We start from the raw sequence: 115343 nt of genomic DNA, 5'->3' as shown, positions 1-115343 counted from the left end.
GGCCGTTCTCGAATGGGGAAATTTCGAAGCCTTTGGTGAAGTGGTCTGGTGCGCCGGCGGTCGCTGCGGCATTTCCTTTTTCGATGCCGTCACGCCGCAGATGCTGCTCGACACCCGCGATCTCGACGATGCCACCCGCTTGCCACAGGACAAAGAGCTTGCGCGGCAAAACGCACGGCAATGGGCCGAGGGCAAGATACGCCTCTGACCTTGCGGTGAGGCAGCCGCCCCTCCCGGCGGAGGGAGAACGCCGGGAGGGGCGGCAATCAGACCGATCCAATCAACCCAGGTCGAAACGATCCGCATCCATGACCTTGACCCACGCGGAGACGAAGGCCGCGACAAAAGCGCCTTCGGCATCGTCGGCGGCATAAGCCTCCGCCAGTGCGCGCAATTGCGAGTTCGAACCGAAGATCAGGTCCACCCGAGTGGCCCGCAGCTTGGCTTCGCCGGTCTTGCGGTCAGTAGCGATGAAAATGCCGCCTTCGCCCTGTTCCCACGTCATCGCCAAGCTCGCCTTGAGCAGATTGACGAAGAAGTCGTTGGACAGCACGCCGACACGGCTGGTGAATGCGCCCAGGTCCGAGCCACCATGATTGGCGCCGAGCACCCGAAGCCCGCCGATCAACACTGCCATCTCGGGCGCGTTCAATCCCAGCAACTGCGCTCGGTCAACCATCAACTCCTCCGGTGAGCGGTTCAGGCCGACGCGCGCGTAGTTGCGAAAGGCGTCAACCTTGGGTTCAAGCGCTGCGAAGGAAGCCACATCCGTCTGCTCCTCGCTCGCGTCCGTGCGCCCAGGGGTGAAAGGGACAGTCACCTCGTGCCCGCCATCCCCGGCCGCCCTTTCGATCGCTGCAGCCCCGCCCAGCACGATAAGATCGGCCAAGCTGACCTTCTTGCCACCACTCTGCGTCGCGTTGAACGCGCTCTGGATCCCTTCCAGGACCGCCAGCGCCCCGGCCAGTTCAGCGGGCTCGTTCACCGCCCAGTCCTTTTGTGGCGCCAGCCGGATGCGCGCGCCGTTGGCGCCGCCCCGCATGTCCGATCCCCGGTAAGTCGAAGCCGAGGCCCAGGCAGTGGCGACGAGCCGCGAAACCGAGAGCCCCGAGCTCAGGATCTTCGCCTTGAGTGCGGTTATGTCCGTCTCATCGATCAGCAGGTGATCGACCGTCGGCACAGGGTCCTGCCAAACGCGGGGCCGCTCTGGCACTTCCTTGCCGAGATAGCGCGCATGCGGCCCCATGTCCCGATGAGTCAGCTTGAACCACGCTTCGGCGAAGGCCGCCGCGAACTCGTCCGGGTTTTCAAGAAACCGGCGTGATATCTTCTCGTACGCGGGGTCTACACGCAGCGAGAGGTCAGTGGTCAGCATTGTCGGGCGACGTTTCCGTGCGGAATCATAGGCATCCGGTATGACTTCCTCGGCGTTCTTCGCGACCCACTGATGTGCGCCTGCCGGGCTCTTCGTGAGTTCCCATTCGTAGTTGAACAGGTTCTCGAAGAAGTAGTTGCTCCACTGCGTCGGCGTCTGTGTCCAGGTCACTTCCAGGCCGCTGGTGATGGCGTCAGCGCCGGCCCCCGTTCCGTGAGTGCTGAGCCAGCCGAGACCTTGCGCCTCGATCGCCGCACCCTCCGGCGCGGCGCCGACATGCGCGGCATCGCCCGCGCCATGTGTCTTGCCGAAAGTGTGACCGCCGGCGATCAGCGCGACAGTCTCATAATCGTCCATCGACATGCGCGCGAAAGTGTCGCGTATATCGCGTGCCGCGGCCAGGGGATCGGGATTGCCGTTCGGCCCTTCGGGATTGACGTAGATTAGACCCATCTGCACGGCGGCAAGTTGGTCTTCCAGTTCACGGTCGCCGGTGTACCTTTCGTCCGCCAACCAGGCGCCTTCCGGTCCCCAGTAGATGTCATCTTGAGGTTCCCACACGTCAACTCGGCCGCCGCCGAAACCGACTGTCTGCAGCCCCATCGATTCAAGCGCGCAGTTGCCCGCCAGGATCAACAGATCAGCCCAGGAGATCGCACGACCATACTTCTCCTTGATCGGCCAGAGCAGCAGCCGTGCCTTATCGAGGTTGGTGTTGTCCGGCCAGGAATTAAGCGGCGCAAACCGCTGAGCACCGTCACCGGCCCCGCCCCTTCCATCGCTGATCCGATAAGTGCCGGCGCTGTGCCACGCCATCCGCACGAATAGCGGGCCGTAATGGCCGAAATCGGCCGGCCACCATTCCTGCGACTCCGTCATCAGGGCAAAGATATCCGCCTTTACCGCATCAAGGTCCAACGCCTTGAACGCTTCGGCATAATCGAACTGCTCGCCCATCGGATTGATGCTGGGCGGGTTGAGTTTGAGAACGGAGAGATCGAGCCGATTGGGCCACCACATCTGGTTCGACAAGTGGCGAACGATCGCTGTCCGGCTGGCGCCGTGACCCATGGGGCATTTGGTTTCGGCATTCATGATTGCACTCCTGTAATCGCTTTCCAGCGGGCCTATTCCGCCGATCTGTTGAGTTTTGATTACGCCCGAATACGCAATCGCCAAAAGCGGACGATATTGTGATTATAATCGGAAACATCGATTTATATCGTTGAGCACGGCTTGTGCGGTTCATCGCCTCCGCTTATGGGCGTGCCTTGTTCCAACGCGGGCTACGGGAGCATAGATGGCCGCCTTCACCAAGACCTCGGCGCTGATGGCGCGGGGACGCGAATTTCTGGGCAGTGAGCATGCGATCCTGTGCGGGGCGATGTCTTGGGTATCGGAACGCAATCTTGTTTCCGCGATCAGTAATGCCGGTGGCTTCGGCGTGATCGCCTGCGGGGCAATGACACCCGATCTGCTCGATGCCGAAATAACGGCAACGAAAGGTTTGACGGCAAAGCCGTTCGGCGTGAATCTCATCACCATGCACCCGCAGATCTTCGATCTGATCGAGGTCTGCGCAAAGCATGGAGTAAGCCATGTCGTGCTGGCCGGTGGCATTCCGCCCAAGGGCAGTGTCGAGGCGATCAAGGCCCACGGCGCCAAGGTCCTGTGCTTCGCTCCCACCCTGGCGCTGGGCAAGAAGCTGCAACGCGCGGGCGCTGATGCACTGGTGATTGAGGGCATGGAGGCGGGCGGACATATCGGCCCGGTCTCGACTTCGGTTCTGGCGCAGGAAATCCTGCCAGCGCTTGCCGCCGATCACCTCGTGTTCGTCGCCGGTGGTATCGGACGAGGCGAGCTGATCGCGGGATACCTGGAAATGGGCGCAGCGGGCGTCCAGCTTGGCACGCGCTTTGCTTGCGCCACCGAATCCATTGCTCACCCGGACTTCAAGAAAGCCTTTTTCCGCGCCTCGGCCCGCGACGCGGTGGCCTCGGTGCAGGTCGATCCGCGGCTGCCGGTGATCCCGGTGCGGGCGCTGCGGAACCGGGGAACCGAAGAGTTCACCGCAAAGCAGATCGAGGTGGCGCGCTTGCTTGACGAAGGCGTGGTGGACATGGCCGCCGCGCAGCTTGAGATCGAGCATTTCTGGGCCGGTGCCTTGCGCCGCGCAGTGATCGACGGCGATGTTGAACACGGTTCGATCATGGCCGGCCAGTCGGTCGGCATGGTGACCAAGGAGGAACCCGTGGCGGAGATCATCGTGGCGCTTATGACAGAAAGCGAAGCGGCTCTGACCAATCGCGGCGGTCTGGCGGGCTAAGGAACTTGCCATGTCCGAACCGATGATCCTAGCTCTTTCCTGCGCTGATCGACCCGGCATCGTCGCTCGCGTCACCGGCTATCTCGCGCAAATGGGCGGCAACATCATCGAAGCGCAACAGTTTAACGACCTGGCCGAAGACAAGTTCTTCATGCGCGTGGCCTTCGATCCGGGCGCAGCCGATCGTGAGGATATCCGCGAAGGCTTCGGCCCGATCGCGCATGAGTACGGCATGGCCTGGTCCATGCGCCGCCGAGACCGTCCGCGTCGGGTGCTGCTGCTGGTCAGCAAATTCGACCATTGCCTGGTTGACCTGCTTTACCGTAAGCGCATCGGCGAGATCGCAATGGATGTTGTCGGGATCGTCAGCAATCATCCGCGCGAAGCGCTAAACCTCTCGATGATTGGCGACATCCCTTTCCATCACCTGCCAATCCCAAAGGACGCCAAGACGCAGCAGGAGGCGAAAGTGCGGGCGCTAGTCGAGGAAACGCGCGCGGAGTTGGTCGTTCTGGCGCGCTATATGCAGATCCTCTCAGACGAGATGGCCGCTTATCTTTCAGGCCGGTGCATCAACATCCATCACTCGTTCCTGCCGGGCTTCAAAGGTGCGAAGCCCTATCACCAGGCTCATGCGCGCGGCGTGAAGATGATCGGGGCGACAGCGCATTACGTGACGACCGAACTGGATGAAGGCCCGATCATTCACCAAGACGTGGAAGCGATCACTCATGCGGACAGTCCGGCAGACCTGGTGCGCAAGGGCCGGGATATCGAGCGGCGCGTCCTGTCCGAAGCCGTGCGATTGCATCTTGAGGATCGCGTACTGCTAAACGGCAGCCGCACCGTCGTATTCCGCAGCTGAAAGTGTCCGCCGCGTACGAATGTTTCGAATTTGAGACAACTGCACGAACAACTGATGGCGGTCGATCCTGATTAGCAAGTCGATGCCTTGCCAATTTTTAATTTTCCCGGAATTTTGCTCACGAAAGCTAGGCCGTGAACTTGCAGTTCAGTTTCCTCATAGACTGAGCCTCGCGTAAAACAGATTTTTCGCCTAAGGGATTTTGGTCGATCAGGGGGTGATCGGCGATTTTGCGAGTTGTCGCAGGGCCTTATCGCGAATCTTTCGTCCTAACGGATTTGCGGTCACGCCGAACTGAAATTTGGGGGAGCCAGTTCGTTGGTGCTCAGGAGCTTCTTTTCAAGCAGCAAATCGGCTCAGCTCGAGGGGGCTGCCACCGAAACGGAAGTGAAAGTCGGTCCAGCGGCGGCAAGCGCGCGCGAACTGGCCCACCGGCAGCTGATCGAGGACATCGGAGCCTTCCTGATCGATAATGATCTGGAAATCTCCGAAGCTAACCTCACGATTGCTTTCGGGGTTTGTTCCGGCAATAATCTTGCATTGGCCAAGCAGGTCACCGAACGCCAGGCTTCCGGGCTGCCCATCACGCAGGCTTGGCTTGACGAGCACTGGCAAGGGGGCGAAGACGCCGTGGGCCGCATCGCCGACAGGCTGGACCGGTCCCTCGAAAGCTTTGCCGCCACAACGCGCAACGCCAGCAACACCGCCGCTCAATACAACAGCGAAATGCAGGTTCACGTCGAAAGGGTAGGCGAAGCGCAAGAGCGGGAAGAAATCCGCAACCTGACGACGCTTGCTATCGCCATGCTCGAGCGGACACAGCACCTCGAACATGAAATGAAGCGTAGTGAGCGCGAAGCTCAGACGCTGCGTAACAGCCTTGCAAAGGCGCGGCGCGACGCCGATCACGATCACCTTACCGGTCTGCCGAACCGACGCGCGTTCGAGGGGCTGCTCGAACGGCATTACCGTGAAGCGCAAAAGGAGCTGGACGCGCTGAGCGTGGCCTTCTGCGACATCGATAATTTCAAGCTGGTCAACGACTTGCATGGCCATGACACCGGCGATCGGGTGATCCAGGCCATCGCCTCCGCGCTTGCCCAGATCAGCGACGACAATTGCCACGTCGCCCGCCACGGCGGCGAGGAGTTCGTCATGCTGTTCCGCGGCGCGGGAAAGACGGAGGCGAAACGGCGGCTTGATGAAGTGCGCGAAGCCTTCGCGCAGCGCAACTTCATCAATCGCCGGACGGACGAACCAATCGGCAGGATCACCTTTTCAGGCGGGGTTGCAGATGTCTTCGCCTACCCTTCCACACGCGATGCGCTCAAGGCGGCCGACGTCGCGCTTTACGCGGCGAAGGAACAAGGGCGCAATTGCGTTATCGCGGCTTAGGTTTGGAAATGCACATTCCGGCATTCCCAATCCCGCGCAGGGCGTTTTCAAGTCAAAGCGCGAACTTGACTAGGCTCGGCTTGTCAGGTCGTTAACGCCTTTCTCTTACCGCAGCTGCGGGGAATCATGATGGCTGTGCCATCTGGGTGTTCATGCAGTGCTCGCGTTCGCGGATATCATTGACGCAAATACGCTGATCGTCGTCAACGCTATGCTCAGCGCTGTTTCGGCGATGGTCATGTTCGTTGTCCACCTGGGCAATCGCCAAGCGGCGGGATTGAGGAGCTGGGCGCTCAGCAACTTGTGCTTCGCCATCGGGTTCGCCCTATTACTCACCTATGGGGTCGGGAAACCTTATCTCGATGCGCTCAGCGCCAATCTGATGATCGATCTCGGCGCGATCGTGGCGTATCTAGCGGTCTTGCGGTTTCTATCGAGGCCGCTGCGCGATCTCGGACTGATCGCGCCGTCGTTGGCGCTGATGCTTATGGAAACCGTCCTTTTTGTGCGGGACGGCGTGAACATGGGCGAAATGGTTGTGCTGGGCGTGACCGCCAGGGGAATCGTCACTTTCGGCGCCGGATGGATGTTGCTGCGCCATGCCGATGCGAACCTGCGACATGCGGCGATGCTGTCGGCGGCCTTTCATTTCCTGTGGGTCGCAATGCTGGCGGCCCGCGCCTGCTGGTGGCTTTTCGGCGGTTACAACGAAGTGGATTGGGATCCCACTACCCCGGCGGCACTCATCGCCCGCATCCTGCTGACCTTCGTGGTAACCCCAAGCTATCTTTGGATGTTGACGCGCCGGCTCGACTTCGAACTGATGCGGCAAGCGCGAGAGGATGCTTTGACGGGCGTGGCTAACCGGCGCGCGATTTGGGACCAAGCGCCGCGCGCGCTTGCTAACGCAGCGCGCAGTGGCAAGGCGGTGTGCCTGCTCATGATCGATGTCGATTACTTCAAGTCCGTAAACGACCGTTTCGGTCATGCCATGGGCGACCAGGTCCTCGTCGGTGTCGCCTCCGCGCTTTCCTCGCAATTGCGTCCGGACGACACGATCGCGCGGGTTGGAGGTGAGGAATTCATGGTGCTTTTGCCGGACATCGCGACGGAAGATGCGATGAATCTCGCTGATCGTTTGCGGCTGGCCGTGGAGAAAAGCGAATTTCCTCTGCCTGGGGGAGACATGCTGCGATGCACCGTCAGCATTGGGATGAGCCAGTTCATCAGCGACAACCGCAATTGGGAAACCCTGGTGCAGGATGCTGACGGCGCGCTCTATTGCGCCAAAAATCTGGGACGCAATCGCGTGGAGCTGGCTCCTCCGCACGAGGCCCTCGTTCCCGCGTAACGCCGATCAGCCGTGACAGGCCCATCCACTTCGGGTTAGCCTGCAAGGGCGGAAGGGCAAGACCGGAGAAACCAGCATGTGCGACGAATTTACAGCCCGCGCCGAAGACGCCAATCTTGCGCGACGCGGCCTTAATCGCCGTCAGTTCGCCGCAATGAGCGCTGCCGGAATCGCATTGGTCAGCTGCTCCGGTCCCGTAAAGGCGGGTGGAGGCGAAGTGGATGAGAAAATGATCTCGATCACCACTGCGGACGGCGTGTGCGACGCGTTCTTCGTCCATCCCGCCAAAGGAAGCCACCCCGGAATCATCATGTGGCCTGATATCGCCGGGCTGCGCGAGGCGTTCAAAGTCATGGCGCGCGGCCTTGCCGCAGAGGGCTATGCGGTGCTCCTGGTCAATCAGTACTATCGTTCCGCTCCCGCGCCGATCATGCAGAGCTTTTCGGAATACCGCACGCCGGAAGGCCAAGCCAAAGTTCAGCCGATGCGCGCGCTCCTCGATCCCGCTGCGATCGGCCGCGATGCGGCGGCGTTCGCGGCGTTTCTCGACACGCAGCAAGAAGTGGACAAGAAGCGCGGAATCGGCAGCAACGGTTATTGCATGGGCGGCCCCTTCACCGTGCGCTCCGCCGCGGCCGTGCCAGTGCGGATCAAGGCTGCGGCGTCGCTCCACGGCGCCGGACTGGTCACTGATGCGCCTGACAGTCCATATCGGCTGCTTGGCAAGACGCAGGCCCGCTTTCTTTTCGCCATCGCCCGCAATGACGATGCCAGCCAACCCGAACAGAAGAGCGAGTTGCGCAAGGCGGCCGACGCTGCTCATCGCCCCGCGGAGATCGAGGTCTATTCCGCAGATCACGGTTGGTGCGTGCCGGATTCACCTACTTACGATCCCGACGCCGCGGACAAAGCCTGGAAACGCATGCTTGCCTTGTTCACGGACCTTTGAGGGGAACCGGCGGTTTCGCTTGCCGCCCGCTTCCTTACCGCTAGAATCTTGCCGGCAACAGCGGGAGGGTTCGGTTCGCCATGGGTATCAGTAGTTTCCTGATGATGTTGATCGTCGTTGTGGCGGTGTTCCTTATGATGGGCGTGCGCGTGGTCCGGCAGGGCTACGTTTACACGATAGAGCGGCTGGGAAAGTTCACGCTTGCCGCCGAGCCGGGGCTGCATCTCATCATCCCGTTCGTTGACCGGGTGGGCCAGAAGATCAACATGATGGAGCAGGTCCTCGACATTCCCGGCCAGGAGATCATCACGAAGGACAACGCCATGGTTGGCGTCGATGCCGTGGTGTTCTTCCAAGTGCTCGACGCGGGCAAGGCGGCTTACGAGGTGCATGGATTGCATATCGCGATCATGGCGCTCACCACCACAAACCTGCGTACGGTGATGGGCTCGATGGACTTGGACGAAACCCTGTCGAAGCGGGATGAGATCAACGCCAAGCTGCTGGTCGTCGTCGATCATGCGACAGCGCCTTGGGGCGTGAAGATCACCCGTGTGGAGATCAAGGATATTCGGCCCCCAGCGGACATCTCGAACGCGATGGCCCGCCAGATGAAGGCGGAGCGCGAGAAGCGTGCCGAAATTCTGGAGGCGGAAGGCAAGCGCGCTTCGGAGATTCTGAAGGCTGAAGGTCAGAAGCAGTCGCAGATCCTCGCTGCCGAGGGGCGCCGCGAAGCTGCTTTCCGCGATGCCGAGGCGCGCGAACGCGCCGCTGAGGCTGAGGCCAAAGCCACGCAGATGGTGAGTCAGGCGATCGCCGAAAGCGGCAGCCAGGCCATCAACTACTTCGTCGCGCAGGAATATACAAAGGCGGTAAAAGCTTTCGCGACCTCCCCCAATGCCAAAACCATCCTGTTTCCGGTTGAAGCCACGCAGCTTATCGGCACGCTGGGCGGCATTGGAGAACTGGCCAAGGAGGCGATTGGGCGCAGCCCGACTTCGCAGGTCGAGCCACCGCGCCGTCCGGGGCCGGCCGTGCCGCCCGCCGGAGGGCAGTAATGAGCCTGGCGGGCGACATAGAGTTCCATTACACTTGGCTGGCGCTGGGGCTGGTGCTCGCGGTCGCGGAAATGGCGATCCCCGGCGTTTTCCTGATCTGGATGGCGGGCGCGGCGCTAGCAACGGGGCTTATCACCTGGGTGCTGCCGATCGGGGTGCCGATCCAGATCGGCCTCTTCGCCGTTCTCTCGATCATCGCGGTCTTTGTCGGTCGCCGCTACATCGATAGGCATCCGGTGGTCAGCGCCGATCCCAAGATGAATGATCGCGGCGCCCGTGTGATAGGCGAAACCGTGGTGGTGACCCAGGCGATCGAGGGCGGACAAGGCCGCGTCAAACTGGGCGACAGTGAATGGCTGGCGCGCGGCGCCGACGCGGCAGTGGGCACTCGCTTGCGCATATCCGGGCATGACGGCGTCGTGCTGGTGGTGGAACCGATCGCCTGAAGGACGAGCCCGGTTACTGAGAACTATGTCGGAGGAGCGGGTCCGAATACCCCGATGGAACGAATCCGCGATCGATCGATCTGTGAAACCTCAGTCACGCCCAGCAAGGCCAGATCGCGTTCAAATTCTGCACGCAATGCGCCAAGGACCGCTTCCGCGCCCGCTGCTCCACCGGCGCCTAGACCGTAAAGGCCCACCCGGCCGGCCATGCACCCGCTCGCTCCCAAAGCAAGAGCTTTAAGCATATCGGTGCCACGACGAATGCCGCCGTCCACGATGATTTCGGCGCGTCCGTCCAAGCGCTCCGCTATAGCCGGCAGCATGTCCAGAGGAGCCACAGCCGCATCGAGCTGTCTTCCGCCATGGTTGGAAAGAACGATCGTTCCAGCCCCGTGGTTGACCGCCATCTCCGCGTCATCCTCCGCAAGGATACCCTTGACCGCAACCGGTCCGCCCCATTGCTGCGCAACCCATTCGAGATCGGCCCACTTGATTGAGGGATCGAACTGCTGATTGATGAAGGTGAGCAAGGGCACTCCGGGATCGGCCCGGTCTCCCTTGAAATTGGCGAGCACCACTGGCCGGCGAACAAGCACATTCCAGCACCAGCGCGGGCACTGCGCAAAGTCGAAGAGCGTCTTCAAGCCGAATTTCGGTGGGATCAACATTCCGCTGCGTCGGTCCCGCTCGCGGTTGGCCGGAACTTGCACGTCAACCGTCAGGATCAGAGCCTTATAGCCTGCCGCTTTGGCACGCTGCAGCAGTTCAAGCGTGATGCCCCTGTCACGAAAGAGATAAAGTTGGAATGCCTTCGGACCCTTCGTAGCCGCGGCGACCTCCTCGATCGAGCGGCTGGCCATGGTGGACAACGAGTACAGCGCCCCCACCTTTTCCGCGGCTCTGGCGATTCCGATCTCCCCATCGGGATGCAGCAGTCCCGGCATGCCAGTTGGACCTACAACGAACGGCCACGCGAGATTCTGACCCATGACCGTGGCTTGCGCGCTGACACGGCTTACATCGTTCATGGCTCTTGGCAGGAGCGCCCAATCACCAAACGCAGCGCGATTGCGCGCCATCGTGCGTTCATCCTCAGCTGCCCCGTCAAAAAAATCGACAATGGGCCGCGGCAGTTTCCGTCGAGAGACTCGCGCGAAGTCCTCCACGTTAATACATGCCCGCAGCGCCTTAGACATGAAAACGGTCCATTGTCTTCTCCCGAAAACTGTATATCTTCTTCGGAAGGTTAAATGCCGGTCGCGCTCCAGTCAATCATTTCGCTGGCCGGCATCCAAACGCAATACCGGCACACTGTGAGAAGGCTTTCCAACCGTGCGGCGAAAATTGGTTTGACTTTGCGTCTCGCATTTCTTCCATGGAAACAAGAAGGCTAAGCGACAACAGGGCCTCACGGCCGCAGCCGACCAAAGGCCAGCGAAAGATCAAGTATATGGACATACTCAACGGCAAGACGGCGATAATTCTGGGCGCCGGTGCCCCCAACAACATGGGCCAGGCGATCGCCCAGCGTTTCGCGGCCGAGGGTGCGTCTGTCATGGTTGGTGGCCGCAACGCTGACGAACTAGCCCGCTTTGCCGAAAAGATCGGCGGTGCATTCACGACCTGCGATATCACCAGCGAGGATGATCTGGATTTACTTGTTTCCCGGACCGTGGACCAGTTCGGTAAGCTGGACATCGCCGTCAACGCAGCGGGCCTCAATCAAGTCAAACCCTTTCTGGACGTTTCCCTTTCGGAACTGCGGCAGGTCACGGACGTCCAGTTCATCGGTGCTTTTCAGTTCATGCAAGCAGTACTGCGGCAGATTGCTGATAAAGGATCAATCATCCATATCTCGTCCGTCACCGCGCATGCCTTGCTTCCCAATCACGCTGCATACATGGCTACGAAGGCGGCTTCGGACGTGTTGGTTCGCGCGCTGGCCATGGAATTTGGCACACGCGGCATTCGGATAAACAGCATAGCCCCCGGACCGACCGACGATACTCCGATGGCTGCGGGTCCACTCTCTGACGAGGCGACCCGGCGACGCATTACCGAGGCAACGCCGCTTCGCCGCCTAGGAACCGCCGCAGACATCGCCGAAGCCGCGCTTTGGCTTGCGAGCGACAACGCCTTCATCACCGGGGAAGTGTTGCAGATCAACGGCGGCCGCGCCATTCACCGGCTGGGTTGAACACCGCGTGGCCGCCTTTTCAAAGGCCCAGATCACTCAATGAGGGATGGTCATTCGGCCTTCGGCCTTCCGTCCAATGGAAAAGGCGGTCCTCAGGCGCGATAGCCAAATCGTTGATCGAGGCATGGCGATGCGTCATCAAGCCATCCTCATCAAATTCCCAGTTCTCGTTCCCGTAGGCCCTAAACCAGTTTCCAGCGTCGTCGCGCCATTCATAAGCGAAACGGACCGCGATCCGATTTCCCGAATAGGCCCAAAGCTCCTTTATCAGGCGATAATCCAGTTCACGCTCCCATTTGCGCGTGAGAAAAGCGACGATCTCGTCGCGGCCAGTCACAAACTCTGCGCGGTTCCGCCACTGGCTGTCGAGGCTGTAGGCCAGCGACACTCTGCCCGGATCGCGGCCATTCCAGGCATCTTCGGCCGCCTGGACCTTTTGACGGGCGGTTTCTTCGCTAAACGGCGGGAGGGGATGGCGCTTTTCGCTCATGAACTCTTCTTTCTCTCAATGTTTCCGTATTTGAACGGACAGGTCTGTCTGTTTATTGACGCAGACGGAGTTGTCTGTCAACTATCATGCATGGAGACAATCAGCCCGCGAGCAAGCGGCGTAGACGGGGTTCGCGATCGCGTCCTGTCAACCGCCACCCGCCTCTTTTATCAGGACGGCATTCGCGCGACCGGCATTGACCGCGTAATTGGTGAGGCCAAAGTCGCCAAAGCCTCTTTCTATCACCACTTTCCTTCAAAGCGCGATCTGGTGAATGCATTTCTCGACCAGCGGCACCGCAACTGGATGTCGTGGTATGCTGCCGCGGTGGAAAACCAACTGCCGACAGAAGGCTTCGCCGCTGTCGGCACTGCGCTGTTCGATTGGTTCGACCTGCCGGATTTCCGGGGATGCGCTTTCATAAATAGCTGGGTGGAATTCGGCGCGGATTTTCCGGCGGCATTCGATCACAAGCAGGAATTGAAGCAGTTCGTCGAAGGCGTGGCCGGACGCCTCGAATTGAGCGATCCAGCTAAAGCGGCCGTCAGCGCGATGGTCGTGATCGAGGGCGCGATCGTCAGGGCGCAAATGGGGGCCCGCGATGGTTTGCGCGAAGCCGTTTCCGCGACGCTGCGTGACATCGCCAATTCCGGAAACGCACAGAAGCCGGCAGCCATGCCGGCTCGCTGATCGCCCCGGCAGAAACGGCTGGCCGGAAACAAAGTCCGGCCAGCCCCATCGTCAATACTGGTAAGTTAATTTCAATCCATAGGTTGCCGGATTGCCGGCTACCCGCGTGATGGTGTCTATGACGTGAGCGGCGTTGATCGTGTAAAATTTATTGAAGATATTTCGTCCCCAAACTTCGGCCTTCCAATGGCCATCAGCGCTGCCGATCCCCGCATGCAGATCCACAAGCGCATAAGAGGGCAGGATAAATTCCGAGCCGCCACCAAAGGTCGCAGGCGTGCTGCCGCGGTATGAAACGTTGCCGCCCAAGGACGCTTTCAGGCTATCGTTAAGCGCGAAGATGTAATCCGCGCCGCCCAGCAATTGCCATTTGGGAGTATTGGGAAAGGAATATCCGCCTATGTCGATATTAGCGGAGAAGGGATCACGGGTGATGTAGCTTCCCCGGACCTTTGAGTTCACGTAAGTGGCGCTGCCCGTGAGCGTCAGCCCTTCGATCGGCCGCCAGTCCACGCTAAATTCACCGCCTGCAACCCGCGACTTCGGTATCGTGACCAGACCCGGCAGGTTGCCGAACGGTGTCAAGACATAAGCAAGGATCTGCTTGTCCTTGTAATCATAATAAAAGGCCGCGCCTGCAATCTGCAGGGTCCGATTCAGCGCCGACACCTTGAACCCCGCTTCATAAGCCAGCACCGACTCCTGTGGGACCGGATTGTACTGGCCGCTGAACACCAACGGCAGCGACGAGAAGGAGCCCGCCTTGTACCCCTTCGTGATGTTGGCATAAATATGAACGTCGGCATTGGGCTTCCAACTCAGGTTGCCTCGCCAGGACACGTTGTCTTCATCCAGTTTGCCGCGCACATAGCCGCCGACCGGCGTGAACGGCGGCGGACCGGAGGGAACTGGCGACCGAAAGGTTACGCACTGCCCTGGCACCAGCGGCACTGTAGAAATCAGATCGAAACCTCTCGCTAACTGCCCGTTTCCGGTGTCCGCAAGGCATCCTTGCGCGTCGCGCTTCTGCGTGGTGTAGCGCACCGAGCCCTGCGCAGACAGCGTGTTGCTCAGCTGATATTCAAGGCTGCCGAACGCAGCGAAAGTTTCCACCTTAACGTTATTGTTGACAGTGAAGCCGTCCCACCGGAAGGGGCCGACGCCGTTGTTGGTCGCTACGGTCGAATTGACCCGGCTTTCCTTGGTGTCGTCAAAACTGTAATTGCCGCCGATCATCCATTTCAGTTTATCGCTGGCGGCAGAGCCGGCGAAGCGCATTTCGTGCGAAAACGTTTCCATCTTCGCATGAGTGACACCGAAAAGATTGGTAAGCTGCGTGCCGTCCGAATCCACCGGTGAGAGATAGTCGAGATTGGAATAGGCGGTAATCGTTGTGAGCGTCACCGCATCCGACACATCGAAATCGCCGCGCAACGAGAACTGATAGAACTTGTTGTTCTGCTTGAAATTGCGATTGGGATCCCAATCCGCGTAGCGGTCGTCATCAGGGGCTGGCGGCGTCGCGGTAAGAATGGCCTGAGGATCGTTATAGTTCAGCGATGTGGGGGAATATCGCCTGTACTGCGCCGCCCGCGTCTCGCTCTTGTCGATCCAGCCGTTTGCACTGAACTCAAAGCGCGCCACGTCGTCAGGCTTCCAATCCAGGATCAATCTGCCGGAGCTGAAGTCCCGGTCGCCCAACCGATCGCCGGGCCGCGTCACGCTTTTCTGCCAGGCCCCGCCCTGTTCGGTTCGCGCAGCCACTCGCACCGCGAGCTTGTCTGAAATCGGGCCGCTGACGAAGCCTTCCAGATTGACCTGATCGAAGCGGGCATATTCGGCGCTGGCGCGATAGGACAAGCTGTCAGTCGGTTTGGCGGCGATGAAGTTGATCGCACCGCCGGTTGAGTTCTGCCCGAACAGCGTTCCCTGCGGTCCCTTGAGAACCTCCACCCGTTCAAGATCGAGCGTGGCGCCCGGCGTCATCACCAGATAAGGCAGAGGCACCTGGTCGACATAGACCGATACCGTGGGTGACACGGCCGTCGTGTTGTCAAAGAAGCCGATGCCACGGATCGAATAGACCGGCGCCCCGTAATTGCTGGGCTGGTAGGAAAAGCCCGTAACGACCTTGGCCAGATCCGAAGGCGAAGCAACGCCGGCCTGCCGAAGCTGCTCGCCCGTGGCGGCCGTGATCGAGAGGGGGACATCGTTCAATCGCTCGCTGCGCTTCTGCGCCGTCACGATGATTTCCGCCGCTCCTCCATCCGCTGAGGTCGGCGCATCCTGAGCATAAGCGGCGGTGCTGAGGCAGCTCGACGCCATGAGCAGACAGATAGCAACGCGATCGGACATAAGGCTCCCTCTCCTGTCAATTTTATTTAATCCACTCGGTCAGCTTTTTATATCTGTTTTTGATTACGTCAATAATTTTTGATGTAGATTTTGTATTGAAGAAAAATGCTTTGCAATCAGATGTCCGTACGGATCATTCTGCATTGATCGACGCGACGGCGATGCGCACACATAACCCTGCGCCATCGCGCCGGGTCGATGCCGATACGATCAGGATCAGTTGCTGAACGTGGTGTCAGGCCGCGTTCTGTCCGAAGCAGATCACCGGCTTTATGGTGTTGCCGTTGACGCTGTCCCGCACAGCGTCGTTGATCTGCTCCGGCGTGTAAAATCGCAGCATCCGGTCAAACGGGAAGCGGCCGGACATATGAAGATCAAGGATGCGCGGGATCAGCAGATGGGCCGCACCGCCGCCTTCGATCACTCCGCAGATGGTCTTGCAACCGGCCAGCAAATTGAACATGTCCAGGCTTAATTCGGGCTGGGCCGCCGCGACCAACGCCAGGGCGCCGCATTGCCGCAGCGCCAGCAAAGCATTTTGGACAACCGCTTCACGTCCGGTCGTGTCGACGGCGAAATCGGTGCCGTCAGGAACGATACGGCGGACGGCGCTCACAACATCGCCCTCGCCGCCATTTACCGTATGAGTCGCTCCCAGTTCCCGCGCCAGAGAAAGACGGGAAGCAACGACATCGATGGCGATGATCGAGCTTGCGCCAGCGACCCGGGCGGCCATCACGGCGCTTAATCCCACTGCGCCCGCGCCGTAGACCGCAAGACTGGAGCCTGGCCCGGCCTTCAGCGCATTCCAGACCGTTCCCGCCCCGGTCATTATTCCGCAGCCGAGCGGCCCCAACGACCTGATCGGCGCATCCGGCCGGACTTTTACAATATTACGCTGATTTGCAATGGCATAAGTGGCGAAAGACGATTGCCCGAAAAACCGGTCATGGAGCACGTCACCGCAAGAACCATGCAAAGCATGGCTGCCGTCCGGTCGTGCGCCACCGAAGCACAGCCCTCCCAGCTGGACACAAGCCGAAGGCACCCCGGTTCGGCATTCGCGGCATTCGCCGCAGCTCAAATACGTCAGGACCACGGGATCGCCGACGGCAAGGCCGGTAACACTATCCCCGATAGCTGCGACATAGCCCGCGCCTTCATGACCCAAGACCGCTGGCAAGGGCGAGGGCATTTCGCCATCACGAACCGCGATGTCCGTGTGGCACAGCCCGGTGGCCTCGATCCTGACAAGAACCTCGTCCGGGCGCAGCGCACCCAGATGGACCTCCTCAAGCGTGAACGGTCCCCTCCGTTCCCGCACCACGGCCGCGGATATCCTGTTTGGAATGTCTCCTTTCGGACGCACCGTCTGCTCCGCCGTGGTCATAATTGTTCTCCCGCGTCATATTGATGACCTTGGCCTGGGTATATTCCTTCAGACCGTCCAGCCCGAACTCCGCACCAATGCCGGACTGCTTGGCGCCGCGAAACGGAACGTCGAACTGCAGATCCAGGTGCTTGTTGATCCACACCGTGCCCGCATCCAATCGCAGCGCCACGTCGTAAGCTCGATTGAGATCCATCCCCCATACGGAGGCTCCCAAGCCGAACTCGCAATTGTTGGCGCGCTTGATTGCATCCTCGACATCTCGGAAGCACAGCACCGGCAAAACAGGCCCGAATTGCTCTTCCCGCACGATCCGCGCATCATCGGCAATGTCGCGCACGATGGTCGGCTCGATGAAATAGCCGGGGCGATCGAGCGCCGCGCCGCCAGCGACGATCGAGCCGGCGGTCCGGCAATCCTCAATCAACTCTTTGACCCGATCGAATTGCGCCTTGTTCTGCAACGGCCCCAGTTGCACGCCCGGCGTCAGCCCGTCGCCGACCACGGCGGCACTGGCCAGGCTGACTAGCTCATCGCATAGCTCGTCATAAAGAGCTTCATGGACATAAGCGCGCTTGATGGCGACGCAGACCTGGCCGGAATTAATCATCGCATTCCTGAAAAGCTGCGCCGCCACGGCCTTGACCGGCGCATCCTCCAGGACAATTGCGGCGTCATTGCCGCCGAGTTCCAGCGTCAGCCGCTTCAGTGACGGCGCAGCGCTTTCCATTACTCGCCGCCCGGTCGGCGTCGAACCGGTGAAGGCCACCTTTGCTATGTCGGCATGCCTGGTCAGCAGGTTTCCCAGATCATTGTTGTCCACCACCGTATTAACCACGCCCGGCGGCAACAATTCAGCGCACAGTTCACCAAACAGCAAAGTGGTAAGCGGCGTCGTGGGCGCTGGCTTGGCTATCACGCAATTGCCAGCGACCAGCGCGGGTCCGAGCTTCGCCATCAGGAGGAGCAGAGGAAAGTTCCAAGGAGTGATGGCCGCGACGACGCCGAGCGGCGCGCGTTGCTGGACGACCCGCATCTTGTCGTCTTCCCGGAGCGTTTCCACGTCGAGCGTCATACCTGCGAAAGTCCGCAGGATCGCGACGGATTGGGCAATCTCCACGTCCGCCAGAAACAGCGGTTTGCCCTGCTCGCGCATCATCAGCCGAGCAAATTCAGCCCGCCGCGTTTCGAGCGCACCCGCCAATGCCATAACCCGTGAGGAACGCTCCGGCGCCGGCAGACGCGACCAGGCCCCGAAAGCCTCTTTCGCCCCGCGCACAGCAGCATTCAGCAAGCGCTCGTCAGAACGCGGGCACTGGGCCACGACCGTCCCATCGGCGGGATTGAGCACATCCATCTCTGATGCGCCCTCAACCAGGGCACCATCGATCAAGAGTTTGAACGCGCTCATTCAACCATCTCCCAAAACCTGCTCGCGCTTGGCGCCAGTACTCATCGGCGTCGCGATTCCAGCCACTTCCAAAACGAAGGGGCGAGTCGCGAAATTATTCTGCATGGGTAAGAGATTGAATTTTAATTGTCCATATGGACAATAACGTCAATGGAGCCTTTGCCCTCGCGACTTCGAGTCATTCGCTGGTGAAGAACAGCTTCATGCAAAGCGCAACGTGTCGATCGATGAACTTGGGATCCAGCGTTCGCTGGCCCATCACCAGGTCCGCTTCAGGAGATTGCATGAAAATGCGCGTGGCAGCGCCGATAAACAGATAATGCAGATGGAGAGCGTCGCCTTCCACGAACGCCTCCCTGGCCTGCGCTTTCCGGATCAAGCCAGCGATCATATCAAAATAGGACTTCAGATATTCCTGCACCATTTTATCAAGCTGGGGGCTGGCCTCGCTCGCGGCATAAGTCATCAACTTATGCAGATGGAGGTCTGAGGCGCTGTAGCGCACGAATTCTTCAAGAAGAAGGCGAAGCTGGATGATTTCGTCCACCCCGCGCAATCCTTCCAGCCTTTCCGACTGGCGCAGGACGAAGGAGCGGACGGTGCGATCCATGACCGCCTGCCACAAGCCCTCCTTGCCGTCGAAATGGTAAGTCACCAGCGTGTGCCGCACCCCGGCATTCTCTGCCACCGCGCGCGTGGACGTCCCTTCAAACCCGCGTGCGGCGAACTCTTCCGTGGCCGCTTCAATGATCCGCTCGCGGGTATCGATCGCACGCTGTTGCTCCTTGCGCGATCGCGTGCGTTCGCGGCGAAGGCCCACCGGTTTTTTCGTACCGCGTAGCTTTTTTTCTTCAGGCTCAGCGTCCATCTGACTACCCTCCATGCATTCGTCCTTCCGCGTCTGATGAACTGGGCTTCCTGTTGTAAGCGCCGCCACTGGCGACGTAAAACGATGTCCAGGCGCTTCGCAAGCAGCGGGATGGCGCTTTCCGCGACAGATTTCTGGCGAAGAAATGCAAAGCTGATCTTTCCAAACAAATTTGTCAAAATTTTGTTTGTATATTTTCCAATTGGAACATATTTGAAGATCAAACCATCCTTGGCTCGATACCGCAATCACGTCCAATGAGAGGTGCATCGTTTCGCCAAGGCCAATTACCAGGGAGGGGAGGAAGCCAGTGCCTAAACCTGATGCCTATGTCGTAGGCGTTTATGAGCATCCTACCAGACGCGCAGATGGGCTGACGCGGGCACGCTTGCATGCCGACGTCGCTCATGGGGCGCTGGCGGACGCCGGCCTATCAATCCGCGACGTCGATGGTTATTTCTGCGCAGCGGACGCCCCGGGCGTAAGCGTGCTGGCGATGGCGGAATACCTGGGCCTTACCAATCTGCGCTATGCCGACAGCACGGAGACAGGCGGCTCTTCGTATCTGTTGCACGTCCAGCACGCCGTCGATGCGATCCGCGCGGGGCGCTGCAACGTCGCCCTTATCACCATGGCTGACAATCAGCTGGCAGAGCGTCGCCCGTTTGGCTTGACGGGACCTGATATCGCCTCTTCACCCGACGCGGCGTTTGCCGGTTTCGTTCCGGGACCGCTCTACGCCATGGTCGCCGCGCGTCACATGTACGAATATGGCACTACCAGCGAGCAACTCGCCTGGATAAAGGTGGCGGCCTCCCATCATGCCCAGCACAACCCACATGCGCTGCTGCGCGAGGTTGTAACCGTCGAAGATGTCCTCGCTTCGCCCTTCGTCGCCGATCCGCTGCATCGCCTCGACTGCTGCGTCATGACGGACGGAGGCGGCGCCATCGTGATCGCGCGGGAGGAGATTGCCCGTTCAATCGACCGTCCGCTGGTCCGCGTTCGCGGCGCGGGAAGCGCGATTGGCCATTCCAATGGCGGCAAGATCGACCTCACTCGGACTGCCGGAGTCCATTCCGCGGCGTTTGCTTTCGAGGAGGCCGGGGTCGCGCGCAGCGACATCCAATATGCCTCGCTTTATGACAGCTTCACCATAACCGTGCTGGTGCAAATCGAGGACATCGGCTTTTGCGAGAGGGGCCGAGGCGGCGCCTTCGTCGCGGACGGCAACCTGATTTCAGGCGTAGGGCGCCTGCCGTTCAACACGGACGGCGGCGGTTTATGCAGCAATCATCCCGGCAATCGCGGCGGCATGACGAAGCTGTTGGAAGCAGCCCGCCAAGCGCGGGGCACGGCACATCCGGCGGTGCAGGTGCCCAATTGCGACCTTGCCCTCGCTCACGGCACCGGAGGCGTGATCGCCGGCCACCATGGCTCATCCACCATCATTCTCGAACGGATCTGATATGACACCTGTATCCGACGTCGAAGAGCTGAAGGCGTATCAGAACGCATTGGCCCAAGGCCGCCTTCTCGTGCGCCGATGCAACGCCTGTGGCGAGCATCACCATTATCCACGCAGCTATTGCCCTTTCTGCGGCAGCAGCGACACCGGCTGGACCGAAGCCATCGGGACCGGCGAAATCTATTCGCTCACCGTCTGGCGGCGGAAGGATCAGCTGACCGTGCCTGCATTCGTGACGTTGCCCGAAGGCCCGTCGGTACTGGCGATTATCGCCGGGGCCGATCCGCAGGGCTTGAAAATTGGCGGCCGTGTTCGCCTGGCTGCTGTGCAGGAAAATGGCGCCCTGCCCACCTTCACGCCCGTCACATGAACCTTATCGGCGCGGACAATATGATGACGATCGAAAGCTCCCCCTCTCTGGCACATGATTACGCTGCGGCCGCGGAACGGCGCGTTTATGACATAGATGATGTCGACATGACGGCCGCACCTGCAGACCTTGGCCACATCTGCGTAGTCGGTGGGGGACAGATGGGCAGCGGCATCGCCACGGCCCTGCTGGAAAACGGCGTGCGCGTGACTCTGATGGAGACTTCTGACGACAGGATCGAAGGGGCCGCGGCACGCATCAGGGCCAACTGGAGCAACCGTGTAAAGCGTGGTGAATTAACGGAAAGCGACATCGACGAGCGCATGGGCCGCTTCGCCGGGGTAACGGATCTGGAACGAGCCGCACCGGCGCAACTCTTCATCGAGGCGGCGTGGGAAAGCATGGCGCTCAAAAAGGAAATATTCGGCCGCCTTTGCCAAGTCGCGCCGCCCGGCGCAGTGCTGGCGACTAACACCTCCTCCCTTGATATCAATTTGATCGCCGAAACCACCGATCGGCCGCAGGATGTCATCGGGCTACATTTCTTCAGCCCCGCGCACGTGATGCGATTGCTCGAAGTGGTGCGCGGCGAAAGGACGTCAGACCGTTGCATCGTCACCGCATTGGCTTTGGCGCGGCTGCTGAAAAAGGTTCCGGTCGTGGTGGGCGTTTGCTTCGGCTTCGTCGGCAATCGCATTTTCGCCGCGCGCGACCAGCAGACCTCGCGTATGCTTCTGGAAGGCGCGAGCCCACAACAGATTGACGACGCCATGCAGCATTTCGGTTTCCCCATGGGGCCCTTTGCGCTGCAGGATATGGCTGGTGGGATCGAACTGACCTGGCGGCTGCGACAGCAAACCGGTGATGTCGACGAAATCGGCGACGCCCTTTACGAGGCCGGCCGCCTGGGGCAACGAACGGGCAGGGGCTATTATCGCTATGAGCCAGGCAACCGATCACCCCTTCCCGACCCGGAGGTGGACGCGATCATCGCCGGGCTCCGCCAGAAGTACGGGATCGTACCGCGATCCGTCGAAAGCGAGGAGATCATCGATCGGATGATCCTGCCCATGATAAATGAGGCCGCAAAGATACTGGACGAAGGCATCGCCCAGCGCGCCTCCGACATCGATGTCGTGTGGAACACCGGCTATGGTTTTCCCCTCGACAAAGGAGGCATAACATATCACGCCGATACGATCGGCCTGCCAATGATCCTCAAACGGCTGCGCAGACTTCAGGCCGAGCACGGAGACCACTTCGCTCCTGCACCGATGATCGAACGAATGGTTGCCGAGGGACAGCCACTTTCGGAGTCAAAGCGAAGTTAAAACGAGTTAGATGAGCCCTCGCGTGTTTTGCATGGCGCGCTTGCCGAATGTTGATAGCGGAGCGGGTTGCCTGCCGGGGCGGCTCGGTTATTGCCCCGCAAGCTCCGGATTCGCCGTGCGGGAGTTCAGCGCTCGCCCTCTTTCCTCAGGCGCGGCGCAGTTTTGCTCGCAAATTGGTCAAGGCGCGCCTGCGACTCCGCCCCGAAGGTGTAGTGCGCCGCCATCTGTTCCAGCATGAAGCCATCATCGTGGCTTAAATCTGCCATGCGCGGCAGAATATTGCATATCGTCCAGTTGGACAGAGCCACGTTTTCGGTGATCGTTCGCGCGAGCGCTTTCGCCTTTTCCAACGCCTCGCCCGGTTCCACCAGATATTGGCAGAGATTCTGCACGTGCGCTTCGTCCGCCAGCAGGACCCGCCGCGTCAGCATCATGTCCGCCATACGGGCATAGCCAAGCAGCCTCTGGATGCGAACAGATCCTCCGCCGCCCACGAAAATGCCGCGCATCGCTTCGGGCAAAGCGAAATAGGCGGTGCGGTCAGCCACACGGATCTGCGCCGATGCGGCAAGCTCGAGGCCGTAGCCGATGACCGCCCCCTGCAGCGCCGCGACGAAGGGAATAGCCCCGCGGCTGATCGCATCAAAGCCTTGATGGCCCTCGTGCCGCAAGCGTTTCTGATCGTCCGTGATCCCATTGCGGCGCTGTGCACCGATCGCCACCAGATCCAGCCCGGCGGAAAAATGCTCGCCGTGGCCGAAGATCACACCGGCCTTTGCCTCTTGTCCGGCGCGCTCGGCCGCAAGGATGATCTGATTGGCAGTTTCGGCGCTCAGCGCGTTACGCTTCTCCGGTCGGTTAATGCCGATCAGCGCAATTTCACCATCGAGTTGATATGTCACCAGCGTTTTCGTCACGCGATTTTCCTACGTTTCCAGCGGGGCGACGGCTCCGGCCGCCCCCCGCGTATGCTTGATTACTTGGGTGCGGTGACGATCAGCGCATCGAGCGCAAGCGCCCCCTGCCCTACCGGCAAGGCCAGCAAAGGGTTGATGTCGATCTCGACGATCTCGGGCCTGTCCGCCATAAGTCTGCCGACTGCGGCCACCACTTGGGCGACGGCGGCGACGTCCGGCGCGGGCGCGCCGCGGAAGCTCTCCAGCAACTTTGCCGACTTGAGCTGACGAAGTTCCGCTTCTATCTCAGCAGGCGGAAGGTCGACCGGTAGTAATCGGACGTCTTTCAGCGCTTCCACCATGACCCCCCCCAGTCCAACCAGCAGCACCGACCCCCATTGCGGATCGCGCTTTGCACCAACCACGAGTTCCAGGCCCTTAGGCGCCATGACTTCCACCAGAACACCGTCCAGATGCGTACCAGGTTTCGCCTTTTCCACACGGGCGAGAAGTTCGCGATAAGCCGCCCTCAATGCGTCCTCATCCTTTAGGTTCAGGATGACGCCGCCAATCTCCGTCTTGTGAGCCAACTCGGCAGCCTGCACCTTGATGACAACGGGATAGCCGATCCGGCCCGCGATGACGGCTGCTTCGTCCTCGTCCCTCGCCAGATCTCCGGCGGGACGGGCGACGCCGAGCGCTTGCAATATCTCCTTGCCGACCCATTCCGGTTGCGGTCCCGGTCTCATGGGCGGCAAGGCATCATCTGGCAAAGGAACGAAATCGGCACGGGCTCGCTTCAGCGCGCGGCCGTAGCGCGTGATCGCAGCGACAGTTCGCAGTGCACGTTCCGGCGAACGCGAGAGCACGATCCTGCGATCTCGGGCCAGTGCTTCGAAGTCTTTAGGTAAAGACATGCCTTCGCCCAGCGTGCTGAGCAGGACTGGCTTTCCTGATCCCTCCACCACGTCCGCGAACGGCCCCAACCACTTCACCGCATCCGGTCCAATCGCCGGGACCGCCACTGCAACGGAGCCGATTGCGGGATCTGCCGTCAGGACGCGCAGTGCGTCCGCAGTCAGGGGAATATCCGATACCACTTGCGTTGTCAGGTCCAGGGGATTCTTGGGCGGCGTGAATTCCGGCAGACGCGGCGTTAATAGAGCGGTGCTTTCGGCCGACAAAGGCGGAAGATCGATCCCCAGCCCCTCAAAAGTGTCATGCGCAATCGCGCAGAAGGCGCCGGAGGTGGTCATCACCGCCGGAGCAAGCGTCGGCGCCTCTGGATAGCGCACGAGTATTTCGGAACAATCGATCCACTCTTCCAGGGTATCGACCACCAGAACGCCGGCCCGGCCCGCCAGCACCGCCATGGTCGCATAATCACCCGCCATGGCGCCGGTATGCGAAGCGGCGGCCTGCTGCGCCATGGCGCCGCGACCGGTGTGATACAGGACAAGCTTCTTGTTCGCCGCCCGGGCGAGCGCTGCTGCTTCGAGAAACTCCGCAGGCCGGCGGATATGTTCGGCATAAAGGGCGATCACGCTGACCGATGGGTCATCCGCCATGAAGGCGATGTAGTCCGACAATCCAAGGCCAGCTTCATTGCCGCTTGAAATACGGTAAGCCACGGGCAGGTTGCGGGCCTCAAAAGCCCAGGTCGCATGCCCCATCAGCGCGCCACTCTGCGCGATGATCGCCACTGTCGGCAAACGATCCGCTGCCGGCGCTTTCGCGGGGGGAACGGGCACGAAGCCCACGTCGATCCGATCGATATAATTGGTGAAGCCAAGACAATTGGGGCCCACAACGCCCAGGCCCGCTTCTTCCGCCCTACGCGTGAGCGCCACTTGCGCCTGCCGAGCCTCCTCGCCTGCTTCGGCAAAGCCCGAGGCGAAGACCACGGCAGCGCCCACACCGCGCCGGATGCAACCTTCGATCGCATCCTGCACGCCAACGGCGGGCAATGTCAGCACCGCGAGGTCAACGCCGGCGGGAAGACTATCGACATCTTCGATCACGACCCGCCCGCCGACTTCACCTCCGCTCCGGCCGACGAGATAGACCTCGCCCGGAAATTCGTTTTGATCGAGCAGGCCAACGACGGTCTGCCCCGGCGAACCGGGGCGGGTCGAAACGCCGACAATGGCGATGGACTTCGGGCGGAGCAGGCGCTCCACCAGGTCCTTGCGCAAGCCGGGTTTGGCGGTCCTGACGGCGGTTGTTGGGGTGCTGGTCACTGGCGCCTCTCCTCTTAATCCGAACGGACTAGATACCAAAATGGTGATCCATTCGGACTGCTAAATCTTACTATCTTGTCCATGTGAATAATTTTCATTAGGCTCGCGATGGAGCGGGCGTCAAGCCCCCAATCGACATCCACGCACGGCACGAATTACCTTATACAAAGCCGCGCGTCCTCGGGAGAAGAAGCATGACTATGCCTGCCAACAACAAGCCGATTCCCAAGACGGTTCTCATATTCGGGGCCGCAGGCCGCATCGGCGGCCCGCTTGCGTCTTATCTGACGCAAGCCGCGCCATCCGTCCACCTGCGGCTTGTCAGCCGGAGCGAAGCGCGGGTCGACGCGTTGAAATCAGCATATCCGACAGCGGACGTGGTCTGCGCCGACTATTTCGATCCGGCCAGCCTGAACAAGGCGGTCCAAGGCATGGAAGGCGTGTTCGTCCTCACCCCGGGCGGAACCAGCGAAGCTCCCGCCATGACCAATCTGGTGCATGCTCTAAAGCAGGCGGACAGCCTGATCCATTTGATCCGCCAGATTGGCATTCAACCGGAAGCCAATCCCCACCGCATTCCGCAATCGTTGCGCGAACCCCGGCTCAGCCTTCCGGTTCAGCATCCGATCGCCAAAAAGATCCTGGACGACAGCGGATTGCCGGTCACTTACCTGAACTGCGGCGCCACATTCATGGACAATTTCATCTATTTCGGCCTTTCCAAGTCCTTGCGGAACGAGCATCGGCTGGTATGGCCGGAACGCCTTATTCCCTGGATCGATCCGCGCGAAGTCGGCGAAGTCGCAGGCCGCCTGTTTCTGTCGGACAATCACCGGCACATCGGACAGCTTCACACCCTGAACAATGGTCAGGACATCATGCGGTTCGGCGAGGTGGCCCAATTGATGAGCGAAGTCTGGGGCATCCCTATCACGCACGACAGTTCGAAGGAGAGCTTCCTTTCAACTTATGCGCACATCGGGCCTCGATTGGAAGAACTCTGGGATTTCTTTCAATACGAACAGGACAACGAGGTCGTCTGGGCACGCAACGACTTTGTAGAGCGCATCCTGGGCCGCAAGCCAAAAACCGTACGCGAATGGTTGATCGAGCATCGCGCGGCGATCATGGGCGCACCCGAACTGGCGGCATCCTAAAAATATTGGTGCGGGCCGCAACCTCAGTTGGCTGCGGCCCACAATGCCAGAAACCTACCAGGAGATAGGCAGGTCGATGAAGCCACGAACCATGATATGGCGAACCCTGCGGGCATTGCTTACATCAAGCTCGTAGTCCTGGAATGCAGGCAAAAGCACTTGCAGCATTTCGCGCAGCATGGCCCTGGCGACCTGCGCCCCGGCGCATACGTGAGGCCCCATTCCAAATCCGAAATGGCGTACGCGCTTGCGGCCTATATCGAAACGATCTGGCTGCTCGATCGCCCGTTCATCTCGGTTGGCGGAGGCGTAAAGAAGGACGGCGCGCGAACCCGCGGGAAGCGTGCGGCCGCCGATCTCCACGTCCGCCATGATCTGGCGTGCGAACGATTGCGTGGAGGTATCCCAACGCACCCCTTCGTCAACCGCTGCCAAAATCAGCAAGGGATCATCGATCACACGGCGGCGCTGGTCAGGGTGCAGCCACAAGGCATGCATCAGGTTCGGAAAGAAATGGCCGATGGAAGCATTCCCCGCGGCCAGCACGGTGGACAGGTTGCCCAGGATCTCATCGTCAGTCAAATCGGCGCCGTTTCCGCGTGCCTCCAACAGCACCGAAAAAAGATCCTCGCCTTTCTCCACGGTCCGCTTGGCCAGTTGCTCTTGTAGGAAGGCGAAGATCGCCTGCCACCCCTCTGGCGACAATACCGCGCCCAACATCCCATCGTCGTAATGAAACAACTCCGCCGTCAGCTCGGTGGCCTTGGTCGCGCCGGCTTCGTCAAGCCCCAGGAGAAGCGCCAGGCCGCCAAACAGGACAGGTCTGCCGATATCGGCGACCAGATCGCATTCCCGGCGACCGGCAACGGCGGCCAGCCGGGCCTTGGTGCTTTCTCGGATGATCGGCAATATCGCATCAATGCGGGACGGCGCGAGGCTGCGCTGGATCACACGGCGCAGTTCATCATGGCGCGGCGGGTCCAGCGATCCGAGCGTCTTGCCTACGCGCAAGGGCGAATCCTTGGGGGCATTGCCGCCCGCAGACGAAAAGATCTCGTAATCAGTCGTCGCGCGCTCGATGTCGGCATAGCGGCTGATAAACCATAACCCGCTATCTTCGTCCCGATAAGCGGGTGCCTCGTCCCTTAGTTGGCGATAAAAAGGATAGGGATCTTCAATAAATTCCGGATCCTCAGGATCAAAGTAAAAACCAGGCATCCCAATCTCCATATATATTTATTTTGCCGCGACATTGGCGGCGAGACATTGTCATTGGTCTTGACGGCGAGTCTGCAGGCTGTGGTAATTTGCGGCCCGCCGTGCTTCGTCCAGGCGCATCCCACGGCGCACGGCGGCGCGGATGCGTTCCTCCGCCTCCTCTATCTCTTGCGCCACGGCCAGCACTTCGCGCACCCGGTCCGCCGGGATCGACACCACGCCGTCCGCATCCCCCACCAGCCAATCGCCAGGCGCCACCCGCACGCCGGCGATCTGGATCGGAACATTGTAAGCGTCGGCGGTCGTCCTGTCCTTGCCCGTCCGCATGGTGTTGGCCCGTGCGAAGACCGGATAGGAAAGTTCGACGCAGCGATCGCTGTCACGGCAGACGCCGTCAATCACCGTGCCCGCAATCCCCTTGGAATGAGCGACAAAGGTCAAAATATCGCCCCAGACGGTCTGATCGAGGATACCATCGTTATCGATCACCACGACCGCCCCAGCGGGCACATCGTCGATATAGTCGCCTACCACACCTCCGGTCAGCCCCACCGGCAGCATGCGGATCGTGAAGGCCGGACCGGCAAAGCGCATGTCACGCACGACCGGCATGATCCCCACGGCCTGCCCGTCAATACCAAGCCGGTCGAGAGCATCCGACAACGCAGTGACACCCATCTTGTTGAGGCCGTCAGCAAGTTTCTCGTCAACCATCCGCTCTCTCCGGTCCCTTCAGCATGTCTTCGTAATTCGCTCCCATCACCTCGCCGATGGGCACGCCGTCATCGATGTCGCGCGCCATCAGGCTTTCCCGTGCAAGGATGTCGCCGGCCACGGCAATCACATCGTCCAGCCGACTTGCCGGAATGAAAACCACGCCGCTGCCGTCCGCGACCAGCCAATCTCCTGGCATCACGGCAATGCCTGCAATGGTGACCGGGCAGTTGAAATCATGTTCGGCCACACGGCCGCGTGCCGTCACGGGAACGGCTGCCCGCGCAAAGATCGGCAGCCCAAGGTCCCGGCTCTCATCGATATCCCGGCAAGCGCCGTCTACGATCACCGCCGAGACCCCTTGCTTGACTGCGCCCCGGCTGAGCAATCCGCCCCAGCCGGACACATCAGCGCGGCCCCGGTGCTCAACGACGATGATGTCTCCCCTTTCGGCCGCCATCACGGCGCCAGCACCAAGGTGCCTTTTGGGCAACCCCTCCATCGGCGCGCCCAGCTTGACGGTGACAGCGCGTCCGGCGATCCGCCTGCCCGGCAGGGTAAGCGGCATAAGGCCGCAAACCGCGCCGCCAAGACCCAGTTTGTCCAGCGCGTCGGAAATAGTGCAGCTATCGAACCGCAGCAGCTTTTCGATGGTCGCCGCATCAGCCATGGTCAGCCACCATGGCGATTGCATCGCACTGCACCAGCATGTTCGCCGGAAGGTGCTCGTAAGTGAGGGTGTGCCGCGCCGGGCGAGAGGTCGGATCGGGAAAGACCCGCAGCCACTCTTCGTTAACCAGCGGACGGGCCTCCGGCGTTTTCACATAGACCGTCAGGCGCACCACGTCGTCGAATCCGGCGCCCGCTTCCGCCAGGATGCGCTCCAGCTGCATGAACATCAGCGGAACCTGCTCCGCGACGCTGTCAGGCAACCGGCCGGTGGACGGATCCAGACCATAGACGCCGCCAGTGACGATCAACCCACCCTTGCGGCTGGCGGCCGGTATCGGCTGTCCGGCATGATTGAAACCCTCGATCTCGATGCTGCGCCTTGCGATTGACACTGTTTTCTCCATCATTGTGCGCCCCAGCAAGCAAAGGCGACGCCGATGCCGGTGCCGGCCGGCGTGCGCCGAATGGGTTCGTATTCGCTCCAAGAAAGCGGCAAGTGATCCAGCGCGCCCGCCGCCATGATCCAGTTCAGAATCTCGGAAGATCCGGAGTTCAGCGCTTCCGGGCCTATACTTGTAAGCTTGCCGCTCTGCCCCTGCCGCAAACCATCCAGGACCTGGCGATCGAGCTGTTCGTCCACCACGAAATGGCTAAGACCGCCGGACGCAACCACCGCGACACGGGCATCCGAAGGGCTTTCCTCGATCGCCGCCCGGATCGCGCCGCCGACCTCGAAGGCACGGGACGAGGTCATGACATTGGGCGGAAAATAGGTATTGAGCAGGATCGGCAACATCGGAATAGGCCGGTCACGGAACAGCCGTTCAGCGATGAAGCCGAATGCGTGGCCGAACCCGGCCCGCTCGGGATCGTCGATCCGCGCAGCTGCGCCGATATCGACATGACGGCGCACCAATCCCGCAATGACATCCAGCGCAAGCTCCGGCGCGCCCGGAATGCGATGCACCCGGTCCATGAGATAGCCCTTGGCCATCTCGTTCATCCAAGCAGGCTTGTCGTCCCGCCCCCACACGTCGTTGGTCGCGATTTCCTCGCCGTAGTAGACGGAGATCATCGGGGTGTTCGAAAGGGGAAATAGCTCTCCCTGGTCATCGCCGATCACCAGCACGATATCGGGCGCGGCAGCGGCAAGCGCATCGCCGAGCCGGTCAAGCCCGGCCTGACAACGCACCGCCGCCTCCTGGAACTGTTCAGGCGTCGCGATAGTCCCATATGGCGCGCCTGTTTCCTCGGCGAGCTGGGCGTAAGTGACGAAACGACCATCGGACAAGTTGAGCTGCTCGTTCGCATAGTCGACCTGCGCCCGGTGCTGCCACTCGGGCCAGTTAAGTGTCAGCAGCGGGCTATGTGACGCCCCGAGGCCAAAAACGATGCGCGCCATGGTCAGCCCGGCAGTCCTTTGAAGAGGCGGCGTGCGTTGCCTTCGAAGATCTTGCGGCGATCGCTTTCGGTCAGGAAAGCCATGCTTTCGATGTCAGGCTTCATGTCGTCGAAGGACCGGCCGGTGCTGGGATTGATCTGCGAGCCGCTGCCCAGCCGTTCCGTGCCGAAGCATACATTGTCGCATCCAACGACCTTTATCAGCAGCTCAACCGATTCCGGCGCGTGCAGGCAAGTATCGAAGTGAAAAGCTTGCAAGGCGTCGTCGAAAGAACCGGCGGCTTCGTGAAGTTTGCCCTGAATGCTGCCCTTGCCAAGATCAGGAAAGGCGCCACGCTCTGCGCGCCAGCGGCCGATCTGATAGGGCACCGAACCACCACCATGCGCAACGATGACCTTAAGGTCGGGATAGCGTTGCATAACCCCCGCCTTGAGCATCGACAGCAAGGCAATCGAATGTTCGGTGATGAAATGGTTGGCGTAAGTTTCCCGGCCGTTGCAGCATGATGCGGCGTGGATCAGTGCGGGCACGTCGTACTCGCACATCTTCTCATAAAGCGGATACCAATAGGGATCCCCCATTGGCGGCACATTGCCGGTGCCCTCGGACGGGTCCGGGTTAATCAGGATTGAATTGAAACCCAATTCCCTGATGCACCGCTCCATTTCCGGAAAGACGCGAGTGATCGGCTCATCGGGCACTTGCGGCAGGCCAGCCATGCCCTTGAACCGGCCGGGCGCAAGCCGCACCTGCTGAGCGATCGCGTTATTGGTCCAGCGCGTCCATACGTCCACCAGCCGAGCACCGCGCGAATGAAGCATCGTAAACGGGCGGGGCGAGATCATCTGGAAATTAGTCCCGACCAGGTCGAGCGCCTTGAACAGAACCTCAAGATGTTCGCGAAAACGGTCGTCCGTGATCTGAGGCTCCATTCCGCTGTAGTGACCGTCGCTACCAACGAGATTGAGACCCATGGCGTTCAGTTCCGGCGGGGCCCAAAGGTGCGCGTGGATATCGATAATCATCGTCAATTTTTCCAGCTGTTACAGGTTGTAGACATCAAGGGTCAGCGCACCGGCGCGGACCTTTTCGAGGATGGATTCTTCCTTGCGATCCCGCTCGCGCCCGGCGGCAAGAACGCGATCGCCCTCCTCGGCCGGCAGGATCAGAACACCGTCAGCATCACCGACGACCAAATCACCTGTACGAACGGCCACGCCGCCGACGCGGATCGTTTCCCCCACCGCGCCATCACTGGCGGGGTCTTTGCCGGTGCCCTGGATGCAAACGCGCCCGGCGAAAGTCGGCAGACCCAGAGCAATCAGCGCCAAACTGTCACGCACCCCCCCGGTGATGACGAGACCCGCAATCCCGCGAGCGATCGCCGCGGTGGCCATGATCTCTCCCCAATAACCAAACTCGTCGCCCGGACCGCAATCGATAACCAGCACGTCGCCGGTCTTCGCTTCAGCTAGGGCGCGGTGAATCCAGAGATTATCCCCCGCCGGGCACCGCACCGGCAGCGCCGGCCCCAGCAGGCGCATGGCAGGGTCGATGGGCTTGAGATGAGAGGGCAGCGCCCCTCGGCGTCCTGCAGCCTCATGCAAGGTTGCGGTCGACGGTGCGCTTGCAAGTGTACAATCCAGCGTCTCGCCAATGGCCACCAGCCGAACCTCCCCTTCGTGACATCCCGACAATCTGTCTCAATGGAGTATACTTTACAGATTTATTTTCCAAATGGAAAATAATTTTGAGCGCCTATCGGGGGATTTTTGGTTGAGTGGGCTGCTCACGGAGGAAGGTCCCCCGCACGGGGGGAGCGCCGCCCGCGCATTTGGACGACGACAATAGGCCAGGCTTAGGAAAGCGCCGAATGCCCTGCGAAAAGGCTGGCCTACAGCGGGATCAAACGCCTCAGCTTAGAGGCGCCTCGCCCCGCCAAGCGCATCAACTGCGTTCAGGAAGCAGCGCTATCCTCGGCGAGAAGGCGCAATTCGCGCTTGAGGATTTTGCCGCTGGCGTTCTTGGGAAGCGCGTCCACGAATATGATCCGCTTCGGCGCCTTGAAGCCGGCAAGGCGCTGTGAACAATGCAGCGCAATCGCCTCTTCCGTGCAATCCGCCCCTTCGCGCTTTACGATAAACGCCGCCACAGCCTCTATCCATTTGGGATGGGGCAGTCCGATCACCGCCACCTCGGACACGAAGGGGTGCTGATATATTGCCTCTTCGACCTCGCGCGAGGAGACGTTCTCTCCGCCGGACTTTATCATGTCCTTCTTGCGGTCAACGACGGTGATATAACCCTGGGCATCCCTTACGGCGAGATCGCCGCTATGGAACCAACCGCCAGCGAACGCTTCCGCCGTGCGCTCCTCATCTTTCCAATAGCCAGTCAGCAGCTGGGGAGAGCGGTGAACGATTTCGCCGATTTCACCCACGCCTACGTCCTGCATTGCATCGTCCACAACGCGAGTTTCGACATGCAGGGTGGGCCGCCCTGCCGATCCCACCCGCTCCGCATGCTCCTCAGGAAAAAGGATCGTGGCAACCGGCGCGATCTCTGTCTGCCCGTAGAGATTCCAGAGGCGCAGCCGCGGCAAGCGCCGCTGCATCTCCATCAGCACTTCAACCGGCATGATCGAAGCGCCATAATAGCCCTTTTCGAGGTGCGACAGATCGTGCTGGTCGAACAGCGGCGAGCGCAGCAACGATATCCAGATTGTAGGCGGCCCAAAAAAAGAGGTGACGCGATGGCCCGCCAGCAGCGGGATGATGTTTTCAGCGGTCGGTTCTGCAGTGACAATGTTGGTTGCGCCCACTTGCAGTGCCGGCCCCACCATCGCATCGAGCTGCGCGCAATGGAACAGCGGCAAGCTATGCAGGGCAACCGTGTCACGCGTCCACTCGCAGTCAATGACGCAGCTTTGATACTCCCACAGGACGGCGCCATGAGTCAGCATCGCACCTTTGGGGCGGGATTCGGTGCCGCTGGTATAGATAATCTGTGCAAGATCGGCCTCGTCCGCGATTTCCCCAGGCGGTGGCGCATCGACTAGCAACGCTCTCCAATCGACGATCGCAGCATCTTGGGGTGCTGGCGCCTTTTCGCCGGGGATCCCGTAAATCGCCTCAATCACATCCGACGCGGCCTGCAATCCCGTTTCAGCGGTCGTTGGATCGACGAAAAGAACTCGTGCACCGGAGTGCTCGAGAATATAGCGCGCTTCCTCCGCCTTCAGCATAAAATTCACCGGGACCAAGACGGCCCCCGCGCGCGCCGCTGCGAAGCGGACAGCTAGAAAAGCGTGGCTGTTACGCGCCAGGACTGCGATGCGATCACCCTTTCCCAAACCCGTTTGGACAAGGCCGGCGGCCAGGCGATCGACGATCCCGTCAAATTCGGAATAGCTCCATTCCACATCACCGCAAATCAGCGCAGTCTTTTCTCCATGACGAGCGGCGGAGCGACGGAGCAGGAGGGAAAGCGACTGGCGACGCGGTTCAGAAGTTAACATGGCCCAAAGCCCTCTCCTTATTGTTTTTCGTCTGGACCTGCGGTCGCATACAGCCCTCAACTGCCCGCGCTGGACGGAAAATCGTCCTTTGCAGAAATCCGATCCGGATATAGCTAGTCCGAGACCCGACGCCCCTAATACCATATCCGCGATGGTCGATTGTTGGTAAAACTGCCGTTTTTGTCAAGATGGACAAAATAAGCCAGCAAGCCGATGCATCTGGCCTCTTGAAGCGCTCAGGCCGCGTCAGGCATGGCCATCATGGCCGAAACAGCGATATCATCCAGCTCCTTTCGACTTGCCCCGTCCCGCGCCTGCAACGAAATCGCCTGCAGCACTGCCCAGTAGAAGGTGGCAAGCCGTTCGACGTCAGTCGAAGATGGTAAGTCGCCCTCGCGCACGCCCCGGTGCAGGCGTTCTCGAAACTGGTGGCACGCCTCCCGCCGCCGCTGCCGCAGCAAATCGGTCAGCGCCTGACTGCTTGGCGTAGCATTTATCATGCTCATCACCATCATGCAGCCGCCCGGACCGGGTGCGGACAGGGCAAGCTCAATGCTATAGTCAAGCAACGACTGGATGCTTTGGCGCGTATCGATACCACTCTTGAGAGCGCCGCTCCAAGCGGCACCCAACTTGCGCTGATATAGCGCCAGCGCCTCTCGAAAGGCGGTTTCCTTGCAGCCGAAAGCAGCATAGAAACTGGGCGGATTGATCCCCATCGCCGTCGTGAGGTCGATCAGCTGGGCGCTTTCGTATCCTTTTTCCCAGAACACTTCCATCGCCCGCTCCAGCGCGATGTCACGGTCGAAATTGCGTGGTCTTCCCCTGGGCATTCTGTCGGGTCGCCTCAATCACGTGGCCGGCATTAAAAATATTTGACTAGCCTTCCATCTCTGCAGAAGATTAATGTAGTCATTCTGACAAAATTGCAATGCAATGAGTCGTCATCTCCGGTGCGCGGTCAAGCGGCGCGCCGATAACTGGCAGGGAGAGCTTATGAGTGGAAATGCACAAGACGTAGTGATCGGCTTCTGCGAGGCGTGGGATCGAAGCGATATCGACGCGATCCTGGGCTATTTGGCGCCCGACGTCGTTTATCAGAACGTACCCGCGCCGGTGATGCACGGCAGGGATGAGGCGGCCCAGTTTCTCGTGCCGTTGCTGAAAAAGGCATCGAAAATCGAGTTCAAACTCTTGAGCATCGCCGTATCGGCTTCGGGCGATCAGGTCCTGACCGAGCGGCTTGACCGCCTGCACTTTGCCACCGGCGTCGTCGACATTCCGCTTATGGGCATTTTCGTGGTTCGCAACGGTCAGATCAGCGAATGGCGTGACTATGCGGACAACGGGCCGGTCGTGGCCCAGTTCGTCGAAGCCAAGATCGATCTCTCAAAACTGGACTGACATCGAGCAGCCCGAACGCTTCACCGCTTCCAATTCAAAACGCGGTTCCGGCCGCCAGTGGAGATATTACCATGACAGTCTCGCTCCATGACCTTAGCGTAAATTCCTACTTGCAGATCTATGAAGGCATCATCGGCTGCCTGGACAAGGGCTTGGGATATTGCCGGGAGAACGGCATCAACCCGGATGATATCAGCAATGCCCGGCTTTTCCCCGACATGAACTCATTCGATTTCCAGGTACAGGCCGTTACCCATCATTCGGTCGGCGCGCTCAATGCCGTCAAGAACGGCACCTACATACCGCAGCCCCAAGTTCCAGCCGTCGGTTACGAAGGACTGCAGAAAATGTTGCTGGACGCCAGAGAGACGCTTCGGGGAATAAGCGCTGCGGAAATCAACGGGCACGAGGGCGGGGAAGTGGTGTTCCGTTATGGCGACATCGCCATTCCGTTCACCACGGAAAACTTCCTGCTCTCCTTTTCATTGCCCAACTTCTATTTCCACGCGGCCACCGCTTACGATATCCTTCGTCTGAAGGGCGTGCCGGTGGGCAAGATCGACTTTCTGGGCCAGATGCGCATCAAGGGTTGATAACGGCGCCACCCGATCGAGGGACAGCAAATGGTCTGGCCGGCGTAACTTCGGATACGCCGGCCAGACCGAACTTGCCCTTACTCGTCAGCGGCGGCGTTCTCGATAACGAGAGAACCGCCATCCACGACGATCGTCTGACCGGTAACAAAGGCCGCCTGGTCCGACGCCAAGTAAAGCATGGCGTAGGCGATCTCTTCGGGCGTGCCGAGCCGCTTCAGCGGGATCGCCGCTGCCATCTGCTCTTGCTGCTCGGCATCGGCCAATACGTCCATGGCGTCTGTCCGGATGAGACCCGGTTCCACGCCGTTCACCGTGATACGGTCACGCGCAAACTCCATGGCCGCGCCACGAATGAAACCGTTGAGGCCCGCTTTCGAGGCGCCGTAATGGACGAGACCGGCCATAGCCACGCGCGGTCCGGTCACTGAAGAAGTGAACAGCAGGCGCGGCGATGGCGCGGCGCGCAGCAGCGGGACCGCAGCCTTGGCCAGCCAGAACGCCGCCTTCAGGTTGACGTTCAACGTCTCCTCAAGGTCTTCCTCGGAAATTTCCTCGATGGAAACGATCGGGAATACGCCGGCGTTGTGAACCACCACGTCGATCCGGCCAAAGGTCTTCGCGACTTCGTTCACCAGCGAAATGGCTTCGTCCCGCTTGGCAAGATCCACGGTGACCAACTTCGCCTTGCCGCCCGCCTCGTTAATCAAGCGGACCGTCTCCTCGCCCGGTGCGGTCGTGCGTGTAGCCACAATCACCTGGGCGCCGGCCTTGGCGAAAACCTGGGCAATTGCGCGGCCGATGCCGCGGCCGGCGCCGGTTACGATGGCGACCCGGCCATCCAGGCGAAACGGTGCGGTCTCTGTTTGAGCCATCATGCTTCCTCTCAATGAAATGGAAGTTCGAAGAGGCGAACCTCCGGTACTGCGATAGTCTATTGCGTCTTGGAGCCGTCCGGCCCTTGCACTCGCCTCTGCTAACGTTTCGCGCCGAGATACTCTTCCGCCTGGCGGCAAGCCATTTCGATCAATAAGGGAGTCAGCTCTTTCGCGGTTTCTACTTCCGGCCGAGTATGGACCCACCCCAGATACGTGGTGCTGCGCAGGAACAGGAACAGCGGCAAAAGGGACGGATCGGCCTTGCCCGGTCGCTGCTGCTCATATCCCGCGAACAAGGCGCTGCGAATGGCCGGATAGTGCGGATGGTCTTGAAGGAAGAACAACGCAGTCGCCAGTTCGAACATGTGCCATCCAAAACCTGCGTCGTCGAAATCGATCAGGGCCAGGTTGGAGTTATCGGCGAACACGTTCTCCGGCACGAAATCCGCGTGGATTATGCTGTAGATGTCGGACCCGGTGCCGATGCGGTCGAGATCCGCCGCCGCCGCCTCCCGCGCACGCTGCAACAAAGCGATCTGGCTGGATGAAAGCGCCGGCAGTTCCCAAAAGCGGCCCCAGAACGGCTCTGGCCCTAACAGCCCGTCCTTATCCCAGGCGTGACGGGTGAAGCCTTCGGGCAATGGCCATGCCTGCGCCTGATCGTGCACTTTGGCCGCAAGCACTCCGATATGGTGATAAATCTGCGCCAACCCTTCCGGGTCGTCCGTCGGCATGTCCTCGATGGCGCCTATCGGAGCCCCCGGAACCCAGCCCAGAACGTCAATCTGTCGAGGCTCGGGCACAAGCGGATGGGAAACATGAACGAAGCTTGCGCCATTGCTCGCGGCAATCACGGCGGGCACGACCAGGCCGGCCTCATGCAGCGCCTGCATCCATTGCAGTTCCGACAGCAGTTCCGCGTCGCTATGATAAGCGTGACGATGAATCCGCAGAACCGCGCGACGGCCCGCATCATCGCTGATCGCGAAAACCGCATTCTCACGGTGTTTGATAAGACTGGGCTCGCCCCAGTTTTCACCCCAATGCGGCAGGGCGGCCCTGGCCAGCTGTCCCAGCCGGTCCGCCTGCTCTTCGACTGAAACAGCATAGAAATCCCCGGCGCTCATGCCTGCCCCCCCGCCTTGGTCAATACTTTGTCAAGCGTCGATACCAGAAGGTCAGCATGTTCTTGCTGGAATGTAATCGGCGGCCGCATTTTCAGGACATTATCGCCCGGACCGACCCGGCTTATAAGCACCCCCTCGTCCTTCATCATGTTGACAACGCGTTTAGTGTAGGCCGCATCGGGCTTGCGGGACTGGCGATCCTCAACCAGCTCCAGCCCGAAAAAGAGACCGCGCCCGCGGACAGCCGCGACTTTTTCGTGCCTGACCATCAATTCTCGCAAGCGTTCCTGCACATATTTGCCCTGAACACGGGCATTTTCGATCAGTCCCTGGTTCTCGATCACGTCAAGCACGGCGTTGCCAACCGCGGCTGACACCGGGTTGCCGCCGAACGTGTTGAAATAGAGCGAATCCTCAGCAAACCGGTTGATGATCTCCTCGCTCGTGACCATACCGGCCAGAGGATGGCCGTTGCCCATAGGTTTGCCCATGGTCACGAAATCGGGGATCGTGCCGTGCAGGCTGTATCCCCACATGCCCTCGCCAGTGCGGCCGAAACCCGGCTGCACCTCGTCAGCGATATAGAAGCCGCCGGCGTCGCGAACCGCAGCCGCTGCCAACGCGACGAAGTTGCCGGGAACTGCGGGGAGACCCTCGGTGGAAAAAAGCGTGTCGAACAGTAGGGCGGAAACCCCGAAACCGGCCGTCTGCAGCGACCGCACGGCTTCTTCGACATGCCGCGCATAAGCTTGGCCGACCGCCTCGGGATCTTCGCCTTCATGCATATGCATGTCCGGGATCGCAACCGCCCTGACGTGCGGCGCCAAAGCCTCCGGCGCAGGCAACCCCGTCGTGGCCTGCGCCAAGGTCAATGAATTGCCATGATAGGAAAAGTCGCTGACGATGATGCCGGTATGACCGGAAAGGTGCCGCGCGATGCGCAGCGCCAGCTCGTTCGCCTCGGTCCCCGTGCAGGTCAGGATCGCCGTCGACAGCGGATCATCAAACAGGGCCGTCAGCCTTTCGGCATAACGGACCATTTCCTCATGCAGATAACGGGTGTGAATGTTTATCTCACGCGCCTGCCGACATAAAGCATCGACCACGTGGGGGTGACAATGCCCCACCTGTGGAACGTTATTATAGACATCGAGGTAGCGTCGGCCTTCGGCATCGATCAGCCAAACGTCCTCTCCGCGCACGATCTCCAAGGGCTCATCGTAAAACAGCAGCGTATTGCGCCCCGTCACGCGTCGGCGACGTTCCAGCAGATTCGAAATCATAGCCCTTATACCTTCGCTGGTCTCGTGTGAGAGGCTGATCCACATAACCGGACCGAGAACTGTTCCCGCTGAATGCCTTCCCCCGCAATCCAGCCGATCCAACTCCTCCGCAACGCGCGGGCCCGACTGCAGCGCCACTCCCAGTTAAATAACCGTCCGATCGGTCAATTACAATCTATGGTGGAGCGTGAGCGATTGTCAAGCCACGCTCATTCCCTTGGTCGTCTGCCCTGCCCTGATTTCACTGGCGATCCGCCCCTCGATCATGCGCCTTCCCAGTGCCAGACCGTTGTCTGCAAGAATAAAGGCCATTTGGTCATTCCCACTATCGTTGATAGCTCTTTGCTGCGCCTCGATCATCCGCCGGTCTTCTTCGAAGCCTTCGGCGATGCGATCAGTCAGCTTATGGGTAAGCTCCTGATCCTTCGCATTGAAGCCATGAGCGTAAGTCCAGAAATAATGACTGCTCTGATCGTCTTCCGGCGTAATCGCCTGCACGGATCGAAACTGCATGGCTTCGGGTACGCGATGGCCATTCCGCGCTCCCGTGCCGGCAGGCGCGCTGCCAGAATCCATCGTGAGCACATTGCCGGGAATGTGCATCTCATAAATCTGCCAACGGTCCACGGGGCCGTCGAACGTATTGAAACCGCGCAGATAAGGCGCGATCTCCGGTTCATTCATATACCAGCGAGCGAACCGAACGGAATCACCGACGCGTTCGACCCGAGGGCGAGTTTGGGCAATCGTTGTCGACCCGCCGAGCGTTTTCTCATGCACGAACGCGAGATGTGAAAAATCAAGCAGATTATCAAGAATAAGGCGATAATCCGCATTGTAGTGAATGTAAGCAGGAATGCTGGCCCAGTCAGGATCATCCTGGAAACGACAGTCGGGAATCAATCCGGGATCCGCGAGAGTCGAATCGCCCATCCATATCCAGATCTGCTTGTATCGTTCCACGGTGGGATAGCTGCGCACGTCGGTATTGGGACTGACGCCGCTTCGACCTGGCTCCTCAACGCATTTTCCATCCGCGTCAAACATCAGGCCATGATACATGCACCGAATGCAGTCACCTTCGCGGCGTCCCAGCGAAAGCGGTGCGAACCTGTGGCTGCATCGATCGCGCAAGGCAGACATTCTTCCTGTCGCCGTGCGGAAGAACAGGATGTTTTCTCCGAGCAACCTTCGCGAAAGCATCTCCTCAGAAGCAAGCTCGTGCGACCAGGCGCCCACATACCAGGCGTTACGAATGAACATCTTGTCCTCTCCTTATTTTGCGCGGAGCATAGGCGTGCGACGCGTCAGCAGCGGTGTGAGATGCTCAAAACCTCTGGCCAATTTCTCAAAATGATGAAATCTTCGATCCGCTATGCGGCACGCCGAAATGTCCTTTTATTACATCTACGGAGAACACGCGCGCGAGGTTGATCCCAAGTTCGTCCATGTCGAACGCGTGAGCAGCCGGGGACGCTTTCACGAAGGCAGGGTGGAACCCCACAGCCACCCTCATCTGCATCAATTATCCTATTGGCTTTCGGGCGCCGGACGCTTTGACGCGGATGGCGAATGTCATACTCTGTCCGCCGGCACGCTGACCTGGATGCCGTCAGGCTTTGTGCATGGCTTCGATGTCGACGCGAACGCCGACGCCATCGTCATCAGCATGTCCCATGATTTCCTGTCCGACGTACTTGCACCTATGGGGTCCGCACCGATCCGATCCATTCAGCTTCGGTCGATCGTGCGGGCCGTGCCCTCGGATCTCCGTGACAGGCTGTATGAGAGCTTTCAGGATGTGGAACGCGAATATGGTTTTCCAGCCTGGGGGCAAAGCCATGCAATCGCCGCGCACGTGCGTCTGATAATGGTTGCATTGGCCAGACTGGCTCAAATCGATCAGGCCGTCGATCGGGAGCCGGCAGCGCCGGACGCGCTTTTCGCACGCTTTCTAGCCACGCTGGAACGGAACTTTCGGACACGACAGAGCGTGAAAAGCTATGCCTCGTCCCTTGGAACCACACCTTATCTGCTCAATATCGCATGTCGCGAAGGGGCGAGAATGCATGCATCGCAGGTTGCGCGTGGTCGCCTGTTGTTGGAGGCCAAACGGCTCTTGCTTTACACGAACATGACCGTGGCCGAGGTCGCCTTCTCGCTGGGATTTAATGATCCGGCGCATTTTGGGCGGACGTTTCGTTCGCAAACCGGGCTTTCGCCGGCGCATTGGCGCGAGCGGCAACGGCAGGAGATGGTCCGTCCGGCCAGCTGAAGGAACGGTTTTCCCGTTACGGCTTGCGCGCCGCCGCATTCTGCGTTCGCTTGGCGACCTTCTATAGGACCGCCGCTTGCGCTCCGCCTTCCGAAGCTCCACGGATCGCCATCAAGCCCGCCAGTCTGAACAGCAGCGCGATGGAAACGGCTGCGCAGAGAAAGAGCGCGGCAACAACAACGATAAGAAGCATGACGTCGCGCTCCCCGCCCAGGACCGCCCCTACGAACGGGCCCGCGGCAAGCCCGCACGATTGCGAAGCGACCATCTGCGGCACGAGGCGGCCTTCATTATCAAGCGCGGCCGCGGCCGAGAGGTAAACCGGTTGCGCCACGTTCCAGGCGAAATTGAAGAGGCAGACCATCGAAGCGAAGAGAAGCGCGGCATGGGCATCGACCATCCCGATCGCGGCCGTCGATCCGGCGCAAACGAGAATGGAGCCGCCCAAGGGCAACTTCCGCCCAAACCTGGCGCCCACGATGCCCGCCATCAACGCGCCGGCAACGCCAGTGATCTGCGACAGGCTGAGCGCGTTTGCGACCGCCTGCTTTCCCAAATTCCTGACATCGCCGATCAGGGAAATATAAGCCCACAGAATCCCGCAGCCCAGGAAGAACAGGAAGATGGAAACAATGGCGGCCCATCTGCCCAACCGCGGCAATGAGGGGACATCGTGATGTTCCTCCAGATGGCTGCCGGCCGCCTTGGGCATGAAAGGAACAAAAACCAGGCTGGCGAGCGTTACGGCAACGACCAACATGTGGAATCCCCGCATCCCCACCGCATCAAATAGCGAAGGCAGACCAAAAAGGCCGACAGCACCATATCCGAGAATCCACATGATGAAGAAACCGAACTCCCGGTCCGGATTTCGAGTCATGCCGATCGCCGTGAACGCCAGCGAGGATAGCCCGCCCGCGCCAAGCCCGGCCACGAAGCGGGCCGTGGCCAGAAACCAAGGATCCTTGCCGAAGATGCAGGCCGCATTGCCGAGCGCCTCAACCAGCACGAAACCGATCAACATCGGCCACCAGGGAAGCCGGTGAGAGAGAAAGCTCAGCGCGATGACGGTAGCGGCATAGCCGGTCATTTCCGCCGAAGCGACATAGCCGGCCTGAGAGCCGGTGAGACCCAGCAGATCGACCAGCCCCTGAACGTAGCCGGGCTGAATAATGAAAACCAGAACCGGGACGATGCCCAGAACGGTTGCCGCCGTCACTGAAAAGCGGCGATCCATAGGCATGACCCTGAGGTCCGTCTCGACTGTGACTGTATCCCCTGGCTGCATCATCGGCCGATCCTCTTCAAATTCGCCGTGACGCAGAATATCCGCCTCACGAACTCCGCCAGGGAAGGACATCCGCCCGGCGGGCGGATGTCCTTATGCTCAGTAGCGGTAGCTGAACGCCACGCCGTAAGTCACCGGCATTCCGGCGAACCGGGTCGCCGCGTCCGACGCGCGGGTCGCCGTGGTCCAGTAATATTCGTTGGTCACGTTCCGACCCCAGACGCTGGCGCTCCATTTGCCGCCATCGCCCTCCACCCCGGCGCGAAGATCGAGCAAGGCGTAACCCTTGAGTCGATACAACGGCAGTTCACCGAAGCCACCGTTAGTGCTGCTGGTATAAGTGACGTTCGATCCGACGAAAGCTTCAAGCCCGGAATTGAGGGCCCAACGATATTCGACGTCGGTATTGCCGGACCATTTGGGCGTATAAGGGAACGCCTCTCCCTTGAACTGGCCGACAGTGCCGTCGGGCGTGCCGCTTATCAAGCTGCTGCGCACCTTGGACGCGACAAGCGTGATGGATGGCGAGATGGTAAGCCCGCTTACAGGACGCAGAATAGCGTTCAACTCAAAACCCGCGATCCGCGACTTGGGAACGTTGATGAGCGCTTCCCCGTTGCCGAATATCGGGATGTTGATGATGCCGCGGATCTGCTTGTTCTTGTAATCATAATAGAAGGCTGCGCCGTTCAGCTGCAGCTTATGATCGAACAGCGCGGCCTTGAAGCCCGCTTCATACGCCAGGACACTTTCCTGCGTCACCGGTAGAAGCGATGCGGCACTGGCAGCGGGAAGCGACTGGTAGGAGCCCGCCTTGTAACCCTTGCTCACGTTGGCATAGAGCAGAACATCTTGGGTGGCGTTGTAATTCAGGCCCACGCGCCAGGAAACATTGTCCTGATTGAGGTGATCCACAAATTCGCCGGCGAAGGGAGCCGTCGGATTGACGACCAATGTGCATCCACCGGAAACCGCCCCCAACCCTGGAATGAGCGCGTTCAGGGCTGCCGCCGCTGTGCCGCTGCCCGAATCCCGCGTGCAACCCACGTAAGAGCGTTTTGAATCAGTGTAGCGAATGCCGCCCTGAAGCTTCAGCGAGGGCAGGATCTCATATTCGAGATTGGCGAAAATCGCCTTATTCTTGGCCTTTTGCTTGTTGCTGGCAGTCACCTCGCCTCCCAGGAAAGCCTGGGTCGAGTGGCTGAAATTCAGGAACTGGTCCTCCGTGATGTTGTCCGACTGATAGTTCGCGCCAATAAGAGCATGACCTTCCTTGCCGAAATCTGCCGCCAAACGAACTTCCTGGAAGAAGGTGTCCACTTTGCCGCTGCTGATCGAACGGAACACGGTCACGTCCGTGCCGTCGATATCCACGGGCACGCGCCGCCTATATTCCTGGTACGAAGTGATCGAGGTAAGCGTCAGCGTATCATTCGGCTTATAGTCTATCCGTCCGGACGTGTGCCAATAGCTGTTATGCTGCTTGAAGGAGACCCCCGGATCCCAGCCCGCGGCCCGCGCATTGTTGGGAGCAAGTGGATATACGGCGAAGTCCGGATCAAATGGAATGCCGGTGATCGCAGCAGTCCTGCCGATCAGTTGCGGCGCCTGGGTTTCCGAATGATCCCGCCAGCCGTTGGCGTTGATCGAGACCGTCAGCGCGTCGGTCGGTTTCCAGTCCAGAAGCAATCGGCCGAGCAACTGGTTCTTCTCGCCATTGGTGTCGCTGCGGGTATAGCTGCGCTGCCAGTCATTGCTCCGCACCAGCTTGCCCGAAAGGCGCGCCGTCAGTGTCGGCGCCAGCGGGCCGCTCACAAAGCCGGAAAGATCGACCGAATTGAAACGTCCGTAGCTTAAATTGACCCCGGCTGAGAGATCGTTCGTGGGCTTGGTCGCAACGAAGTTGATCGCGCCGCCCGTCGAGTTTCCGCCAAACAAAGTGCCCTGCGGCCCCTTGAGCACTTCGACGCGCTGCAGATCGAGCGAGGCCCCCAGAGTGCCCCCCGAGTAAGGGATCGGAATTTCGTCAACATAGACCGTTACGGTCGGGCTCGCGGCGATGCTGCTGTCTTGGAAGCCGACGCCGCGAATGGTGTAGATCGGATCAGCGCGCGCCGTTTCGTTATAGTTGAAACCCGCTACCACCTTAGTGAGCTGGCTGGCATCCGTCACGCCGCGCTTCAGCAGGTTGTCTCCGGAAACCGCAGTGATCGACATGCCGACGTCATTGATGGACTCGGCGCGCTTCTGGGCTGTGACGATGATGTCTCCCGACGCGTCGGCATTGTTCGCCGCGCCCGCCGCAGGTCCGGAATCTTGCGCATAAGCCGGAGCTTGAATGGCCATGCCTAATAGCGAGGACGCGCCCAGCAATAGACATTTCCGATATAGATACATGTTTTTCTCCCTTTGCATGCGGCGCCTCAAACGGCTTCGCAATCCTGGGAGCGCGCCCCCGGGAATCCCTCATCGTGCTTGTATTCTTACGTGCGGGACGAAGAATAAATTAAACGTTCGAACGGTCAATCTATTTCTTGTCGAGGGGACAGGCGGCGGCCATGTTGCGCGCGCGCCGGGCAACACCGCACTGCGGCAATCGACCGACTACTCGGTCGATTGCCTGGCTATGAACAATCTTGTGGACCGAGACTTAGGCGTCGAAATCCAGCACCACCTCATCGCTCATCGGAACTGCCTGGCAGGTCAGCACATATCCTTGGGCGAGTTCTTCCTGGCTGAGTCCGAAATTCGCCTTCATCGCCACTTCGCCGCTGATGACCTTGGCACGGCATGTCGCGCAGACGCCCGCTTTGCAGGCAAACGGCGCGGGCATGCCTACGGCGCGCGCGTTTTCGAGAATGCTTCCTTTTTCAGCATCAAAGGCCAGCGTCCGCCTGCGCCCTTCCAGCGTGATCTGCACCTTGCGCCCGGCCGCTTTCAATTCCAGCTCGTGCGCGGCTGCCGCCTGGGCTGCCGACATCCGGCCCACCGTAAAGCGCTCAATGAGAATGCGGTCCTGAGGCACGCCGCCAGCGATGAGCCCGGCTTCCGCCGCATCCATCATCGGCCCGGGCCCGCAGATGAAGGCAGCATCGATGTCGGCCGGATCGACCAGCGTTTGCAACACTTGTGAAATCTTCTCGCTGTCGAGGCGACCATTGAACAGATCGACGTCCTCCTCTTCCTCTTCAAGGAAGTGGTAGACTTCGAGCTGACCCATGAACCGGTTCTTGAGAGCGGCGATTTCCTCAAGGAACATAATCGAGTTGGAGGCCCTGTTGCCGTAAAGCAATATGAAGCGGCTCTTCGGTTCCGCCGTCAGCGCCGACTTGAGGAGCGACAGGATCGGCGTGATGCCCGAACCACCGGCGAAACCGGCATAGGTGGCGCTGCGCTCCCGGTCAAAAGTCCAGGTGAAGCTGCCATGGGGCGGCATCACTTCAATCACCGCACCCGGCGCCAGCGACTGATTCGCCCAGGTCGAGAAGACCCCGCCGGCGATCTGCTTAATCGCGACGCGCAGTTCCCCTTCATGCGGCGCGACACAGAGCGAATAGTTGCGCCGCACGTCCTCGCCGTCGATCTCCTGGCGCAGCGTCAGGTGCTGGCCAGGCGAAAAGCTGAAGCTTTCGCGCAGCAGCTCAGGGAGTTCGAAACGGAGCGAAACGGCATCGTCCGTTTCGCGGCGGACTTCGGCTATCTTGAGCGGGTGAAACGTGGCAGACATATGCCCCCTAATGACATTTGAAACGATCGAACGGCTCCTGGCAACCGCGGCAGCGCCACAGGGCCTTGCAGGGCGTCGATCCGAAACGGCTTACTTCCAACGTGTCCGCCGAGCCGCAACGCGGGCATTCGACGGACTCGCTTCCCCGTAGGGAATGTCTGGCGCTGCCCTTCGGCGGCGGCGCGATACCATAGTCCCTGAGCTGCTCCCTGCCTTTGTCACTGATCCAGTCTGTGGTCCAAGGCGGCGACAGAACCGTCTCGATCGCCACATTGCCGAACGCGGCCGCATCGAGCGCGGAGCGAATCGCCATCTCGATCGCCAAGGTGGCGGGGCAACCCGTGTAAGTCGGCGTTATCAGCACGGCCGGCGGCAAAGGCCGCACACCCCGCACGATGCCGAGATCCACGACCGAAACCACCGGGATCTCCGGATCGGGCACCCCGGCCAGGATCGCCATGATCCTTTCGGTCGCGACAGCATCGAGGGGAGCCGCGGTGCTCATACGATCACCAGACGGCGTCGGGATAAGTGCGCGGCAGATATTGCATCGGTGCGAGCAGGTGGCCGAGATGCTCGGTGTGATGGCCGACACGCCCGCCGCGGACCGGATAGGGATAGACCGGCGCGGGCAACGTAGCCGCCGCCAGCACGCTATTCACCTTTTCATCGAAATTCGTGCGCAATGTCGTCTTGTCGGCGGCGATCCCGGCGTCGGCGAGGGAGCGCTCAAGATCGTCCATCTCAAACATCTCGTCAACGAAGCGCCAGAACCAGTCGAGGCCCTCGTTCATGCGGCGGCGGCTTTCCTCAGTTCCATCTCCCAGTCGCACCACCCAGTCCGCCGCAAGATCAGCGTGATACGCGACTTCCTTGATGGCCTTGGCGGCGATTTCAGCGATCCGCACATCAGTCGAGGCGGTGAGTTTCTCGAACAACGCAAGGCTATACGTCGAAAACAGGAACTGGCGAGCGATCGTCTGCGCGAAATCGCCGTTCGGCTGTTCCACCAGCAGGCAGTTGCGGAACTGAAGCGCATCGCGATGGAAAGCAAGACGGTCAGCGTCCCGCCCCTGCCCCTCGACTTCTCCCGCATAGCCCAGCAGCAGGCTTGCTTGTCCGATCAGGTCCAGACCTAGATTGGAGAGCGAGAGATCGACCTCGATCGTGGGCGAATGGCCGCACCATTCGCTGAGGCGCTGACCCAGGATGAGGCTGTCGTCACCCAGACGCAGCAAATATTGAAAAAGCGCGTTCATCACATGTGCTTCACAGCGTCGGGAAGGTTGTAGAAGGTGGGGTGGCGGTAGATCTTGGTCTCCGCCGGGTCGAACATCGAACCCGCCTGCTGCGGATCGGATGCTGCGATATCGGAAGACCGCACTACCCAGATGCTCACACCTTCCAACCGCCGCGTATAAGTATCACGGGCATGACGCATCGCCAGCTCGGGATCGGGCGCGTGCACCGAACCGACGTGCTTGTGCGACAGCCCGCCTCGCGAGCGGATGAACACTTCCCAAAGAGGCCAGTCCTTGCTCAACTTCGTTCTCCGTATCAGGCCGCGAGGCGCGCTTGACGCTTCGCTTCATAGGCATCGGCCGCTTCGCGCACCCAGGCGCCATCGTCCCAAGCCTTGCGGCGGGCTTGCATGCGCTCCTTGGCGGCAGACCCCTCACCGCGAACGACTGCGTAGAATTCCTCCCAGTCGATCGCGCCGAAATCGTAATGGCCACGCTCATCGTTCCATTTGAGATCGGGATCGGGAACGGTGAGCCCCAGCAGTTCGGCTTGAGGCACGGTGGCATCAACGAACTTCTGGCGCAGCTCGTCGTTGGTTTCGCGCTTGATGCGCCAGCGGATCGATTGCGCGCTGTTGGGCGAATTGTCGTCCGGCGGACCGAACATCATGAGCGACGGCCACCACCAGCGGTTCAGCGCGTCCTGCGCCATCTCTTTCTGCTCTGCGGTGCCGCCCGCCATCGCCAGCATGATCTCGTAACCCTGGCGCTGGTGAAAGCTCTCTTCCTTGCACACACGCACCATCGCGCGGGCATAGGGGCCGTAAGACGTGCGCTGAAGCGGCACCTGGTTCATGATCGCCGCGCCGTCCACCAGCCAGCCGATCGCGCCGATGTCGGCCCAGGTGAGGGTGGGATAGTTGAAAATCGTTGAATACTTCGCCTTGCCGCTATGCAGGGCGTCGATCATCTCCTCCCGGCTGGTGCCGAGCGTTTCCGCAGCGCAGTAGAGATAAAGGCCGTGACCACCTTCATCCTGCACTTTGGCAAGCAGGATCGCCTTGCGCCGAAGGCTGGGTGCGCGCGTCAGCCAATTGCCTTCCGGCAACATGCCGACGATCTCGCTATGCGCGTGCTGAGAGACCTGGCGAACAAGCGTCCGCCGGTAAGCCTCGGGCATCCAGTCGTTGGGCTCGATAAACTCATCCGCGGCGACGCGCGCCTCGAACGCAGCGATCAGGGCCGGATCCTCCCGGCCGATCGGCGTCGGCGCGGTTGCGTCCGACTTTCCAAGCTCAGTTGTATACATTGCACGCTCCTGCAGCTTATGCCGCCATCTTATAATTATCCGTATGGTCGGTCAATAAACAAATTCACACTCGTTCGATGACCAAGGCGATGCCCTGGCCGACGCCGATGCACATCGTACACAGCGCCAGTTTGCCGCCCCTGCGGCCAAGCTCTTCGGTCGCGGTCAGCGCAAGGCGCGCGCCGGACATGCCCAGCGGATGGCCAAGCGCGATGGCGCCGCCGTTCGGGTTAACATGCTCGGCATTGTCCGGCAGCCCGAGGCGGCGGAGCACCGCAAGCCCCTGTGAGGCAAAGGCTTCGTTCAATTCGACAACGTCGATGCCTCCAATACCCAAGCCCAAGCGATCGAGCAGCTTCTCACTCGCGGGGGCCGGGCCGATACCCATGATCCGCGGCGGCACGCCGGCAACCGCCCCGCCTAGAATGCGGGCGCGCGGCGTCAGCCCGTATTTCTCCACGGCCGATCCGCTGGCGATAATCAGAGCCGCCGCGCCGTCATTCACGCCTGACGCGTTCCCGGCGGTGATGGTCCCATCGGGGCGCACGATCGGCCGCAGCTTGGCCAACGCCTCGACACTGGTTTCACGCGGATGCTCATCGCGCGCAACGCGGATGGGATCGCCTTTTCTTTGCGGCACTTCAACCGCGACAATCTCCGCATCAAAGCGACCCGAAGCTTGCGCTGCCGCCGCGCGACGCTGGCTTTCTACCGCAAAGCGGTCCTGATCCTTGCGCGAGACCTGGAAATCGTCCGCAACGTTTTCGGCGGTTTCAGGCATCGAATCGACACCGAACTCTTCCTTCATCTTCCGATTGATGAAGCGCCACCCGATCGTGGTGTCGTACACCGCGTTCGAACGCGAAAATGCGCTTTCGGCTTTGGGCATCACAAAAGGCGCGCGCGTCATGCTCTCAACACCGCCGGCGACGATCAGGTCCGCATCGCCAGCCTTGATCGCGCGCGCAGCCATCGCCACGGCATCCAACCCCGATCCACACAAGCGATTGACGGTCGTTCCCGGCGCCGCAGTGCCGAGGCCGCCCAGCAGCGCGGCCATCCGCGCGACGTTGCGATTGTCTTCGCCCGCCTGATTGGCGCAGCCGAGGATGATATCGTCCAGAGCCGTCCAGTCGACACCCTCATTCCGTTCCTTCAGCGCACGCAGCACGACAGCCGCGAGATCGTCGGGCCGAACCGCCGCAAGAGCGCCGCCAAAACGGCCAATGGGTGTGCGAACGGCGTCGCAGATGAAAGCATCAGTCAAGACAATTCCCCTTCAATGATCTGTCCGCCGATCGATCGGCTGAGACCCTGAAACTCCGCTACCACGCGTCCATCCTCACCCCTAACGGTAACAGCGTAGACGCCGGTGCGTCCTTTCAACGCGCGCTCCTGCGCTTCCGCGATCAGTTTTTCACCGGCCCGGCCGCTGTCCAGAAAAGTGATCGATGCCCCTTGCGCAACCGTGGCGACATTGCGCGAATTACAGGCGTACGCGAAAGCCGAGTCCGCAAGGCCGAAGATCATACCGCCGTGCGCAATGCCAAAGCCATTGAGCATCTCGGCAGAGACGCGCATCGCGACTCGGGCATAGCCTTCCCGCGCCTCCTCAAGCTCCAGCCGCCATGCTTGGCCAGTGCCTTCGCGGGCAATAAGTGCGGTTGCGATTCGCCGCGAAAGATCGCCGCCGTCAGGATCCGGCGCCGCGTCCGCTGGGGAGGTCGTGTTTGTCGCAAAAGTCATGGCGATAAACATAGCGTCGCAATTCTAGCTTGCCAATGATAGTCTGAATGGTCATTTAATAAGTGGGAAAAATGCCCTCCGGGAGAAGACCAATGTACGAGACGATCGCATTCGAGATACGAGACTGCGTCGCCCGTCTGACATTCAACCGCCCTGACCGGCTGAACAGCTTCACTGCCGCGATGCATGGAGAGGTTGCTGACGCGCTGTCGCGGGTGGCCACCAGCGGCGAGGCCAGGGCCCTGCTTATCACCGGCGCCGGCCGCGGCTTTTGCGCGGGACAGGACCTGAATGACCGGGCCGTCGCGCCCGGCGGCGCACCTGTCGATCTGGGCGATTCAGTCGAGCGCTTCTATAACCCCCTTATCCGCCGGCTCACTTCGCTCGATATGCCGGTCATCTGCGCGGTGAACGGCGTCGCCGCCGGTGCCGGCGCCAATATCGCGCTGGCTTGCGACATCGTGATCGCTGCCCGCAGCGCAAAATTCATTCAGTCATTCGCGGCCATCGGCCTCATACCCGATACCGGCGGGACCTGGATCCTGCCTCGTCTCGTTGGTCAAGCGCGCGCTCTGGGTCTCGCGCTTACGGGCGAACCGCTGGGTGCGGAACAAGCCGAAGCCTGGGGGTTGATCTGGAAGTGCGTGGATGATGACCGGTTGCAGGCCGAAGCCGAAGCGCTCGCAGCGCGATTTGCCGCAGGGCCCACCAGGGGCCTGGCCGCAACGAAGCACGCGCTTCGCGGTTCGGGGCTGAAGTCGCTCGATCAGGAACTCGACAACGAGCGCGACCTGATGCGCGCGCTCGGCACCTCGGCGGATTATCGGGAGGGCGTGGCAGCCTTCCTTGAAAAGCGCCGCCCCAGCTTTACCGGCCAGTGACCGGCTGATTTTCCGGAGACGTCAACGTGACCATTCCAACCATAAAGAGCTTCGTCCGCCAAGAGTGGCTGGCGGGCAAGGGCGATTTCGAGCCGATCCATTCCGCCCTTACAGGAGAAGTGATCGCCGAAGTAAGCAGCAGCGGCCTCGATTTCGGCGAGATCGTTGACTTCGGCCACCGTGTCGGCGGTCCTGCACTGCGCGCCATGACATTCCATGAACGCGCCGCAATGCTCAAGGCCCTGGCCCAGGCCATCATGGCGCGCAAGGAGGAACTGTACGAACTGGCCCTCCCCACCGGCGCCACCCGGATCGACAATGCCATTGACATCGAGGGCGGCGCAGGAACCCTCTTCTCCTTCGCTTCCAAGGGCCGCCGCGAGCTTCCCAACGATCGCATCCTGATCGATGGCGACCCGGAAATCCTCGGCAAGGCGGGCAGCTTCGTCGGCCAGCACGTGTACACGCCGCTTCAAGGCGTGGCCGTTCACATCAACGCCTACAATTTTCCCGTTTGGGGCATGCTGGAAAAGCTGGGACCCACGCTGCTGGCCGGCGTTCCCGCGATCGTGAAGCCCGCGCAGCAGACCGGCTATGTGGCCGAGGCCGCCGTGCGCATTATGGTCGAAAGCGGGCTTCTGCCCGAAGGCGCGCTGCAACTCGTCTCGGGGACCGCCGGGGATCTGCTCGACCATCTGGGCGGACAGGACATCGTCGCCTTCACCGGCTCGGCTCACACAGCAGCGCTGCTTCAGCGCCACTCCGTCATCGCTCGGGAAGCAGTGCGCTTCACTGCCGAACGCGACTCGCTCAACGCTTCGATCCTTGGTCCTGATGCCGCGCCTGACACGCCCGAGTTCGAACTGTTCATCAAGGAAGTCGTCAAGGAGATGACGGTGAAGGCGGGCCAGAAGTGCACGGCGATCCGCCGCGCCATGGTCCCCGCGCATCTGATCGATGCAGCGCAGGAAGCGCTGTCCGCCCGCCTCGCCAAGACGGTCGTCGGAGATCCGAGCATGGAAGGCGTCCGGATGGGCGCGCTGGTCAGCCGCAAGCAGCTGGAGGACGTCCGCGCCAAGGTCGGGGAAATCTCCAAGGTCGCCCCTATCGTCTTTGGTGATGCGGAAAAGGTGTCATTGGTCGGTGAAGGACTGGCGGGCGGCGCATTCATTTCCCCCATCCTGATGCGCAGCGACGATCCCTGGAACGCGGACGCCGTGCATGAGGTCGAAGCCTTTGGCCCGGTCTCGACGCTGATGCCGTACAAGGATCTCGATGATGCGATCGCGCTCGCAAATCGCGGCAAGGGATCGCTCGCCATTTCGGTCTTCACACATGATGGGGGCGTGGCGCGCGACATGGTGCTCGGCGCCGGCGCGTATCATGGCCGCATGCTGTTCCTCGACCGCGACTGCGCCAAGGAGTCGACCGGCCACGGATCGCCGCTTCCCACGCTTGTTCACGGTGGCCCCGGCCGCGCCGGCGGCGGCGAAGAGCTGGGCGGCATTCGCGGGGTGAAGCATTACATGCAGCGTACCGCGCTTCAGGGAAGCCCTCGCACGTTGACCAAGGTGGTCAACCAGCAACTGCCCGGCGCGCCCGTCGTCGAAGGCGAACGGCATCCCTTCCGCCTGCGGTTCGGCGAGTTGGAGGCGGGCTACAGCCTGCTCACCGCGGCGCGAACCGTCACTCTGGACGACATCGAGCATTTCGCGCATTTCACGGGCGACACCTTCTACGCCCACATGGATGAAGAAGCGGCGAAGGCAAGCCCGATCTTCGGCGGTCGCGTCGCGCACGGATATCTTATCCTTGCTTTCGCGGCGGGGCTGTTCGTCGATCCCGCGCCAGGTCCGGTGCTGGCCAATTATGGCCTGGAAGGGCTTCGTTTCGTGAAGCCGATCAAGCCGGGCGAAGCCATCCGAGCGCGGCTCACTGTAAAGTCGAAAGCACTGAAGACGCCGGAAATGGGCGAGGTGCGCTGGAACGTACAGGTGACGAACCAGGACGACGAACTGGTGGCGAATTACGATCTTCTTACGATGAACGCGGTGTAAAGATGTCCCTCACCCTTGATCCGATCGAAACCGCATCCCGCGATGAACTGCAGGCGCTTCAGCTTGAACGTCTGCGCTGGTCGCTTGCCCATGCTTATGAAGGCAATCCGCGTTACCGTGAAAAATTCGATGCAGCCGGGGTGCACCCCGACGATCTGAAATCGCTTTCCGACCTGGCCCGCTTCCCGTTCACGACCAAGCAGGACCTGCGCGACGCATATCCCTTCGGCTTCTTCGCGGTCCCGCAGGAAAGACTGGCGCGTATTCACGCCTCCTCCGGCACCACCGGCAAGCCGACGGTGGTTGGTTATACGCGCAAGGACATTGAGACCTGGAGCCATGTCGTCGCCCGGTCCATCCATGCGGCGGGCGGGCGGCCAGGGATGAAAGCGCATATAGCTTATGGCTACGGCCTCTTCACCGGCGGACTGGGGGCGCATTACGGGGCCGAGGCGCTAGGCTGCGCGGTTATCCCCATGTCGGGCGGGCAAACCGAGAAGCAGGTCCAGCTCATTCAGGATTTCAAGCCGGAGATCATTCTCGTCACGCCCAGCTACATGCTCGCGATACTTGACGAGTTCCGTCGCCAGGGGCTGGACCCGGTTCAGAGCTCACTCAAGATCGGCATCTTCGGCGCCGAGCCCTGGACCGCCGAAATGCGTAGCGAGATCGAGCGCAGCTTCGGCATTGACGCGGTGGACATCTACGGTCTTTCGGAAGTCATGGGGCCTGGCGTGGCTCAAGAATGCGCCATCGCGAAAGATGGGCCGACAATCTGGGAGGATCATTTCTATCCGGAGATCATCGACCCTGAAACGGGCGCAGTCCTGCCGGACGGCGAGGAGGGCGAACTGGTGTTTACCTCGCTTACCAAGGAAGCAATGCCGATCATCAGATACCGCACACGCGATCTGACCCGGCTGCTGCCGGGCACGACGCGGACCATGCGGCGGATGGCGAAAATCACCGGTCGGTCCGACGACATGATGATTATTCGCGGCGTCAACGTGTTCCCCAGCCAGATCGAAGAGCTGATCCTGGGCTGCCCGGCATTGGCTCCGCATTACCAGATCGAGTTGACGCGCCCGGATCGGATGGATCAGATGCGGGTCCTAGTCGAATGCCGCGCCGGGGCCAGCGAGGAGGAGCGCACGGCTGACGGCAAGCGCCTGACGGAGCGGATCAAGCGCATGATCGGCGTTACCGTCGCGGTTGACGTTCGCCCGGACGGCGGGATCGCCCGGTCGGAAGGCAAGGCCAAGCGCGTTATCGATCTGCGCCCCAAGAACTGACCCGGAAGGACCTTCGCTGTGAAGAAGATGATCGTCCTCTACAAGACGCCCGCTGACACCGACGCTTTCATGCGCCACTATCGGGAAAAGCATCTGCCGCTCGTGGCGCGCATTCCCGGCCTGGTGAAAACCGAACTCACCCTGATCGAACGCACGCTGATGGGCGAACAAGGCAGCTTCCTGCTCGCCGAGTTATACTTCGCCGACGCCGAAAGCTTCAGGGCAGCCATGAAGAGTCAGCAAAATGCCGCCACTGGGGCCGACTTGGCGAATTTCGCGGAAGGTCTGGCAACGGTCATGACCGGCGAAGTGATCGAGGGCTGAACTGTGTCGGTGGAAAAGACCCTGTGCGACGGAATCCTTCACGTCACGATCCTGAATCCCCCTGTAAACGCACTCTCGCGCGAAGAACGCGCCGGCATCCTGGAGGCCATGGCCGCGACGGAAGCGCCCGGCGTACAGGCCGTCATCATTCAGGGCGCGAACGATACATTCATTGCCGGTGCGGACATCCGCGAATTCGGCAAGGAGCCCGAGCCGCCGCATCTGCCTGAAGTAATCGACGCAATCGAGCGTTGCAGCCGCCCGGTGATCGCGGCAATCGGAGGCCAGGCGCTGGGCGGTGGGCTGGAAATCGCGCTGGGTTGTCATTATCGTATTGCCACTCCGGGGGCACGGCTCGGGCTGCCGGAAGTCACCTTGGGCATCGTTCCCGGTGCGGGCGGAACACAGCGCCTGCCCCGCCTTATCGATCCGATCGCCGCCGCCGCCATGGTTTCGAGCGGCAAGCCGGTGACGGCAGCCAAGGCGCTTGCTTCGGGCTTGGTCGATCGCATTGCGCAGGAGGGCGATCTGATCGCGGAGGCGGTGCAATTCGCTCGTGAAGTGGCACAGGCCGATCTGGCCCCCCGACGCCTTTCGGGTCGAAACATTGCAGATCCTGCGGCGCACGCGGAAGCTTTCGAGCGTCTTGCCGCCAGCACGCGGCGGCAGGCACGGGGCGCGCAAGCGCCAATCGCCGCGCTTGAACTCGTCAAGCTGGCGGTGACGATGCCATTCACCGAAGGCACGGCTCGCGAACGAGAAACCTTCCTCAGGTTGCGCGCGGGAAATGAGGCCAAAGCGCTCCGCCATATCTTCTTTGCTGAGCGCGCCGCCGCCAAGCCGCCTGCTGATATCGGCGAAGCGTCTGCGCGCGCGGTCAGCCGTATCGGCGTGATCGGCGCTGGCACCATGGGCACCGGCATCGCGATGAGCTTCGCAGATGGCGGTTTTCCGGTAACAATAGTCGAAACCACCATGGAAGCGCTCGCGAAAGGGACAGAGCGCATCGCGCAGGGCTATCAGTCCAGCATCGAGAAAGGCCGTATATCGCAGTCTGTCGCCGCGGAGCGCATCGCGCTGGTGCACGGCACCACCGACTATGACGACCTTTCCGAGTGCGATCTGATCGTGGAGGCCGCTTTCGAAGCTATGGACGTAAAGCGGGATATCTTTCACCGCCTTGATGCGGTTGCGCGGCGAGGCGCCATCCTTGCTACGAACACTTCCTATCTCGACCTTGACGAGATCGCGGCTTTCACCAGTCGTCCGGGCGACGTGGTCGGCATGCATTATTTCAGCCCGGCGAACGTGATGCGCCTGCTTGAAATCGTGCGCGGCCGGGAGACCGCACCGGACGTTATCGTCACCGCGCTGCGCGTCGCCAAGCGGACAGCCAAGGTTCCTGTCGTGGCCGGCGTCTGCAACGGCTTTATCGGCAACAGGATGCTCAAAGCCTATGTGCGCGAGACCGGTCTTCTGTTGCTGGAAGGCGCCACGCCGGAACAGGTCGATACCGCCCTGACCCGCTTCGGCATGGCGATGGGCCCGTTCGCGGTGGCAGACCTTTCCGGAATCGATATCGGTTACAAGGCGCGCAAGGCCATGGCGCCGGGCAGCTACGAGCCGATGGGAACGATGGTTTACGATCGCCTTGCGGAAGCGGGCCATCTCGGTCGCAAGACCGGGAACGGCTTTTACCGATACGAAGACGGCAAGGCGGCGGGGATCAACCCCGAAGTGCCGAGCATCATCGCCGCCGCCCGGCGTGAGGCCGGCATCGCACAAAGGCAGATCGATGATACCGAGATCATCGATCGCTGCATGTTCGCGCTGGCGAACGAGGGCGGCTTCATTCTGGAGGAAGGCATCGCCGCTGCATCGGGCGATATCGATGTCGTTTACGTGAACGGTTATGGCTTCCCTCGGCACCGGGGCGGGCCGATGTTCCATGCCGAGCAATACGGATTGGAAGCCGTCCGTGACCGGATAGCGCAATTTGCAGCGGGTCCGTTCGGCAAGTGGTGGCGGCTCTCCCCATTCATTGGCGGAAACGGCGCGCAAACAGCGCTGGCGATGTAGCAAGGCGACTCTATATCTGCATTCTGAACTCTTTGGAGAAGCGAATATCATGACGGCGACCTCGGAAGCAGGCACTGCAATTGACCCCCGCGTTCAGGCATTCCTGACGAAGCAGCATGGGCTTTTCATCGACGGCGCGACGCGCGAAGCCAAAGGCAGCCGCCGCATCGACGTGTTCGATCCCGCGACCGGAGAAGTCGCCGCCACGGTAGCCTGCGCCGACGCATCGGATGTCGATCGCGCGGTGGCGTCAGCGAAGGCGGCGTTCGATGCGGGCATATGGAGCGGCCTGCCGCCGGTCGAGCGGGAGCGCATCCTTCTGAAATTCGCCGACCTGGTCGAGGCCCATGGCGAGGAGCTGGCGCAGCTCGAAACCATTAACCAGGGCAAGTCGATCAATATTGCGCGCATGCTCGATGTCGGCGCTTCGCTGGGCTACATGCGCTATTATGCCGGGCTTGCCACCAAGATCACCGGGCAGACCCTGGACGTGTCGATCCCGCTGCCGCCGGGCACCAGATATACGGCTTTCACGCGCCGTGAACCGGTGGGCGTGGTCGCCGCCATCTCACCCTGGAACTTCCCGATGATGATCGGCCTGTGGAAGGTTATGCCAGCGCTCGCCGCCGGCTGCACGGTAGTGCTTAAGCCCTCCGAGGTCACGCCGTTGACAAGCCTTCGCCTCGCTGAACTCGCTATCGAGGCCGGGGTGCCGGCCGGCGCCTTCAATCTCGTCACAGGAGATGGCGCGACCGGCGCCGCATTGGTCAATCATCCCGATGTCGCCAAAGTCACCTTCACCGGCTCCACCGCCACGGGCAAGGCGATCGCCCGCACGGCAGCGGATCGCCTGCTGAAGACCTCACTTGAACTCGGCGGAAAGAACCCCGCGATCTTCCTGAAGGACGTCGCGCTGGAACAGGCGGTGGGCGGCGCCATCATGGGCGGTTTCCTGAACAGCGGCCAGGTCTGCGCCGCCGCTTCACGGCTCTACGTCGCTCGCGAAATCTTCGACGATTTCCTCGGCGCCCTCAGCCAGGCGGTGGGCGGCATGGCGATTGGCCCCGGCCTTGATCCGGCTTCCCAAGTGACGCCTGTGGTGTCAGCGCTGCATCGCGACAAGATCATCGGACACATCGAAGAGGCCCGGCGCGCGGGCGCGCGTGTGGTCACGGGCGGCGACATGCCGAACCGGCCGGGCTACTACGTCCGCCCGACCATAATCGCCGACACCACTAATGACATGGTGATCTGCCGTCAGGAAGTTTTCGGTCCGGTGGTGACGGTCATGCCCTTCAGCGACGAGGAAGAGGCAATCCGCCTGGCCAACGATACCAACATGGGCCTTACGGCGTCGCTATGGACGAACGATCTGGCCAAGACCATGAACATCGTGCCGCGCCTGAAAGCGGGCACGGTATGGGTCAACAGTCACAACATGATCGATCCGAACATGCCGTTCGGCGGGTACAAGGAATCGGGTATCGGTCGCGACTTTGGCACCAGCGCCCTCGACAGCTACACCGAACTCAAGTCCGTCTGCATCGCAACCTGACGGCGCGGGCCTGAATGGCTTGATCGGCGCTTAATCCAGTGAAGATCGGCGGAAAACACGCCGATCTTCACTGACGCTTGATTGCGAATGATCGAACAGTTCAGCGCGACGATCCTGCGATCGTCATTGCACCAGGTCCAGCCCTGCCTCCCCAATCGTGGAGCATCCCGTGAGCGCCAGCGAGCGGTCAAGCTGCGAACGCAGCAGTTCCAGCATCGCGCGCACTCCCGCCTCCCCGGCGGCGGCAAGAGCATAAAGAAGCGGCCGGCCGATCAGCACGCCTCGCGCGCCCAGCGCCAATGCCTTGAGCACATCGCCACCTTCACGAACCCCACTGTCCAGCAGTAAGGGGCCACCGGGCGTTGGCCCGAACCACCGGAGCTGATCGATCGGGGCAGGCGCCTCGTCAAGCTGTCGCGCCCCATGATTGGACAGGACCACCGCATCCACACCCGCTTCGAAGCAGCGGCGCACGTCGTCCTCGCGCAGCAACCCTTTGACGATCAGGGAACCCTTCCAGCGATCGCGCAGCCGTCTCAGCGCGTCCCAGTCGAACCCCGCTTCCATTTCCCGGCGCATGAGCCGCAACTGCGCTTCCATGCTCAGCGACCGATTGTCGTAATGCGCCACGCGTGGGGGGCCATAAAACGCCTGCTTGAGGCTCCAGCGCGGATGGGTAACTACATCGAACGCCATGCGCGGCGTTATGCGCAGCGGCAGAGAAAAATGATTGCGCTCATCGCGCCGCCGCTCTCCATTGACCACCACGTCAATAGTCAGGACGAGCGTGGAGACGCCAGCATTCTCCGCGCGCTGCATCAGCCAATTGGCGCTCGTTTCTTCCAGCACGTAAAGTTGGAACCAGAGTTCGGCTCCATCCACCGCGCGCGCGATATCCTCTATTGTAGTGCTGGCCGCCGTCGAGAGGCAATAAGGAATGCCAGCGTCCCGCGCGCAACGAGCCAGGATCAAATCCCCCTTGGGATGCAAGATGTTGACAAGCCCCATCGGCGCGATCGCGAAGGGGCTGGCCCACGTCTTCCCGAAAAGTTCCGTGGACTGATCGCGAATGGAAACATTGCGAAAGGCCCGGGGGACGAGGCAAAGCTTTGCAAATCCTTCGACATTGCGGCCCAGCCCCCGTTCTTCACCGGCGCCGCCGTCAATGAAATCGAACGCCATGCGCGGCAGGGCGCGACGGGCCGCGCGGCGGAAATCCTCATGGCTGAGACAGCGCGCCGCTATTCGACGCTCACGCGCCGAAGTAGTGCGGGTCCTTCCGATTTGCTCTTCGTGCATTCTATCCCCTGACCGACGTGACCCGCCCTATATGAAGATGCGCGAACTGTCGTCGCCATCATTCGATCAACTCGATCTGTCCCCGCCTACCCGATGACCTGCGCAATGGCAGAGGTAATGTCGCCCTGCCCCAACTTGGTCAATGCCCTGGCTCTATAGGTTTTCACAGAGGTCGCCTTGATGCCGAGCGCGCGCGCTATATCCCGCGGTGGCATTGCCAGCGCCAGGCGTGCAAGCACGGTGCATTCCATGACGGACAGATCGGGGAAACGCTCTCGCAATCGTCCTTCAAGGCGCGTGATCGCCAACGCTGGGTCTGCCGCCCGTTGCTGGCGCAGCAGGCCGGCAATCGCGATATTGGCCAGATATGTTAGAGCGGCGATCACGTGGTCCGGATCGGACGATCCTTCTCTCAGATAATAATTGAGCACCAGCGAACGGTCGGGCTGACGCAGGACGAAGCTGATCTTGTGATCGAACAAGGGGCGTTCAAAGCAGATGCGGCGATATTCATCGAAACTGATTTCTCGCGCGCCAATGACGTGGCGGAAGAAACCGGAAGGTCCAGCCTGCTCGATAAGAGGATCGGAGCGAAAGAAGCGGCCCGCGTACCCCTCTACCCGTTGGCGCTGGTCATCGAGCCACGACGCCGCTGCCAATACTTGAGGCGCCAAGCCCGATTGCCGCTCCCAGGCGAAAATCTCTTCCACGGCCGCTATTTCGGAGGCGAGCCGCAAAAGAAGCTCCGCAAAAGCATCAGTCCCGCACGAATCGATCAGGGCGGCGCAACCCATGGGATCGACCGTTCTCAAGGCAAGATCGGCGGATGACGCGGGGAGAACCATGACCCGTCCCTTCAGCTCATCGAGGCAACGCTTTTTTCGAACGATTTATCGTCCGGCCCTCTGTTTGTTTTGTCCTCTTTTCGGATGACAAATCGGCAATCGCGCAATGGTAACAAGAACGCAAGAAACCTTTTGATCCTGGAGAAGAAGTCTATGGCAAAGCCCTTCGCGTCCTCGGCCGATACGGCCCCCAAGCAGGAAACGCTCGAAGTCCTGGCCGAAGGTGTTTATGCCCTCACCGCCGAAGGTGACCCCAATGTCGGCGCTATCGAGGGTGAAGACTTCTTGGTCTGCATCGAAGCGCGCGCCACGCCGGCGGCGGCGCGTGACTGGCTCGCGAAGCTGCGTGAACACACGGACAAGCCGGTGAAATACCTCGTCCTTACTCACTACCACGCCGTGCGCGTCCTCGGCGCGAGCGCGTTCGAGGCCGAGAACATCATCACCAGCGAAACGACCCGCAAGCTCATAGAGGAACGCGGCCAGGAAGACTGGCTGAGCGAATATGGCCGTATGCCGCGCCTGTTCAAGCAGCCTGAGGAAATTCCGGGCCTGACCTGGCCCACGCAAACCTTTGAGGGGCAATTCAGCATCCCGCTCGGCGGCGATCGCGGCAGCGTAGACTTGTTTTTCTGCGGCCGCGGCCACACCGCAGGGGACATCATCGCCTGGCACGACCGATCGAAGACTCTGTTCGCGGGCGATCTGGTGGAGGCCGAAGCCGCGCTTTACACCGGCGACGCCTTCCACTTCGATTGGTCGACTGGCACTCTGGACAAGATCAAGGCGTTCCGCTCCGAAAATCTGGTCGGCGGCCGCGGGGCGGTCGCGCGGGGCGTCGCGGCGACCGATGCCGCGATCGAGCAGACCCGCGCCTTCTTGCAGGGCATGATCGCTGAGGTTGGAACCGTTCACAAGCGCGGCGGCACCCTGAAGGAAGCCTTCGAAGCCACTCATGCGCGGCTGGCGCCCAAGTTCGGCATGTGGCCGATCTTCGAGCATTGCCTGCCCTTCGATGTGCAGCGTCTGTGGGACGAGTTCGACGGGATCGACTGGCCGCGCATCTGGACCGAAGAGCGCGATCGCGAAGTCTGGGCTCAGTTGCAGGACTGATGCCGTGGCCACCGCACCCGAACCCGAGAGCCGCGTCGGCGGCATCCCTGTCTGGCGCCAGCTGAACCCGGCCGCCGCGCCGGCGGCGGGCGCGATACAGTCCGTGCCGGTCGTGATCGTTGGCGCCGGCCCGGTCGGGCTGGCCATGGCGATCGACCTGGCTCAACGCGGCCACAAGATCGTACTTCTGGGAAAGTTCGCCTTCGTGCCGGCCGGGTCCAAGGCGATTTGCTTTTCCAAGCGATCACTCGACATTCTCGATCGGCTGGGCGTCGGCGAGGCCAGCGTGGAAAAGGGCGTGACCTGGGATCAGGGCAAGGTGTTCTGGAAGGACAGTCGCGAGCCGGTCTACCAGTTCGACATTCTGCCCGTCAAAGACCAGAAGATGCCAGGCTTCATCAACCTGCAGCAATACCACATGGAGGACTTGCTGCTGGCCCGGCTGGCGGAATTTCCGGAGGTCGATTTTCGCCCCGGACATGAAGTCATCGCCCTTGACGCTGGGGATGACGGCACGACGGTAATGGTTCGCGCCGGTGAGGTCGAATACCGGATTGCTGCCGACTGGCTGATCGCTTGCGATGGATCACGATCGTTCATCCGCACGGAGATGGGCCTCGATTTCCAGGGCCGTGTCTTTGAGGACAATTTCCTGATCGCCGATGTTCGCATGGATCGCGAGCAGGAGTCCGAGCGCTGGTTCTGGTTCGATCCGCCGTTCAATCCCGGCCAGTCAGCGTTGATGCATAAGCAGCCCGAGGGCATTTGGCGGCTGGACTTCCAGCTTGGCTGGGGCATCGACCGCCAGGCAGCCGTGCAATCGGAAAATGTCGAGCAGTATGTGCGCGCCATGCTGGGCGACGATGCCCGGTTCGAAGAGGAATGGTATTCAGTCTACACTTTCCAATGCCGCCGGATGGAGCATTTCCTGCACGGCCGCGTGATCTTCGCGGGCGACAGTGCTCATCTCGTCTCGCCCTTCGGGGCGCGTGGCTGCAACGGCGGCTTTGCCGACATCGACAATCTGGGCTGGAAGCTGGATCTCGTGCTGCGCGGCGAAGCGCAGGCGAGACTGCTTGACACCTACGATCATGAGGCGGTTGTCACCGCCGACGCCAATATTCAGGCATCCTCGCGCTCCGCCGACTTCCTGACGCCTAAGACCAGGATGAGCGCTATCTTCCGGGATGCGGTGTTGGAACTGGCGAGCGAGTTTCCCTTTGCCCGTCAACTCGTCAATTCGGGCCGGCTGTCAGTGGCCATTTCTTATCCCGCCAGCCCGCTGGGCACGCCGGACGAGGACGACTGGCAAGGGCGCGGCGTTCCTCCAGGCAATGTCGCGCTGGATGCACCGTTCGGCGAAGACTGGCTGCTGGAAAAGCTTGGCGGGGGTTTCATGCTGTTGACAGCGGCTCCACTTGAACCGGTTCCGGGAACCGTCACTTTGGTTGTTCCCGCCGATTACGCCACCGTCCGCGCGCGCTATGCGATGGAGGAGGCCGGGGCCTATCTTATCCGGCCGGATCAATATGTCGCGGCACGCTGGAAGAACCCGACGAAGACGAAGATCGAAGCCGCCCTGGCGCGCGCGAAGGGAGCCATGCTGTGACTTTGATAACAAAGCCCAATCTTGTCGATCCCGATGCCGTCTATGAACGGATCATCGCTCTGCACGAAGGGCGCAGCGACGAGGACTCCGAACGGATCAACGCCCGGCTCATCCTCCTGTTGGCCAATCATATTGGCGATCAGGATACCATCTTTGAAGCCATCACCCTTGCTGGGAAGGAGAAGGCGTCATGAACGGATACCTGACAGGATTTCTCAACAATTTCGCGACGGAGGCCGTTCCCGGCGCGCTGCCGGTGGGCCGCAACAGTCCGCAACGGCCGGCTTATGGCCTCTATGCCGAACAGTTCTCCACTTCCGCGTTCACCATGCCGCGGGTCCAGAATCGCCGTTCCTGGCTCTATCGGATGCGGCCGATGGCGGAACACCGCCCGTTCGTACCGGTAGACCTGGCGCCCCGCCTCGCCAGCGGTCCGTTCACGCACGAGCCGGTCAGCCCCAATCGCCTGCGCTGGAATCCCCTCACGCTGCCGGAAGGACCGGTGGATTGGGTCGAAGGGCTCGTAACTTATGCCGGCAATGGCGATGTCGGCTGTGGGGCAGGCATCGGCATTCATCTCTACGCCGCCAATCGCTCAATGGAGCGGCGCGTGTTCCAGTCCAGTGACGGCGAATTGCTGATCGTCCCCCAAATGGGCACGCTGCACATTACCACGGAAATGGGCCGGATGGAGGTGCCGCCGGGGTACATCGCATTGATCCCCCGCGGGCTGCGGTTCGCGGTCATGCTTGACGGCCCTTCGCGCGGCTATGTCTGCGAGAATTACGGCGCACCCTTTCAATTGCCTGACCTGGGCCCGATCGGTGCCAACGGCCTGGCCAACCCGCGTGACTTCGAAACGCCGGTCGCCTGGTACGAAGACAGTGAGGACGAACACGAGTTCATCCAGAAGTTCCAGGGCCGAATGTGGCGCACCGTGCTGGACCATTCACCTTTCGACGTGGTTGCTTGGCACGGCAATACGGCGCCCTGCCGCTATGACCTCTCTCGTTTCAACACGATCGGCACGGTCAGTTTCGACCATCCCGACCCGTCGATCTTTACGGTCCTGACGAGTCCCAGCGAAATCCACGGCACCGCGAATTGCGACTTCGTGATCTTTCCGCCGCGCTGGATGGTCGGTGAGGACACTTTCCGGCCCCCATGGTTCCATCGCAATGTCATGAGCGAGTTCATGGGCTTGGTCCACGGCATCTATGATGCCAAGGAAGGCGGTGGTTTCGAACCGGGCGGCGCAAGCCTGCATAATCAAATGAATGGCCACGGCCCTGACGCTGAAACCACCCGCAAGGCGATGAACGCAGAACTTGCCCCGTTCAAGATTGACGGAACGCTGGCGTTCATGTTCGAAAGCCGCTGGGTGATCCGCCCCACCGCCGCTGCTATGGCGCTTCCCGGCCTGCAGGACGATTACGACGCCTGCTGGGAAGGCTTTCCAAAGGCTCAGCTTCCGCGATGACCACGATGCTTGACAAGACTCACGACCCGCACGCCACCAGTTGGGTGGAAGGAACGGAGGGCGATACGCCGTTCCCGATCCAGAACCTGCCGCTGGGCATATTTACTCCGCCCGGCGAAAACCGCGCACGCGGCGGCATAGCCATCGGCGATAAGGTACTGGATCTTGTCGGGCTCCCCGGCCTTCTTCAAGGTCCGGCCGCCGAGGCCGCGCGTCTTGCCGATGCACCGGCCCTCAATGCCCTCTTCACTTCCGGCAATGATCTGGCCGACGCCTTGCGCCTTGCCGTCTTCGACTTGTTGACCGACCCGAAGCATGAGGGCGATGTAGCCCCACTGCTGCATCCGATGGCTGGCTGTACGCTGCATTTGCCTTTCGCCATCGGCGATTACACCGACTTCTATACCGGCATTCACCACGCCGAGAATGTGGGCCGCCAGTTTCGGCCCGACAATCCGCTACTGCCGAATTACAAATACGTACCCATCGGCTACCACGGACGCGCCTCTTCCATACGCCCGAGCGGCGATGATGTCATACGCCCGCACGGCCAGCGCAAAGCGCCGGACGCCGATGCGCCGGTCTTCGGACCTTCGCAGCGGCTGGATTACGAGCTGGAAATGGCGATCTGGACTGGGCGGGGCAATGCGCTGGGCGCGCCGGTGCCGATCACAGAGGCAGGACGGCATATCGCCGGCCTCTCCATCCTGAACGACTGGTCCGCCCGCGATCTTCAAGCATGGGAATATCAACCGCTCGGGCCGTTCCTAGCCAAGAATTTCCATTCGACCGTTTCGCCTTGGCTGGTCACATCCGCCGCCCTGACCCCGTTCCGCACGGCGCAACCGTCCAGGCCGGAGGGCGATCCAGCGCCCTTGCCCTATCTGGCTGACGCATTGGATCAGGCCCAGGGCGCTTATGCCGTCATCATGGAAGTGCACCTGAGCACTGCCGCGATGCGGGAGGCCAGCGCTCCCCCCTTCCGGCTCAGCCGTGGCCCGATGACAGCGATGTATTGGACGGCAGCGCAGCTTATCACTCATCACACCTGCAACGGTTGCAATCTTCAACCGGGCGACCTGCTCGGCACCGGCACGCTGTCAGGTCCTGAGCGTGAAAGCTTCGGCAGCCTGCTGGAGCTTTCGCAGGGCGGCAAGACACCGATCCAGCTGCCTAACGGCGAAACCCGCACCTTCCTGCTGGATGGCGACGAGATCGTTATGACCGCCCATGCCGAGGCCGAAGGTCGTCGCCGGATCGGCTTCGGCGAATGTCGGGCCCGTATTCGCGGATAAACGCCACGCCACAATGCCGCCTGGTGGCCGGTGATCGAGCCGAATTTCCGCGCTCGCACGCCATAATCTTGATCGACTGATCGCTGTCCTCGCGACATGCGTTCAAGCTCGTCTCCAGCCCGGATACCCCTTGTCGATCCGATGACCCTGGGCATCCTTCGCTTAAGCGTCAGAAAATATAATTAACCTTTCTGCGATATGTGAAACCTGTTGTTACCGTTAGGATAACCTGGCTTCACCCATGCGTCACAATGCAATTGACGTTCTCTCGGCGCCTGAGGACGGGCATCGGTTCCATGGAGCTGGAACTGTGCGCGTGCACCCCGTCCCTCTTCGAGGCAAGCTTGCTCTTGCGCTGTTCGCGGTCCTGACAATCGCCTATTTCATGGTGCGTTTTCCTTTATGGAATCCCGAACATCCGGTGCTGGCATCGCTCCTGCTAGGAGCGGAGCTGTTCGGCACATTCACGCTGGTCCTTCACGCTCTCTCCACCTGGTGCCTGGTGGAGCGAAAAGCGCCGCAGGCTCACCGTTTCGAAGCGGATATCTTCATCACCACATGGAACGAATCCGTCGACATACTCCGGCACACATTGCTGGCTGCGAAGCAAGTCAAGCACGCGCGTCACATCTGGCTGCTGGACGATGGCAATCGCGCCGAGATGGTGGCGCTGGCTAGCGAACTTGGTGTCAAATACCTGACGAGAGAAGATCGGTCGCACGCCAAGGCTGGCAACATCAACAATGCCCTGGCTCACACCGATGCCGAGTTCATCGCCTTGTTCGATTGCGATCATGCGCCCTCGCCCGAGTTTCTCGCCCTTACGCTCGGCTATTTCCTCGATCCCTCGGTCGCGTTCGTGCAGACCCCGCAGGACTTTTACAACGTCGACTCGTTCCAACACCGCGTCTCCAGCGCAAGGCAGGAAGTCTGGCACGAACAAACGCTGTTCTACCGGGTGATCGAAGCGGGGAAGGACTACTGGAACTCCACCTTCTTTTGTGGGAGCTGCGCGGTGCTGCGCCGCGAAGCACTGGCCGACATCGGCGGGATTGCGACCGGCACTATCACTGAAGACATGCATACTTCGCTGCGCCTGCACAAGCATGGCTGGTCAGCGGTTTATCATGTGGAAGCGCTGGCCTTCGGCCTCTCTCCGACTGACCTTGAACAATATGAAACGCAGCGCCTGCGCTGGGGCCGCGGGGCCATGCAGGTTTGGGCCAAGGAAGGCATCCTTTTCACACGCGGACTCAGTCTGGCGCAGCGCCTCGCCTACCTGACCTCTGCCATCACGTATTTCGAGGGGTGGCAGAAAGGGGTGGTCTACCTGATGCCGATCGTCGTCCTTCTTACCGGATGGATGCCGATCATCTGGTCGGGATGGTCATTTCTATCGCTATTCACCGCCTGGCTGGCTTCCGGTGTGCTGGTCAACGAGATATTCAGCCGAGGATATTCGAAGACCATCTGGATGGAAGAATACAATTTCCTGCGGTTCTTCACATTCATGAAAGCGACGCTGGCATTGGTTCTGCCAATCAAGTGGGGCTTCTCGGTCACGCCGAAGAATCTCGCCTCTAGAAGCGCATTTCCCATCCGCCTCTGGCCGCAGGTCCTGGTCGCCGCAGCCGCGATCGCGTCGATCCCCATCGGCACCGCCCTTTTCGAAACGCGGCATCATCTCCCGTTCGCGGGTTTCTTGCTTAATATCATGTGGGCGTCCTTCAGCGCCCTGCTTGCAATCAAGGCGATCAGCTTCGCGACGGATAGATCGAAACAACGGCGGACCGATCACCGCTTTATCATTCCACTCATTGCTCGCTTGCAAGGCAAGGACGGAGCCGCAGATGTGAATGTCGTCGCCGAGGACATATCGTCGAACGGCTTCGGCTTCTGGGTTGATCCCGGCCTGCCGATCGGTCCCGAGATCGACGGAGAGATCCAGCTGCCATCGGGCCCACTGCGGGTGTCGGGCACGGTAGTTGGCGAAAGGATAGATGCGCTCACGGGTCTGCGTAGGGTCGCAGTCCGCCTACGCTGGGCCACGGCCTCCGCGGCCGATCCACTCAACGCCTGCCTCTATGGCAATACCCTGCAATGGGACATCAACGGCTGGGCGGAAACCACGGCATCGGGCTGGCAGAACCGTCTGTCTCGTCTGGTCCGCAAGACCGATCGGAAATCCCGTTCATGGAAGCTCGCGCATTTGGAAAACGAGGATCGAGCGGAGATCGTCTGCGCCGTCCGTCAGGAGAATGACCTATACCGCATCGTGGCGACGGCGCCGTTTCCGGCCACCGGGCACCTCAAACTCATGACCGCGACAGAGACTCAGGACGACCTGCAAGTTGCGGGATATCGCGCTTATCAAGTCGGAGGGGGGACCGTTCACATGGGCATCCTGAATGCCGAGGGCGGCGCCTCTTCGATCAATTCTCACAGACAGCCCACCTGGACTCGAAAGGCAATTCCAGCATGATAACCAAGACCATTCTCGCGGCTTTGGCGGCGGGAACGTGCCTTGCATCCCAAAACGCCAATGCTGATGACCTGACGGGAGTCTGGTTCGTGGGCGGAAGCATCGATCAAGGGCAGTCTGCCTATGGCGGCGCGATTGTCGCGCTCCCTGGGGCGCGGTTAGGCTCGGGTCTCGCCCTGCGCGCAAGCGCCGTGGCGGGTAATTATGAGTACGTGACCGGCGGACAGAAAATCGAAGGCGACTACACCGGTGGGGAGGTCGCACTGGTATACCAAACGTCCGGTCATTGGGGTTGGGCCAGCTTTTCCGCCGGTCCGCGAGTGACTGACACCAGGCTGAAGCCAGTCGATCCCGGCAACAAGCGACTGGGAACGCGCGTGGATGCCGCTTTCCAGACGGATGGCGCGTTGGACGGCCGGCAGTGGCGGGCGAGCTGGCAGGCTTCCTACGCCGTGAACGACGAAGCGTACCAGACGCAAATTCGCCTGGCGCACAAATTCGGGGATGGCCGCTATCGCTTGGGCGTGGAAGGCGGCGTTCTGGGCGATCCCTCCTTCAGGAAGGCGAACGGAGGGTTGCATGCCGCCCTTCCTCTTACCGGAAGGGCTGAAATCCAATTGGGCGGCGGCCTTACTTTTCAGGAGGGACGCAACGCCAAGCCATACGGCTCGGTTGGAATAAGTTCGGTCTTCTAGAGGCGATACATTCTCTGTGCAAAGGCCCTCCTTTCCATCATCACATATTTTGTGAAATACGCAGCATCCCGGAAAGCCGATCGGTTATTATTTCTTCGGCATCCGCGACAATGCGGGAGATCAACGATTGGCAACTGGGGATATCGCGGATTAGCGCCTGAACCTGACCGGCCCAGATAAGTCCAGCATCGATGTCGCCGGTTTCCAGCGCCAATCGTCCCTTTGCTCCGGCCACCAATGCTCGAACATCTTCAAATGTCGCATCGGGTTGCTCACCCACTTCGCGCACCTGATCGGAAACGCTGTTCTTCACGACGCGGGCGGTGTTCCTGAATTTCCGGAAAATGAGATTTGTCGAACGCTCGTCATTTTCGAGAAGCAACTGCTTTACCCGTTCGTGTATCGGCGCCTCGATCGTGGCGCAGAACCGCGTTCCCATATTTATCCCGTCGGCCCCAAGCGCCAGCGCGGCAGCCAGACCGCGACCGTCGCCAAATCCCCCAGAAGCCAACATGGGGATGCGCAGCTTCTCCGCTGCCGCCGGGATCAGTATCAGGCCGGGAACGTCATCTTCCCCTGGATGTCCAGCACATTCGAAGCCATCGATGGAGACGGCATCCACCCCCATACGCTCGGCCGAAAGCGCATGGCGAACGGCGGTGCATTTGTGAACGACGATGATTCCGTGGCTCTTGAAATGATCGACGTGTTCCTGGGGCCGATAACCGGCGGTTTCCACAATCCGCACGCCGCTCTCGATAATCGCCTGTCGATATTCAGCATAAGGCGGCGGCGACACTGACGGCAGGATCGTGAGATTCACACCGAACGGTTTGTCGGTCAAAGCGCGGCAGCGCTCGATTTCCTCTCGCAAAGCATCCGGATTCGGTTGCGTCAGCGCCGTCAGGATGCCTAGTCCTCCGGCATTCGAAACTGCGGCTGCCAGTTCGGCTCGCCCCACCCACATCATTCCTCCCTGGACGATCGGGTGCTCGATTTCGACAAGTTCGGTAAAGCGCGTAGACAGGCCCATCAGCGTTGATCCGCCCGCTTTCGCGTTTCCAAGGGCTCGTTCGAGGACATGATCTCTCCTCCTGGCTGCTGTCGGCCAGCGGTAGATCCGATATCCTCCGGCCTGAACGAATCACGATATGCCGATTTGTCCAGAAACGAGCGAGAGGGCTATCTGCTTGGCGCAGTACCTGTGCGACCCGCGCACTTCATGGCGATGGCGGGCACGAAGCGCCCGCCATCCTCACTCTGTACCAATCTCCTGCCCTGACCCGCCCCGGTTCCCATTGAACCGGGGCGAGGCCGGACCAGCCAAAATCACGGCGAGCTTCTCTTCTTACTTCGCGAAGTCCGGCGACAGGTCGAGAGCGGGATTCCGATCGAAGAAATTGAACGGACGCAGCCGGAACTCGTGCCACAGCGTGGGCATCACCGGCCAATCCTCCGCGCGCGTGATGTGACGGAACCCGACGGTGTACCAAAGAACCAGATCCGTGTCGGTCGCCGGCCCCTTGTCGGCGGTATAACGCGGCAAACCTTCGCCGGGCGCGCTCTCGTTCGCAAATTCGCCCGCACCGAACCTTTCATTGGGCATATACCGGCTTATCCAGACAGGGCTCTTGGCAAACAACGCTCGGCCCTGGATGGGATCATCCTCCGACAGGAGCGATGACGCATTGTGCCCTTCCATCAACACATAGCCCGGATTATAGCCATAAGCATTGGTCTTGTTCGGATTGACCAGGCGAAGCTGGCCGTCATGACCATGCGTCTCAACCGGCCCTTCAGTGGACTGAGACATGCTTTCGACCTGCCAATAGGTCCGGCGGACCGATTCCGGCGGGGCGGTTCGCGGAACGACGTGATCGATCATGAACGTATTATCCGGTCCATCGACGTCCAGATCGAGGCGGAAATTGACATAATGGTCGTGATTGATGCCCACAACGCCGGGGCCGATCAGCGTCCCGTATTTCGTATCTTCCGCGGCAGTGGGGTCGGTCAGCTTGTGCGAGTTTACGCCCTTGACCGCATCCATGCCGGTCGCGCCGACCCGCACGACCACTTCGCCCTTTTGCGTGAAGACATAATCGAGAATGTAATCGTAGTTGCCAATGACCGGAATGGAGCGGACCACAAGATCTACTTCCGGTCGGCTTTCCACGCCCAACGATCCCGTTTCCGCATGGCGCCATGCCGGGTCCCCGGCGTTACGCTCGAAAACGCAGATCGCTCGATCCATCTGCGTTGGCTTGCCGTTGTCGTCAGGCAGCGTTCCGCTCAGATAAACGGCGTTTGACGGACAATCCCTTCCCGGCGAAAGCGGCAGGGCCAGCAATCCCAAACCATATTCCCCCGCATCGAGATAGGACTTGAACGACCAGGTCGGAGTGGGATCCATGTAAGGGACGAACATCTCGGATGCCGCCATCTGGTAGGCTACTGAACGTTCGTTGCCATGGTCATTCCAATTCACAAGCGACAGCACCGGTCCGCTGCGGCGGTCCAAACGGAGGTGGAAGGACCAATTCTGCCAGCGGACCCGGCCACCATCGATCGTAAAGTTCGGCCCATTTGGTGTAGTCATTTCGACCGGTTTCAGCGGCGATCGCGGAGGGTTCTGCGAAGGATAATCGTATTTCGGCATTTCGGGCGGGATCGGAACCGGCCCCAGATCGACGAGCCGCAAAACCTTGCGTTCATTGAGGTCAACGACCGCCATCAGGCCCTCGATCGGCCGGCCAAAAGCATTGTTCCCCTCACCATGCGTATCGAAACAGGGAACATTCATCAGGCGGCGACGGCGTTCGTTTTCGTCCGCGACGTAGCCAACCGAAAGCGGATTGCACATGATATGCGCGAAGTCGGTCACGCCGCGCTTGCGCATGGCGGCTTGCCACGTCGCGTCATGACGGACGATCTCGGCCGAGCCCAGGACTTCCTCCAGCAAAAAGCCGGCGTGGCCGTCCGCCACCGCCTCCCACGATGCTACCTTGCGCGATCGCAGATCGACAACTCCCTTGTAGGTCTTGCCATCCTGCAGGACCACAACGCTCGCTCGGCGTGAAAAGGGCGTGCCGCTCGTCCAGGCCAAGACCTCTTTCTTGTCTGGTTCCAGGAGCGAGATCGATGCCACCTTCGCATCGGCCCGCATCCGCTTTGCCTGCTTGAGCAGGAAAACCACCTGGTTGATTTCATCAGCGGCGAGCGCATCCAAAGGATGGCCTGGATTCGCGGGCGCGGCCGCCACGGCGATTTCATGATCGGCGACTGTTTCCGCCCGAGCATCTAATCCGTTGCAAAGGGCCAAGCCAACCGCCATTGTAAACGTGACGCTTCGACCGATATTTTCCGACATTGAGCCTCCGTTTTATTTTCTAAAGGCCGCGACGAGCGACGTCAGCCGACCTTCATCGATTTTAGTGAATATGTTAATTATATCGGTCTGACAAGCGCTGGGAGCCAGGGCGGGCTTTCGTGCGAAAAAGATAAGAGGGACGAGGTCGAGCTGGAAGGGAACAAGCTTGAATATCTTATCACGTTAATCTACGTCCCTCTTCAACCTGGGAGTGTGTTGCGATGCGTATTTTTGGCGGGGTTTATGGCGGCGCGGTTCATCGGGGCGACCATCCGGTCGAGGTTATCAATCCGGCTGACGGCGCCGTTCTGGCAACAGTGGATGGGGTAAGCGCGGCGCAAGCCGAAGCGGCGATCAGTTCAGCCCGTGCAGCATTTCCGGCGTGGGCGGCATTACCGGATGAGGAGCGCCAGCGGCTCATGCTGCAATGCGCCGACATCATTGAGCAGCACGCGGAGGAGTTGGCGACGCTTCTCACCCAGGAGCAGGGCAAGCCGCTTAACGGTCTTGGATCACGCTTCGAACTGAGCATGGCCGCTACATGGACGCGCAACGCCGCAAATCTATCGCTGCCGGTGGATATTATCCAGTCTGACGATGAGGCGCATGTCGCGGTGCACCGTATGCCATTGGGCGTAGTGGCCGCAATTGTCCCATGGAATTGGCCCCTGCTTATCGCGATCTGGCAGGTCATGCCCGCCATTCGCGCGGGCAACACGGTCGTCCTGAAACCATCGCCTTTCACCCCGCTGTCCACGCTTCGCCTGGTGGAACTGCTGCAAGATGCGCTGCCCGCCGGTGTACTGAATGCGGTGGTCGGCGATGAAGCGGTGGGTCCTATGTTGACGGCTCATCCCGATGTTGCGAAAGTCAGCTTCACGGGCTCCAGCGCGACAGGTCGGCGGATCATGGCGAGCGCCGCCTCCACGCTCAAGCGGCTGACTCTGGAACTGGGGGGCAATGACGCCGGCATCGTCCTGCCGGACTGCGACCCGGATGAAATCGCCGAAGCCCTGTTCTGGAGCGCCTTCATCAACAACGGCCAGACTTGCGTGGCGCTCAAGCGCCTTTATGTCCATGACGATATCTACGATGGCGTTTGCAATGCGTTGCTGGCTTATGCCCGAACCGTAAAGGTCGGGGACGGGCGTGACGAAAGCAGCCAGCTCGGCCCCATTCAGAATCGCCTGCAATACGAAAAGGTCAGCCGGCTGGTTGAACGCGCCCGCGCCGACGGCGCGCGCATCCTGTGCGGCGGGGAGCCGAGCGAAGAGGACGGCTATTTCTATCCGGTGACTTTGATCGCCGATGTAACGGACGGCACCCCGATCGTGGACGAGGAACAATTCGGCCCGGCTCTGCCGATCATTCGATACAGTGATGTCAATGACGCGATCCGGCGGGCCAATGCAACCGAGGTGGGGCTTGGCGGATCGATATGGTCCAAGGACATCGCCAAGGCGCGCAGTCTGGCGACGCGGCTGGAATGCGGCACGGCTTGGGTCAATAAGCATGGGCCGATAAGGCCCGACACCCCCTTCGGAGGAATCAAGGCGTCGGGCTTCGGCGTTCAGTTTGGCCCTCTGGGGCTGGACGAATTCGTCTCGCTTCACGTCGTCCACGATTAGGCGCGTATTGGGCGAACCAGGGCCATAACCACAACGAGGTTTTCATAATGCTTTTTCGTGATGCCCTGGCCGGCCAGCGGCCGCTGCTTGGGTTGTGGCAAGCCCTGGCCAATCCTTATACTGCGGAAATCTGCGCACGGGCGGGGTATGACTGGCTCCTGATCGACGGGGAGCATGCGCCCAACACGCTCCCCACCCTGCTCGCGCAGTTGCAGGCCGTCGCCCCCTTCCCGGTCGAACCGATAGCGCGGGTCCCGATGGGCGAACCCATCGCCATCAAGCAGTATCTGGACCTGGGTTATCGCACTTTGCTGGTGCCGATGGTGGACAGCGCCGAACAGGCTCGGGCCGTCGTGGCCGCAACGCGATTTCCACCCTATGGAACGCGCGGGGTCGCCAGCGCTACGAGCCGGGCGTCGGGCTTCGGGGCCAACGCCAGCTATCTAAAGGACGCGCACCTCAAGGTCACCGTGATCGCTCAGATCGAGAGCAAGGCCGCGCTGGAACAGATAGACGCGATCGCAGCGGTTGACGGTATCGATGCCCTGTTTATCGGCCCCGGCGATCTTGCCGCGTCGCTCGGTCATCTTGGCCACGCCACGCACCCGGACGTCCAGCACGCGATCGATGAGGCCAAGAGCGCCATCGACCGGACTGGGAAGCCCGCGGGTATCTTCGCCCTTTCGGCTGACGACGCGCGGCTTCGGATCACGCAGGGCTATCGCTTCATCTCGCTTGGCACCGACATCGGTATCATGAGCCGAGGCGCGGCCGCGCTTCTCAAGGCCGTAGCCTGATATGAGTCCGTACCGCGATCGAAGGGAAACTCGGTAGAACAGAGTGGGGCCGAACCATTTGCCCCTCTCGGAAATTTCTGCCATCGCCACGTTATGTCCGCACCGACACCGAAACTTTCTCCTTATCGTGCGTCGCTCGCCGGCACGCTGCTGGCCGCACGGGAGGCCGTGATGGCCCCCATTCGTCCGATATTGCGCGAAGCCAACGTGACCGAACAGCAATGGCGCGTTCTTCGAGTGCTGGCGGAAACGGACACCTTGGACGCCCGGGGCATTGCCACCGCGGCCCTGCTTCATGCGCCCAGCGTGACCCGCATTCTGAAAGAACTGGAGGATCGCGGTCTTATCAAAAGATCCATCGACCCGAAGGATTCGCGTCGTTCCCTGATCGCGATCAGTGCGGCGGGCCGCAGGCTGATGCGAATAACCGCTCGGTATACCATGCGTGTCCTGGCCGATTATACTGACGCATTCGGGAGCGACCGGTTGGCCGCCCTGCAAAGCGAGCTTGTCGATTTCACCAAAACAATCGGGCAATTCATGCCCGTCGAATAACGTGGCCGGCCGGCCCCGGCCCAGGCTGCGGAAAGTTCAAGTCCAGCCGCCTTTGTGAGCGAAAGCCCTATATGCTTACGCTCCATCATCCTCACGACAGCTGTGCGAGCATCCCCGCCATGACGATCAAGGGACACCAGAAGAACCGGAAAGGTCTTCTCCAGCGGGGTCTTACGGACGAGGTGGTGGCGCAGTGGCAGGATCAGATGCCCTCGGTCGATCCTATAACCCTGTCCTTAGGAGCAATCGTCACCCGCATTTCCATTCTGAATGACAAAATTCTGGCCCGACTCTGCAAGGAATACGGGATAAGCACGGGCGCGCTGAAGTTAATTCTCGCGCTCCGCCGGATCGGTCCGCCTTACGTCCGTCGCCCCACCGACCTTTACCAACTTCTCGCGGTGACTTCAGGCGCCGTCACTTACACCATCAACCTGCTAGGCAAGGAGGGGCTTGTCGAGATGATCGACGATCCTCAGGATGGCCGCAGCCGCCTCGTTCAGCTGACCCCCAGAGGGCTTCAACTGGTGAACGATGTCACCGTACGCAATGTGGAGCTTTTACAGCGCGCCTGGGCGGACCTCGAACCGCGCGACAAGCGCGATACCGTCCAACGTCTTCTCGAACTGGCGCGCTGCTGGGAACGGATCGCGGATAGGCTTTGAAGCGCGAACGCCGGTCGAGCCTGACGATCTCATCAGAGCCCCGCTTAGCTTATGAACCGATGGCCAGGTTGGAACCGACGTGACTGCGAAATGTGCGCTCGATGGTATCGAAATCCAGATCCTCGCCGATGATGACGATCCGCGACCGGTGCTCGTCATCGGGCCAGTGCTCAAGTCTCTCGACCGGATGCAAGACATGCTGAACCGCCTGGATCAGCATCGGCCGTTCCGGTTCTTCTACGGTTCGTATCAATCCCTTCAGACGTAAGAGTTTTTCCCCGCGAAGCGCCGCCAGCAATTCGATCCATTGCAGGACTGACGCCTGCGTGACGGGATCATCGAGATAGAACGACCGTGAACTGATCGATTGGCTATGCTCATGCCCATGATTATGTTCCACCGAGTTCCAGATTTCTGCCCGCATCGCCTCAGTCCGGCCGACCGCTTCGGAAAGACGGTCGGAAACCAACAAGGCGGCAAGTTCATCGTCGTTCACTGCCATTTGCACGGCATGGGGATTCAGTCTGCCGATCGCGGCAATCATGCCGTCAGTTTGCTCGGCAGTTGCCATATCGCTTTTCGTCAGCACGATCAGGTCGGCCAGTGCAATCTGGCGGCGGGCCTGCTCATGCACGGCAAGCGTCGCCTCGCCATTGACCAGATCGGCTGTCGTAACCACAGCCGATAAGCGCCAATCGTCAATCAGCAAAGGATCCGCCGCGAAGGAGTGGAAGATCGGAGCCGGATCGACAAGGCCAGACGTTTCGATGAAAATGCGGGAATAAGCCAGGTCGCCCCGCACCCTGCGTTCGTACAGATCGACCAGCGTATCAATGAGATCGCCCCGCACGGTGCAACAGACGCAACCCGTATCCAACAGTCGGATATTCTCATCCACCTGCGTGATGAGAAGATGATCGAGAGGAATCTCCCCAAACTCGTTCACGATCACGACGCTGTCGCACAGCGCCGGATCGCGAAGCAATCGGTTCAGCAAGCTGGTCTTCCCACTGCCGAGGAAGCCGGTCAGCAGAACGACCGGGACCCTCGTTTGTGTCACCGTTCGTAAACCTTCCTGCCTGCGAACCAGGTGGATAGCACCCTGGTGTCGGCAATGTCGTCCACAGGACAAGTCGCGACATCGTGGTCCAGGATCACGAAATCGGCCGACTTGCCCACTTCAAGCGAGCCAATCTCTTCTTCCAAGCCGATCGCTCGTGCCGCGTACAGAGTGAAGGCGCGCATGGCGTCCAGCGGGGTAATGGCTTGATCGGGACGGTTCGCCCCTGGGAACGTGCCGGACGGGTCGCGACGGGTTACAAGACCTTCAATTCCGACCCACGGATCGGGTGAAGGCGCAACCGGCCAATCCGATCCGCCAGCGATCACCACTCCCGCCTTCAGGAAATCGGCGACCGGGAAAGACTTCTCCAGAACCGCATCCTCCAGAACTTGGCGGATGCTTTCTTCAAAGACGTTCGGAAACCACATCATCGGCGATAATTCGGCAGTGACGTTCAGTCGCGCCATGCGCTCAGTGTCAAATCCGTCGATGAGGCTGGCATGAGCGATCTGATGGCGAAGTAGGGACGGTCCGTTGAAATCGCGCAGCACCTCGATCGCGTCCAGCGCCAGCCGCGTCGCGCCATCGCCCGCGCAGTGCATCTTGGCTGCCAGACCGGCCTTTTCGATATCCGCCAGCAACCGCGACAATTGCGGCAATGTCATCGTGGCCCCGCCACGATAGCAGCAGCCGAAGCCGGCGCTGGCGCGATAGGGCTCCAGCATGGCGGCGGTGCCGGTCATCGGAACGCCGTCAAGAAAGATCTTGGCGAAATTCGGGCGGACATGCCCCGTGCGGAACTGGTCCTTGAGCGCGAAAAGCTCCTGACCGATCGGCCCCGGAATATACGCGGGCGATTCGTGTGCCAGCAGACTGGCGACAATCCAGGCGTTGAGTTCGCCGGCACGATCCAAAGAGGCGGCGGTTTGCGCCATGCCGAATGATGTCATGGCGTCCTGAATGGCGGTGATGCCGTACTGGTTCAGGATCGCGACAGCGTGGCGTGCAACACGCTCGTTGGCGGCATCGTCAAAGGTGGCATGCTCCATCGCGGCATCCACCATCGCGCAGGCCGCTTCCAGCATGAAGCCGGTGGGCCGGCCGTTGGCGGGATCGCGGCCGATGGTTCCGTTTGTCGGATCCGGCGTGTTATCAGTGATGCCCGCGGCGGACATCGCCGCTGAGTTGCTCCAGCGGTTATGATAGGACAAATCGCGCAGGACGACCGGCCGCCCGGCGGACGCAACATCGAGATCCGCCAGCGCAGCCTCGCTGTTCAGCCGACCGGCCATGCCGATGTCGAACGCTCCCCCCAGAATCCATTTGCCTGGCGGCGTGTTTTCCGCGGCTTGCCGAACGTAGCCCAGCACCTCATCGTAAGTTGCAGTCGGCGGGACGTGAGTTTCGAACAGATCGGCACGCCCGCCAAGCGCGTGATGATTATGCGCGTCGATCAGGCCGGGCATCACGGCCCGACCATCCAAATCGATCACGTCATGATCTGCGCCCAATGCCTTCCGAGCGCTTTCGACGCTGCCGGCCGCGACGATGCGCCCGTCAGCCACGCCAAAGGCATCGACCCGATTGCCTGCAACGTCGCACGTTTGGATTATTCCGTTAACCAATAGATAGGGGCGCATCGATCTCTCCATCGGTCGAACCCCAGCCATGCAAGGAGGAGCGTCGACAATCCGCCTGCCCCGCCGAAAACGGCTTGACAGGCGAATAACAATAACATGTTAATTATTGATGGCAGCAGAAGCGCGCCGATGTCAATCCATGACTTGCGCGGGATCGACAGAGCCGCCAGCGACGAACCGGCCAGATGCCTATTGTCCGAATGGCGGTCCAATGACATAATATCTTAAATTTAAGATAATGAGGAAAATGATGAGTGTGACTGAAGCGAAGGCATCCGATGGGCGGGCCTACGGCCGGACTCCGGGCCAGGCGGATGAGGATTTGGCAAGGTGCGGACCTGGCACGAAAGGCGGGGAGCTACTTCGCCGCTACTGGCAGCCGGTGGCCACTTCGCAGGAAGCCACATCGCGCCCACGCCTGTTGAAGATCCTGGGGGAGGACCTCATCCTTTTCCGCGACGGCAGCGGGAAAGCGGGCCTGCTTTATCCGCGCTGCATGCATCGCGGCACCAGCCTGCTATACGGCAAGGTGGAGGAGAACGGCATCCGCTGCTGCTATCATGGGTGGCTTTTCGGGCCGGAAGGCGAATTGCTGGAAACACCATGCGAACCCAACAATCCGATCCGCAAGACGCTGCGCCAGCCGTGGTATCCGGTCGTCGAGAAGTTCGGCTTGATATTCGCTTACATGGGCCCACCCGAACGCCAGCCGGTCTTTCCCGTCTTTTCGATCGAGGAGGACTTGGGGCAGGACGAGGAGCTCATCTCGCTTCGCATCACGTTCGGCGCCAACGGGCCCGATCCCAAGGTTGCCGGCCGCACCGACTACAACTGGTGGCAGATGTTCGACAACTACATGGACCCGTTCCACGTCGTGATCCTGCATAACACCATCAACGGTGTTCAATTCGTGGAAAGTCTGGGCATCCTGCCCGAGGTGAAATACAAACAGGTCAACGACGGCATCATCAGCATCCAACACCGCAAGCTTCCTGACGGCGCTTTGCATCAGCGCCTCAGCCAGGTCATGCTGCCGAACATGAACTTCACCCCCGGCGTCACGGACAATGAGCTTGGCCGCGCCAACATCGGCTGGACAGTCCCGATCGACGATACGAACTTCACCCAGTTCTATCTCGGCCGCGTCCGCAAGGGCGAGAACGGCTATGGCACATTTGACCAGGTCGGAATGATGAGCCCGGCTTGGGGGCCCCGCCACGGCCGCCCGCTCGTTGAATGGTCGTTGGAAGACCATCAGGACTGGCAAACCGATTATATCGCCCAAAAGGGGCAAGGCGACATCAACCTGCACAGCGAGGAACATCTGCTGGTCGGCGACGCCGGCATGGGCATGATGCGGCGCCTCTTCCGCCAGCAGGCCGCGAAGGTCGCCAATGGCGAAGACCCGATCGGCGTCAGCTTCGACAAGCCCTATCGCATCGAAGTGCGCGCCGGAAATGCCCTGCTCGATCCGGAAACGCGCGAATGCGTCGCCGGCTATGCTTCAATGACCTGAGGAAAGAAGATCTCCCTGCCGCCGGTGTGAGGGCCCGGCGGCAGGGAGAACGAATGCCGGGCGCTCGAAGCTTTTTGCCGACCCTCGAAGCCGGGCCGGAGAGCCGTCAAGCCAGTCACCCGAAGCCAAAGATCTATAACAGTGGTGCAATAGTGCGGCGGCTTAAGCCGGACACTCGACCCCCGCGAGGCTGCAGCATCACCGGGGGAAGCCTTGCCAACAGGTTGGTTGGTGCGTGGCTGGAATAACGCTTTCCCGGCGCATCGATATCGCGGATGCGCCGGGAAAGTCGTCTTTATATCAGTATTGGAAGCCGACGGTGATTCCGTAGGTGGCCGGCATGCCCGCATAGCGGACTACGGCGTCGGAGCCTCGCACAGCTGAAGTCCAATAATATTTGTCAGTCACATTGCGGCCCCAGATGCTGGCGTTCCAGCGCCCGTCCGCCGTTGCCACGCCGGCACGCAGATCGAGCAGAGCATAGCCGTTGATGTTAAAGTTCGGCGCGGGCAGGAAGGCGCCGGTGGTCTTGGACTGGAAGCTGATCGTCGAGCCGACAAATGCGTCCAGATTGCCGTTGAGGCCCCAGCGATATTCGCCATCGACGGTTCCCGACCATTTCGGCGTATTCGGGAAGGCTTGCCCCTTGTAATCGGCGAGCGTGTCGTTTCCGGCGAAATTCACGAAGGACCTGGTGACCTTGGAGTTCGCATAAGACACTGCGGGCGAAAGCCGCAGGCCCGCAACAGGCTGCCAGTTAGCGCTGAGTTCGAAGCCGACGACCCGCGATTTCGGGATGTTCAGCAAGGTTTCCAGCACACCGACCGGGGCGATAAAGGTGGCGCCGCGAACCTGCTTGTTGCTGTAATCGTAATAGAAAGCAGCGCCGTTCAATTGCAATGTGCGATTCAGCAGCGACAGCTTGAAGCCGGCTTCATAAGCCAGCAGGCTTTCCTGCGTGACCGGCCGCGCTTGGGGAGCAAGAATGATGGTAAGCTGCGGGAAGCTGCCAGCCTTGTATCCCCGGCTGACGTTCGCGTAGAGCAAAGTTCCATTGGCAGGCTCATAATCGATGCCCGCGCGCCAGGAGACGTTATCCTGGTTCAATTCGCTGGCGATCAATCCCTGTGTTCCATCGCTGCGGAAGCTCACGCATTGTCCAGGCAGGCCGCCCAACGAGGCCGCAAAAGTGCCATCGCCGGAATCCAAAGTGCAACCAACGAAGCTCCGGTCCGCCTTAGTATAACGAATACCGCCGTTCAGCTTCACCCCGGAAACGATTTCATAATCGGCATTGGCATAGACGGCCTTGGTTTCCACCTTCTGCCGGTTGCGATTGCGGCTGGAAAGAGCGGTAAAACGCTGACTGGCCTGGCTCAACCGGATGAACATGTCATCCAGAATGTTGTCTTTCTGGTAATTGGCGCCGAGCAACCAGTGCCCTCCGCTGCCGAGCTTGCCCGCGAGGCGAAGTTCCTGGAAGAAGCTCTTAATGCCGCCGGTGTTCAGCACGTAGAACGCCTCAGCCGCCGTGCCATCCACGTCGAGCGGCTGATAACGCTTGAAGTGCTGGTAAGACGTGATCGAAGTGAGCGTTATGTCGTCGCTAAGATCGTACTCGATCTTTCCGGCTGCTTGGTAGAAGCGGTTATTGTTCCGATAGGATTTGTCCGCATCCCAGTCCGCCGCACGGGCGTCGGCACCCGGGAAGGGCGCGGCCACGAACGCCGGAGCCAGGAGCGCGGGATCGTCCAACGCCGACTGCTTGGCCACGATTTGCGGCGCCTGGGATTCCGAGTGATCGCGCCAACCGTTGACGTTCAAGGAAACACGCAGCCTGTCCACCGGCTTCCAGTCAATCAGCAGACGACCGAACAGTTGGTTACGCTCACCGTTGGTGTCATTTCGAGTGATGCTCTTCTGCCAGTCGTTTGAGCGCAGCGAGTGCACCGCGACGCGGGCGCTTAGCGTGTCGGAGATCGGTCCACTGACATAACCGTTAAGGTCGACAGTGTTGAAGCGGCTGTAGCTGGCCGAACCGCCGGCCTTGAACTCGTCTGTCGGCTTAGCGGCGATATAATTGACCGCGCCGCCGGTGGAATTGCCGCCGAACAATGTGCCCTGCGGCCCCTTCAGGACTTCCACGCGTTCCAGATCGAGCGCCGCACCGATTGTCTGCGTCGAATAAGGCAGCGGCACTTCATCGACATAGACGCTGACCGCTGGCCCGGCCGCCAGACTGCTCTCCTGATAGCCCACGCCCCGGATAGTATAGACCGGCGACCCGAAAGCCGTCATGTTGAAACGGAAGCCGGGAATGATCTTCATCAGTTGGGCGGTGTCGGTCACGCCCAGCTTGGCCAGTTGATCGCCGGTCGCAGCCGTAATCGACATCCCGACCTTGTTGATCGACTCCTGCCGCTTCTGCGCCGTGACGACGATGTCGCCCGGCACGGAGGTGTCCACATCGGCAGATGTCGCTTGTGCGGCGCCAGCCATTTCCTGAGCCTGTGCGACCTGGGGGATCGCGACGCCTGCAACCGACGCCAGCAGCAAAGTGCGTAAAATCATCCCTTTTCCCTCATTCTTACCCTGCACGATTTTCACACGAGAATAAAATTAACGTGTGTATAACATTATGGTCTACAGCGGACATTCCCCGTGTCAAGTGTATTCAGCCGCGCACAGGTGCACCCGGACAGAAGCCGGAACTGCGACGTGTCGCCACAATTATGGCGCAAACCTTGCCGATTGAAGCTGAAACACGGTCGGCAGGCCGCATGCGGCCTGCGCTCCAGAACGGCGCGTCGAAAGGGCCTTGCCCTATATTATCATGTTAAATATGAGGGGTCGAAACGGAGTACGACGACAATGGATAAACGGATCCTGGCGATGACAGCCATCGAACGCCTCGGCAAAGGCGGGCTAGGCCACTTCGTCAACGGAGAAGCCATCACCGGCGAAGGGGAGGTCTTCCCCATTCTTGAACCCGCCACCGGACAGGTTCTGGGCGAAGGGCACGACGCCACCGAGGCCCAGCTGGAACAGGCCGTGGCGGCTGCAACCGCTGCATTTCCGGCATGGTCCGCCACAGCGCCCGAGAAACGCCGCAAGATCCTCAACCGCGTCGCCGACCTGATCGTTGAGCGGGCAGAGGAAATCGCCGCGGTGGAATGCCTTGATGCCGGCCAGTGCTGGCGCTTCATGTCCAAGGCGGCCCTCCGGGGCGCGGAAAATTTCCGGTTCTTCGCCGATCGCGCGCCGGGAGCGGCGGACGGTCTGGCGCTGCCGACGATGGATCACCTCAATTACACCACGCGTAAGGCAATCGGTCCGGTGGCGGTGATTACGCCGTGGAACACGCCGTTCATGCTTTCCACCTGGAAAATCGCGCCAGCACTCGCGGCAGGATGCACGGTCGTCCACAAGCCCGCGGAATGGTCTCCGTATTCGGCGCGCCTGTTGGTCGAGATTGCGCATGAGGCCGGATTGCCCGCGGGCGTCTTCAACTCAGTGAACGGTCTGGGCGAAACCACCGGTCGGCGTCTGACCGAACATCCAGACATCAAGGCAATCGCCTTCGTCGGCGATTCCTCCACCGGTTCGGCCATCATGCGACAGGGCGCAGCCACTCTGAAGCGCGTTCATTTCGAACTGGGCGGCAAGAATCCCGTCATCGTTTTCGACGACGCGGATCTGGAGGCTGCGCTGGACGCCGTGGTCTTCATGATTTATTCGCTGAACGGCCAGCGTTGTACGTCTTCTTCGCGCGTGCTGATCCAGCGCAACATATACGACGCCTTTGTCAACCGGATCGCGGAGCGGGCGCGCAATCTCAAGGTAGGCGATCCCTTCGATCCGGCGACCGAGGTTGGGCCGCTGATCCACCCGCGCCATTTTGCCAAGGTTTCCAGCTATACCGACATCGCGCGAAGCGAAGGCGCGCAGATCGCCGCTGGCGGTGCGCCGGTGGAGGGAAGCGAAGGCTACTTCTTTCAGCCAACACTGTTCGCCGATGCCGAACAGGGCATGCGGATCGCGCGCGAAGAGATATTCGGTCCCGTCCTGACCGCGGTTCCTTTCGAGGACGAGGCGGATGCGATCGCCAAGGCCAATGCCGTGGATTACGGGCTGGCCGGCTATGTCTGGAGCCGTGACGTCCAACGTGTGCTGCGCGTCTCCGAAGCGCTGGATGTGGGCATGGTCTGGGTCAACAGCGAAAACGTCCGGCATCTGCCGACGCCCTTCGGGGGTACGAAGGCCAGCGGAATCGGTCGCGACGGCGGCGACTGGAGCTTCGATTTCTACATGGAGACGAAGAACATCGCTTTGTCGCGCGGCACGCACTCGACGATGCGGCTGGGCGTCTGAACGACATGGAAAGCTGGTCGCTCAGGCCCGAAGCGTGCCTTATCGAAGGGCTTTGGGTAACCGGGCTGGAAATGATCGATGTTCGCAATCCGGCCAATGATCGGGTGGTCGGTCGCGTGCCGAACCTAGGCGCGGGCCATGCCCAGGCCGCGATCGACGCCGCCGAGCGGGCATTGCCGGCATGGCGCGCGCGGACAGCGGCAAACCGGGCGGAGATCCTGGCCCGGTTCCACGGGTTGATCCTCAAGCATCTAGACGAGCTTGCCGCTATCCTTACCGCCGAGCAGGGCAAACCTCTGGCCGAAGCGGCAGGCGAGATCCGCTATGCCGCAAGCTTCGTCCAATGGTTCGCGGAAGAGGGCAAGCGCGCTTATGGTGAGGTGATACCCGCCACTGACACGGGCCGTCGCCTGATCGTTCTGAAACAGCCGATCGGCGTCGTCGGCGCGATCACGCCCTGGAACTTTCCTGCCGCGATGGTCACCCGCAAGTTGGCGCCCGCCCTTGCCGCCGGCTGCACGATGATACTGAAGCCCGCGGAACAAACGCCGATGACGGCCCTGGCGCTGGGTGCGCTCGCGCAGGAAGCCGGTGTGCCCCCAGGCGTCCTCAACATCGTTACAGGTGATGCGCAAGCGATCGGCAAAACGATGACTGACAGCGCCGCCGTGCGCAAGATCAGCTTCACGGGATCGACGCAGGTCGGCGCGCTGCTTTATGCGCAATCGGCGCCCACGATCAAGAAACTGAGCCTGGAATTGGGGGGCAACGCGCCGTTCATTGTTTTCGACGATGCGGACCTGGACGCGGCGGTTGCGGGCGCCATCCAGTCGAAGTTCCGGAACGCGGGCCAGACCTGCGTCTGCGCCAACCGTTTCTATGTCCAACGCGGCATTCACGATCGTTTCGTTGAGGCATTCGGCAAGGCTGCGTCCGCACTTGCCGTCGCGCCCGGCGATACGCCCGGAGCACAAGTCGGACCGTTGATCGATGATGCGGCAGTCCAGAAGGTGAAATCGCATCTGGAAGACGCGCTTGCAAAAGGGGCCAGGCTCGTTTCGGGCGGCAAGCTTGCCGCCGTGGGGGGCCGTTTCTTCGAACCGACGGTCATCGCAGGCGTGACCGAAGATATGATCGCAGCGCAGGAGGAGACATTCGGTCCCCTTGCCCCGATTACCCGGTTCGATACCGAAGAGGAGGTAATCCGGTTGGCGAATGATACGCCTTTCGGATTGGCCGCTTATTTCTATGCCCGAGACATTGGGCGGATCGTCCGCGTCGCCGAAGCGATCGAGGCCGGAATGGTGGGCGTCAATACCGGACTGATCTCAACCGAAGTCGCACCCTTCGGCGGCGTAAAGTCATCAGGACTGGGCCGCGAAGGTTCGCGCCATGGTCTCGAGGACTATCTCGAACTCAAGATGGTGTGCATGGAAATATGATACGGAACGAACGGCACCGACCGGGCAGAATAGAGCAAATCGCATGAACAAAGCCGGGAATATCTATGGGGTTGCGCTGAACGATCGCGAACAGGTCGAAGCGCTGGCATCCTCCTTTTCTGACAAGCCTTACGGAGCCCCGCCGCAAGCGCCCGTGGTTTATATGAAACCCAGCGTCTGCGCTGATGGCGGCCCGGTAAGATTGGCGCAAGGAACAACGCTTGTCGCTTCACCGACTCTCGCTCTGCTGTTCGCAAGGGACACTGCCAGAGTGAGCGAGGCCGATGGCTGGGGCCATGTCGGCGCCGTGTGTCTGGCGCTGGACCTCGCGCTGCCGCAGAAGGATTACTATCGGCCTGCGGTCGCCCAGCTCAATGGACCGGGCTTTCTGCCGCTCGGCGAATTTGTCGCGCCGTTCACGCCCGACGAGATTCGCACTTATATCGATAAGCAGCTCGTTCACAGCTGGCGACTGGACCGTCTCGTGCGGCCGATAGGCAAGCTGATCGCGGACCTGAGCGCGTTTATGACCTTGAGGGCCAGCGATCTCTTGCTGGTCGGTCTTCCCGGCGATGCGCCAATGTTGCGCGCCGGGCAAGAGGTGCACGTGGCGGCAAAGGGCTTGCCCGATCTGCGTCGCGAAATCCAGGAGATGCAGCCATGAAGCGCGCGCGTATCGCCTTTCGCGGGCGGGAACTTTGGGCGGAAGCGATCGAGAACGGGGAGGCGTTGCGATTGCCGGGCGGGCGCGTCATTTCTGCGCGCGAAGCGCATTGGTTGCCTCCAATCACTCCGGGCGCGGCGGTTTACGCATTGGGGCTCAATTATGCCGATCACAACCGCGAGCTGGGCTTTGCCGCGAAGCAGGAAAAACCGCTGATCTTCATGAAAGGCGGCAACGCCTTTGTTGGCCACAGCGGCGACACGGAGCGCCCGACCGACGCCGACCAAATGCATCCCGAATGTGAACTTGTGGCTGTGATCGGCCGACCCGCCCGGAATGTTCCAGCGCATGAGGCGCTGAGTTTCGTGGATGGCTATACCGTGGCCAACGATTATGCGATCCGCGAATATCTGGAGAACTATTACCGACCCAACGCCCGCGTGAAGAACCGCGACGGCACAACCGCACTGGGCCCCTGGATCGTCGATGCGGCGGACATTCCCGATCCACAGGCATTGACGCTGAGCACCCGCGTCAATGGTGTTGAGGTGCAACACGGATCGACGGCGGATATGATCCTGGATGTCGCGGGTTTGATCGCTTATTTGTCCTGCGTGACCACGCTGATGCCCGGTGACATGATCTTGACGGGCACACCTCACGGCGTTCACTTCTGCTCAGCAGGCGACATTGTGGAAACCGAGATCGAGGGTATCGGACGCCTGGTCAATCACCTGGTCGCGTCATGAGCCTCTATCACCTTTCAAAGCTTCTCTACACGCTTAACCGCGACGACGGCGCCAAGGCGCGTTTCCGGGCGGATGCCACCGGCTTTACCGCTGACTACCGGCTCACGGACGAGGAACGAACGGCGGTGCTCGATCGCGACATCGGGTTGCTGTATGTGCTCGGCGTCAATGGCCAGATCCTGATGCATTTCGCCGCTCTATGCGAGATCGAATGGTCGGATTATCTCCAGCGCATGCGCGACGGAGTGGCGAAATACGGTCCGGTCCGCGCCGGCATTTATGCGATGACAACCGGTATTGACGAGAAGGTGGCCGGAGCATGAGCTTGGTATTCACGGGAATTTGCAGCCATGCGCCAGGCATAACCGGGCGCGATGACCGCGCGCCCAGGCCGCTTCGCGACGGCCTGTATGATGCTTTCGAAGGGATGCGCAACGCGCTGCACGCATCAAAGCCGGATGCCCTGATCGTGGTCGCGGCGGAGCATTTCGCCAATTTCTTCATGAACAACATGCCTGCCTATGCCATCGGCATGAGCGATCAATACACCGGCCCCATCGAGGACCCCGACTGGCTGCGCATTCCCAAACGCGAAGCAAAGGGCGATCCAGACCTGTCCCGCCGTCTCGTGGCGGAAATGCTGAAGACAGTCGATGTCGCTTATTGCGAGGAATGGCAGTTCGACCACGGCATCATGGTGCCGCTGCATTTCCTGGACCCGGCCAATGAATTGACGATCATACCCGCCAATATCAATTGCCAAGGCCCTCCGCTAACGCCGCTTCACCGCGCCTGGACATTCGGCGAGGCGATCCGCCGCGCGGCAGACGCAGTGCCTCAGCGCATCGCGCTGGTCGCAACCGGCGGAATTTCCCATTGGCCAGCCACGCCTGACAGCGGCCGGATCAACGAGAAGTGGGATCGCGACTTTCTGGACCGATGGACTGCCAACGACCGGGAACGCCTGCTCGATTACACCGACGAAGCGACTTACGCGGATGCCGGACAGGGCGGCTTTGAAATTCGTACTTTCATTGCGGCTGCAGCCGCCGCAGGCGGGAAAGGTCGAGTCCATTTCTACGAGCCGATTCCGATTTTCGCCGTCGGCTGCACAATCGCGACGATGGAGATCACCTGATGGCCCATGTCATCGTGGAATGGACCGCCAATTTGGAGGGAGAATTTGACCTTCCCGGCTTGTTGCAACTGATCGCCGCAGAGATGCGCGATCGGTCCGAGGGGATATTCCCTATCGGCGGTGTCCGGGTGCGCGCCATTCGCCATACCGATTACGTCATCGCTGACGGCAAGGAGCCGCGGGACGGGTTCATCAATATCGACGTGAAAATGGGCGTCGGTCGTTCGGAAGCCTTCCGCAAGGCGTTTTTCGACCAGCTTTTCGGGGCGGTTTGCATCTTTCTGGGCGATCTTTTCGACCGCCGCCCGACGGCGCTTTCGCTTTATGTGGAAGAAGCGGAGGGCTGGAAGCGCAACACCATTCACCAGAGATTAGGGAAAAGCGGCTGATGGCGCTGACGCAGGATATCGTAAACGAGCTGGCCGAACGCCTGGACCAGGCGGAAAGAAGCAGGCAGCAGATCGGCCAATTTTCCCTCGAACATCCGACCATGACGCTGGACGACGGTTACGCCGTAAGCCGTGCCTGGGTGAAGAAAAAGCTGGACGGCGGACGGCGGATCATCGGCCACAAGATCGGGCTGACAAGCCGGGCCATGCAGCGCTCTTCCAATGTGAACGAGCCGGACTTCGGCACCTTGCTGGACGACATGCTTTTCCTGGACGGCCAGGATATTCCGGTGGACCGTTTCATCGAGCCGCGCGTCGAGGTGGAGCTGGCATTCATTCTCAAGCGCCAGCTCAAAGGACCGGGCTGCACCTTGTATGATGTTCTGAACGCCACGGACTATGTCACACCGGCCATAGAGATCATCGACGCGCGCATCGAGCGCATCGACAAGGCGAGCGGCGTGACCCGCAAGGTGTTCGACACAATCAGTGACAATGCGGCCAATGCCGGCATCGTGTTGGGTGGAAGGCCGATGAAAGTCGATGCCGTGGACCTGAGGTGGGTTTCCGCGCTTCTCTATCGCAATGGCGTTATCGAAGAATCGGGCGTAGCAGCCGCAGTGCTCAATCACCCGGCCAACGGCCCCGCCTGGCTCGCCAACAAGGTCGCGCCGCACGGCGAAATACTGGAACCGGGGCAGATCATACTGGGAGGCAGCTTCACAGCGCCGGTATTTGCGCGCGCCGGCGACAGTTTCCACGTCGATTACGGCCCGATGGGATCGATTTCCGTTCGCTTCGTTTGAAGCGAGGCAGCAGCCCGCGTTTATAGCGCCACGGCTTATTCGTGAACCGAACAGGGCACGGCGGTATAAAGCGGGGTAGAGGTTCGAAACGGCGCGGTCTCAATCAAAGACAACGCGACCAATCCGCTGACAGCCGCCAGTCCAACGAGTATCCACATCGCGCCCGCCAGCCCGAAAACATCAGCGACAACCCCGGCGACGATCGGCCCCCCCACTCCGCCACAGATCTCGCCGACGCCCATGACGATAGCGAGGGCGGTCGCCATGTACACGGGCGAGACGGTTTCGGACGGGATCGTGGCCATCACCAGCGACAAGCTGGCGATAATCATCCACCCTGCAAAGAGGAACCCAGCAAGCGTCCATGCGGAAGGTGGAGCCGCCAGCGCCGCCAGCGGCAGCAGGCAACCCATCAACGGAACCACGACCATCACCGGCTTGCGCCCCACCCGATCGCTGATCGCGGGCACCACGAACGCGCCGGTTGCCGCAGCCAGTCCGAGGGTGGACATCAGCCAGCTCATCTGGCCGGCGCTATAACCGGCCACTTGAGTCAGATAGACGGGCAGGAAAGTGTACGTAATGGCGAGATAGCCCACTATCAGCGTCGAAAGCACTGAGCATATAGCGATATTTCTATATCCGAACGCTTCTATCAGTCCCAGCTTCTTGCGGTCCGCGCCCTTGGATCGTCCTTGACTGTGATCTTCCACGAAGCGCCAGACGAGCACGGCGCAGACAATGCCGGGAACACCGGAAAGCCAGAACGCGCTGCGCCAGCCGAGCGCACTTGCAATGGCGACCAGGACAATCGGCGCCACGAACGAACCTAGAAGGTTCGAACCGAAGCTTTGCACGAGGCCCATCGCCAGACCCCGGCTCTTTGCCGGCACGCCGGATGCCACCAGCGATTGCGAGAGCGGCAGGATCGGTCCTTCGGCCACACCCATCAGGAACCGGGCGCCGATCAGGGTAAGAAAGGACACGGCAAAGCCCGACAGCACCGAACATAGCGAGAAACAGATAATAGCGGCGATTAGCAGCGGCTTGCGCGAATCCGCCTTGTCGGACGCAACGCTGACGAAAAAACCGGACACGGCCCAGGTCAGTGACAGGACGGCCGAAAGCAGGCCGATCTGCACATTGTCCAGCCGCAGTTCCTTTCCGACGAAAGGCATCAGGAAGTTCAGCGAATTGCGGTCGAAGAAAACGATCCCGAAGCTCAGGCAAAGAATGGTCACTAGCAGCCAACTACGGCCACCCTCTGTGGCGCCCACTTCCGTGCTAACTCCGTGCATTGTCCGATTTCCTTCCCGCGACGCCCCTGAGGGAACCACGGATGCCGAAGCGGGCTGAAGCACCTGCTCCGGCATCCATAGCCATTCGTTTTCTCTTAGAACCTCGTGCCGACGGTGACCCCGTACTGGCGCGGGCGATTGAAGTTCGCTTCATGGAAGCCGATCGAATAGTTCGAATCGCCGCTTTCGATGATGCGGTGGTCGGTCAGATTGTCAACGAAGGCGGTCACGCTCCATTGGCCGTCGTTGAATGAATATCCGATCGATGCGTTCACCAGCGCATAGGCCGGCTGGAACAGATATTTGGAGTTGATCGCATCGTTCCAGACATGGCTCGAATACATGGCGTCGGCGGACAACCGCACTTCGCCACGCTCCGACACCGGCGCACGATATTCGATGCGGCCGTTAAGCGTCCATTTCGGCGTTTTGGCCAGTTCCTTGTCGCTCGTGATCTGCTGATCCAGCGGCAGGGTCGCGATCGGCGTGGGCACATCCGTGTACTTTGCATCGAGATACCCAAGCCCGCCGGAGATCGTCAACCGCTCGAACGGAACCGCGCTCACTTCCAGTTCGGCACCGTTGATGTGCGCGGAGCCGCCATTACGCGTAATCGGCGCTCCCTGCTCATAAACGGTGAGCTGAATGTTGCGATAGTTCGAGTGGAACACCGACGCATTGACGCGAAGGTGACGGTCAAAGCCTTCCCATTTCACGCCGCCCTCGTAAGTGGTCAGCAGCTCAGGGTCATATGTAATGACCGCGGGCACCGGGATCAGATACCGGGTATTGAACCCCCCGCTCTTGAAGCCTTCGGAATAGCTTAAATAGAACAGCGTATCGTTGCTCGGCTTCCAGTCGACGCCCGCCTTGAAGGAAGTGTTGGTGAAGGACTTGTCGTAAGTGCCCGCCGGAATGAAGGGCGTGAAGGTGCCGGTCGGTCCGAACAGCCCCAGCAGGCCGTTGTCTACGCCGCCGGTGCCAGCCGGAACCCGATATTCCTTCTTGTCCTTGGTATAACGGACGCCGCCGGTTACCCGCAGCGTGTTGGTAACCTCGAAGTTGAGCTGGCCGTAAGCGGCGTAGCTCTTGTTCTTGACGAACGTATAGTTGGTGAGGCTGCCGAACGCGAGCGGCAGGGTGACATTCAGGAAGTCGTTGCCGGTTTCACGGAAATAATAAAGGCCGCCGACATACTTCAACCGCCGGCCGATGGCTTCTCCGGTCAGTTGCAGCTCCTGGCTGAACTGCTTTTGCTTGTAGTTAAAGTTGTCGTTCTCGGTCACCTTGAGCGGTGAGCCATCGGGATCGCGGTGGAAAGCACCGTCAGTGGAGCGATAGGCCGTGATCGACTTGATCGCCGCATCAAACGGCAGCTTCTTCTCCAGCGTCAGCGCGGTGCCCCAGATGTTGAGTTCCGTGCCGTTCGGACCCGTGGCATAAGTCGAATTAAGGTCCGGCGTGATCCAGCGCCCATCATATGGCTGAGTACCCAGCAAAGGCGCATCGACCAGGTTGTACAGGAACGCAAGGGACGGACTGCCCGGCGGAATGGGAACGATTTCGGTATCCACCTTGCCGGTTTTCCGGTTGTAGATCAGATCGGTCCGAGTGGTCGCTCCAGGGGCGGTCAGGGTGATGCCAACCAGCTTGCTGGCAGCGTTCTGTTCGCGAATGCGCGTGCCGTCGACCGTAAGACGGGCCGAGAACGTATTGGACGGTTCGAACAGGACCGTGGCGCGGGCGGAATCGCGATTGACGTTGCCGAGGTCGCGGTTGTCAAGCAGGCCATGAATATAGCCGTCGCGGTTCTTCGACGAGGCGACCAGCCCCACCCGCAGATTGTCCGTAACCGGTCCGCTCACGGAGAGGCGCAGGTCGGCGCGGTCATCGGAACCACCGGTGACGGCGGCGCTGCCCTGGAAAGTCTTGCCCGGATCGCGCGTAACCAGGCTGATCGCGCCGCCGATCGTGTTGCGACCGAAAAGCGTTCCCTGCGGGCCGCGCAGCACTTCCACGCGCTCAAGGTCAAGGACATCCATCACCCCGCCGATCGACCGAGCGACATAAACGCCGTCAATATAAGTGCCCACGCCGGGATCGGTGGTCAGCTGAAAGTCCGTCTGGCCGATGCCCCGAATGAACACGACGGCGCCCGAAGAGGCGCCGCTGACCGGTGACGTGGTGTTGAAGACGAGGTTAGGCGTCATCTGGCCAAGTTCGGCGATATCGCCGCGCCCCTTCGCCTCCAGCATCGCGCCGGTCACTGCGGTGATGGCGATCGGCGTATCCTGGAGATTTTCGGTCCGCTTCTGCGCGGTGACGACGATCTCTTCCAGGCCGCCGCCGCTCTGAGCGGTCGCGGTGCCGCCCGCATCCTGCGCGATCGCCGCCGTCGAGCATAGCAAAAGCGCCGGCAGCGTTCCCACACACGCCACCGAAAGATGGCGCAGCTTGAATTCCCTGTTTACAATCATGTCCTTAACCTTTTCCCTGAATAGTCTTCGAGCGGCAATGCCAAGCCGAAGTACCCATCACTGGTTTAGTTGGATTGCAAAAAGGGTCTTGTTCAACGCGGAGCTTGATGTTGCTCACAGCGGCACGGTACATCTGCCCAGCCCGATAATGATAGGCAACTCAGCAAGACCTGAGGAAACCCGCGCCTCGGACCGAACCATCCGCGCGTTTGCAGGTCTCGATTTCGCCGTGCCGTTGTGCCGCCCGAAGCAAACAGTAGTGCCCCTGATGCAAAGACGGCCGCCGAAGGTGGACGGATAAGCGATCGCGTAATGGCGCGTGGCGCGTCAAATCATAAATTGGAGGTGATGCGATATGTCGCAGAACGTGACCAAGGTGGCGGCGGTACAAGCGGCGCCGGCATTCCTCAACCTTGAGAAGGGCGTGGAAAAAACCATCGCCCTGATCGAAGAAGCCGCGGCCGCCGGAGCCAAGCTGATTGCGTTTCCGGAATGCTGGTTGCCCGGTTATCCGTTCTGGGCATGGCTCGACTCGCCGGCATGGGGCATGCAGTTCGTCGGCCGTTACTTCGAAAATTCCATGACGGCGAACGGGCCCGAAGCGCAGCGGATCGCCGCCGCGGCCGCCGCGAACGACATCTGGGTGGTCCTGGGATACAGTGAGCGTTGCGCCGGCAGCCTCTATATCGCCCAATTGCTGATCGACGACAGCGGCCGGATCGTGCACGCCCGGCGCAAGCTGAAGGCGACGCACGTGGAGCGGACGATTTTCGGCGAAGGCGACGGCAGCGACATTCGGGTGCACGCGACCCCGCTTGGCCGGGTGGGCGCGCTTTGCTGTTGGGAACATCTCAATCCGCTGACCAAGTACGCCATGTATGCGCAGAATGAGCAGATCCATGTCGCGGCGTGGCCCAGCTTTTCGCTCTACCAGGGCACGGCTTACGCGCTCGGGCCTGAGCTCAACAACGCGGTAAGCCAGGTCTATGCCGCGGAAGGCCAATGCTTCGTGGTAGCCCCCACCGCTGTGGTGACACCGGAAATCGTCGAGATGATGTGCGACACAGATGCCAAGCGCGCGCTGCTGCCGCTCGGCGGCGGTTACACGGTAATCTATGGCCCCGACGGCAAGCTGCTGTCGGAACGACTGGCGCCCACCGAAGAGGGCCTGGTCTATGCAGACATCGACCTTGGGATGATCCCCTTCGCGAAAGCCGCTGCGGACCCAGCGGGCCACTATTCGCGGCCGGACGTCGCGCGCCTGCTCTTCAACGCCGCGCCCTCGACTTGCGTCGAGCGGCTGGATGGCGGCGCTTCGCCTCGCGACTACAGCGCCGTCTTCGCGCAGGACTGCGTCGACGAGTTGGCGGTCGAGCCCGAGGCCCCCGGCCCCGTCATTCTCTGAATATCTGACAGGACATATCCGCCATGGAATCCGCTATCCCTCCCCACCTCCGCTGCCCGCGCACGCGCGCGAGGCGTTGCGCGGACGATTACCAGCCGCCCGTTCCGGCATGGACGGCGCGCGGCGACACTGCCCTTGAGCAGGTAGTGATGGCCTATTACGGCGTACAATGGCGCGCCGGTGAGGAAGCCCGAGCCGGTGAAGCATGCGCCGCGATCGCCGACCAGTTGAAAAATGCCCGTGGCGTAAGCCCGCTGGAGCGGGCGCGCTATCTCGACCCACAGGGCTATGAGAACCAGATTCACATCGTCTACTGGACCGATCTCGATGCGTACCGCCAATTCGCCGAAGATCCGGTGGTCGAAGGTTGGTGGCGTTCCCTCGACCGGGAAAGCGACAGCGTCGGCGTGTTCCGCGAGGTGTTCAGCCCGCGCGTCACGCACATGGAAACACTGTTCAATGCCCCCGATTATCTCGTGGGCGCGGGCTCGGCCCTGGGCAGGCACAGCGACAGCGACGTGCAAGAACATGCCTATTGGGGCGGAATGCGGGATCGTATGCCCATATCCCAGGTCGATCCACTGCCCGCGAGCGGAGAAGTCTTGACCCGCCCTGGCCCGAGCCCCGCGCGCATCCGCCTTGTCGGCCACGACAATATCGCCGTCATCCGCTCGGGCCAGGACTGGTCGAAGACGACCGGCACGGAACGGGAACTCTATCTTTCGAAAATGGCGCCTACCCTGCGAGCAGGCATGGACTTCCTGAGCACTCGAGGGCTGGAAATCGGCTGCTACGCCAACCGCCTCATGTACAATCTCGATGCATCAGGGCAGCCGATCGACCGGGCGTTCGGCCTTGGCTATTGGCGGTCGCTGGAAGACATGGAAGCCTGGGCAGAGCATCATCCCACCCATATTGCCATCTTCGACGGCTTCATGGACATCGCCAGAACCCTCCAAGGCCAGTTCGACCTTCGCCTTTTCCACGAGGTCTGCGTCGTCAAGTCGGATCAACAGCAGCTTGAATATATCGGTTGCCATGACAAGACCGGCCTGATGGCGGCCCTTGCCGCCTGACCTGGTCGATCTCCCAACCCGGCGCGGCGTTCGGGAAACCTCCTGGATCACGTCGCCGGAACACCGCCCGCCCGGATCATTCTGGATCCGGGCGGGCGATTGATTTCAGCGCTTGATCGACAGTTGCAGGCCAACGGTGCGTGGCGGGTCGGTCGCCACCAGCGCGCCACCCGTCTGCAGGAACGCCGGGAACGCATAGTTTACCACGCGTTTGCCCGTAAGGTTCTTGCCGATAAGCGCCAGCTCGACCCCAAGATCGTCGTTTCGCACGCCCAGCCTGAGGTTCAGCTTCGCGTAGCCCGGCGATGCGGGAATGACGAAGCTCGCCGCATCGTTCAACGCTTCCTTGCTACGGAACTCTACGATCGCATCGCCGATGAACCGAAGACCCTGGCGCTCGTGGGATTGATACGACAACTTGCCCACGCCGCTCCACTTCGGGGCGAAAACCAAGCCGGGGATCGCGCCGGCGACCGCCTTGGTCTTCTTGGCGTCTGCATAGGTGACATTGCCTGAGAGCGACAGACCATCCGTGATGGCCCAGGCGAGTTCCGCCTCCACGCCGCGCGAACGGATGTCATCATTGCGCACGATAAAGCTTGTGCCCGTGAAGAACGCGATCTGATAATCGTTTACATCGGTGTTGTAGAACGCAAGATTGAGATGGCTTCCCGGCGCGAAGCCGATCTTGGCGCCGACTTCGATGGTCTTTGCATGTTCATCCTTGAACTCCGCAGCGGAGAGCACGGTCGGATCGGTCTGGAAACCGCCGCCTTTCGAACCCGTGGCGTAGCTCGCGTAAAGCATGGTCCGGTTCATGACCTCGTACTGGACACTTGCCGACCAATCCACGAACTCCTCCTTACGGCGCAAGGTCGCGGGCGCGAACGGTGTGAAGAGCACGGTGGTTAGCAAGCCCGGACGCAGGATGTCGCGCCGGTACGATCCCGACTTGTCCGCATGATCGTACCGAAGGCCGCCTACGATGGTAAGGTGATCGATCGGCCGCAAGGTGCCCTGTCCGAAAAGGGAAAGAGTCTCGGTCTTCTGCCGATAATATGTCCGGAACGCACCGGTAACCGGTGTTCCCGCCATGCGGATGACGTCGAAGGTATCGTCGAAGTTCCACTTGTCGTTGTAGTAATAGCCGCCAGCAAGCCAGCTGAACGCCCCTCGATCAGGCGACGCGATGCGCAGTTCCTGCGAAAAGGCATGATCGGATTCGTTGCCACTCCTCAGCCCCGGATTGTTGACGGTTCCCGTGAGGCTGACCATCTGGAAATCCTTGTATTTCGAATAACCGGTCAGCGCCGTCACCGTGTAATCGCCAAGACCCAGTTCGAGCGTCGACACGTAGCGCTGGCCGTCGTTGTCGATGCCCAACCCCCGATTGCCCGCCCTGCCCGTCGCATGCGTCCGGTCACTGGTTGCGGCCACGAAATTCGGGTCGCCGTAAAGAGCGGAGGTCGCCGCCAACCGGCCGAGCTGGTCAACCGCAGCGTAGAAGGGCTGTCCGGTCAACTTGTAATCCGAGTATTGACCCGACACGGTCCATTTCAGGTTGTCGGCCGGTGTCCAGGCCAGGGTGGCGCGAATGGCATTGGTTTTCGTGCTCGGTTCGTCACGCCCCGTGAGGCGATTGTCTATCCAGCCGCCGATCCGCGTCAACTGACCGGCGACGCGCAGCGCCAGGGTCTTGTTCAGAGGAACGTTGACGGCGCCGTCCAGTATATCGCTGCCCTGAAAGAACTCGTGCGTATAACTGCCTTCGAACCCGAATACGTCCTTTGGCTTCTTGGTCACAAGGCTGATAGCGCCGACGCTGGTGTTCTTGCCGAGCACGGCGGCCTGGGTGCCTTTGAGGATTTCGATCCTGTCGACATCGAACAAGGCGGCCGAATAATCGCGTGGATGGCCAAGGAAGATGCCGTCTGCGAACAACCCGATCGTCTGCTCGAAGCTGTTGTTGGACGGGCTTGAGCCAAGGCCCCGCATTGTCGGATTAACAAGGCCGGCCGGCGCGTTCTGAATGCGGACGCCGGGCACCGCCGTCGTCAGTTGCTCTACCGATGTGACGTTGGCCGCTTGCAACGCGGAACCGCCGATGACCGAAACGGTGGTCGGCACTTGCTGAAGCGACATGTCACGCTTCAGGGCTGTGACGATGATTTCCTCAGGCGTTGCTTCCTGCTTCGCGCTACTGTCCTTTGGAAGCGCGTCCTGCCCCCACGCCGTCGCCGGGATACACGCAAGCGCCGCCTCCAATGAAAGCCGCGCGAGGCGGCTTGCCGATATAGACCCCATTATCCTTTCCCCTTCCCGTTTTTTTGACGCAGCACCTCGCCGCCGGAATCGCTTCATCCGGCGGGTCGATCTGCGGTCTTGGTCGAACTCGTGTTGTTAGATAGCTGGTACGTTAGTCACGATGGTCTGCGAGTTGGTATATTCAGCCAGGCCCTCCAACGCGTTCTCAATGCCGATGCCGGATTGCTTGTGGCCGCCAAAGGCAACGTGCGGCGAGAAGCTGTGAATCTCGTTGATCCACACGGTCCCAGCCTCAATCCTCTCTGCGATCGCGCGACCCTTGGTTACGTCCTTGGTCCACACCGAGGCCGCGAGGCCGTATTCGGTGTTGTTGGCGCGCGCGATAACGTCTTCAATGTCATTGAACTTGAGCAGCGGCAGAACCGGCCCGAAAGCTTCCTCCGCGACGACGCGGCTGTCTTCGGGGGGATTGTCGACAATAGTGATGGGAACGAAATAGCCGGGACCATCCGCAACCTCGCCGCCAAGCAGGAAGCGATTGCCCGCCGCCTTGGCGTCGGCCAACAGGTCCTTTAGCTTTTCGAATTGCATCTTGTTCTGGATCGGCCCCAGGTCGGTCCCCTGCTCAGCGCCGTCACCCACCTTCACGGTCCGCGCGTAAGCCACCAAAGCATCGGCCAGCTCGTCATAAATGTCTTCGTGGATATACAGGCGCTTGGCCGCCACGCAGAATTGTGCGCTATTCTGGAAAGCCGCCCAGAACAGTTCTTTTGCGGTTTTCTCAATATCCACGTCAGGCAGCACGATCGCCGGATCGTTGCCACCCAGTTCCAGAGTGATCCGCTTGAGATTGCCGGAACATGACGCCATGATCCTGCGGCCCGTCTCGGTGGAACCGGTAAAGCTGATTTTGCGGATATCGGGATGCTGAGTCAGCCAGGCGCCCAGGTCGTTGCCGCCTGAAACCACGTTAAGAATGCCCGGCGGCAGGATGTCACGGACGATTTCCCCAAGCTTCAACGTGCAGAGCGGGGTCCAGGGCGAAGGCTTGAGCACCATCGTGTTGCCAGCGACAAGCGCAGGAGCGATCTTCCAGATCGCCAGGAGAACGGGGAAGTTCCACGGCGTGATCCCGCCTATCACGCCCAGCGGCACCCGCCGTGTCTCAACGCTGCGCATATCGCTCTGCTCCGCCATGTGCGGCGCAAGTTCTTGCTTCGCGATCTCACGGCACCAGATCGCAGAGCCTCCGATTTCCCACTCGGCGCCGGCACGGGCCTTGCCCTGCTCGAGCGTCAACAGCCGCATGAAATCCTCGGCATGTGCCTCGATCGCATCGCCGATGCGTGCGACATACGCCTGGCGCTCCACGAGAGGCAGCGCGCTCCAGGCCGGGAAAGCCTTTTTGGCCGCCGCCACGGCCGCTTCAAGCTGATCCCGGCTGGCATCGGGCACCACCGCGATCACTTCTTCGGTCGCGGGATTGAACGCCTCAAACGTCGCGGACGCACTCGCCGCGCGACCGTCGATCGTCATGGTATAATCGGAGAAGAAATCGATAGCCATGATTGCGGCCTTTCAGACAGATGGAGAAGGGGAAGGGCTCTCTTTGCCGAGCGCCCGGCGCAGAATCTTGCCCGTACTGGTTTTTGGAAGGTCTTCGACGAAACGGACTTCGCGCGGCACCTTGTAGGCTGCCAGGTGTTCTCGACAGTGGACTATCAGCTCGCTTTCACTGAGCGCTGCGTCTCGATGACACACGACGAACGCCACGGCGATCTCGCCCTTTTCCTCGTTCGGGGCCCCGACCACCGCGACCATGGCCACGGCCGGATGAGCCGCGATCACCTGCTCAAGCTCGGCCGGATAGACGTTATAACCGGCCGTAAGGATCATATCCTTCTTGCGATCGACGATAAGGAGGTAGCCATCCTCGCTGCGCCGCGCGATGTCGCCGGTGGCCAACCAGCCTTCGGCATCGATGGCTTCGCGAGTCGCGGTTTCGTTCTGCCAATAACCCTTCGTCACTAGAGGGCCGCGAACCAGCAGCTCGCCGGCTTCACCGGGCAGCGCGTCGCATGCAAGATCCTCAAGATCGGCGAGCCGCGCCTCCATCCCCGGAAAGGGAAGGCCGATCGAGCCGAGCCGGGGCGCCCAGTAAGGCGAGTGAGTTACCGCCGGGCCGCTGACCTCGGTCATCCCCCAAAGTTCCAGCAGCGGGCAGCCGAAGCGTTCCACGACCGCTTCCAGCTTTGCAACCGGCATCGTCTGACCGCCTACAGTGCAGCGCGAAAGACTGGAAAGATCCGCCGTCGACAGCTCCGCCGCGCCGAGCATCTGGTAATACATCGTGGGAACGCCTTCGAAGAGCGTGATCCGCTCCGCCTCGATCGCCCGCAACGCTTCTGCAGCATCGAACCGGCGCGGAGCGTAAAGCCAGGCGCCGGTCAGGAAGGCCGAGTTCATGACGACGTTGCCGTATACGTGCGGAAAGGGAAGCGCGGAATAAATCCGGTCGCCGCTGTGCCGGACATGGATCGTCGCGGTCTGCGCCACGCACTCGAAGATGTTGGCCTGCGTGAGCATGGCCCCCTTGGGCCGCCCGGTGGTGCCCGATGTGTAGCCGATCGTGAAGAGCGCGTCGGGTGCGATCTCGACCGGCGCGATCCACGTTCCGTTCAGCAGGGCGTCGAATGCCAATGCCGTGCTGTCCCCCACGCCGTCATCGACAACCGTCAACAGGCTGGACGTGGGTAGTGCTTCGATGCGACCCGAAGGCACGATAATAGCGCGAGCCTGTGCGTCGGCGGTGATGAAGGCCACTTCCGCCGGGCTCAGCAGGATGTTCGCGGGAACGACGACGGCGCCCAAGCGGGCGATCGCGTGATAGGCGACGATCCACTGCCAGCTATTGGGAAGATGAAGGACCACTCGGTCCCCCACCCCTACGCCGCGCTCGGACAATCCGCCTGCAAAACGACCCGATAGCCGATCGATGTCAGCGAAGCTGAGCGTCCGGTCACCGGGGAAAGCAAAAGCCTCCCTCTCGCCCCAACGCTTCGCCGCCTGATAGGCCAGATCTCCGATGAGCGCGCGCATCACGTCAGCCTTTCCGGATCGATGGATCCGGCAGGAGGATCGCCTTCAGCACATCGCCCTTTTCGGAAGCCTGTGCGGCCGCCTCGATCTCGTCCAGCGGATAGAAGCGCACCAGCCGATCGAACGGAAACCGCCCCTGGCGCCATAGTTCGATCAGGCGCGGAATGAAAATGTCGGGAATGCTGTCGCCCTCGATAATGCCGCGCACGGTGCGGCCAAAAAGGATCCCGTTCATGTCCAGCGACATCTCGGTGCCGAGCGGGGCAACCCCAATCACGCCGCACACGCCGGTCAGCCGCAGGCAGTCGACCGCCTGGCGGACGACTTTCGGCAGGCCGGTGCATTCGAGCGAATACTGGACGCCTTCCCCACCGGCAATCGCCTGGACCGCCGCCACCGGATCTTCCGATCCGGCATTGACAACATGAGTCGCTCCCAGTTCCCGGGCTAGGGCAAGACGCTCCGGATTGAGGTCCACCACCACGATCTGAGCGCAGCCGATCACTTTTGCAGCCATGACTGCGGAAAGACCGACCGAGCCCGCACCGAAAATGGCGATGGAAGTGCCCCCTTCGGGCTTGAGCGCATTCATTACCGCTCCGGCGCCGGTCTGGACGCCGCAACCGAGCGGTCCCATCAGCTCCAGCGGTACGTCATCGGGGATATTCACCACGTTCCGCTCGCCCGCAAGGGCATACTCGGCAAAGGAGCTTTGGCCAAAGAACCAGGCGCTTACGCGCTTGCCATCCGCATCGCAGCAGGGGCTCGTTCCATCGGGACGGGCGCCTGAGAAATTGCGGCCGTAAAGGTCGATGCAATAGCCGTACAGGCCGCGTTGACAATTCGCGCATTGGCCGCAGCTGGCATAGCTCATAACGACATGGTCGCCGGGCTTGACCTTGGTCACGCCCGCACCCACACGCTCCACCACACCGGAGCCTTCATGGCCGAGAAGGGCCGGAAGCGGCGTCGGGAAATACTGATCGCGAACGACCAGGTCAGTGTGGCACATCCCCACGCCCGCGATACGCACCAGAACCTCGCCCGGCATGGGATCTTCGAGCTTCAGCCGCTCGATCGCGAAAGGGCCGTGCTGGGCACGCACAACGGCGCCGCGCATTTCAACCATGGCTGGACTGCTCCTCTTGTGAGATTGCCGCGATGATGCGGCTTGCAACCGACGCTTCGTCAAGCGCGTCGGTAAAGTGATCCCGATAACCGCCATCAGGCCCCATCAGATAAGCGATGGCAGTATGCGGAACCGCATAGCCATCGGGATCTTCGGGATCGGCCTTGCGTTCGGCGAAAACGCGGAACGCGGCCTTGGCGGCCGTAATTTCCTCTTCCGAGCCGCTCAGACCGGTGAAGTGGGGAAAACTCTCCAGATGCCTTTTCATGACGTCCGGCGTATCGCGCGCCGGATCCACGGTGACATAAAGGGCGGTAATGGCCTCGGCCCTCGGCCCCAGATGATCGAGCACGGACGACAGCTTCCCAAGCGAACGCGGACAGACGATCCGGCAATGCGTAAAGCCGAAATAGACCAGCAGGTATCGCCCGGCGTAATCCGCCTGGGTCACTCGCCGCCCATTATGGTCAATGAGCGAAAAGCGAGCGGTTGGCCCTGCACTTACCACGCCAGCACCATCGTCTGCGCGACTGGCCGGTCCAGCTGGATCACCAAGCGGTCTCCTTCGCGGTGCATCGAAATCGGCGCGTCCTCGTTGTCGCGGATCAGCCTCGGAAGGTCACGGCCTTCGACATTTCCGATTTCAAGCTTGACCGGCGTCGCACCGCAGCCATCCCCGATCGTAAGCGCCAGCGCATTGCGCTCGCTGTCGAACCAGGCGCGGCGCAAATCCGGGCGCCCGGATATTGCGACGACGGCGGGTTCGGCGAAATGCCGGTCATCCCATGGGCCATCGTAAAGCTTCCTGAGTCCGTGCGGAACATTCAACCGCGCGTAACCCAGCAGAACGTTGCCCGTGTGAGGGTCCATCGCCGTAAACCGGCCTTCAGCGTCCTGCAATTCGTCGTTGCGAGGATAAAAATAGGCGCCGTCCTGCCAGACCGGGTTTAGGAAGCGGTCGGCATATGCGAGCATCCGTTCCAGCCCCTCGCTGTCGCCCACTTCCGAGGCGCAGACCGCCGCCCAACCGAAGTCGCGTGCAGAGGCTACCCGCGGCTCATCGGGCGCCATCGGGCCTTCGGGAGGGATCACCAGCGTGCCGTCCGGCCCTTCCACAGACCAGCGCGTCAGTTGGCCAGGATAATACTGCTCGACGAACTCCGGGTTCCAAGCATGCATCAGCGCGCCAAGCCAGAAGTCGACCCAAGGCGCATCGGGCGGCGTAATGACCACCCGCTCATGTTCCTGGATCATCATGTTGAAATGGCCGTCTGGCGTCGTGACACCGAAATCGGCCCAGGCCCGGAGATATCCCTGCGACACTTCTTCGGCGGTGTTCCCGCCATAGATCAGGTCGTGCAGACGAAAGCCCAGGATCGGCGGCTGGTTGCAGATCTGGAACACGCAATTGGGTTCACAGGCGATGCCAAGAAAACCACGCTCGACCATTCCCCAATAGAGATGATCGTTCAGCGAATGCTCGTCATAGGTAAAGTGCTTGCCGCCCGCACCCCAGAACAGTGGGTTGATCGAAAACTTCAGGGAGCCTTCATCGGCATATTTCGCGTCGCGAAAAAGATAATGATAAAGCAGCACCATCGACTGGACATAGGCGCTGTACATGATGTTATCGCGAGCCACCGGGTCCCATTCGGCCGGCAATTCGCCCTGCCTGGAGTTGAAAGGGCCATTGCCCGTGCTCACGTAATGCCAGTACAGCCAGCAATCGGGAGAGAGAATCTTCTGGATCAGATTGTCGAAAGGCTGGCGGAACACAGCTGGCGCGGCAGGCATCCGATGCACATGGGTAAGCGCGAGCGCATAAGCCATGTAAGCCAACTGAAAGCGCAGCGACCCAAAATCCTCCTGAAGCGTGGTCTGCCCCATCATGCCCGACCAATCGTCTGGAAGCTGAGAGGACAAGTCGAACATGCGCTTCAGGGCACCGGCCTGCAACGCATCAAGCTCCGGAATTTGCTTGACCCAATCCAGTTCGGCATTGTTCTGCGCCATAGCAGTCTCCTCTCTTTGTTCCCGTCATCCGAAGGTCGCAGCGTTGTTATGGCGTGAGATGGGACTCGCTGCCGTCGACGTAGACACAATTCTAAATTGTACAGATAATGTCAATATGGACAAACAGGATGTAACGTGAAAAGATGCTTCTTCCTTGGTGAGAGAGCGTGGAACGAGTTTCATGGGCGATGTGTATGCTGCAGACACGCGGCGGAAGGAAATTGGCCAGGCACGCAGGGAAAAAACACGCATGAAGCTGCTGGCCTCTGCAGCTCGCGTCATCGCACAGCGCGGCGAAGAAAAAGCGACGATCGACGATTTTATCCAAGCCGCAGGCGTCGCGCGCGGAACCTTCTACAACTATTATTCCACACGCAATGAATTGCTTGAGGATCTCTGGACAGGCATCGGTCGCGACCCGTTCCGCGCCATCAGCGATGCCTGCGCCACACTGGACGATCCTGCCGAGCGGCTCGTAACTCAGGCTCGCATGGTGCTAACCTGCGCTGCGGGCAATCCCACCTGGGGCTGGCTCGTCTATGCCCTTTCCGTCGATGCCGACACCATCAATTCCGACTTGCTGGCCTATCCGCGCCCCGATCTCATTTCCGGCCTGAATACAGGGCGCTTCAGTTTCGACAATATCGACAGCGCGAACGACCTCGTTGTCGGAGGGATCCGTCGCGCCCTGCGCGCCATATTGAGCGAGACACGGTCGGAACATTATGACGAGGCGCTCGGGACGATGCTGCTTCGAGCCCTGGGCCTGGAAACCGATGAGGCGGCTAGCCTCGCCGGCAAGCCGCTCCTCGAAATACGGCCCGCCTGAGCGAGAGCCGGAAATCATATCGCCGAAGCGAGAATGGGTAGCGGGTGCGCGTTCCCATTCACCGGGAAGATGTGGCCCCCGTCGGGGGTTCCTGGACAGCGAAGCGGCTGACCAGCCGTCCGCGCACCGTCGCCACATCCTGCAAACGGTGAGCCCGGTAGGACGCCACCTCCTCCGGTGTATAGGGCGTGAAGATCCCGGCGGCTGGCTTGCCCATCGTCGTGATGATCCAGTTCATCACTGCCGCGAGGTCGGCGTCGCTGAGTTTTGAATTGGCCGCCCCCGGCACCTGGATCAGAAACTGACGCCCCCCCTCAACCGTCAGGAAGCGTGAAATTTCGCCCTTCATCGCCGGCACCTTGCCGGCCATGCCGCTTCCGTCTGGGAGATGGCACCCCTGGCACTCGGTCATGTAATTCACATGCGGAGTGCGGCCGTTGCGAGCCAAGTTGACAGGCCGGTCAACCATCTGGCCCGCCACGGCAGCCGCCGCCCAAGGCAGGGTCACCAGAATGAGAAACCCGCGCTTCATCCCCTTTGGCTCAGGCTTCGCCCAGAACAACGGAGGTCGAACAATTGTAGACCACGCCCACCTTCGTGCCGAGGCACCAGTTGATATCATTCGAGCCGGAAGGCTGATGCACCGGGGTATCCCGCTCATTGCGGTTGCATAGGCAGCGCCCGCAGGCCGACTTGCCGCAGCAGTCGTTATAAGAAATGACGTAGTCCTTGTTGTCGACCGGATTGCGGCAGGTGCCGACCCAAGTTATCGGCGAAGGCTCCGTCCCCGGCGGACACGTGGAGGTCGAGCCGCCACAGCAGGAGCACAGGAAACCGTCGATCGCGCAATAGCGCCAGTAATCGCAGGAATTAGGATCCCCTTTCTCGCCCGGCTGCTGCGCGGCGGAGGCGCGCGAAACCGGCAGGAGCGGCATCGACGCTACGACACCGACAGCGCCCAGCCTGCCGAAGAAACTGCGCCGGGAAAGACCACGCGCCGCGGAACGGCTCACGCGCTCCATGATGCGATCAATTCTGTTCATTTCAATCTGCTCCGTGACCCTGTTTCAGACCGCCATTTCGGCGCGCGCCATATAGTCCTGAATAGACCCGATGCCGGTGCGCTGCGCCTCGAAAAGGCTTTCAATATGTTCGCGATTGTTGATGAGACCCTTTGCCGCAACTTTGCCCTGCGGGTCGATCAGCACCGCATAAGGCAGCTTGCCGACACCGTGCGCGCGGCCAAGGTCAGTCGAAAGAACGAAATCGTAGTCGTCCAGCTTTTCGCGTTCGATCATCCTCCTTTGGGCAGGCTCATCGCCATCGCTCGCAAGAACCAGCCGCGTGGTCCCTGCGTTCTCCCTCGCCAGCGAACGGACGACAGGCAGCATCGACTTGCAGACGGGGCAAGTAGGCGACAGGAAGAAGACAAGGGTGGAAAGACCGTCCGCACTCGCGCCGCCCACCTGGACCGCGCCGCCGTTAAGGCTCTGCAGGTCGAACTGCCGCGCCGCATCTCCCACTTGCGCCCCGCCGGAAAGTGTGAGGGCCCCGACTGGTCCCAGCCTCTCGTGTAGCAAGCCCACTTGCCGGAACAAGCCGACGATCAGCAGGGCCATCGCGGCAATCGCGATCCACTGCAGGGCGAAGGCCACTAGGAACAGGCCGCCGTTCATTGATCCAATCCTTTCATCGAACGTAGCGTGATAAGCTGGTCCGCCGCGTGATAAAGCAACGCGAAAGCCACGAACGCACCGAAGCCCGAAATCCAGTCAATCGTCCCCAGCACACGTTCATGGACCGGCAAGGCCGCGATAAGCGAGGCGATCGCAGCCAGAAGCACGTTCCGAACGACCAGCCCCCAATCCAAAGCCGCTCGTGTCACGCCGAAGCCGGCGCAACCGCAGTCGATATTCCTGTGCCCGCGCAGGAGATTGACGGCAATCGCGAGGGCGTAGCCGACCAGCAGAACCGACAGGCCCGAAAGCCCGGCCTGGCTCCCCCAGCGCAATCCGACAACCGCCATCAGGCCGAGCAACAGTTCGGCGATGACGATCAGAAACGCCGCGGACCGCACCAACGAAGACGGCAACAACCTGTAATTGTCCAACGTGGCGATAAAGGTGCCGAAATCGGCCAGCTTGCCGATCCCAGCCATCAGAAATAGGCCGCCGATGAGCAGGTCCGCCAGAAGGACCAGTAGAATGTCCGCCGTCATTGCTCACCCGCAACGGGCGCCGGCTGTATAACTGACATGGTGGGGCCAAGCCCCTCGATCTTGCGAACCAACTTGCCGGTCAAGGCGTCGTAGATGCGCACGTCGCGGTCGCCCATCAGAGTCGTGTAAAGCAGTGGCTTGTCGTCCTGGCTAACCGCCACCGCGGTTGCCGGCACTTCAAGTTTGAACCGCTCGATCCTGGTGCCCTTGGCAGCATCATAGACCCACAGTTCGGTGCCGGGATCCTTGTGCGTATCCGGCCCGCCCTCATGCATCAGCACATAAAGCCGGCCCGTGCCGCGATGGTAGGCGGCGGTCTGAAGTGCGCCCGGCCGCCATGTCGCTTCGTCCTTCCCGGTCAGTGACCAGGCACGCTTCACGATCGGCTGCGCTCCTGAATGATCGATGACGTCGACCTTGCCCGATGGCGTGAAGAACAGCCATTCTCGGCCGGTCCACACGCCCTTTTCAGTGACCGGATCGTTATCCGCGAACAATTTCTTCGTCGCGGTTCCAAGCGCCACCTTGCCCTGATCGTCCAGCGTGGCAGGCTGAAGCGAACCGTCGCTGCAGATCATGAAGAACTTGGACGAACCAGTGGGATAGATCAGGCCGCATCCCGGCGTCGCAAATTCGCCGAGGGTTTTCTCGCCCTTCATGTCGATGACCGTGACGGACTGCTCCGGCGTGAAATTGTAGATCAAAGCAAAACGGCCGCCCGGCATGACCGGCGAGACGGACAGGAACGGCATGCCGCTGTATCGCTTGGCAGGAACGATCGCTTCCTGCCCCGGCGCAAGGTCGGAAATCTTGTAGAACGTCACGACGTCCGTGCGCGTCCCTCTAGAGCCGCGCGAGAAAAACGTGGCCAATTCCCCCACCGTCTTACCGTCTGGGGAAAGGAGCAAGACGCCCTGGCCGTATCCGCCGGCCACCATGCCCAGCATCCGGCCGCTATCCGCGTCCAGAAGGTAGGCCCGACCATCAAGCATTCGGTCGAAGGAGACATCGTTAACCCAAAACCAGTGCGGCTGCATTGCGTCGGCGAGTTGCTCGACGTGCAATTCCTCGGGCTGTAACTGCGCATAGGCGGGTACGCTCGCCCCCGCCAGCAACAGCGCGATCAAAGAGGCGGTTCTAACCATGATTCACCCCGGTTATTTCTTGCTCGCAAGATAAGCGATCACGTCAGCCCGATCACTGGCATTTGACAGGCCGGGAAAAGCCATTTTCGTGCCCGGCACCTTTGCCGAAGGCTTGGTGAGGAAAGCATCCAGAGCCTGCGGCGTCCAGACAAAGGTGGCATTCTTCATCGCCGGAGAGTATATGAAGGTCGTGCTGCCGGCCTTGCGCCCCACAACGCCGGCAAGATTGGGACCGACGCCGCCCTTCTTTCCCGGTTCGTTCGAGTGGCAGATGGCGCAGCGAGCAAAGACCTGCGCTCCCTTATTAGGATTGCCTGCCGGGGCGGCTTCCAGCAAAGCCGGCGTGGCGGCGACTACGGCGAATGCCGCGCCTGCGCACAACGTCATGAAATGCTTGAGCATTCTAATTACCTTTCACTTGGCAGCGGTTTTGGGGAACTCGCCCACGACATAGGCGTCGCCGGCGCTTACCCATTGACCGTTGACCTTTGACCACAGAAACAGGATCACAAAGCTGAACGGTTTCTCGGTCGACTTCGGATCCTTAGGTTTCACGCGGAAATTTGCCCAGTCCCATCCCGCATTTCCATTCACATAGCTGTAAACGGGCTCCACCTTTACCTCGTAACGGGGAACCACCTCGTTATAGCCTTTCGTAAGAGCTTCGCGTCCTACTTCCGGCTTGCCGCTCGGCCCCACCGACACGACATTGGCGGCGTAGAAGCGCTTGACGATCGGGTCGACCTTGTTTTCGCGAAACGCTTTTTCCTTCATTTGGTAAAGCTTGCTGGTCGCCGACTTGAACTCCGCCAGCTCCCTAGGATCGGAAGCGGGAATATCACCCATCACCAGGTGGGTATCGACATCCGCCGACTTTGAATCCTTGGTCGCAGGATTGGCGCAGGCGGCCACCGCGAGGGAAGCCGCCACGCAGAATGATGAAAAAGTGATTCTCATATGCGAAAGCTCCAGTTCTATGCGATTTTCCCGAGCATCTGCTTGGCCGCGCGTTGGCCCTCTTCGGCGGCCGTCTCCCACATCTGGGCGCCAGACAACTCGGCATGACTGAAAGCGATCCGGTGGAACGGCTCGCGAAGCACGTCCTTGGGCGCGGGCTTGCCATCCTTGCCGAAGAAGAAGCCGGGCGGTCCGACGAAATAGGCGTGGCCCTGGCGGTTCGTAACAATGCCGGCGATATCGCGATCGGCATCGAAACCGTAAGGTCCGAACATCTTGGTGAACTGTTCGCGCACTTGCGCCTCGATGTCGGCGAAAGACATGCTGAACAGGCTCAGCCGCGCCTGCGTGCATTGCTGCGGCCAGGGAACGTTGGGGAGCAGGAAGGGGATATATTGAGTAAGGACGACGGGCTTGTTGGGATCGAGCGGCTGCGTCTCCTTCCCGTCTAGGATCAGGTTCTTGCGCAGGCTGGTCCACCAGCCCAGCCCTTCGAACCAGCGAACTGACGCCACCCCCAGTTTGTCCAGGAACTTCCAGTTCCGCAAAGCGACATTGATGACGAGGATCGGCGCATGCTGAAACGCTTGCATGGCTTCGCGATACTGCACCGAAATATCGTGACAGATGTGCTTATTGGCGTGTTGCTGACCCGCACAGATCACCGCCCTGCCCCTGACCGAGGACATTTTTCCGTCCTTGGCATATGTCACGCGAACCGTTTCCGCCTTGTCTGGTTTCCCCTCATGGACGACGGAGAAGACCGTGGCGGAAAGACGGAGGCGATAATTGTCTTCCGGCCGGTCCAGCGCGTCCCAGTTCACATTGCTGTACTGCAGTTCATGTAGCGATGTGCCGCCTGTCAGCGCTTCTGGCTTGGCCAGCTTCAGAAAGCGCTTGGCGGCGAAGGTGTTGCCGCCCGGAAATGTAGCGAGATAGATGCCATCCGTGGGATCGATGCCGCCGTTCAGATAGCGGGAATAGGCGTTCACCCCCGGCATCATGTAATTCCAGGCCGAATAAGCGGAAATGATATCGGAACCCTGCCCGCAACCCATCGCCGCCATGACCGGATCGAGATAAGCGCAAACATCGTCCAGCACGTCCACGGGCACTTTGGCGACGTCCTTCAGGAACGCCTTGTAAGTCATCGTGTCGAGCCATTGCGCCCAATCGTCCCGCTCGGGCGGAGTCCGGTAAAGCTCCAGTTCGATAAGGGCGCGCTTCAGTTTGTCGGAAATAGGCGCCTCGGCAAAGCCGTTGCGCCAGGGATTCTTCACCATCCCCTTGCCTTCATAATAGAAGGCCATGTCCGCCCTTTCCCAGCCGATGTGCATCGGCGTCCACATATCGGCAGGGATCTGGATGGGCTGGGAAAGGTTTTCCGCCTTCTGATACGTGAAAGAATCCGGATAGCCCAATTCCTTGAGAAACGGGCTGGGAAATCCGGACTCGACCGCGCGGGCGAAGGGCACGACAACACCGGTCGAACCCTGCGGCCCGGTTATGCGGTAGCCATCGACGTCGAAATCGTTCTGTTTCGCCTCCCCTCCAAAAATCGCGTGCTGGTCCAGCAGCAGTATCTTGGCGCCGGGCTTTTCCTTCTGGAATATATAAGCCGCGGTCAGGCCCGAAATGCCGGCCCCAACCACGATAAGGTCGTAGAGGCCGCCCACCACTGCCGCGTTGGCTATGCGTTTGTCGAGTTGGCCGTTGCGGATGTCGCCGTGTGCGGCGTTGACGACATCCGCGGTATTTCCGTTCTTGCCGGCATAATCGCCGACGCCGCTGGGACCGGTCCAATCCGGTCCCAGTCCCGTCAATGGCGCATCGACGGTCTGAGCCTCGGCGGCCGTCCCGAAGGAAGGCGCGCCGGAGGCCAGCAAGGCCGCACCCGAACCAATCAAAGTCCCTCCGACAAAATCCCGCCGCGTAATCGCAGCCGGCGATTTTTCATCCGGCGAACTTTTGGGCATCAAGCGTCCTCCCCGAAGAGCGGTTAAAAGCTGTATTTCACGCTACCGCCAAACCAACGAGGGGTAGCGTAAGTCGATTGCGACTCTCCGAAAGAAGAACCCAGATCGAGATTGTAAACTCGATACCATTTGTCGGTAATATTGTTGACGAAACCGGCGATTTCCCAATGTTTGTCGTTCGTGGTAAAAGCGATGCGCGCGTTGCCCACGACGCGGCTCGGCTCAAAATCGACCGGTGCGTTGAAGGTCGAGAAGTACTGCGAGCTGTCGTATTTCCAATCCGTCTGAAACGACAGTGATCCTGGGCCCACCGGGAACTCGTAATGCACGAGCCCACCGAGGCTGAGCCGCGGAGCCTGAGGCATGACGCGATCAGTCACGCGCCCCGCCGGCAACGTGATGCCCTTCACCCTGGTATCGAGAACCGTCAGGAAGCCTGACAGGTAAAGACCGGACACGGGACGGACCTGCAATTCAAGTTCGGCGCCCGTCACATTGGCCGGCCGGTTGGTTATGAACTGCGATAGCCCGACGAGTGAGAACGCCTGATAATTCGCGTAATCGTAATAAAACAGCGAACCGTTGAGATTGACCTTTCGGTCAAGCATCGTGAACTTGAAACCGGCCTCGTAATTGGTCAGCTCTTCCTCGCCGAAAGTCAAAGTGGACGGATCGGTCGGCCGGAATGCCTGAACGCCGAAACCCCCGCTCTTCGTGCCCCGGTTGACGCCCATGTAGACAAGCGCGTCCTCGGACGGATGGAAATTGACCTGCGCCTTGAAAGAATAATTGCCAAATTTTTCCTTGGCTAGATCAGGGTTTGTAGTAGGATTGAAATGGAAGACCGAGGACGAGGTGCCGTCCGGATAACTCTCGACTTGGAAGAAATCGTACCTCTTCCAATCCCAGCTATAGCGCGCGCCTAGAACAACGCTGATCTGATCGATCAAATAATACTCGGCCTGGCCGAACACCGCCAAGCTCTCAGTGTTCTGAGTGCCACCGTAATCTTCGGTGACGCCAAGGGATTTGGAAAGATCGAGGCGGTACATATTGTGCGTCTTGATCTTGAGGCCGTAACCGCCGACAACCCAGTTAAACTTGCCTGAATCCCCGGAAAGGCGCAGTTCCTGTGAAACCTGGTACAGCTTCTGTCCGGTCGTATAAATGGCGACCGGCAGCGGAGACATGTCGCTGTCTTCCGCGTAATGTTTGCGAAGATCCTGATAATTGGTCACCGATACGAACTGAACGCCGCCTAGGTCCTGCTCATAGCGGGCGCTTGCACTCCAATATTTTCGATCGAAGCGGGGATCGAGGTCGTACGAACCTGTGAAAGGATTGCCATCGGCGTCCTTGTAGCCGGAGGCGTCACAGCCCGGACAAGTTCCCCAGAAATTTTGATCCGGAGCCAGCTTGAAGCCCAGACCGTCCGCGTTCGCGCCTGCTGAAACGTGACTGTAGGAACCCGAGCTTCGCTCATGATCGTTGCGGAGCCCCTCCAGCTTGACGAGCAATTTGCCGGTGCTGCCCACATCGGCCTCTACCTGCAAGCGGCCTCCATAAAAGCGGGTGCCGCCCCGGCTGGGCCCGATATCGTTCTTGATATACCCGCCATGAAAGTTCGACGTACCGGAAAGACGGGCCCTGATATGATCGCTCAACGGGCCGCTGATCGCCGCCTCGGTCGCCACCTGCCCATAGCTGCCGACCGTGACGGTGGCGAAGCCCTGCAGCGTCTTGGTCGGCTTTGCGGTTACGATCTGCACCAGGCCGCCGGTCGCGTTTCGTCCAAAAAGAGTGCCTTGAGGGCCGCGCAGCACCTCGATCCGGTCGAGGTCGAAGGTTTGGCCGCTGATCGCACCCAAGGCGCCTATGTAAACTTCGTCGTTGTAGAAAGCGATCGGCGCTTCCTGCGAATCCGCGAAGTCGTTCTGGGAGACGCCGCGAATGTTGAATACGGTAATCGTGGGGCTGTATTGGTTGACCTGCAAGCTTGGCACCTGACCCGCCAGTGCAGTCACATCCTGACGGCCCATCGACTGCAACGCCGGCCCGCCGAGCGCCGTCACGGACAGCGCCACGTCTTGGATATTCTGCTCACGCTTCTGTGCGGTGACGACGATTTCACCGCCATCTTGGGGTGCAGACTGAGCGTGTGCCACACCCATCCAGCCGATCGAAGCCCCACACATAATCGCGATTGAACTGACACGCCCCATTATCGATGCGTACTTCATTGCTTTCTCCCTGAATGCCCGGTCTAACCGAATCTTTTCGGGTTTTTCTCTCCGAACTGACTCGGGTGGTGCACGCAATGTGACCTAAACGTCATTCGGATGCAATAATTGAAAGATCGGTCGGATAATTTTTTTAAATTGCGAAATTTCCAATAACTTTCATTATCTTATCACATAATATCTAACCGATTTCCATCCCGCTTCGACCGGAATTGACCCCTCATGACCGCCACCTATAATGGCGCTCCCAAATATTCCTCTGGCAATCCGTTTTACGAGCCGCCTTCTCCTCCGGCAGAATTATAGGCGGTTACGTTCATGAAGGCGTGTCTCCTTGCATAAAAAACGTATGGCCCGCCCCGTTTGCAAGGGGAATTTTGAAGTGCTCTGATCAG

At 60.7% G+C, this 115343-nt stretch carries 101 protein-coding genes (1 of these 101 running past the window's edge); 46 read left to right on the top strand and 55 right to left on the bottom strand.

Translation table 11 applies throughout. The annotated features are described in order from the left end of the window. Nucleotides 1–208, top strand: partial view of a PilZ domain-containing protein gene (locus tag V7D69_RS00505; RefSeq protein ID WP_333604801.1) — the 3' portion only. It extends 167 nt beyond the left edge of the window; only the last 208 of its 375 coding nucleotides appear in the window; the start codon falls outside the window, past its left edge; the stop codon is at nucleotides 206–208. Between the two features lie 72 nt (nucleotides 209–280). Here the strand turns inward: V7D69_RS00505 and katG are convergent, their stop codons facing one another. After that, entirely contained in the window at nucleotides 281–2470 is a 2190-nt protein-coding gene (gene katG, locus V7D69_RS00500) for a catalase/peroxidase HPI (protein ID WP_324062014.1), read from the bottom strand. A 205-nt stretch (nucleotides 2471–2675) separates the two neighbouring features. Between katG and V7D69_RS00495 the strand changes: the two genes are divergently transcribed. From V7D69_RS00495 to V7D69_RS00465, 7 genes are all read left to right on the top strand, one after another. Then, the gene (locus V7D69_RS00495) at nucleotides 2676–3701 is read left to right on the top strand and encodes an NAD(P)H-dependent flavin oxidoreductase (protein ID WP_324062013.1); all 1026 of its coding nucleotides are present in this window, start codon (nucleotides 2676–2678) and stop codon (nucleotides 3699–3701) included. Between the two features lie 10 nt (nucleotides 3702–3711). Then, entirely contained in the window at nucleotides 3712–4566 is an 855-nt protein-coding gene (gene purU, locus V7D69_RS00490; RefSeq protein ID WP_324062011.1) for a formyltetrahydrofolate deformylase, read from the top strand. A 387-nt stretch (nucleotides 4567–4953) separates the two neighbouring features. Next, on the top strand, nucleotides 4954–5961 hold the full coding sequence (locus tag V7D69_RS00485; protein ID WP_333604800.1) for a GGDEF domain-containing protein: 1008 nt from the start codon (nucleotides 4954–4956) through the stop codon (nucleotides 5959–5961). A 157-nt stretch (nucleotides 5962–6118) separates the two neighbouring features. Next, on the top strand, nucleotides 6119–7312 hold the full coding sequence (locus V7D69_RS00480; RefSeq protein ID WP_333604799.1) for a GGDEF domain-containing protein: 1194 nt from the start codon (nucleotides 6119–6121) through the stop codon (nucleotides 7310–7312). A gap of 76 nt (nucleotides 7313–7388) precedes the next feature. After that, on the top strand, nucleotides 7389–8261 hold the full coding sequence (locus V7D69_RS00475) for a dienelactone hydrolase family protein (RefSeq protein ID WP_333604798.1): 873 nt from the start codon (nucleotides 7389–7391) through the stop codon (nucleotides 8259–8261). 80 nt (nucleotides 8262–8341) lie between these two features. Continuing rightward, a complete protein-coding gene (locus V7D69_RS00470; RefSeq protein ID WP_333604797.1) occupies nucleotides 8342–9319 on the top strand; it encodes an SPFH domain-containing protein in 978 nt (325 codons plus the stop codon). Further along, complete coding sequence (locus V7D69_RS00465) at nucleotides 9319–9765, top strand: NfeD family protein (RefSeq protein WP_333604796.1); 447 nt, start codon at nucleotides 9319–9321, stop codon at nucleotides 9763–9765. The genes V7D69_RS00470 and V7D69_RS00465 overlap by 1 nt, the downstream gene beginning before the upstream one ends. A 23-nt stretch (nucleotides 9766–9788) precedes the next feature. Here the strand turns inward: V7D69_RS00465 and V7D69_RS00460 are convergent, their stop codons facing one another. Then, the gene (locus tag V7D69_RS00460; protein WP_333604795.1) at nucleotides 9789–10961 is read right to left on the bottom strand and encodes an alpha-hydroxy acid oxidase; all 1173 of its coding nucleotides are present in this window, start codon (nucleotides 10959–10961) and stop codon (nucleotides 9789–9791) included. 254 nt (nucleotides 10962–11215) lie between these two features. On the opposite strand from V7D69_RS00460, the gene V7D69_RS00455 reads away from it, so the two are divergent. Further along, a complete protein-coding gene (locus V7D69_RS00455; protein ID WP_333604794.1) occupies nucleotides 11216–11962 on the top strand; it encodes an SDR family NAD(P)-dependent oxidoreductase in 747 nt (248 codons plus the stop codon). Nucleotides 11963–11981: 19 nt separating this feature from the next. Here the strand turns inward: V7D69_RS00455 and V7D69_RS00450 are convergent, their stop codons facing one another. Continuing rightward, nucleotides 11982–12452: a nuclear transport factor 2 family protein gene (locus tag V7D69_RS00450; protein ID WP_324063935.1), complete on the bottom strand. Its 471-nt coding sequence runs from the start codon at nucleotides 12450–12452 to the stop codon at nucleotides 11982–11984. 90 nt (nucleotides 12453–12542) lie between these two features. On the opposite strand from V7D69_RS00450, the gene V7D69_RS00445 reads away from it, so the two are divergent. After that, nucleotides 12543–13142: a TetR/AcrR family transcriptional regulator gene (locus V7D69_RS00445; protein WP_333604793.1), complete on the top strand. Its 600-nt coding sequence runs from the start codon at nucleotides 12543–12545 to the stop codon at nucleotides 13140–13142. Between the two features lie 51 nt (nucleotides 13143–13193). On the opposite strand, the gene V7D69_RS00440 is transcribed toward V7D69_RS00445, so the two are convergent. From V7D69_RS00440 to V7D69_RS00425, 4 genes are all read right to left on the bottom strand, one after another. Further along, nucleotides 13194–15497 (bottom strand): TonB-dependent receptor, encoded by a 2304-nt coding sequence (locus V7D69_RS00440; RefSeq protein ID WP_333604792.1) that lies wholly within the window; start codon nucleotides 15495–15497, stop codon nucleotides 13194–13196. A 235-nt stretch (nucleotides 15498–15732) separates the two neighbouring features. Beyond that, a complete protein-coding gene (locus tag V7D69_RS00435) occupies nucleotides 15733–16821 on the bottom strand; it encodes an NAD(P)-dependent alcohol dehydrogenase (RefSeq protein WP_333604791.1) in 1089 nt (362 codons plus the stop codon). Continuing rightward, nucleotides 16790–18298, bottom strand: coding sequence for an aldehyde dehydrogenase family protein (locus tag V7D69_RS00430; protein WP_324061125.1), 1509 nt, complete (start codon nucleotides 18296–18298; stop codon nucleotides 16790–16792). The genes V7D69_RS00435 and V7D69_RS00430 overlap by 32 nt, the downstream gene beginning before the upstream one ends. A gap of 178 nt (nucleotides 18299–18476) precedes the next feature. Further along, nucleotides 18477–19436, bottom strand: coding sequence for a TetR/AcrR family transcriptional regulator (locus V7D69_RS00425; protein ID WP_324061126.1), 960 nt, complete (start codon nucleotides 19434–19436; stop codon nucleotides 18477–18479). Nucleotides 19437–19476: 40 nt separating this feature from the next. Between V7D69_RS00425 and V7D69_RS00420 the strand changes: the two genes are divergently transcribed. Genes V7D69_RS00420 through V7D69_RS00410 form a run of 3 tightly spaced genes read left to right on the top strand, consistent with a single transcriptional unit; the run spans nucleotide 19477 to nucleotide 22335 of the window. Further along, nucleotides 19477–20634: a thiolase domain-containing protein gene (locus V7D69_RS00420; protein ID WP_324061127.1), complete on the top strand. Its 1158-nt coding sequence runs from the start codon at nucleotides 19477–19479 to the stop codon at nucleotides 20632–20634. A gap of 1 nt (nucleotide 20635) precedes the next feature. Beyond that, nucleotides 20636–21004 carry a Zn-ribbon domain-containing OB-fold protein gene (locus V7D69_RS00415; RefSeq protein WP_324061128.1) on the top strand — a complete coding sequence of 123 codons (369 nt, stop codon included), beginning with the start codon at nucleotides 20636–20638 and terminating at the stop codon, nucleotides 21002–21004. Further along, on the top strand, nucleotides 21001–22335 hold the full coding sequence (locus V7D69_RS00410; RefSeq protein WP_333604790.1) for a 3-hydroxyacyl-CoA dehydrogenase: 1335 nt from the start codon (nucleotides 21001–21003) through the stop codon (nucleotides 22333–22335). Before V7D69_RS00415 ends, V7D69_RS00410 begins: the two co-directional genes overlap by 4 nt. A gap of 125 nt (nucleotides 22336–22460) precedes the next feature. Here the strand turns inward: V7D69_RS00410 and V7D69_RS00405 are convergent, their stop codons facing one another. Beyond that, the gene (locus V7D69_RS00405) at nucleotides 22461–23252 is read right to left on the bottom strand and encodes a crotonase/enoyl-CoA hydratase family protein (RefSeq protein ID WP_324061130.1); all 792 of its coding nucleotides are present in this window, start codon (nucleotides 23250–23252) and stop codon (nucleotides 22461–22463) included. 59 nt (nucleotides 23253–23311) lie between these two features. Next, nucleotides 23312–25471, bottom strand: coding sequence for an acetate--CoA ligase family protein (locus V7D69_RS00400; protein ID WP_324061131.1), 2160 nt, complete (start codon nucleotides 25469–25471; stop codon nucleotides 23312–23314). Nucleotides 25472–25665: 194 nt separating this feature from the next. Between V7D69_RS00400 and V7D69_RS00395 the strand changes: the two genes are divergently transcribed. After that, a complete protein-coding gene (locus V7D69_RS00395) occupies nucleotides 25666–26628 on the top strand; it encodes an SDR family oxidoreductase (protein ID WP_324061132.1) in 963 nt (320 codons plus the stop codon). A 54-nt stretch (nucleotides 26629–26682) separates the two neighbouring features. Here the strand turns inward: V7D69_RS00395 and V7D69_RS00390 are convergent, their stop codons facing one another. The 9 genes from V7D69_RS00390 to V7D69_RS00350 form a co-directional block, all read right to left on the bottom strand. Further along, the gene (locus V7D69_RS00390; protein ID WP_324061133.1) at nucleotides 26683–27846 is read right to left on the bottom strand and encodes a cytochrome P450; all 1164 of its coding nucleotides are present in this window, start codon (nucleotides 27844–27846) and stop codon (nucleotides 26683–26685) included. Nucleotides 27847–27897: 51 nt separating this feature from the next. Then, nucleotides 27898–28560: an RraA family protein gene (locus V7D69_RS00385; RefSeq protein WP_324061134.1), complete on the bottom strand. Its 663-nt coding sequence runs from the start codon at nucleotides 28558–28560 to the stop codon at nucleotides 27898–27900. Then, nucleotides 28553–29230, bottom strand: coding sequence for an RraA family protein (locus tag V7D69_RS00380; protein ID WP_333604789.1), 678 nt, complete (start codon nucleotides 29228–29230; stop codon nucleotides 28553–28555). Before V7D69_RS00380 ends, V7D69_RS00385 begins: the two co-directional genes overlap by 8 nt. After that, nucleotides 29223–29624, bottom strand: a complete 402-nt coding sequence (locus V7D69_RS00375; RefSeq protein ID WP_333604788.1) for a RidA family protein — start codon at nucleotides 29622–29624, stop codon at nucleotides 29223–29225. Before V7D69_RS00375 ends, V7D69_RS00380 begins: the two co-directional genes overlap by 8 nt. An 11-nt stretch (nucleotides 29625–29635) precedes the next feature. Next, the gene (locus tag V7D69_RS00370; protein ID WP_324061476.1) at nucleotides 29636–30634 is read right to left on the bottom strand and encodes an extradiol ring-cleavage dioxygenase; all 999 of its coding nucleotides are present in this window, start codon (nucleotides 30632–30634) and stop codon (nucleotides 29636–29638) included. A gap of 2 nt (nucleotides 30635–30636) precedes the next feature. Continuing rightward, the gene (locus V7D69_RS00365; RefSeq protein ID WP_333604787.1) at nucleotides 30637–31659 is read right to left on the bottom strand and encodes an amidohydrolase family protein; all 1023 of its coding nucleotides are present in this window, start codon (nucleotides 31657–31659) and stop codon (nucleotides 30637–30639) included. 18 nt (nucleotides 31660–31677) lie between these two features. Further along, nucleotides 31678–32298: an RraA family protein gene (locus V7D69_RS00360; RefSeq protein ID WP_333604786.1), complete on the bottom strand. Its 621-nt coding sequence runs from the start codon at nucleotides 32296–32298 to the stop codon at nucleotides 31678–31680. Nucleotides 32299–32591: 293 nt separating this feature from the next. Next, on the bottom strand, nucleotides 32592–34151 hold the full coding sequence (locus V7D69_RS00355; protein ID WP_324064583.1) for an acyl-CoA synthetase: 1560 nt from the start codon (nucleotides 34149–34151) through the stop codon (nucleotides 32592–32594). Nucleotides 34152–34387: 236 nt separating this feature from the next. Further along, nucleotides 34388–34984, bottom strand: coding sequence for a TetR/AcrR family transcriptional regulator (locus tag V7D69_RS00350; RefSeq protein ID WP_324064582.1), 597 nt, complete (start codon nucleotides 34982–34984; stop codon nucleotides 34388–34390). A gap of 163 nt (nucleotides 34985–35147) precedes the next feature. Here V7D69_RS00350 and V7D69_RS00345 point away from each other — a divergent pair, with 163 nt between their 5' ends. Both V7D69_RS00345 and V7D69_RS00340 read left to right on the top strand, forming a co-directional pair. Next, entirely contained in the window at nucleotides 35148–35555 is a 408-nt protein-coding gene (locus V7D69_RS00345) for a limonene-1,2-epoxide hydrolase family protein (protein ID WP_333604785.1), read from the top strand. A gap of 71 nt (nucleotides 35556–35626) precedes the next feature. Then, nucleotides 35627–36148 (top strand): DUF1993 domain-containing protein, encoded by a 522-nt coding sequence (locus V7D69_RS00340; protein ID WP_324064580.1) that lies wholly within the window; start codon nucleotides 35627–35629, stop codon nucleotides 36146–36148. Nucleotides 36149–36228: 80 nt separating this feature from the next. On the opposite strand, the gene V7D69_RS00335 is transcribed toward V7D69_RS00340, so the two are convergent. The 4 genes from V7D69_RS00335 to V7D69_RS00320 all read right to left on the bottom strand — a co-directional run bounded on the left by V7D69_RS00335 (nucleotide 36229) and on the right by V7D69_RS00320 (nucleotide 40699). Continuing rightward, on the bottom strand, nucleotides 36229–37026 hold the full coding sequence (locus V7D69_RS00335) for an SDR family oxidoreductase (RefSeq protein WP_333604784.1): 798 nt from the start codon (nucleotides 37024–37026) through the stop codon (nucleotides 36229–36231). 98 nt (nucleotides 37027–37124) lie between these two features. Next, nucleotides 37125–38153, bottom strand: coding sequence for a phosphotransferase enzyme family protein (locus V7D69_RS00330; RefSeq protein ID WP_333604783.1), 1029 nt, complete (start codon nucleotides 38151–38153; stop codon nucleotides 37125–37127). Further along, nucleotides 38150–39436 carry an aspartate aminotransferase family protein gene (locus V7D69_RS00325; protein WP_333604782.1) on the bottom strand — a complete coding sequence of 429 codons (1287 nt, stop codon included), beginning with the start codon at nucleotides 39434–39436 and terminating at the stop codon, nucleotides 38150–38152. Before V7D69_RS00325 ends, V7D69_RS00330 begins: the two co-directional genes overlap by 4 nt. A gap of 198 nt (nucleotides 39437–39634) precedes the next feature. Beyond that, nucleotides 39635–40699 carry an aromatic ring-hydroxylating dioxygenase subunit alpha gene (locus tag V7D69_RS00320; RefSeq protein ID WP_324061941.1) on the bottom strand — a complete coding sequence of 355 codons (1065 nt, stop codon included), beginning with the start codon at nucleotides 40697–40699 and terminating at the stop codon, nucleotides 39635–39637. Nucleotides 40700–40826: 127 nt separating this feature from the next. Between V7D69_RS00320 and V7D69_RS00315 the strand changes: the two genes are divergently transcribed. Continuing rightward, nucleotides 40827–41711 carry an AraC family transcriptional regulator gene (locus V7D69_RS00315; RefSeq protein ID WP_333604781.1) on the top strand — a complete coding sequence of 295 codons (885 nt, stop codon included), beginning with the start codon at nucleotides 40827–40829 and terminating at the stop codon, nucleotides 41709–41711. A 61-nt stretch (nucleotides 41712–41772) separates the two neighbouring features. Here V7D69_RS00315 and V7D69_RS00310 read toward each other — a convergent pair whose 3' ends face one another. The 9 genes from V7D69_RS00310 to paaI form a co-directional block, all read right to left on the bottom strand. Further along, nucleotides 41773–43002 carry an MFS transporter gene (locus tag V7D69_RS00310; RefSeq protein ID WP_324061945.1) on the bottom strand — a complete coding sequence of 410 codons (1230 nt, stop codon included), beginning with the start codon at nucleotides 43000–43002 and terminating at the stop codon, nucleotides 41773–41775. 96 nt (nucleotides 43003–43098) lie between these two features. Continuing rightward, a complete protein-coding gene (locus tag V7D69_RS00305; RefSeq protein ID WP_333604780.1) occupies nucleotides 43099–45396 on the bottom strand; it encodes a TonB-dependent receptor in 2298 nt (765 codons plus the stop codon). A gap of 253 nt (nucleotides 45397–45649) precedes the next feature. Continuing rightward, nucleotides 45650–46726 carry a 1,2-phenylacetyl-CoA epoxidase subunit PaaE gene (gene paaE, locus V7D69_RS00300; protein ID WP_324063434.1) on the bottom strand — a complete coding sequence of 359 codons (1077 nt, stop codon included), beginning with the start codon at nucleotides 46724–46726 and terminating at the stop codon, nucleotides 45650–45652. Between the two features lie 7 nt (nucleotides 46727–46733). Beyond that, nucleotides 46734–47231, bottom strand: coding sequence for a 1,2-phenylacetyl-CoA epoxidase subunit PaaD (paaD, locus tag V7D69_RS00295; protein WP_333604779.1), 498 nt, complete (start codon nucleotides 47229–47231; stop codon nucleotides 46734–46736). Between the two features lie 4 nt (nucleotides 47232–47235). Further along, complete coding sequence (gene paaC / locus V7D69_RS00290; RefSeq protein ID WP_333604778.1) at nucleotides 47236–47985, bottom strand: 1,2-phenylacetyl-CoA epoxidase subunit PaaC; 750 nt, start codon at nucleotides 47983–47985, stop codon at nucleotides 47236–47238. Then, a complete protein-coding gene (gene paaB, locus V7D69_RS00285; RefSeq protein ID WP_324063440.1) occupies nucleotides 47985–48269 on the bottom strand; it encodes a 1,2-phenylacetyl-CoA epoxidase subunit PaaB in 285 nt (94 codons plus the stop codon). The genes paaC and paaB overlap by 1 nt, the downstream gene beginning before the upstream one ends. Nucleotides 48270–48283: 14 nt before the next feature. Beyond that, nucleotides 48284–49276 (bottom strand): 1,2-phenylacetyl-CoA epoxidase subunit PaaA, encoded by a 993-nt coding sequence (gene paaA, locus V7D69_RS00280; protein ID WP_333604777.1) that lies wholly within the window; start codon nucleotides 49274–49276, stop codon nucleotides 48284–48286. Nucleotides 49277–49340: 64 nt separating this feature from the next. Beyond that, nucleotides 49341–50543, bottom strand: a complete 1203-nt coding sequence (pcaF, locus tag V7D69_RS00275; protein ID WP_333604776.1) for a 3-oxoadipyl-CoA thiolase — start codon at nucleotides 50541–50543, stop codon at nucleotides 49341–49343. Further along, nucleotides 50540–51022 carry a hydroxyphenylacetyl-CoA thioesterase PaaI gene (gene paaI / locus V7D69_RS00270; RefSeq protein WP_333604775.1) on the bottom strand — a complete coding sequence of 161 codons (483 nt, stop codon included), beginning with the start codon at nucleotides 51020–51022 and terminating at the stop codon, nucleotides 50540–50542. Before paaI ends, pcaF begins: the two co-directional genes overlap by 4 nt. A 92-nt stretch (nucleotides 51023–51114) precedes the next feature. Between paaI and paaG the strand changes: the two genes are divergently transcribed. From paaG to V7D69_RS00240, 6 genes are read left to right on the top strand one after another with little or no spacing between them, the layout of a single operon-like run. Beyond that, the gene (gene paaG / locus V7D69_RS00265; RefSeq protein ID WP_333604774.1) at nucleotides 51115–51903 is read left to right on the top strand and encodes a 2-(1,2-epoxy-1,2-dihydrophenyl)acetyl-CoA isomerase PaaG; all 789 of its coding nucleotides are present in this window, start codon (nucleotides 51115–51117) and stop codon (nucleotides 51901–51903) included. A gap of 26 nt (nucleotides 51904–51929) precedes the next feature. Continuing rightward, nucleotides 51930–53960 carry a phenylacetic acid degradation bifunctional protein PaaZ gene (paaZ, locus tag V7D69_RS00260; protein ID WP_333604773.1) on the top strand — a complete coding sequence of 677 codons (2031 nt, stop codon included), beginning with the start codon at nucleotides 51930–51932 and terminating at the stop codon, nucleotides 53958–53960. 2 nt (nucleotides 53961–53962) lie between these two features. After that, nucleotides 53963–55252 carry a phenylacetate--CoA ligase PaaK gene (gene paaK / locus V7D69_RS00255; protein WP_333604772.1) on the top strand — a complete coding sequence of 430 codons (1290 nt, stop codon included), beginning with the start codon at nucleotides 53963–53965 and terminating at the stop codon, nucleotides 55250–55252. Between the two features lie 27 nt (nucleotides 55253–55279). After that, nucleotides 55280–55576 carry an EthD family reductase gene (locus V7D69_RS00250; RefSeq protein ID WP_324063969.1) on the top strand — a complete coding sequence of 99 codons (297 nt, stop codon included), beginning with the start codon at nucleotides 55280–55282 and terminating at the stop codon, nucleotides 55574–55576. A gap of 3 nt (nucleotides 55577–55579) precedes the next feature. Continuing rightward, nucleotides 55580–57655: a 3-hydroxyacyl-CoA dehydrogenase NAD-binding domain-containing protein gene (locus V7D69_RS00245; RefSeq protein ID WP_333604771.1), complete on the top strand. Its 2076-nt coding sequence runs from the start codon at nucleotides 55580–55582 to the stop codon at nucleotides 57653–57655. Nucleotides 57656–57704: 49 nt separating this feature from the next. Continuing rightward, a complete protein-coding gene (locus V7D69_RS00240) occupies nucleotides 57705–59210 on the top strand; it encodes an aldehyde dehydrogenase family protein (RefSeq protein WP_333604770.1) in 1506 nt (501 codons plus the stop codon). Nucleotides 59211–59333: 123 nt separating this feature from the next. On the opposite strand, the gene V7D69_RS00235 is transcribed toward V7D69_RS00240, so the two are convergent. Continuing rightward, nucleotides 59334–60509, bottom strand: a complete 1176-nt coding sequence (locus tag V7D69_RS00235) for an alpha-hydroxy acid oxidase (RefSeq protein WP_324064285.1) — start codon at nucleotides 60507–60509, stop codon at nucleotides 59334–59336. Between the two features lie 86 nt (nucleotides 60510–60595). After that, nucleotides 60596–61354: a helix-turn-helix transcriptional regulator gene (locus V7D69_RS00230; protein WP_324064284.1), complete on the bottom strand. Its 759-nt coding sequence runs from the start codon at nucleotides 61352–61354 to the stop codon at nucleotides 60596–60598. 153 nt (nucleotides 61355–61507) lie between these two features. Between V7D69_RS00230 and V7D69_RS00225 the strand changes: the two genes are divergently transcribed. The 7 genes from V7D69_RS00225 to bcsS all read left to right on the top strand — a co-directional run bounded on the left by V7D69_RS00225 (nucleotide 61508) and on the right by bcsS (nucleotide 70028). Beyond that, nucleotides 61508–62467 carry an MBL fold metallo-hydrolase gene (locus V7D69_RS00225; RefSeq protein ID WP_324064283.1) on the top strand — a complete coding sequence of 320 codons (960 nt, stop codon included), beginning with the start codon at nucleotides 61508–61510 and terminating at the stop codon, nucleotides 62465–62467. A 4-nt stretch (nucleotides 62468–62471) separates the two neighbouring features. Then, on the top strand, nucleotides 62472–64076 hold the full coding sequence (locus V7D69_RS00220) for an FAD-dependent monooxygenase (RefSeq protein ID WP_333604769.1): 1605 nt from the start codon (nucleotides 62472–62474) through the stop codon (nucleotides 64074–64076). Further along, nucleotides 64073–64270 (top strand): DUF2783 domain-containing protein, encoded by a 198-nt coding sequence (locus V7D69_RS00215; protein ID WP_324064281.1) that lies wholly within the window; start codon nucleotides 64073–64075, stop codon nucleotides 64268–64270. The genes V7D69_RS00220 and V7D69_RS00215 overlap by 4 nt, the downstream gene beginning before the upstream one ends. Continuing rightward, complete coding sequence (gene hmgA, locus V7D69_RS00210) at nucleotides 64267–65556, top strand: homogentisate 1,2-dioxygenase (protein ID WP_333604768.1); 1290 nt, start codon at nucleotides 64267–64269, stop codon at nucleotides 65554–65556. Before V7D69_RS00215 ends, hmgA begins: the two co-directional genes overlap by 4 nt. Beyond that, nucleotides 65553–66851 carry a fumarylacetoacetase gene (fahA, locus tag V7D69_RS00205; protein WP_324064279.1) on the top strand — a complete coding sequence of 433 codons (1299 nt, stop codon included), beginning with the start codon at nucleotides 65553–65555 and terminating at the stop codon, nucleotides 66849–66851. The genes hmgA and fahA overlap by 4 nt, the downstream gene beginning before the upstream one ends. Before the next feature lie 241 nt (nucleotides 66852–67092). Next, entirely contained in the window at nucleotides 67093–69333 is a 2241-nt protein-coding gene (locus V7D69_RS00200; RefSeq protein WP_324064278.1) for a glycosyltransferase, read from the top strand. Continuing rightward, complete coding sequence (gene bcsS, locus V7D69_RS00195) at nucleotides 69330–70028, top strand: cellulose biosynthesis protein BcsS (RefSeq protein WP_324064277.1); 699 nt, start codon at nucleotides 69330–69332, stop codon at nucleotides 70026–70028. Before V7D69_RS00200 ends, bcsS begins: the two co-directional genes overlap by 4 nt. 40 nt (nucleotides 70029–70068) lie before the next feature. On the opposite strand, the gene V7D69_RS00190 is transcribed toward bcsS, so the two are convergent. Then, entirely contained in the window at nucleotides 70069–71061 is a 993-nt protein-coding gene (locus tag V7D69_RS00190) for an NAD(P)H-dependent flavin oxidoreductase (RefSeq protein WP_324064276.1), read from the bottom strand. A 315-nt stretch (nucleotides 71062–71376) separates the two neighbouring features. After that, entirely contained in the window at nucleotides 71377–73290 is a 1914-nt protein-coding gene (locus V7D69_RS00185; RefSeq protein WP_333604767.1) for a copper amine oxidase, read from the bottom strand. 329 nt (nucleotides 73291–73619) lie between these two features. Here V7D69_RS00185 and V7D69_RS00180 point away from each other — a divergent pair, with 329 nt between their 5' ends. From V7D69_RS00180 to V7D69_RS00165, 4 genes are all read left to right on the top strand, one after another. After that, complete coding sequence (locus V7D69_RS00180; RefSeq protein ID WP_333604766.1) at nucleotides 73620–75026, top strand: aldehyde dehydrogenase family protein; 1407 nt, start codon at nucleotides 73620–73622, stop codon at nucleotides 75024–75026. A 47-nt stretch (nucleotides 75027–75073) separates the two neighbouring features. Next, nucleotides 75074–75823: an HpcH/HpaI aldolase family protein gene (locus V7D69_RS00175; protein WP_333604765.1), complete on the top strand. Its 750-nt coding sequence runs from the start codon at nucleotides 75074–75076 to the stop codon at nucleotides 75821–75823. A gap of 171 nt (nucleotides 75824–75994) precedes the next feature. Beyond that, complete coding sequence (locus V7D69_RS00170; RefSeq protein ID WP_324064272.1) at nucleotides 75995–76378, top strand: MarR family transcriptional regulator; 384 nt, start codon at nucleotides 75995–75997, stop codon at nucleotides 76376–76378. Nucleotides 76379–76497: 119 nt separating this feature from the next. Beyond that, nucleotides 76498–77043 (top strand): MarR family winged helix-turn-helix transcriptional regulator, encoded by a 546-nt coding sequence (locus V7D69_RS00165; protein WP_324064271.1) that lies wholly within the window; start codon nucleotides 76498–76500, stop codon nucleotides 77041–77043. Between the two features lie 49 nt (nucleotides 77044–77092). On the opposite strand, the gene V7D69_RS00160 is transcribed toward V7D69_RS00165, so the two are convergent. Both V7D69_RS00160 and V7D69_RS00155 read right to left on the bottom strand, forming a co-directional pair. Then, nucleotides 77093–78103, bottom strand: a complete 1011-nt coding sequence (locus tag V7D69_RS00160) for a CobW family GTP-binding protein (RefSeq protein ID WP_333604764.1) — start codon at nucleotides 78101–78103, stop codon at nucleotides 77093–77095. Next, nucleotides 78100–79746, bottom strand: a complete 1647-nt coding sequence (locus tag V7D69_RS00155) for an amidohydrolase (protein ID WP_333604763.1) — start codon at nucleotides 79744–79746, stop codon at nucleotides 78100–78102. Before V7D69_RS00155 ends, V7D69_RS00160 begins: the two co-directional genes overlap by 4 nt. Before the next feature lie 256 nt (nucleotides 79747–80002). Here V7D69_RS00155 and V7D69_RS00150 point away from each other — a divergent pair, with 256 nt between their 5' ends. Further along, complete coding sequence (locus tag V7D69_RS00150) at nucleotides 80003–81262, top strand: Rieske 2Fe-2S domain-containing protein (RefSeq protein WP_324062554.1); 1260 nt, start codon at nucleotides 80003–80005, stop codon at nucleotides 81260–81262. Between the two features lie 300 nt (nucleotides 81263–81562). Here V7D69_RS00150 and V7D69_RS00145 read toward each other — a convergent pair whose 3' ends face one another. Further along, nucleotides 81563–83833, bottom strand: a complete 2271-nt coding sequence (locus tag V7D69_RS00145) for a TonB-dependent receptor (protein ID WP_324062552.1) — start codon at nucleotides 83831–83833, stop codon at nucleotides 81563–81565. Nucleotides 83834–84133: 300 nt separating this feature from the next. Between V7D69_RS00145 and hpaE the strand changes: the two genes are divergently transcribed. Genes hpaE through hpaH form a run of 8 tightly spaced genes read left to right on the top strand, consistent with a single transcriptional unit; the run spans nucleotide 84134 to nucleotide 90821 of the window. Then, nucleotides 84134–85633, top strand: coding sequence for a 5-carboxymethyl-2-hydroxymuconate semialdehyde dehydrogenase (gene hpaE, locus V7D69_RS00140; RefSeq protein WP_324062550.1), 1500 nt, complete (start codon nucleotides 84134–84136; stop codon nucleotides 85631–85633). 5 nt (nucleotides 85634–85638) lie between these two features. After that, nucleotides 85639–87075 carry an NAD-dependent succinate-semialdehyde dehydrogenase gene (locus V7D69_RS00135; protein WP_333604762.1) on the top strand — a complete coding sequence of 479 codons (1437 nt, stop codon included), beginning with the start codon at nucleotides 85639–85641 and terminating at the stop codon, nucleotides 87073–87075. A 43-nt stretch (nucleotides 87076–87118) separates the two neighbouring features. Beyond that, complete coding sequence (locus tag V7D69_RS00130) at nucleotides 87119–87739, top strand: fumarylacetoacetate hydrolase family protein (protein ID WP_324062546.1); 621 nt, start codon at nucleotides 87119–87121, stop codon at nucleotides 87737–87739. Further along, nucleotides 87736–88488 carry a fumarylacetoacetate hydrolase family protein gene (locus tag V7D69_RS00125; protein ID WP_324062544.1) on the top strand — a complete coding sequence of 251 codons (753 nt, stop codon included), beginning with the start codon at nucleotides 87736–87738 and terminating at the stop codon, nucleotides 88486–88488. Before V7D69_RS00130 ends, V7D69_RS00125 begins: the two co-directional genes overlap by 4 nt. Next, on the top strand, nucleotides 88485–88811 hold the full coding sequence (locus V7D69_RS00120; RefSeq protein WP_324062543.1) for an aromatic ring-opening dioxygenase subunit LigA: 327 nt from the start codon (nucleotides 88485–88487) through the stop codon (nucleotides 88809–88811). The genes V7D69_RS00125 and V7D69_RS00120 overlap by 4 nt, the downstream gene beginning before the upstream one ends. Beyond that, nucleotides 88808–89626, top strand: a complete 819-nt coding sequence (locus tag V7D69_RS00115; protein ID WP_324062541.1) for an extradiol ring-cleavage dioxygenase — start codon at nucleotides 88808–88810, stop codon at nucleotides 89624–89626. Before V7D69_RS00120 ends, V7D69_RS00115 begins: the two co-directional genes overlap by 4 nt. Continuing rightward, on the top strand, nucleotides 89626–90015 hold the full coding sequence (locus V7D69_RS00110; protein ID WP_333604761.1) for a 5-carboxymethyl-2-hydroxymuconate isomerase: 390 nt from the start codon (nucleotides 89626–89628) through the stop codon (nucleotides 90013–90015). The genes V7D69_RS00115 and V7D69_RS00110 overlap by 1 nt, the downstream gene beginning before the upstream one ends. Then, nucleotides 90015–90821, top strand: a complete 807-nt coding sequence (gene hpaH / locus V7D69_RS00105) for a 2-oxo-hept-4-ene-1,7-dioate hydratase (RefSeq protein WP_324062538.1) — start codon at nucleotides 90015–90017, stop codon at nucleotides 90819–90821. The genes V7D69_RS00110 and hpaH overlap by 1 nt, the downstream gene beginning before the upstream one ends. A 35-nt stretch (nucleotides 90822–90856) precedes the next feature. Here hpaH and V7D69_RS00100 read toward each other — a convergent pair whose 3' ends face one another. Both V7D69_RS00100 and V7D69_RS00095 read right to left on the bottom strand, forming a co-directional pair. Continuing rightward, nucleotides 90857–92119 carry an MFS transporter gene (locus V7D69_RS00100; RefSeq protein WP_333604760.1) on the bottom strand — a complete coding sequence of 421 codons (1263 nt, stop codon included), beginning with the start codon at nucleotides 92117–92119 and terminating at the stop codon, nucleotides 90857–90859. Between the two features lie 95 nt (nucleotides 92120–92214). Then, the gene (locus V7D69_RS00095; RefSeq protein ID WP_324062534.1) at nucleotides 92215–94596 is read right to left on the bottom strand and encodes a TonB-dependent receptor; all 2382 of its coding nucleotides are present in this window, start codon (nucleotides 94594–94596) and stop codon (nucleotides 92215–92217) included. A 355-nt stretch (nucleotides 94597–94951) separates the two neighbouring features. On the opposite strand from V7D69_RS00095, the gene V7D69_RS00090 reads away from it, so the two are divergent. Together V7D69_RS00090 and V7D69_RS00085 are read left to right on the top strand one after the other, a co-directional pair. After that, on the top strand, nucleotides 94952–96001 hold the full coding sequence (locus tag V7D69_RS00090) for a carbon-nitrogen hydrolase family protein (RefSeq protein WP_324062533.1): 1050 nt from the start codon (nucleotides 94952–94954) through the stop codon (nucleotides 95999–96001). A gap of 23 nt (nucleotides 96002–96024) precedes the next feature. Further along, nucleotides 96025–97077 (top strand): phenylacetaldoxime dehydratase family protein, encoded by a 1053-nt coding sequence (locus V7D69_RS00085; protein ID WP_324062531.1) that lies wholly within the window; start codon nucleotides 96025–96027, stop codon nucleotides 97075–97077. Between the two features lie 105 nt (nucleotides 97078–97182). Here the strand turns inward: V7D69_RS00085 and V7D69_RS00080 are convergent, their stop codons facing one another. The 6 genes from V7D69_RS00080 to V7D69_RS00055 all read right to left on the bottom strand — a co-directional run bounded on the left by V7D69_RS00080 (nucleotide 97183) and on the right by V7D69_RS00055 (nucleotide 105583). Next, on the bottom strand, nucleotides 97183–99381 hold the full coding sequence (locus V7D69_RS00080; protein WP_333604759.1) for a TonB-dependent receptor: 2199 nt from the start codon (nucleotides 99379–99381) through the stop codon (nucleotides 97183–97185). Between the two features lie 96 nt (nucleotides 99382–99477). Further along, on the bottom strand, nucleotides 99478–100908 hold the full coding sequence (locus tag V7D69_RS00075; protein ID WP_324062528.1) for an aldehyde dehydrogenase family protein: 1431 nt from the start codon (nucleotides 100906–100908) through the stop codon (nucleotides 99478–99480). 12 nt (nucleotides 100909–100920) lie between these two features. After that, the gene (locus V7D69_RS00070; RefSeq protein WP_324062526.1) at nucleotides 100921–102441 is read right to left on the bottom strand and encodes an AMP-binding protein; all 1521 of its coding nucleotides are present in this window, start codon (nucleotides 102439–102441) and stop codon (nucleotides 100921–100923) included. 4 nt (nucleotides 102442–102445) lie between these two features. Next, the gene (locus V7D69_RS00065; RefSeq protein ID WP_324062524.1) at nucleotides 102446–103570 is read right to left on the bottom strand and encodes an NAD(P)-dependent alcohol dehydrogenase; all 1125 of its coding nucleotides are present in this window, start codon (nucleotides 103568–103570) and stop codon (nucleotides 102446–102448) included. After that, a complete protein-coding gene (locus tag V7D69_RS00060) occupies nucleotides 103563–104078 on the bottom strand; it encodes an SCO family protein (RefSeq protein ID WP_324062522.1) in 516 nt (171 codons plus the stop codon). Before V7D69_RS00060 ends, V7D69_RS00065 begins: the two co-directional genes overlap by 8 nt. Next, the gene (locus V7D69_RS00055; RefSeq protein ID WP_333604758.1) at nucleotides 104072–105583 is read right to left on the bottom strand and encodes a linalool dehydratase/isomerase domain-containing protein; all 1512 of its coding nucleotides are present in this window, start codon (nucleotides 105581–105583) and stop codon (nucleotides 104072–104074) included. Before V7D69_RS00055 ends, V7D69_RS00060 begins: the two co-directional genes overlap by 7 nt. 250 nt (nucleotides 105584–105833) lie before the next feature. Here V7D69_RS00055 and V7D69_RS00050 point away from each other — a divergent pair, with 250 nt between their 5' ends. Next, nucleotides 105834–106412, top strand: coding sequence for a TetR/AcrR family transcriptional regulator (locus V7D69_RS00050; protein WP_324062518.1), 579 nt, complete (start codon nucleotides 105834–105836; stop codon nucleotides 106410–106412). A gap of 58 nt (nucleotides 106413–106470) precedes the next feature. Here V7D69_RS00050 and V7D69_RS00045 read toward each other — a convergent pair whose 3' ends face one another. From V7D69_RS00045 to V7D69_RS00005, 9 genes are all read right to left on the bottom strand, one after another. Then, on the bottom strand, nucleotides 106471–106944 hold the full coding sequence (locus tag V7D69_RS00045) for a c-type cytochrome (RefSeq protein ID WP_333604757.1): 474 nt from the start codon (nucleotides 106942–106944) through the stop codon (nucleotides 106471–106473). A gap of 10 nt (nucleotides 106945–106954) precedes the next feature. Beyond that, nucleotides 106955–107455 (bottom strand): methylamine dehydrogenase light chain, encoded by a 501-nt coding sequence (locus tag V7D69_RS00040; protein ID WP_324062514.1) that lies wholly within the window; start codon nucleotides 107453–107455, stop codon nucleotides 106955–106957. A 24-nt stretch (nucleotides 107456–107479) separates the two neighbouring features. Continuing rightward, nucleotides 107480–108088 (bottom strand): methylamine dehydrogenase accessory protein MauD, encoded by a 609-nt coding sequence (gene mauD, locus V7D69_RS00035; protein WP_324062512.1) that lies wholly within the window; start codon nucleotides 108086–108088, stop codon nucleotides 107480–107482. After that, a complete protein-coding gene (locus V7D69_RS00030) occupies nucleotides 108085–108630 on the bottom strand; it encodes a MauE/DoxX family redox-associated membrane protein (RefSeq protein ID WP_324062510.1) in 546 nt (181 codons plus the stop codon). Before V7D69_RS00030 ends, mauD begins: the two co-directional genes overlap by 4 nt. Then, on the bottom strand, nucleotides 108627–109775 hold the full coding sequence (locus V7D69_RS00025; protein WP_324062508.1) for an amine dehydrogenase large subunit: 1149 nt from the start codon (nucleotides 109773–109775) through the stop codon (nucleotides 108627–108629). The genes V7D69_RS00030 and V7D69_RS00025 overlap by 4 nt, the downstream gene beginning before the upstream one ends. A gap of 12 nt (nucleotides 109776–109787) precedes the next feature. Beyond that, nucleotides 109788–110177, bottom strand: coding sequence for a c-type cytochrome (locus tag V7D69_RS00020; protein WP_333604756.1), 390 nt, complete (start codon nucleotides 110175–110177; stop codon nucleotides 109788–109790). 12 nt (nucleotides 110178–110189) lie between these two features. Beyond that, the gene (locus tag V7D69_RS00015; protein WP_333604755.1) at nucleotides 110190–110687 is read right to left on the bottom strand and encodes a YybH family protein; all 498 of its coding nucleotides are present in this window, start codon (nucleotides 110685–110687) and stop codon (nucleotides 110190–110192) included. Between the two features lie 62 nt (nucleotides 110688–110749). After that, the gene (locus V7D69_RS00010) at nucleotides 110750–112708 is read right to left on the bottom strand and encodes an NAD(P)-binding protein (protein ID WP_333604754.1); all 1959 of its coding nucleotides are present in this window, start codon (nucleotides 112706–112708) and stop codon (nucleotides 110750–110752) included. Between the two features lie 23 nt (nucleotides 112709–112731). Continuing rightward, entirely contained in the window at nucleotides 112732–114948 is a 2217-nt protein-coding gene (locus tag V7D69_RS00005; protein ID WP_324062503.1) for a TonB-dependent receptor, read from the bottom strand. Nucleotides 114949–115343: the final 395 nt, after the last annotated feature.

Source organism: Novosphingobium sp. (genome assembly GCF_036733805.1).
In the GTDB taxonomy this organism is placed as follows: domain Bacteria; phylum Pseudomonadota; class Alphaproteobacteria; order Sphingomonadales; family Sphingomonadaceae; genus Novosphingobium.
This window is presented reverse-complemented; position numbering and strand designations above follow the sequence as displayed.

Coding starts and splice junctions, on each gene's coding strand:
- katG (WP_324062014.1), bottom strand. CDS start 2,470: ATGAATGCCGAAACCAAATGCCCCATGGGTCACGGCGCCAGCCGGACA.
- V7D69_RS00495 (WP_324062013.1), top strand. CDS start 2,676: ATGGCCGCCTTCACCAAGACCTCGGCGCTGATGGCGCGGGGACGCGAA.
- purU (WP_324062011.1), top strand. CDS start 3,712: ATGTCCGAACCGATGATCCTAGCTCTTTCCTGCGCTGATCGACCCGGC.
- V7D69_RS00475 (WP_333604798.1), top strand. CDS start 7,389: ATGTGCGACGAATTTACAGCCCGCGCCGAAGACGCCAATCTTGCGCGA.
- V7D69_RS00470 (WP_333604797.1), top strand. CDS start 8,342: ATGGGTATCAGTAGTTTCCTGATGATGTTGATCGTCGTTGTGGCGGTG.
- V7D69_RS00465 (WP_333604796.1), top strand. CDS start 9,319: ATGAGCCTGGCGGGCGACATAGAGTTCCATTACACTTGGCTGGCGCTG.
- V7D69_RS00460 (WP_333604795.1), bottom strand. CDS start 10,961: ATGTCTAAGGCGCTGCGGGCATGTATTAACGTGGAGGACTTCGCGCGA.
- V7D69_RS00455 (WP_333604794.1), top strand. CDS start 11,216: ATGGACATACTCAACGGCAAGACGGCGATAATTCTGGGCGCCGGTGCC.
- V7D69_RS00450 (WP_324063935.1), bottom strand. CDS start 12,452: ATGAGCGAAAAGCGCCATCCCCTCCCGCCGTTTAGCGAAGAAACCGCC.
- V7D69_RS00445 (WP_333604793.1), top strand. CDS start 12,543: ATGGAGACAATCAGCCCGCGAGCAAGCGGCGTAGACGGGGTTCGCGAT.
- V7D69_RS00440 (WP_333604792.1), bottom strand. CDS start 15,497: ATGTCCGATCGCGTTGCTATCTGTCTGCTCATGGCGTCGAGCTGCCTC.
- V7D69_RS00430 (WP_324061125.1), bottom strand. CDS start 18,298: ATGAGCGCGTTCAAACTCTTGATCGATGGTGCCCTGGTTGAGGGCGCA.
- V7D69_RS00425 (WP_324061126.1), bottom strand. CDS start 19,436: ATGCACCTCTCATTGGACGTGATTGCGGTATCGAGCCAAGGATGGTTT.
- V7D69_RS00415 (WP_324061128.1), top strand. CDS start 20,636: ATGACACCTGTATCCGACGTCGAAGAGCTGAAGGCGTATCAGAACGCA.
- V7D69_RS00410 (WP_333604790.1), top strand. CDS start 21,001: ATGAACCTTATCGGCGCGGACAATATGATGACGATCGAAAGCTCCCCC.
- V7D69_RS00395 (WP_324061132.1), top strand. CDS start 25,666: ATGACTATGCCTGCCAACAACAAGCCGATTCCCAAGACGGTTCTCATA.
- V7D69_RS00390 (WP_324061133.1), bottom strand. CDS start 27,846: ATGCCTGGTTTTTACTTTGATCCTGAGGATCCGGAATTTATTGAAGAT.
- V7D69_RS00385 (WP_324061134.1), bottom strand. CDS start 28,560: ATGGTTGACGAGAAACTTGCTGACGGCCTCAACAAGATGGGTGTCACT.
- V7D69_RS00380 (WP_333604789.1), bottom strand. CDS start 29,230: ATGGCTGATGCGGCGACCATCGAAAAGCTGCTGCGGTTCGATAGCTGC.
- V7D69_RS00370 (WP_324061476.1), bottom strand. CDS start 30,634: ATGGCGCGCATCGTTTTTGGCCTCGGGGCGTCACATAGCCCGCTGCTG.
- V7D69_RS00365 (WP_333604787.1), bottom strand. CDS start 31,659: ATGATTATCGATATCCACGCGCACCTTTGGGCCCCGCCGGAACTGAAC.
- V7D69_RS00355 (WP_324064583.1), bottom strand. CDS start 34,151: ATGTTAACTTCTGAACCGCGTCGCCAGTCGCTTTCCCTCCTGCTCCGT.
- V7D69_RS00350 (WP_324064582.1), bottom strand. CDS start 34,984: ATGCCCAGGGGAAGACCACGCAATTTCGACCGTGACATCGCGCTGGAG.
- V7D69_RS00345 (WP_333604785.1), top strand. CDS start 35,148: ATGAGTGGAAATGCACAAGACGTAGTGATCGGCTTCTGCGAGGCGTGG.
- V7D69_RS00340 (WP_324064580.1), top strand. CDS start 35,627: ATGACAGTCTCGCTCCATGACCTTAGCGTAAATTCCTACTTGCAGATC.
- V7D69_RS00335 (WP_333604784.1), bottom strand. CDS start 37,026: ATGATGGCTCAAACAGAGACCGCACCGTTTCGCCTGGATGGCCGGGTC.
- V7D69_RS00330 (WP_333604783.1), bottom strand. CDS start 38,153: ATGAGCGCCGGGGATTTCTATGCTGTTTCAGTCGAAGAGCAGGCGGAC.
- V7D69_RS00325 (WP_333604782.1), bottom strand. CDS start 39,436: ATGATTTCGAATCTGCTGGAACGTCGCCGACGCGTGACGGGGCGCAAT.
- V7D69_RS00320 (WP_324061941.1), bottom strand. CDS start 40,699: ATGTTCATTCGTAACGCCTGGTATGTGGGCGCCTGGTCGCACGAGCTT.
- V7D69_RS00315 (WP_333604781.1), top strand. CDS start 40,827: ATGTCCTTTTATTACATCTACGGAGAACACGCGCGCGAGGTTGATCCC.
- V7D69_RS00310 (WP_324061945.1), bottom strand. CDS start 43,002: ATGATGCAGCCAGGGGATACAGTCACAGTCGAGACGGACCTCAGGGTC.
- V7D69_RS00305 (WP_333604780.1), bottom strand. CDS start 45,396: ATGTATCTATATCGGAAATGTCTATTGCTGGGCGCGTCCTCGCTATTA.
- paaE (WP_324063434.1), bottom strand. CDS start 46,726: ATGTCTGCCACGTTTCACCCGCTCAAGATAGCCGAAGTCCGCCGCGAA.
- paaD (WP_333604779.1), bottom strand. CDS start 47,231: ATGAGCACCGCGGCTCCCCTCGATGCTGTCGCGACCGAAAGGATCATG.
- paaC (WP_333604778.1), bottom strand. CDS start 47,985: ATGAACGCGCTTTTTCAATATTTGCTGCGTCTGGGTGACGACAGCCTC.
- paaA (WP_333604777.1), bottom strand. CDS start 49,276: ATGTATACAACTGAGCTTGGAAAGTCGGACGCAACCGCGCCGACGCCG.
- paaI (WP_333604775.1), bottom strand. CDS start 51,022: ATGACTTTTGCGACAAACACGACCTCCCCAGCGGACGCGGCGCCGGAT.
- paaG (WP_333604774.1), top strand. CDS start 51,115: ATGTACGAGACGATCGCATTCGAGATACGAGACTGCGTCGCCCGTCTG.
- paaK (WP_333604772.1), top strand. CDS start 53,963: ATGTCCCTCACCCTTGATCCGATCGAAACCGCATCCCGCGATGAACTG.
- V7D69_RS00250 (WP_324063969.1), top strand. CDS start 55,280: ATGATCGTCCTCTACAAGACGCCCGCTGACACCGACGCTTTCATGCGC.
- V7D69_RS00240 (WP_333604770.1), top strand. CDS start 57,705: ATGACGGCGACCTCGGAAGCAGGCACTGCAATTGACCCCCGCGTTCAG.
- V7D69_RS00235 (WP_324064285.1), bottom strand. CDS start 60,509: ATGCACGAAGAGCAAATCGGAAGGACCCGCACTACTTCGGCGCGTGAG.
- V7D69_RS00230 (WP_324064284.1), bottom strand. CDS start 61,354: ATGGTTCTCCCCGCGTCATCCGCCGATCTTGCCTTGAGAACGGTCGAT.
- V7D69_RS00225 (WP_324064283.1), top strand. CDS start 61,508: ATGGCAAAGCCCTTCGCGTCCTCGGCCGATACGGCCCCCAAGCAGGAA.
- hmgA (WP_333604768.1), top strand. CDS start 64,267: ATGAACGGATACCTGACAGGATTTCTCAACAATTTCGCGACGGAGGCC.
- fahA (WP_324064279.1), top strand. CDS start 65,553: ATGACCACGATGCTTGACAAGACTCACGACCCGCACGCCACCAGTTGG.
- V7D69_RS00200 (WP_324064278.1), top strand. CDS start 67,093: ATGCGTCACAATGCAATTGACGTTCTCTCGGCGCCTGAGGACGGGCAT.
- bcsS (WP_324064277.1), top strand. CDS start 69,330: ATGATAACCAAGACCATTCTCGCGGCTTTGGCGGCGGGAACGTGCCTT.
- V7D69_RS00190 (WP_324064276.1), bottom strand. CDS start 71,061: ATGGGCCTGTCTACGCGCTTTACCGAACTTGTCGAAATCGAGCACCCG.
- V7D69_RS00180 (WP_333604766.1), top strand. CDS start 73,620: ATGCGTATTTTTGGCGGGGTTTATGGCGGCGCGGTTCATCGGGGCGAC.
- V7D69_RS00175 (WP_333604765.1), top strand. CDS start 75,074: ATGCTTTTTCGTGATGCCCTGGCCGGCCAGCGGCCGCTGCTTGGGTTG.
- V7D69_RS00170 (WP_324064272.1), top strand. CDS start 75,995: ATGGCCCCCATTCGTCCGATATTGCGCGAAGCCAACGTGACCGAACAG.
- V7D69_RS00165 (WP_324064271.1), top strand. CDS start 76,498: ATGACGATCAAGGGACACCAGAAGAACCGGAAAGGTCTTCTCCAGCGG.
- V7D69_RS00155 (WP_333604763.1), bottom strand. CDS start 79,746: ATGCGCCCCTATCTATTGGTTAACGGAATAATCCAAACGTGCGACGTT.
- V7D69_RS00145 (WP_324062552.1), bottom strand. CDS start 83,833: ATGATTTTACGCACTTTGCTGCTGGCGTCGGTTGCAGGCGTCGCGATC.
- hpaE (WP_324062550.1), top strand. CDS start 84,134: ATGGATAAACGGATCCTGGCGATGACAGCCATCGAACGCCTCGGCAAA.
- V7D69_RS00135 (WP_333604762.1), top strand. CDS start 85,639: ATGGAAAGCTGGTCGCTCAGGCCCGAAGCGTGCCTTATCGAAGGGCTT.
- V7D69_RS00130 (WP_324062546.1), top strand. CDS start 87,119: ATGAACAAAGCCGGGAATATCTATGGGGTTGCGCTGAACGATCGCGAA.
- V7D69_RS00125 (WP_324062544.1), top strand. CDS start 87,736: ATGAAGCGCGCGCGTATCGCCTTTCGCGGGCGGGAACTTTGGGCGGAA.
- V7D69_RS00120 (WP_324062543.1), top strand. CDS start 88,485: ATGAGCCTCTATCACCTTTCAAAGCTTCTCTACACGCTTAACCGCGAC.
- V7D69_RS00115 (WP_324062541.1), top strand. CDS start 88,808: ATGAGCTTGGTATTCACGGGAATTTGCAGCCATGCGCCAGGCATAACC.
- V7D69_RS00110 (WP_333604761.1), top strand. CDS start 89,626: ATGGCCCATGTCATCGTGGAATGGACCGCCAATTTGGAGGGAGAATTT.
- hpaH (WP_324062538.1), top strand. CDS start 90,015: ATGGCGCTGACGCAGGATATCGTAAACGAGCTGGCCGAACGCCTGGAC.
- V7D69_RS00100 (WP_333604760.1), bottom strand. CDS start 92,119: ATGCACGGAGTTAGCACGGAAGTGGGCGCCACAGAGGGTGGCCGTAGT.
- V7D69_RS00095 (WP_324062534.1), bottom strand. CDS start 94,596: ATGATTGTAAACAGGGAATTCAAGCTGCGCCATCTTTCGGTGGCGTGT.
- V7D69_RS00090 (WP_324062533.1), top strand. CDS start 94,952: ATGTCGCAGAACGTGACCAAGGTGGCGGCGGTACAAGCGGCGCCGGCA.
- V7D69_RS00085 (WP_324062531.1), top strand. CDS start 96,025: ATGGAATCCGCTATCCCTCCCCACCTCCGCTGCCCGCGCACGCGCGCG.
- V7D69_RS00080 (WP_333604759.1), bottom strand. CDS start 99,381: ATGGGGTCTATATCGGCAAGCCGCCTCGCGCGGCTTTCATTGGAGGCG.
- V7D69_RS00075 (WP_324062528.1), bottom strand. CDS start 100,908: ATGGCTATCGATTTCTTCTCCGATTATACCATGACGATCGACGGTCGC.
- V7D69_RS00070 (WP_324062526.1), bottom strand. CDS start 102,441: ATGCGCGCGCTCATCGGAGATCTGGCCTATCAGGCGGCGAAGCGTTGG.
- V7D69_RS00065 (WP_324062524.1), bottom strand. CDS start 103,570: ATGGTTGAAATGCGCGGCGCCGTTGTGCGTGCCCAGCACGGCCCTTTC.
- V7D69_RS00055 (WP_333604758.1), bottom strand. CDS start 105,583: ATGGCGCAGAACAATGCCGAACTGGATTGGGTCAAGCAAATTCCGGAG.
- V7D69_RS00050 (WP_324062518.1), top strand. CDS start 105,834: ATGAAGCTGCTGGCCTCTGCAGCTCGCGTCATCGCACAGCGCGGCGAA.
- V7D69_RS00045 (WP_333604757.1), bottom strand. CDS start 106,944: ATGAAGCGCGGGTTTCTCATTCTGGTGACCCTGCCTTGGGCGGCGGCT.
- V7D69_RS00040 (WP_324062514.1), bottom strand. CDS start 107,455: ATGAACAGAATTGATCGCATCATGGAGCGCGTGAGCCGTTCCGCGGCG.
- mauD (WP_324062512.1), bottom strand. CDS start 108,088: ATGAACGGCGGCCTGTTCCTAGTGGCCTTCGCCCTGCAGTGGATCGCG.
- V7D69_RS00030 (WP_324062510.1), bottom strand. CDS start 108,630: ATGACGGCGGACATTCTACTGGTCCTTCTGGCGGACCTGCTCATCGGC.
- V7D69_RS00025 (WP_324062508.1), bottom strand. CDS start 109,775: ATGGTTAGAACCGCCTCTTTGATCGCGCTGTTGCTGGCGGGGGCGAGC.
- V7D69_RS00020 (WP_333604756.1), bottom strand. CDS start 110,177: ATGCTCAAGCATTTCATGACGTTGTGCGCAGGCGCGGCATTCGCCGTA.
- V7D69_RS00010 (WP_333604754.1), bottom strand. CDS start 112,708: ATGCCCAAAAGTTCGCCGGATGAAAAATCGCCGGCTGCGATTACGCGG.
- V7D69_RS00005 (WP_324062503.1), bottom strand. CDS start 114,948: ATGAAGTACGCATCGATAATGGGGCGTGTCAGTTCAATCGCGATTATG.